The sequence below is a fragment of the Anaeromassilibacillus sp. D41t1_190614_C2 genome (assembly GCF_015558525.1).
Lineage (GTDB): Bacteria > Bacillota > Clostridia > Oscillospirales > Acutalibacteraceae > Anaeromassilibacillus > Anaeromassilibacillus stercoravium.
In genome coordinates, this window is sequence record NZ_JADMOD010000001.1 from 493,874 (window position 1) to 609,216 (window position 115,343).

Here is a 115,343-nt window from a genome sequence, read left to right on the forward strand (position 1 = left end):
CAAGAAATCATCATTTTATCTAGCCCCAATTTTGCAAACTTTGTATTAGCCTCGAAAAATTCTGCATTATTGGGAAATGATTATCTAGCACATAGAACTGCCGATCTTGCCCATCCTTCAAGAAGAATACTTGTTTATCCCGTGCTGAGCTATTTAGGCTCTCCCTATGTAAGCATACAAAATAGTCTAATGTCTTTTCTTCTGGAAGCCGTTCCTGGATATATCCTTTTGTACTTCTGTCATATTTATAACCGAACTCTTTATATAATCGTTGTTTTCCGATACGAGTTTTAAAAGCAAACATCGCTAATTTTATATGTTTTATTTCATCATGCAATTGGAAAAATTTATTTTTTTCAATCGTTTCTGTTAAATCATCCAAGGTCGCATTTCCCTTGACTTCTATAACCATTATGCAATCATTTGGTTCAACCAGGAAAATGTCTCCGGCTAGTTGACGTCTATAAAAATTTTTCCTACATACGATGATGTCACATTGTGGGCTTTGATGATTGGCCCAAGCAATAAAGCCGGTAACAAATTCTAGCATTTGAAACCGTTCCTGGAGACATTTTTTGAGAATGTTTTCTCCACATCTACCCATCTCAGCATGATGTTTTAACTTTTCAGCTATAAAATATTTGCAAAACAGAAGTTCCTCCGAATATTCCTCATATATCTTTGTAACATCTTCTTCCATAATAGACCTCTCACTTGCTTAAAACTTTTGTTTAGAAGTCTTTTTGAGCATTTGATAGCCTTCTGTTCCGCTAATTTCAAGCATCGAATATTTCTTTAGCATTTTCTCTAAACTTATACGAATTTGGACAGGGGTATAAGAAGTTAATGCTCCTTGGTTAATGATAGACTTCGTCCAATTTCTTTGCTGATTATAGAGGTTCCAAAAACGATTCATATCAAAATTGGGATTCTGTGCCGCTATTTGTTGCACCATTGCGTTAAGCGTATTTCGATCTGCTTCCGAAACGCCTTGCGGAATCATATTTCCCATAGCAGAAGTGATATTTTGCGCTGTAACTCCGGTGCAAGCATTATTAAGATCGGCCACAATAAACTGCGATTCTATATTTGCCAAAACATTTTGTGTTATCTGAAAGGAATTCTTTTGGAAAGCCTTCATGAGCATCTGTTGTTCCTGAATCTCTGACACATACTCATATAGTTGATTCAGTGCTGTATAGCTGGTCGCGTCCATTTTTCGGACAAAGTAATGTTTGTACTTGTTCCAATAATCCGTATCCATCAAGGGTAGTGATTCATAGAACGCCGTTTCGTTTAATTGTCCGTCAACAATAAACGTAGAGATTTCCCTTAACCGCTCCTGGAATTCATCAATTTGAAGGACGATAAGAGAAGCTGCATCAATCTTTTTCTTCCGTTCCTGCAATATGTAAGTTGCAAGGGCAAAGCTACCTACGATAATAAGCAAAATGTTTGCCCAGTTATCTTTTATAAACTCTAACATACTTTATATTCACCTCAGATACTGGCGTAGAATTTGACTCAAAACCATAACATTTGCTGCTCCAAATAACTCCTCTGCCAACATTTGCCGCTGTTGAGGGGATAATTTTTGAATTGATCTCATTGCCTGAATCAAATCCTGCTTTGCTTTTTTATAATCGTCTGTGGGCTCCATCCCCAGTGTTAATTTATATTCTTCCATTTTATTACCTCACCCAAAGTATTCCTGCATTAGCGCCTTTTTCAGCGTTTCAAGCTTTTCAAGGCTGCGGCTGATGGTGATTTTTGTCTTTCCTGTTTGCTCCACAAAGGTAGCAAATTGTTTTTGTTGTTCAATAGGTGGCACAGAAACAAGTAAAGCTTTGAGTTTTGCTCCAGGCAAATGAGAAATAGTGGCTTTTGCTCCTTCAATCGCTGCAAAGCCTTTATTATCGCAATTATATTTGAACCACCACGCTAAATAGTCTGGCAAAACTATCTCTTTTTTACAACGCACACGATGCAATGCTTTTTGAAAATAACATGGTTGAATTTCGTTATGCCACACAGCACATCTTCCAATCTCGCCCCCCTCACATACAAGCAAGTCCCCGTCACGCAACTCGAATTCTATACGATCAGCTTCGTTAAAATCCATTTCATTTAGGTTATCTAACTCAAATCGAAACCATTGTACATTAAAGTTTGCTAAATATGGATATTGGCACATACCCGTCTGCTGCTTTGCGTCTAACATTTTTCCAAGACGAGATGTGGTAATATCCGAAAATATATATTGCGGCCATAGCTTGGTGTTTTGAATTACATCGCCAAACATTTCCACAAACCTTGCCTTGACCAACTCATCCAGCGTATCCAGTTGCTGGCGGCGTTTGGCAATCAGGTCGCTCACTTTGTCCAGAATCGCCGCGATTTTGCGCTGTTCGTCAATGGGTGGAAGGGGAATTTCTGTTTCAGAAAGTGTTTTTTTATTAATGGCCTTGAATGTACTTCCAGTACCTTTGGAATTTAGTTCGTCAACCTTACCTGATAACACATGCCATAAATATTCCTGAGCACAAATATCCTCGTTTACCGTTAAAGCAGCTAACCCTCGGCCTATACAGCATTCACAATTTGCGATATTCAACGCGCCAATTGGTGCACGAACAGAGATTAAAATATCTTTTTCCCGTGCTATTTTGGTTGGCTCAGAGCACCACATACGAACCGCAGGATAAATCTCTCCAAAATCTGCATTTCCCTGAAAAAACGGAAGGCCGTTACCATCTTCGTTGTATGTGGAAGAATCCGGAGACTGTCCCATATTTATCGCACAAATTTCTTCTAACCTCGCCATCATAGCATTTCCTCCAACTCTGCCAGCCCTGCGGTGATCTCCAGTTCCAGCTCATGCAGATCTGCCATCAGTTCCGCGGTAGAGGGGTACTCCACCAGCACATACTCCACCTTTTTGTACTTGTTAATGGACAGGTCATACTCGTTGTCCGCAATCTCCTGCTTGGGCACAAAAAAGCTCTGCTCAGTGCGCTTGCGGTCAGCTTCCCGGTCCAGATGGTGGAACCGCTTGATGATGTCGGGGATGTCATTCTCCGCCACCTCGCTGCGCTTATCGTCCAGGGAAAAGCCGTCGGCCTTCATGTCATAAAACCACACGTTTTCGGTGCCGCCCGCTCCGGTCTTGGTGAACACCAGCACCGCCGTGGACACGCCCGCATAAGGCTTGAACACGCCGGAGGGCATAGAGATCACCGCCCGCAGCTGATGGTTCTCCACCAGTTCTTTGCGAATAGCTTTGTGCGCCTTGGAGGAGCCGAAAAGCACGCCGTCCGGCACGATGCAGGCGCACTGACCACCCTTTCTCAGCATCCGCAGGAAAAGGGCCAGAAACAACAGCTCGGTCTTTTTGGTGTTGGTCACGGCTTTCAGGTTGTCGTTGATGCTTTCCGCGTCCACGGTGCCCTTGAAAGGCGGGTTTGCCAGACACATGGTAAACTTATCGCTGATCTGATTCTGCTTGGAAACACTGTCCTTGTAGTCGATCTCCGGGTGGCTGATGGAGTGCAGCATCAGGTTCATCGCAGAAATGCGCAGCATGGTGCGGTCTGTGTCAAATCCGGTGAAGGCGTCCCCAGCAAAGTGCTCCCACTGCTCGGAAGTCATGGTATCCTCGTAGTGGTTGCGAATGTACTCCGCGGCGGAGACCAGAAAGCCTGCCGTGCCGCAGGCCGGGTCGCAGATGGTGTCGTCCGGGGTGGGTTGCAACAACTCCACCATCATTTCCCGGATGTGCTTGGGAGTGCGAAACTGGCCGTTTTGCCCAGCGGTGGCCAATTTGCCCAGCATGTACTCGTACAAGTCGCCCTGCATATCCAGATCGGCAATGTCATGCTCATACAGGTCATCCAACCCTGTGATGATTTTTTGCAACACCTGCGGCGTAGGAATCAGGAACATCGCATCGCTCATGTACCGGGCAAAGGCCGTCTCATTCTGCACATCACTGCTGGAATCGTCGGCGATTTCCACCAGTTCCCCCTGCTCGGTAAAGTCCGGCAGGCGGCCATGTTTCATGTTTTTGATAGCAGGGAAGACCCGCTGGAAAATCACATTGAAAATTTCGCGGGGATCGTTGTTCTTGAATTTACTCCAGCGCATGGACTGTCCAACGGCGGACTGGGGGAAAATCTTCTCCATCTTCTCGCCGGTCATATGCTCAAATTCTTCCGTTTCCAGCTCTTTTTCGTCCAGAGAGCGGATAAACATAAGATAGGTCAGCTGTTCGATGACGGTTAGAGGATTGGTAATGCCGCCCGCCCAGATGTCCGTCCAGATTTTATCTACTTTATTTTTAATCACACCTGTAATCATGCATCTATTCCTCCGTTTTCTGTATCAGGGATAAATTCCATCACGTCTCCGATATTGCATCCCAGCACGGTGCAGATTTTTTCCATGCTGTCCATGGAGACAGGCTCACCTTTACTTAATCGTGCTAAAACATTGGTGCTGATTTTTGCACGGTGCATCATGTCGGTTTTGCTCAAACCATGGTCGATCAACTGTTTCCACAGCCGATTGTAACTGATTGCCATCCCGCACCTCCTGATTTTTCCTATTTACTAGTATAACGGATATTGTGCTAAAAGACAAATAAAATTCACGAAATCGTGAGCTATTGATTGACAAAAACGTGGTCTGGATATTGGAATCCCAGACCACGTTTTGCTTTGAGCAAGACAGGCTTGCCATCAAATCATTTGAAAATGCTTTAGTGCATCCATAATTGCAGCTTCCTTTTCCGGCGGGCACTGTGGCACTTTCGCGTCTTCTTTCTTTGACAGATTATAATTCTGCCCCACATCTAGCCCGCACTTCCGCTTAACCTGGGAGATATACAGGCTGGACACCTTCAGGCCGTGCTTTTCCAGCACATAGGCTTTGATCTCATCATAGGTGGCTTTACTCTCCGCCGATGTCAAATCCAGCTCGTCCAGATTCAACTCCACCTCGATATGCTGCTTGGTGTTGAGTTTGGACAAAAGTACTACCGTCTCTACATGGGCGGTACGTGGGAACATATCCACAGGCGTGAGCTCCTGCGGGGCATACCCCAGCTCGGCCAAAATGCGCATATCGCGTGCGAGGGTTGCCGGATCACAGGAAACATATACCATGCGTTCCGGATTCATTTGCACCACCGTGTGCAGCAGTTCTGGGGCGCAGCCCTTGCGAGGCGGATCTATAATGATCACGTCCGGGCGTTCGCCGCGCGCTTCGAGTTTGGCAGCAGCCTCAGCCGCATCCGCACATAGAAACTCTGCGTTGACGATCCCATTGCGCTCTGCGTTTTTATGTGCATCCTCAATGGCGGGTGCAACCACCTCCACGCCGATCACACGCTTGGCCTTCTTTGCCATGGATAGGCCGATGGTCCCTGTGCCGCAGTATAGGTCCAATACCGTTTCCTTCCCAGTCAAACCTGCGTAGTCCGCCGCCTGTTGATACAGACGCTCCGCCTGTGTGCGGTTGACCTGATAGAAGGATAGGGGGGAAATATGGAAATCCAGCCCGCACAGCCGGTCTGTAATGTGATCCTGTCCCCAAACAACGCGGTTCTTTTTCCCCAGAACGACGTTTGTCCGCTCGCGGTTGCTGTTGACCATCACGCTTTTAAGCCCTGGTACGTTTTCCCGCAGAAGCCGGACCATCTCGTCTTCTTTGTGTACGCCATTCCCGTTGACCACCACGCAAGCCATTGCCTCTCCGGTGGCTTCCGCCTGCCGGAGATAAAGGTGACGCAAACGCCCCTTGCCGGTCGCTTCCTCGTAAGGTTCGTCACCGCTCAGCGGAACCCAGGCGCGGAAGGCTTCCATTGCAGCTTGGAAAGAAGGCGGCTGTAGCTTGCAGCTCGGACAATTGACGATCCTGTGGCTATGATGCGCATAGAATCCCATCGTCAAGCTGCCGTCTTTCGCCCGACCGATGGGAAGTTGCGCTTTGTTGCGATAGCCATCCGGCTGTAGGGCCCCCAAGATGGGGCGGAAGGGAAGGTTTGTAAAGCCCCCGATGCGTTCCACGGCGTCCCGTACACGCTGTTCCTTGGCGCGCAATTCCTCTTCGTAGTGGATGTGGCGAAAAACACATCCGCCGCATTGGGCAAATTGGGGACAGTCGGGTTCGATCCTTGCGGGCGATGGGGAAAGAATCCGTTCAATCTTTCCAAAGGCATGGGTTTTGGCCACCTTGAGAATGCGTACCTCTAAAACATCGCCAACGGCAGCCATGGGGACAAACACCGCCATGCCGTTCCAGCGCCCAACGCCACTTCCCTCGGCGGTATAACCGGTGATCGTGATTTCGACAAGCTCGTTCTTTTTCATCGTATCCATTCCTGTTTGAAAAACTCCTTTATCGTAAAACGGCGCGGAGTTTCTAGCACCGCGGCCTGTGTGACTAGTTCGGGAATATCCATTATTTCTATTGTACCATAGAACCTGGAATTTTCCTATCCACGATTGAATGGCAGAGGGATTTGCGGAGGAATCTAAAGGTGGACGGCATGCTTCGAATATGCGCAGAAATATGCAGGCGCTTACACGGAAGAAGGAAATAAGTTTTGTGGGAGGAGCACCGGAAAAATAGCCAAAATCGATACTGCCCATAGGCGATACCGCTATCCAAGCCCTCCGGAAAATCCAGTTTTTTTCCATCTTTGCATGACCCAACAGAGAGATTCAAGCATCTTATTCGATTTGCGGACATAATTGCGATAAGCTCGAAAAATCGTCGAATCAAAGAAAATTCAGAATATGCTCATATAAACTCAGAATATTTACGAAATGCTTCGAAACATCTGTGGATATATTCACTAAAATTGTATGATGAAAATCTTCGTTTTGTCCAAAACAGAGATTCTAAATCAAGGAGGCGATCTTTCGTTGACAGGGGCATTTCCCACGTATTATAATGGGAACCAGAAAAAGGAAACAAACGATATTCTATATTGCTTATAAGTCCCGTGACAAAGTTTGTCACGCCTTTTCAATACAACTCCTCCCCAAAAAGCGAGAACCGGGTTTAACCCGGTTTTCGCTTTTTCTATGCCTTTTTTCGAAAGGCGCGTCGAAATCCTTCACAAAATTCCCATATTTTTCTGCCATCCCTTACTATATAAGATAGAAGGAAAAGGAGGTGCTGCACATGTCGATCCAACGCTCACGCCGGTTTGGGATCGGGATTTTTCTTTGGGTGGCGGTGCTCTTTGTAATCGCTACATGGTATTGTGCAGCGGTTTCCGGAGGGGAAGAAAACGACCCGCCCGATCTCTCCCAGATTGAAAGCCCTTATCTGTTGGAAGATAACCGGGCGCTCTTCCCATGCGACGACGGAAGCTATGTGGCCATCAGCACGGAAGGGACGAAACGGATGTACGTGGTCAAATTGTGGAGAACCTCTTCGGGGTGGGAGGTCCGTTTGAGCGCTTCCCTGCGCCCGGGGTTCCGCAAGGCGTTTTGTGTGGACCAAAATCTCTACTTTTTCATGGATATTACCGATGTGCTGGAGGAAGGAAGCGGCGTCGATGCGCCAGCCATCCAGATCATCCGTTACCACATGGAAGATGAACAGACACAGGCGCGGATCATCCGCAATGCGGTCTGCGACTATGACCGAACCTGCCAGGTGGAATCCGGCGGACGGATTCTGCTGGTCCATGCGCCTTTGCTAGAAGAGATCAGCGACGCCACGCCGGTCCGTGTCTATCAGTTCGATAGCGCGGATTACGTTTTGTCGCCGCAAGAGGAACTGCCGCAGTTCCCGGAGGGCGGGGAGAGCTCGGAACCACCCGCTGAGAGCGAACCCTCTGAACCGGAAGCCGATGGGACGCTTCTCTATCTGTTTGACGGGCCAATCACCGTTTCAGAGCTCGAAGAATCCTACACAGAACACGTCGGCGTCGTGCGGGTTACCGGGACGGATGGACGTATCAAAACTTCCGGACGTGTGGCAACCGGGGATCTCATGGAGGTGCTGATCGACGGGCAGGTGAGCGACCGCGCGGTCGCCTGTATCCCGGGTGATGTGACGGGGCGCGGGAACCCCAGTGCAGCGGACACGCAGTTCCTCTATGAATATCTTACAGTGGGATGTTACCTCAGCGATGCACAGGAAAAGGCCGGGGATCTAAACAACGACGGCGTCCTCAGTACAGGCGACCTGCTTCTTTTGAAAGAAATGGTCTGGAAAAAAGGCTAACGGATTGATATCTATTATTTGAATGATAAATTTGGAAAAGAATCCAAATTTTCCGTTGACCTGTGCGGGGGAACATCCTATAATAAGGAAAAAATAGAAAGCATTTGGAGAGGAAAGCTTCTTCAAATGCTTTCCCAATGAAGGAGCATCTTACCATGTTGGAAAATTTGTTCATTCGCAATCTGTATGACCTCTCTCACACGGCGGCAGCGGAATATTTGGAGCAATACACGTATCCTTGGGAGGCGCTTGCCGGTATCGGGGCGTTTATCTGCAAGCTGGGGGAAACGCTTCCCCCAGAAGAATATGAGAAGCGCGGGGAGGATGTCTGGATTGCGAAAAGCGCCACGGTATTCCCGTCCGCTTATATCCACGGACCAGCCATCATCGGCCCTGAAACCGAGGTCCGCCAGGGGGCATTTATCCGAGGCAACGCCTTGGTGGGCGCCCACTGTGTGGTGGGCAACTCGACCGAGCTCAAAAATGTGATCCTGTTCGACAATGTGCAGGTTCCGCACTACAATTATGTGGGAGACTCCATCCTGGGCTATAAATCCCATATGGGCGCGGGCTCGATCACCTCGAATGTCAAGTCGGATAAGACGCTCGTGACGGTGCGCGTGGGCGATGAGCGCTTAGAGACCGGACGCAAAAAGTTCGGCGCGATGCTCGGTGACTGCGTGGAAGTGGGGTGCAATTCCGTGTTGAATCCTGGCACAGTGATTGGACGCCACACCAATGTGTATCCGCTTTCCATGGTACGGGGATTTGTGCCTGCTAACAGCATCTACAAGCGCGCGGGCGAGATCGCAGAAAAAGTGGAATAAGCCCTGCGCCAGCGAAAACCCTTTCAAATATTTCCCAAAAAAGTTTCGATCTCTTTACATTTTTCGCCTTGACGCTGCTTCCCTTTTCGGCTATGCTTAGAAGCCTACGGCCGGAGGAATGTGCCTGAAAAGAATGGGGAATTTTCAGGGAATCCCGCCGTAAAATATAGAAAGATAGGACCTTGCGCAATGGGCGCGAGGGGGGCGGTGCCCCGGTGTTTTGTAATGAGACAGAAAAGAATTGCAGCCATTCACGATATTTCCGGATTTGGGAAGTGCTCTTTAACGGTCGTGCTTCCAATCCTCTCCGCAGCGGGCATTGAGACGAGCGTGATGCCGACAGCGGTGCTCTCCACACATACAGGAGGATTGGGAAAATGTACCTATCGCGATCTGACCGAAGATATGCGGGACTATGCAGCGCATTGGAAAAGCCTGAACCTTTCGTTTGATGCGCTCTACACGGGCTTTCTCGGCTCTGCGGAGCAGATCGGCATTGTTTCAGACATTGTGGATGACTTTCGAACGAGCGATACGCTGGTGATGGTCGACCCTGTGTTGGCGGACAACGGCAAGCTGTACGCCACCTGCACGCCGGAGATGGCGCACGGGATGAAAACGCTTTGCAAAAAGGCGGACCTTATCGTCCCAAATTTGACTGAGGCGGCATTCCTCCTTGGGGAGGAATTTTATGACGGTCCCTATGACCGCGCTTACATAGAGGGGGTATTACACCGCCTGAGCGATATGGGACCGCGGTTGGTCGTTTTGACCGGGGTCTGGTTCAGCCCGGGCCTTCTGGGGGCCGCCGGACTCGACCGGGATACGGGCCGGATCACTTATGCGTTTTCGCCGCGCATTGAGGGGGCTTACCACGGCACGGGCGACATTTTTGGGAGCGTCCTATTGGCCGGCCTGCTCAATGAAATGAGCCTCCGGGATGCCATGCAGCTCGCGGTGGACTTTACCTGCGGGAGTATCCGCCGGACGCGCGAGGCAGGCACGGACCGCCGCTTTGGCGTGAACTTCGAGGCGGGATTGCCGCGCTTTATGGAAGAGCTGGGATTGTTTCCGGTGAACTATCGGGTGGCGAGATAAAGGAATACAGAGGGATTGCGAAGATGTTCGCAGTCCCTCTTTTGTTTGAAGCGGTAGATTACAAAACCCTTACGATTCGGCCGTCGCGGTTTACTTTGCAATTTTTTGCTAGTATAATAAACTGTACGAAAATTTAAAGAAAAGGAGGCCGGCCCATGCTGGACAATCCTGTCATACAGAATATCTTCTCTGTGGCGCTGTATTTGCTGCGGATTGCGGTGCCGCTGCTCTCCATTGTGGTGGTCTGCCGGTGCTTTCATTCCCTGAAAGCGGGGCGGCGGCGGGAAGACCCGGTGGTGATTTTGCAGGATATGGTGACCAAGGAAATCATCCCTGTTTTGTATTGGGAGAATTCCCTTGGGCGCAGCCGAAGCTGCGACATTGTGCTGCACGACAGCACCGTCAGCCGTGACCATGCCGTTTTAATGCGCCGGGAAAGCGGTTGGATTGTGGTTGACACCAATTCCAAGGCGGGGACGCGCGTCAACGGCAAGAAGGTGGAAGACCGCGCGCAGATTTTGCCCGGCGATGTCATTACGTTGGGTTCCACATCCCTGATGCTCAAGCGGACCAGTGAAGCGAAAAACCTCAAGCCTCCGAAACGCCGCCGGGTACATGCGGCCTCCCCGTTTGGCTTGCTGTTTGTGGTGATGCTGATCCAGATCATGCTCTGTATCGAAGCGTGCTTTGCAGGCGGGCAATTCAGCTATATGCCGCTGATTCCATTGGGCGTTTTGGTTGTGATGGAGTGGGGATTTTATCTCTATTCCATGAAGGGCCTCAACCGGGTCAGCTTTGAGTTGGAAACCGTGGGATTTTTGCTCTCCGGCATCGGCATCATGTTGCTTTGCGGAAGCGGCGTGGAGGCAACCTATATCCAGCTTGGCGCCCTTTTGTTGGGCATTGTGCTGTTCTGCGTCATGATCTGGTTCATGAACGACTTGGAGCGCGTGATGCGCTGGCGGCTTGCCATTGCCATCGGCGCAATTGTGTTGTTCGCGATCAATTTAGTGTTTGCTTCTGAGAATAACGGCGCGCGAAATTGGATCTCGCTTGGGCCGGTCAGCGTGCAGCCATCGGAGTTTATTAAGATCGCCTTTGTGTTTGTCGGGGCGTCTACACTGGACCGGCTGCAAACGGCGCGGAACCTTTCCGGGTTCATCCTCTTTGGAGGCGTATGCCTCGGCGCTCTGTTTTTGATGCGCGACTTCGGCACGGCCTGCATCTTTTTTGTGACGTTCCTGATTATCGCATTCATGCGCTCCGGCAGTGTGCGCACCATCGCATTGATTTGCTCCGCCGCGGTGTTCGGCGTGTTCCTGATTTTGCGGTTCCGGCCTTATGTGGCGCAGCGGTTTGCCGCGTGGCGGCATGTGTGGGAATTCGCAAACGAGGCGGGCTATCAACAGACGCGCGTCCTCACCTACACGGCCAGCGGCGGCTTTTTCGGCGTCGGATTGGGCAACGGCTATCTAAAGAGCGTGTTTGCCTCCACCAGTGACTTGGTGTTCGGCATGGTGTGCGAGGAACTGGGCCTGATTTTGGGCCTCACCATCGTGCTGGCAATTGCACTGCTGGTGTTTTACGCCCGTTCCGACGTGACGCGCAGCCGCTCGACCTTCTATTCGATCTCCGCCTGTGCAGCAGCGGGGATGATGCTGTTCCAGACCTGCCTGAACGTGTTCGGCGCAACGGACGTGCTGCCGCTGACGGGCGTGACGCTTCCCTTTGTCAGCCAGGGCGGGTCCAGCATGGTAGCGGTTTGGGGCCTGTTGGCCTTTATCAAGGCCAGCGACGAACGCACCTATGCGGTACGAAAGCGGAAATAGTGGGCCCATGATGGAGAGAAAGGCGGTGGTATGATGAAGACAACGGGAACCCGCTCCCTGATCTTATTCCTTCTGACCGGTGGATTTCTCGTGGGGCTGGTCATCTTTCTGGCGTCCCTTGTGCTGGAGGGTGGGAACTGGGCCTTCCAGCCGTATAACAAGCATCTGTCCAGCGGCGGGCAGCTCTCCTATGCGGGGGAAGTGCTCGACCGAAACGGAACGGTTTTGGCGCAGAGCAAGGACGGCGAACGCCTGTATAACGACGACGAACTGGTGCGCCGGGCGACACTCCACGCGGTAGGCGATACAATGGGGTATATTTCCACCGGCGTGCAGTATAGTTACCGTGCGGAGTTGGCGGGCTATAACATCGTTACCGGCCTGGCAACGCCCACAGGGGAAACGACGGGCAGCGACATCCAATTGACCCTGGACAGCAACCTGAGCAAGGTTACGTTGCAGGCGTTTGGAAATCAAAAGGGTGCGGCAGTTCTATACAACTACAAGACGGGCGAACTGCTCTGCATGGTGAGCTCGCCGACCTTTGACCCGGGCAACGTACCGGCAGATCTCAATACCGACACCTCCGGGAAGTACGAAGGTGTTTACCTCAACCGGGCGCTCTCTGCATCTTATACGCCCGGCTCTATTTTCAAGATCGTCACCAGTGCGGCCGCCATCGAAAATATCCCGGATCTGGATACCCGCACCTTCAACTGCCAGGGGGAGATCACGGTGAACGGCAACAAGATCACTTGCCTGAGCCGGCATGGGAATATTGGTTTCAAAGACGGCTTGGCGAAATCCTGCAACATTGTCTTTGCGGAGCTGGCGATGGAGCTGGGCAAGGAAAAGATGACGGCCGCGGCGGAAGCAATGGGCTTTAACCGCAGTTTCGACCTGGATGGGATTCCGACCAGCAAAAGCCAGTACGATGTGTCCGATGCCGAGGAAAACGAACTCGCATGGAGCGGTGTGGGACAGTATACGGATCTGACCAACCCCTACCATATGATGCTCCTGATGGGGGCGATCGCCAACGGCGGGACGCCGGTCAAGCCGTATATGATCGAAAGCATCACCACGCATTTTGGCTTAGTGACCAAGGCGGGGCACACGCAAAACGACCGCCAGCTTGTGCAGGCGGACACAGCGGCAAAGCTGAAGGAGGCCATGCGGTACAACGTCACAAGCGAATACGGGGACAATCTATTCCCGAACATGGCTGTTTGTGCAAAAACCGGCACCGCCGAGGTGGGCGGTGGCAAGGAGCCAAACGCCTGGATGGTCGGGTTCTCGAGCAATGAACAGACGCCGTACGCCTTTGCGGTGGTGGTGGAAAACGGCGCTTCCGGCATTCGGGCGGCGGGCGGCGTCGCCTCTGCGATGATGGCGGAGGCCGCAAAAATCCCGTCCGCGGGCAGCGAATAAAAGGGCCCTGGCCTTTCTTGGATAGGCCAGGGCTTTCTTGTGGCTGGAAATAAAATGAGGTGGGAAAATGATGAAAAGCTGGAAAACAAAGACGCAAATGTCGGAATCCATGGCGCTGGCGGTCTTCCTGACATTGGCCGGGGGCTTTCAGGACGCCTACTCCTACAATTGCAGGGGCAAGGTGTTTGCCAATGCACAGACAGGCAATCTGGTCCTGCTGGGGCAAAATCTGGCGATGGGAAATTGGCCGGCGGCGCTGCATTATGTGATTCCGTTGGCTGCTTTCATTTCCGGCGTTTATGTGACCGAATGGGTCCATCAGCGCTGCCGGGATTACCGGAAAATCCATTGGAGGCAGATCGTCCTGCTTGTGGAGGTGCTCCTGCTGGCGGCCGTCGGGCTGATGCCGCAGTCGGTCAATATGCTGGCCAATGCCTGCCTGTCGTTTGCCTGCGCTATGCAGGTCAACAGCTTCCGGAAATTCAAGGGGCTTCCCTTTGCAACAACCATGTGCATCGGGAATATGCGCAGTGCTACGGCGATGCTCTGTAAATTCCGTGTGACAAAGGAGCCCTCGCTTTGGAAAAAGAGCCGGCAGTATTATTTTGTCATCTTCGTGTTTGCGGTCGGCGCGGCGGTTGGCGCACTGACGAGCCTGCGGTTCCAGGAGCCCGCCATTTGGGTGGCGGCGCTGTTGTTGCTGATCGGGTTTGTCCTGATGTTCATCCGGGAGGATATGGAGTCGAACCCGCAGCTTGTCCACGAGTGGGATGAGATCGGGGAGGATATCCGGCACCTGGCGCAAATCCCGCAGAAGGAGCTTGCTGGGAAAGAGGATGCATCTAAGTCAGAAAAGAATTGCTAAGGCGCTGGGGACCGGGCGCTGCTGCGGGGTATCCATCTGAAGAATCTGACTGGCCCGGCCTATAGCCGGCGCCAAACGAATGTGAGGCCGATGGGTTGATGATTATAGGAAACATCCTTTCGTTTTTCGCCGCCTTGTTTATGGTGGCGAGCTGTGTGGTGAAGCGCAAGCAGGCGGTCTTTTTCTGCCAGTTCTTGGAATGCGCGCTTCTGGCGGTGGCGTCCGTCTTTTTTGGATCGTTGGCGGGGATGACCACATTGGTGCTCAGCGCGGTGCGGAACCTGGTGGTCGCAAAAGGCCGGTATACAAAGCCGGTGATGGTGGCCTTTGTCATCCTCACCATTGTAGCGGGCCTTCTGGCCAACACGCGGGGGCTGGTCGGGCTTCTGCCGGTTTTGGCAACCGTAGAATACACCATTTGTTGCCATTATATTGAGGGAGAAATGGCGACCAAATGCAGCATCTTTGTGAACGTCCTGCTCTGGATCGTCTATTCGTTCCTGATCTGCGACTTTTCGACCGCTATCAGCGATTCCATCGTTTTAGTGGTGGATACGGTGGCCATCGTCCGTCTATGGCGAAGCGAACGTTCGGGATGCAGGCGCGAAGGCGCTGCGGAAGAACATATTTAAAAAACCGGCCCCATGCCTCGAAGAATTGCTTCGGGGTATGGGGCCGGTTCCGTATGAAGTTATGCTTCCTCTTTACATGCATCGTATAATGCAATCAGCCGCTCCAGGTGATACGAAAAGACCGGATACAGCGGGCTATCCTTTGGGATGGGCCGCTGCCCCAGCTCGTCGATGCTGGTAAGCTCGTGCAGAATCTGACGGTAGGTTGCGATCTTGCAGGAGATCTGAAAGACCTCCTCATCGTTTCCACGGAAGAATTTGATCTCCCCGATGTAATGTTCCACCGCCGTGGAGAGCGCGCGGATCGTCTGATTGATCGCAAGGATGTCGATGGGGTCGCCGGTGGAGACGAAGTCGATGGACTCCTCCACAAGGCCGCGCAGGTCGGCATAGGCGCGCTTGATCTGCGCCACATAGTTGGGCGGCATGATGATGATATTGACCAGCAGCGCAATGGCCACGCCGATCAAGACCTCCAGGCAGCGCTGCCCGGCGTAGAACCACGGGTCCGAGCCGCGGTACAGCACGACGATGGTGAAGATGATACAGGCCAGCGGCGCCCCACCGTTGAGCTTCAACACGTGGCAGAGATACAGCGTCAGGATGACGCCGATGCCGCACAGCCCCGCGTTCCCCGGCAGCGCCATGGCAAAGGCTGCGCCGATCGCCGCGCCAATCGCTGCGCCAACGATCCGGTTCTTGCCGCCGCGGATGGAGATGTCGATGGATTTCCCCATGGAAATGACCGTGGTGGACACGGCAAAGAACGGGGTGTCCAGCATCAGCCAATAGGAAACCACCACGCAGAGGGTGGCGGCAATGCCCGTCTTGACGATGCGCAGCCCCATTCCCCCGCTGGATTTTAACAATTTTTTGATCCGTTCCATGGCATCCCTCATTTGTTCCCAAGGACAATGCCCAAAAGTTCGGTGGGCTTTTCCAAAATGTATACCGCGTGGTTTTCCTCCAGTTCCCGGCGGTCGCGGAAGCCCCAAAGCGCCCCGGCGGTGTCCATCCCGGCCGCCGCACCGGTCTTCATATCGGTGTTGGTATCGCCGATGTAAAGGCACTCCTTGGCAGGGACGCCGAGCTCTTCCGCGATGCGCAGTGCGCCGTCCGGCGCGGGCTTTTTCGGAATCCCTGCGCGCTGTCCATAGTAGCAGTCGAACAGCTTGTCCCCAAACATTGTTTGAATGATGGAGACCGTCCATGCATGGGGCTTATTGGAAAGGACCGCCAGGCGGATTCCCTTCGCATGGAGCTGTTGGAGCGTGTCCATCATGCCGTCGTACGGCTGAATCCGGTCCGTGGGGTCCGCGGCATAGTAGCCGTCGTATATGGTGCGCAGATGGGAAAGCTCCTCCTCGGTGAAGGCCCCCTTGACGCGTGTGAGCATCCGGCGCATCTGCGTATCCGCCCCATCCCCCACGATCTTGCGGAAGTCCTCCGGGTCGATGGTTGGATAACCGCATGCCCGGAGCGCGCGGTTTGAAAAGTTGGCAATGGAATACAGTGTATTCGCCAGGGTTCCGTCCAGGTCAAAAATACATGCCCGATACAAGCAACCACCCTTTTTCTATTTGGAATGTTTCTTTATTTTACTCAATTTCAGCCGGTTTTGCAAGGTTTGGGTGGTTCCAGCGGAAGCGGTTTCCAAGAGTGGGGCGAAAATCGTGGTTTTGGGAATCATCGCCTAAAAATCTTTTACTTTATGGAAAACTATGGTAAAATAAATTTGTTTCCGAAAAAATGGTCGAAGGCGGGGAGAAGTATGGGAAAAGGCAAGAAAACGCGGTATGGAATGGAAGTTCCCTTCCGAACCTTGCAGCATTTGCTGCAAGATATGGAACCGGATCTGGTGAGAAATACGTCCAAACGGTTTTGTTTTGTATTGGGCGCCGGCGCTTCCAGAGCATCCGGCATCCCCTCCGGCCAGAATTTGGTCGACCAATGGGACGAATACATACGCAGGCGGGATTCCCAAAAGGAATATGAAATCTGGCAAAGGGAAATGGAAATCCGCTCAAAGCAGGATCAGTATGCGCACTACAGCGACTACTACCAGAAGCGCTTTGAGGAAGATGAAGCGGAGGGCCACACGTTTATTCGAAATGTGACAGCGAAAGCGGAACCAAGCGCGGGATATTTGGCGCTGGCCAATGTCATGACGGGGACGGCGAATAATATTGTCCTTACGACCAATTTTGATAAGCTGGTGGAGACCTCCATTTTTCGTGATACAGCCCAAATTCCGTGGGTTATCAGCACGGAAGAAGAACTCAAATATTTGGATCTGTATGCGGACTACCCCAAAATTTTAAAATTACACGGCGATATGTTCAACAATATGCGGAATACGACGGAGGAAACCCAACGGCTGGATTTGAGTTGGAAAGAGATGCTGAAGGATGTGTTGAAAACATATCATCCGGTATTCATCGGCTACGCGGGGAACGACCCCGGCCTGATGGGGTATTTGGAGAGCGTTGCGGGTCAGATCAAACGGCCCTATTGGTTGTATTATCGGGAAGATGAACTCACCGAGCGTATTTGGAAGTTTGTGGCAAACAGCGGTGGCTGTTTTGTGGACGGCCGTATAGGGTTTGATGGGGTTCTGATGCATCTGTTTGACCGGTTCCATTTTCAAAAGGCCTATATGGAACAGGCAAAGGAACGGGAACAGGTCTTTCAGGCAAAGTGGCAGGAAGCAAAAGATGCGTTAACGAAACTCTTAGCGGACGAAACTGAGAGTAGAAAAGATCAAAATCTCTCGGATGACAATTCTATGCGCGAGAGCGTTGCGCAGATTATCGGACAAGAAATGCCGGAAATCTGGCTGTACAACTTGTGGAACTATCGGCCAGAAGAGCAGAAAAGGCTTTTGGACGCAGCTTTGGTAAAATTTCCAAAGAGCGCATACGTACTGGGAAGCTATGCACTTTATTGGGAAGATCAGCACGAGATGGATGAAGCGGAGAAATATTATCAACGCGCAATTGAAGCCGACTCGAAGGATGCAAAAAACTTGGGAAATTATGCGAATTTCCTAAATCTCCAACGGCAGGATTACGATAAGGCGGAGGAATATTACCAACGCGCAATTGAAGCCAACCCGAAGCATGCAAATACACTTGGAAATTATGCGAATTTCCTATGTGACCAACGGCAGGATTATGACAAGGCGGAGGAATATTACCAGCGCGCAATTGAAGCCGACCCAAAGGACGTAGATCATCTTGGAAATTATGCGACTTTCCTAAATCTTCAACGGCAAGATTACGACAAAGCGGAGGAATATTACCAGCGCGCAATTGAAGCCGATCCAAAGAATACAAATACGCTTGGAGATTATGCGAATTTCCTAAATCTCCAACGACAAGATTACGATAAGGCGGAGGAATATTACCAACGCGCAATTGAAGCCAACCCGAAGCATGCAAATACACTTGGAAATTATGCGAATTTCCTATGTGACCAACGGCAGGATTATGACAAGGCGGAGGAATATTACCAGCGCGCGATTGAAGCCAACCCAAAGGACGCAGATCATCTTGGAAATTATGCGAATTTTCTATATGAACAACGACGGTATTACGACAAGGCGGAGGCATATTACCAGCGCGCGATTGAAGCCGACCCAAAGAACGCAGATCATCTTGGAAATTATGCGAATTTCCTAAATCTCCAACGGCAGGATTACGACAAGGCAGAGGAATATTACCGGCTTGCAATTGAAGCCGACCCAAAGAACGCAAGAAATCTTGGAAATTACGCGAATTTTCTATATGAACAACGACAGGATTACGACAAGGCGGAGAAATATTACCAGCGCGCGATTAAAGCCGACCCAAAGAACACAGATCATCTTGGAAATTATGCGGTTTTCTTGAAGAAGCAACGGCAAGATTACGACAAGGCGGAGGAATATTACCAGCGCGCGATTGAAGCCGATCCGAAGGACGTAAGGGCTTTGGGAAACTATACCGTATTTTTATATGAACAGCGACATGACTATGACAAAACCGAAGAATATCTCCAAAAGGCTCTTGCAGTTGCTCCCGACTGTATCACTAATCTAGAAAATTATGCAGAATACTTAGAAGATGTACGCCACGATGCAAAGGCGGCGCAGGAATACCGCCAGCGTGCAGAGAAACTTCGCGCAGAGCAGGACAAGACCGCCCCATCCGATAAAAATTCTTGACCTCCCCCGCCAACAATGGAAGCCACCTCCGAATCATTTTAGGTTTTATACACCGGAAGGCCAGCAGGGTCATTCCACTGCTGGCATGACAAAAATCGTATAGGTGGGATTTTGATGCATTATACGGAACGGATTCGGGCCCTGCGCGAGGATCAGGATTTGACACAGGAGCGGATTGCAGGGATTCTTCATGTGGGGCAAAAGACCTATTCGGATTATGAGACAGGCAAAATCCGCATCCCATTGGACAGCGTGATCGTGTTGGCAAAATTTTATAATGTGGATTTAAATTACATCTGCGGCGTCAGCGGCCAAAAGCGTCCCTTCCCACGGGACTGAGCGGACGGGCGCGCTGTTTGTGAAGTAAGACAGGAGAGAATACAGATGGAATATCGTTTGGAAAGCGGGCGTCTCAATGATTACTTGCAGGAGAGCCGGTATGTCGATTACCACCACCCGGCGATTCAGCAGGAGGCCGGCCTCCTGTTTGCCGGATGCACCAACGACCTGGAAAAGATTCTCTTGGCGTTCACCTTTGTGCGCGATGAACTCCCCCATTCCGGGGATATCCACAGCAGCCGCGTCACCCGCACGGCCTCCGAAGCCCTGCGCTTCCGGGAAGGAATCTGCTATGCAAAGTCCATGTTGCTGGCGGCCCTGCTGCGTAGCGCGGGAATCCCGGTGGGGTTTTGCTATCAGCGGCTGGCGCGGCATCGTCCGGAAGGCGGCTACTGCATCCATGCGTTGAATGCGGTCTACATCGCGGAACGGGATCATTGGACCCGCGTCGATGCGCGCGGCAATACCGGGCGAAAAAATGCACAGTTTTTCCCCGACGACCCTTGCCGGGAACAGGTCGCCGTTCCTGTACACCCCGAGCAGGGAGAAATCGACTATCCCACCATCTATGTGGAACCGCTGAAATGCACCACGGATGTGTTGGAACAAAACGACGATTGCCGGGAGATGTTGGCAAAGCATCTTCCCTCCCGCCTCTGAGATGGGGGCGGCACAAAAACGGCTGCTCTTTGTCAACGGCACCATGGGCGCCGGGAAAAGTGCTACCTGTGCAGCGCTTTTAAAGCAGATGCAGCCGGCCGTTTTTCTGGACGGCGATTGGTGCTGGAATATGCAGCCGTTTCTCGTCAACGAGGAAACCAAAGCTATGGTGACCGGCAACATTGTCTATCTGCTCCGGAATTTCTTGCGGTGTTCCGCCTATGAGACGGTCATCTTTGGTTGGGTTATGCACCAGCGGGAAATCATAGACGGGTTGCTCGAGCAATTACAGGATCTGGATTTTCGTTTCTATCTGTTTACATTGACCCTTTCGGAAGGAGCATTGCGTGCCCGGCTGGAACACGACATTGCAAATGGGGTGCGTTCTGCGGATGCGATCGAACGCAGTGTCGCGCGTTTGCCCCTCTATGATACAATGGATTCGATCAAAATCGATGTGAGCACCATCCGCCCGGAGGAGGCGGCGCAACGAATATGCAGGGAAATCGAAAGAAGGGAAGAACCATGATTTTTGAGACGGAACGGCTTTATCTGCGGAAACTGAACCAGGGGGATTTTGCCAACTTGTGCACCATTTTACAGGATGAAACCGCGATGTATGCGTATGAGCACGCGTTCAGCGGCGAAGAGGTGCAGGAATGGCTGGACCGGCAGATCACGCGCTATCAAACGGACGGCTTTGGCCTGTGGGCCGTGCTGCTGAAAGGGACCAATACCTTTATAGGGCAAGCGGGCCTTACCATGCAGGATGCGGGCAACGGCAGGCGCGTGGTGGAAATCGGCTATCTCTTCCGCCAGGACTATTGGCACAATGGATATGCGACGGAGGCCGCACAGGGCTGTAAACGGTATGCGTTTGAGACGATTGGCGTGCCGGAGGTGTATTCCATCATCCGGGACAACAATTATGCTTCCCAACGCGTGGCAAGGCGCAACGGGATGCAGCCCGCCGGGACGATGGTCAAACACTACCATGGGGTGGACATGCCCCATATCCTCTACTGTGTGAAAAATCACCGCATCCAGCGCATGCAGCCGGAACAGTTGGACGCCTGCATGGACATTTGGCTCCATGGCAATTTACAGGCGCACGCCTTTATCCCGGCGTCCTATTGGAGAGGGGCGGCTGACTCTGTGCGCGAGGCGCTGCCCTGCTCGGAGATCTGGGTCGATTTGGAAGGGGATACCGTGCGCGGATTTATCGGCCTACAGGAGGATTACATAGCGGGGCTCTTTGTGGCCCCCGCCTTCCAGGGGAAAGGTGTAGGAGGCGGGTTGCTCGTCTTCAGCCAAAAGAAACATCGCGCTTTAACCCTTGAGGTCTATGAAAAGAACGGGCGTGCGGTGCGTTTTTACCAGAAGCACGGGTTCCATCTGGTCGAGCAGCATATAGACGATGCAACCGGCGAAACCGCATACCGGATGTTTTGGCAAAAAGACAGCCGCATAGAAGCGGTGGACAACATCATATTTCGGTTGGATAAATAAGATTTGTATTCAAGAAAGGGCGTATGGTTCCAATTTACCGTACGCCCTTTTGCCATCTGTAAGGGAAATGCAAAAATGGGACTGGCTTTTCCACAAGCCGCCCCTTATAATGAAGACAAGTAGAAAAAGACGTTATGGAACGGAGAGAATACACTATGGAGAATCAGGAACAGCAAAGACGGCGGGAGACTCATGCACCGGAGCGCAATCCCAACCCGTGCCCACTGTATCGGAAATGCGGCGGCTGCCAGTTGCAAAATATGTCTTACCAGCGCCAGCTTCACTGGAAGCAGGAGCTGGTGGAACGGTTACTGGGACGGTTCCATCGGGTGAACCCGATTATCGGCATGGAGCATCCCTACCACTATCGCAACAAGGTACAGGCTGCCTTTGCCCTGGATCGAAGAAAGCAGATTGTCTCCGGGGTCTATCAGGCGAGCACGCACCGGGTGGTCCCTGTGGAAAGCTGTATGATTGAGGATGAGACGGCGGACCGCATTGTCGGGACCATCCGAAAGCTGATGAAAGATTTCAAAATGGAGCCCTACAACGAGGACACCGGGCGTGGGCTGGTGCGTCATGTGCTGGTCAAACGTGGGTTTGTCAGCGGCCAGGTGATGGTCGTGATGGTGACCGTCTCCCCGATTCTCCCCGCAAAAAATAATTTTGTGAAGGCCCTGCGCAAGGCGCATCCAGAGATCACGACAATCTTGCAGAACGTCAACAACCGCGCCACCAGCATGGTGCTGGGAGAATCGGAGAAGGTGCTCTACGGTCCCGGTTATATCGAAGAGTCCCTATGCGGCTGTGTGTTTCGCATATCCGCCAAGTCGTTTTATCAGATCAATCCGGTACAGACCGAGGTCCTCTATAATAAAGCGATTGAACTCGCCGGGTTTACCGGAAAAGAAACGGTGGTGGACGCCTATTGCGGCACAGGGACCATTGGGCTGATTGCCGCAAAACGCGGTGCGGGACACGTGACCGGCGTGGAGCTCAACCAGGATGCTGTCCGGGATGCCATTTCCAATGCCAAGCGCAATGGAATCAAGAACGTGTATTTTTACAATGCGGACGCCGGGGAATTTCTTTCCGCAATGGCCGACGAGGGGGAAACCGTCGACGTGGTGCTCATGGACCCGCCCCGCGCAGGCAGCGACGAGCAGTTCTTAACTTCTTTGGCGGGGTTAGCGCCCAAGAAGATTGTTTACATCTCCTGCAACCCAGAGACGCTTCAGCGCGACCTGCAATTCCTAGTGCGTGCGGGATACCATGTGCAGGAGATTCAGCCAGTGGACATGTTCCCACACACAAATCATGTGGAGACAGTCTGCCTTTTGTCCAAACTTTAAATCTACTGAACGGTCTGCTTTCTAAATGTTTTACAATGTTTATGGTAACGGCAGTAGAATCTATAAACATATTTAGCCAAAGGATAGCCTCTGCCAGGCGGCTCGCCACTCGATCCATGCTCTATTACGATTGAAAAGTTGCGCACGAGCAACAAGTCCCCCGTCCTGGGAATTTTCCCGGGACGGGGGATTCGTCGTTTATAGGGAAGAAATCTTCCCTGTTATTTCGTTTCTGTACTTATTCATTTTTTGTCGAGGTGCCTTTCTGATCAGAATTTGTTCATGTCGAATAGAATAACAACAATTGAAAAATTTTACCTGAACGGATATACTATATATAATATAGCGACGATTATGTCACTGTGTTAAAGAATAAAATTTACAGATTTGGAAGGAGGTTAGTAATGGACAATACTATGTGGAAAAGGACTTGTCAATTCAAGGATATTATAGTCGGTGAATCTTTCTTTTGGGGCTCATATAAGCAAAATGAAAACATAGCGCCTATCGAATGGACAGTTTTGAGTATAGAATCCGATAAAGTACTGTTAATTAGCAAATATGTTTTAGACTTTTACTTATTTGATGATAAGAATAACAAAAAATGGCAACATTGCACTTTGAGACGATGGTTAAAAAACACGTTTGCTTTAACTGCCTTTTCCAAAGAAGAACGAAAAAAGATTCTTTCACTTCCACTGAAGGAAACGATTGATATTACCGGATGTGTGGATGCAGAAGATACTGTCACTCTGTTGAGTGTTGAAGAAGCAAAAAAATTCTTCAATTATGACGATGATCGACTTGCAGAGGGGACCATTTTTTCATATGAGCGAGCCTCTATTACAGATTACCCCTGTTATGTTGATTGGTGGTTGCTGGATGGTTATATCGAATCACCCGGTGCAGAATGGCCTAATACGGGCGGTGAAATATGTACTGGTGTCAACACTAATTGTTATCGCGGAGTAAGACCTGTCATTTGGATTAAGAAAGAAGTAATAGTTGATATATGTAATAACAAGTATCAGACCCGACAGATCATTGGTATTGAAACATCTGCTTTTTCACATGATAGGGCAAAAAAGGTTTTGGAGGATCGTGGAGATAAAGTATTAGATATACAAAAAGAACATAGGGAAGGAGAAAAGAATATGAAAATTTGTATACCGCATTTTAAAATCGGAATAACGTTTTCAGGGAAATATCGAAAACGGTTTGTTGAACCGTTTTGTAATGAGCTGCTTAAACTGGGGTATAATAGAGATGACATTTTTTATGATTCGTGGCATGATGTGCTTATAAATGGTGTACATGGAGATAGCATACTTAGACAGATTTATTTTAAGAACTGTGATTGTGTTGTTGTTTTACTTTCCCCAGATTATCAAGAAAAAAACTGGACGGGTCATATTGAATGGTCAGCAGTAAAAGAGCTTATTAATATGGGTTATCATGACAAAATATGTCTCTTGGGAGTTGATTCTGTTGACATTGGAAAAATCGATGGGCTTTATAAAAATCAAACTATTGCAAAAACTATTGATGATATGTCTGCGGTTGAAATAGCAACTTTTATCCACGAAAGGTATAAGATGTTGTTTTAAAAATTTAGAAAGGTTTGCATGATCAAGATTAGTACTGTTTTTGTTTTATAGATATTATCTATATTTGTGTGATTTTTTGAGGATAAGTTTTAATTTGATTATGCCCAAAACTTTAAATAAACCGGACGTTTCATTTTCTGATTACTTGTACAGTGCCTATTTTACCTATAGCGGACTCTACAAAATGCATCAAACATATTTCAGCAAGAAGACGATTGCTGCATGGTGTAGCCGCTCAATTTATTCCTCTGTTAAGACCCAAATATTGTGTGCGATAAATGAATCCTCCGTCCTAGGAATTTTCCCGGGACGGGGGATTCGTCGTTTATAGGGAAGAGACCTTCCCTGTTATTCCGTTTCTGTACTTATTCAATCGTTACTGTGCAGTAGACGCACGGCGTCTTTTCGCGCCTACGGCGTTCCCTAAGAAAGCACTTATCCAATCGTCACTGCACAGTGTTTGACTGGAGCATTACCCGGCAGGGTGGTATAAACGCCCGTGCTCTGGCCCGGCGTGCCGGTCGCATAGACTCTGTAGTAGTAGTCGTTGCCGACCTTCGCCACAAACTGCGTCTTCAGCACATCGCCGTTGCCGACCGTGAAGCTCGGCGTCAGGTTGTTGCCGTTGACCACCGTCATCTTGAAGCAGTATGCGCTGCCTCTCTTGAGCGTGAAGTCCACCGTCGTGTCGGAAACCACATACGCCTGCTGGCTCGTCACGCCCTGCGCTGCGGATACAACGCCCGCTGCGCCGTATGCGTTGCCAACGTTTGCAGACGTGCTGCCGCTGTTCTTCGAGCTCGTGGAGGTGCTCTTCTCGACCAAGCCGTCGATGCTGTTCTCCAGCGCCTCGACTGCGTTTGCAACCTCTTCCTCGGTCGCCTGCTCGTTGTTCAGCGTTGCAATCGCGCTGTTCAACGCACGCTTCATCACAGCAACACTCGCTGCCGTATACCTGCTGGTATTGATTGCCTCAGCTTCCCCGATCAATGCTTCCAGCGCATCCTTATCCGGGATCATGCGCAGGGCGGAGATCGCCGCCGTAAGGTCTTTCACAGCCGTGTCCACCGCATCCTGCGTTGCATTTGCATCTTCCAGCACGGACTTTGCTTCGGCCAGGACAGTCTCAAAGCTCGTCCATGCCTCGTTCTGGATGTACTGGCCGGCGTTTTCGACAATGCCGTCGCCCTTGGTGACCAACGCTTCCAGCTCGGTGACGTCTGCGCGGTAGACCAGGCCATAAATGGCGTCATACAGCGCATCCACTGCTGCGGTGATGTCCGCTTCCAGGACTTCTTCATCGTCCAGCAGGTCTTCCGCCGCTGCATACGCTTCGTCCAGCGCTTTCAGGCTGTCCGGCGTGAACAGGTCGCGGTTGATGGACTCTGCGATTTCCATCGGGATGTCCAGCTGGCTCTTGTCGCCTGCGACAAAGCTCAGATAATGTAGTGCGTCGATCAAATCGCTCCATGCGGTGTTGATCTCGTCCTGCGTTGCGGTCTTCTTTGCCTCGACGTCCTTCGCTGCCTGCAAAGCCGCTTCGTACTTCTCCTTCACGGATTCCACTGCTTCCGCAGCCTCGTCCGCTCTGCCTTCGGCAATTTCGATGGTCGTGCGCAGGTTCTGCTTGTCTACCACTGTAAACGTATAGGTATTCTCCAATCCCTTGGCGGCGTCCTCTGCCGGGATTTCTACCACATAGGAATCCGTTTCAAAGGCGGATTCTTCCACGTCAACCCCGTTGACCTGCACGCCAGCGAATTCGCGGCCCTGCATCGGCGTAAATTCGAGGGTGAGCGCTTCTTCCGTTGCCGGAACCGTATACACGCCCAGCAAATCGGCAATTGTCTGCTCCTCGCCATTGACCGCCAGCGACGCATTGCGTCCGTTGTAGCGGATTACAATCGTGTCTTCGGTGGGTTCTGGATCTTCTGGATCGTCGTAATCGAGTTCGCTGAAATCGTACCACAACTGTACATGCTCATCTTCGGAGGTGATGCTCTGGGATTGGAATTCTTCAAAAGTCAAGGCCTTGTCGTATATGCGGAAATTATAGAAGGTGTGCGTGTTGCGATGGTCGTCCACCTCGGCATTATCGAATTCACCAAGTCCAACAGAGAAGCCGTGCTCGCTTCGGTCGATTCCTGTAACGCCGTCCGTTGTATAGGACTGATCCTCTACATACAAGCGCAATTGATCTGTGTCCGCATCAAATACGGCGGCAACACGCAGCCAGTTTTTGATCGCTTCGGTGGAGATTACATCACTGCTCACTCCTTGCCAGCCACCGTTGTGACAGATGTAGAAATACAACCGGTATCCTCCGCCAACGGCCTCTGTCCGGAAGCCGACCGAGCGGTCGCCATTTCCTGCAAGATAACCAAAGCTGCTGCTCTCTCCGATCTTGAGGGTTGTCTCGATGGTAAAGCTGTTCTCCGTTCCGCTGAGAAGCTCATTGAACTTTGCATCAGCGTCCTTTACATCGACAGGGAACCATCCCTTCAAGGCGTATTCCTTTTCTTCATCCTTAATAATCTTAATATCCTTTTTATTGGTCAGTTCCGTGATATCGATGTCATAGCCGTTTTGACTCTTATCTTTAATCCATACTTGGGCCTTTTCTTCTTGGATGCGCTGCGCAAGGCCAATCATTTCCGTAAGGGTTTGAATCTTTTCCGGATCAATCAGGTCCTGTGCCTCTTCGGGTAGGCTTTCATATTTTTCCTGAAGGGCGAGCAACTGTTCTGTCTGATCCGGACGGGTGACGATAATCTCGTCGATGGATTTGGAAAGCCTTTCAGCCGCCGCTTTATCCAGTTCCTGCACAATTTCGTCCGAGTTTTCCGGTTGGCTCAAAATGGTCTGTGAGGTTGTCTCATTCGCGCCGGAGAGGGTGTTCCGGAACAGATTATAGAATGCGGCCGATGACCAACCGAAGTTCGTAGCATTGAGCCGGTCGCCTGTTTCCGGGTTGTAGTTTTCATTGATCGGTTCGTCGCCCAGCAATCCCTTTGCATTGTCAAACAGGCGGTAGGCGGACTCTACGGCCTCTTCATCCCGGCCATAGTTATGCATGGCTTCCACCGCAAACATCGCCTGATCCATCCAGACCGGGCCTCTCCAATAGGCGGTCGGGCTATATTTTGGATTATCCCTTGCTGCGGTGGGGAAGGGCATTGGGGTATAGAACTGGTTTTCGTCGAGCATGTTGTCGATGACAGCCTCCGCCTGCGCCGGCATAGCCATATTTGCCCAGAGCGGGATCCAGCCCTCGGTTCCTTTGCCGCGGTTGACCAGCAATTTTTTCACCGATCCGTCTTCGTTGGTTTGCAGATCGTAATAGAAGCCGGTATCCACATCGAACATATTCTCGTTGACGTAGTTACGTACCTGCTCGGCTTCCGCTTCGTATTGTGCAGCTTCTTCCGTTTTGCCGAGCATCTCCGCCATCGCTTTGAGATAACACTTCTCGGCATACAAATAAGCGTTCAGGTCGACGGATTCCTGGTTGAGGGTATAGCCGACGGTCTGCCTGTCATCGTTTTTGACGCGATAGATTTGAATGCCAATGTCGTCTGGTCCATATCCCTCTATGTCAAACCGGGTGGCGTTGTCCATGCCGCTTTCCCAAGCTGCTGCCTGTAAAACCATACCGGTGTTAAACAATGCTTCTCCGTTCTCATCGTACTGGATGTTCCCGGAGCTGTCATACTGGTAGTGGTCGCGGTGCACCATGGCGCCGTATTCCGCAATGCCGTTTTGATCGATGTCACGATTTTTGTACCACCATTCGTGATAGGCCACCAGCTTTGGATACATTTCTGCGATGAAGTCCTCGTCTCCGGTCTGCTGATAATAGTTATAAACAGCCCAGGCAGCCAAAGGAGGCTTTGTGTCGCGGTCGTTCCCAATCCCGGTGTCGCGGAACAAATCGCAGATCACGCCGGCATCCCACGGACGGTTGGCGTCGTCCTCTTGAATCTGGAAGGCGAACTGCGCACGCAATTCCTCTTTAGCGAGGTCCGGATTGAACCGGGAGGTTGCGACAGCATGTTTCCAGGAGTCCCACGCCCAGAAGCCGACGCTTGTGTCGCCAAACGGCTGGATCGCACCGTAGGGCATCTGCCCGGCCGCGCTGCGCCAGTTGCCTATCAGGGTAATGACCGCTTTTGTCGCCGCATTCTTGTACCTTTGCTCCACATCGGCTGTCTTGATTTTCTCGAGGTACCCATCCCATCTTGCCTGGTTTTCTTCAAAATAGGATGCACTGTTTTGCAGCATATCGGCAACTTTGCTTTCTTCGGCCTCCGCTTCCTCCGCATCAAAGGTGTAGCTCTGCGTTTGGTAGATGGACTCGCTGCCCTGTGCGGGAACCGTCAGGTCCAACGCTGCCTCATAGGAGGTACCGTCTGCCGTGATCTCCACCGGCCGGCCAAACCGGATGTCATAATGGGTTGGCTCCCGGACAGCAATGGAAACGCCGTCTTCTATGGCTTGTAGGGTCCCCATTCGCAGGCTTCCCACCTGTTTGAGCTGCAATTCAAGCGCTTGATCGGTTTTGTTTTCCACGGTTGTCTCGATCAAAGCGGTGCGGTCGCTGGCAAAAATCAGGTTTAGATGCAAAATGAAGTCGTCCAGTTCATAGGACTGCACCAACTTGCCCGGATAGGCGGTCGCAGTCAGCACGCTCTTAGAGAGATCGTATGTAGTGCCGTCCTGGTTGGTGACCTGCCATTTGCCGATGCTGTCCGCTAAGGTATTGAACCCGCTGTCCAAAATGACGGTCGGCCCAGCAAAACCGCCGAGTTTTCCTGTGTCGTCCCCGGAGGGCAGGCGGAATCCAAACCATGCGCCCATATCGGAGAACTTATTGTCCACGGTATTGAGGATATTCGCATAGTCCCCCGCTGCATCGGTCCCGGTTGGAGTGCCCCAGACGCGGAACTCCCGGATGGAGCTGCCGGAGGAGACTTTCCCTTCTTCCAGCGACTGCATGCGGATATACCGGCCCTGCCCGCTGACGCGGAACGATTCCGCATCCCTAGTACCGTTTTCGGGAACCGGGTCATAGCGGCCGTTGTTGTTGCGGCAGATGGTTTTAAAGTGCTCATTGTCGTCCGATACCTGGATCTCATATTTCTTGGCCCAGGCGCCGGTGCTGCTGAATTCCGATTCCCCTTCCCAGAGGATTTCAATCTTGCTCAGGTCATAGACAGCCCCCAAGTCGACGGTCAACCACGCGTGGTTCATCTGCTCCGAGGTCATGCCGCGCCATTCATTTGCCCAACGTGTTTCTTCATCGCCATCAATCGCATAGATGGCCAGCCGATGGACGCCATTGTCATCCTGCTCGCTGTTTGCAAACGCGTTAATGGGCTGGATCTGTTCCGGTTCATTACTTGCAGCGCCAAAGGCTTGGATGGATGGGGCATAGGACGCCAACATAGCGATCGCCAGGAGCGTAGATACAATTTTTTTTCCTTTCATCTGAATACCTTTCCTCCTCTTTTTCATAAAGTCCTTTTTGTGTAGGGTTATAGAGCCTCCTTTCCTTATTTTATATATATCAATTCTTCGAACAGAAGTTAAATAGTTTATTCATAAAAACAATGATAATATTTTAAAAATATTATGTAATTTATCATATCTTGCTACTGCAAATAGTAACATTTTTTTCAAATAGTGTCAATTACATTTTATAATAAAGCCAAAACGGATTTTATGCGGAAATAGGTAAGAGCAATCGATCAAGTATTGCTATTTCAGAGGGGCTTGCTGACGGTCAATATCCGTTGTATGATTAAACTGGAAGCATTTAATAAAGCTTATGGGAGTTATGAATTATCCAGATGCGGAATACATCGTAGCATTGGAAAGGAAACCGTCATGAATGAATTGATTGCGATAAAAGTTATTGCACAGATGCACTGCGATTTTTCTACCAAATTTGGGATCCCCAGGCAGAGCGGCCTGGTAAAAGCCTTAAAGGGGACCGTTGTGTTTGCGCCCGAGTACCGCAATCCGGACGCTGTGCGCGGATTGGAAGGCTTTTCCCACATATGGCTGATCTGGCAATTTTCCGAGGCCGTGCGGGAGGGCTGGTCGCCCATGGTGCGGCCGCCGCGCATGGGCGGGAATACCCGCATGGGCGTGTTCGCCACACGTTCCCCGTTCCGGCCTAACGCGATCGGTCTTTCCAGCGTGAAATTGGATCGAGTGGAGTTCAGTCCTACGTTGGGGCCGGTGCTGCATGTCTCCGGCGCGGACTTAATGGATGGGACCCCGATTCTGGATATCAAGCCTTATTTGCCGGGGGTGGATAGCCACCCGGAGGCAGTGGGGGGATTTGCGGACCAGTTCCAGGGATATGCGTTGGAGGTGGATTTCCCAGAGGAGCTGTTACGATGCATTCCGGAAAACCGCCGGGAGGCCCTGATGGGTGTCTTAGCACAGGACCCGCGCCCATCGTACCAACACGACCCGGAGCGGCAATATGGCCTTTCATTTGCGGGCTTTGATGTGCGGTTCCGTGTGCGTGACGGCGTTTTATCGGTCTGTGAAGTGGTGCCTCTTACGTAAAAGGGGATCCCACCTTGCAAAAATTGAGAAAATAGGTTTGCTTTGGCCGCGTATTGTACGCGGCTTTTTTACTGCCAAAGCTGGTCTGTAAAAATCCACAGAAACTGGAAGAAGCAGAATTTAAAATAAAATACATATTTTGAAAAATTTGGTCTTATTTTCTAAATTGGATTGTACAAATAGCTGCTTTTATCAAATTTTTAATTGCCTATGGCTTCATAGGCAACGTTCCAATGAATGGTTTTACTTTAATCAAAGAAATAATTTTAGGAAAAATGCAAACAAATTACTAGAATGCCAGAAAAAAATACTATTCTTTCCAAAACATTTGTGATATAATGTATAAAAAAATAGATCGATTTTGAATAATATTATTGTTTATCCCTTTTTAGGAGGGAATATATGGGTTTAGGAAATGAGGGGTACCAAGCGTGGGGTAGAACTATGGCAATGCTGTAGAGGGAATTGCTTATAGCGAAAAAACATGTTTGGTAGTTCCTTGTTGAATATTTTTAGATAGGGGAGAGATGTGCATGAAATCGAAGAAGCTGGTTTCCCTGCTTCTCGCAGCGCTCATGACCGTCAGCGTAGGCATTCAGCCTGCTTTTGCTGCTGGGAATGACGCGGGAGATCCGTGGGACAGCGACGCACAGTGGCCGCAGCTTACGCGGGCCGCTTCCGAAATGAAACCCGAAGACCCGAAGTTTACCCACAAAGAGTGGACAGGCACCACCTATACTGGCCTAGACGGCCAGCAGGAAAACGCCTGGGACGTTGTGGGGATCAACCGCGAACCCGCAGCGACGTCGACGGTTCCTTATGAATCCGTGGACAAGGCCGTGACCGGCGCAGTGGATTATGCGAAGGATCAGTCCGCATACGTCCAAATGCTTTCCGGTTCCGGCGAGAAAGATTGGGAGCTCGTGGTCGTGTCCAATCCGGAAAAGGCCCAGAAGTATCTGGACGAGGGCTTTATGAACCCCGACTACGAGGTAAAAGCCGAGGATGGTTGGTACGACGTAGACGTCCCGCGCAGCTGGACCCGCTATGAGGACTGCGGCGATTGGGACTATTCCATCTATACGAATACCCAGATGCCTTGGCAGGAAGGGGATAACGCCAGCGTACCGCAGGCGCCGACCAATTATAACCCGGTGGGTTTCTACCGCAAGGAATTCACCGTAAATCCTTCCATGCTTCAGGAAAACGGCCGTGTGCTGATTTCCTTCCAGGGCGTGGAATCCGCTTATTATGTCTATGTCAACGGACATGAGGTGGGCTACAGTGAGGACAGCTACCGTCCGCACGAGTTTGATATCACCGATTACCTGAACCCGCAGGGCGAAGTCAACACCCTCGCTGTTGAAGTACATAAATTCTGCGACGGCACGTGGATGGAAGACCAGGACATGATCTATGACGGCGGTATCTTCCGCGACGTCTATCTCTATTCCACCCCGCTGGTGCATATCTCGGACTATCGCGTGATTACCGACCTGGACGAGACCTATACGAACGCAGACCTCCAGCTGAGCCCGGTGGTCACCAACTATGCGGCGCAGGACGTCTCGAACTTTGCCATCGACGTTCAATTGTTTGATGCAGAGGGCAACGACGTCTTTGCAGACGACCCCATGCACATCGACCTCGGCGCAATCGCCGCAGGCGAATCCGCAACGGCGGACGTCAGCAAGCTGGTCCAGAGCCCGAAGCTCTGGAGCGCAGAGGACCCGAACCTCTATACGTTGGTCCTCAACCTTTACGACAAGACTTCCGGCAAGCTGTTTGAGAGCGTTTCGCAGCAGCTTGGCTTCCGTGAGATCGAGTTCACCCGCACGGAAGTAGATGAAAACTACAACCGGATCACAACGGAATATGAGCCGATCACCATCAACGGCCAGCCGTTGTTGTTCCGCGGCACCAACCGCCACGACACCGATCCGTTCGGCGGCAAATATGTGCCGAAGGAAGTCTACGAGGAAGACGTCAAGCTGATGAAGGAATGGAACCTCAACGCGATCCGTACCTCTCACTATTCGAACGACGAATACCTCTATTACCTCTGCGACAAGTATGGCCTGTATATGATGGGCGAGACAAATGCGGAATGTCACGCGATCATGGGCCAGAACGACAACATTAATAACTATTTGGATACGATCTTGTTTGACCGTCAAAATACGTCCTATCAGACGTTGAAGAATCAGACGGCTGTTGTAGCGTGGTCCATCGGCAACGAGATGAGCTATGACCGTCACGGCGGCGATGATATTTTCCCGCGTGCAGTATGGTTCTTCAAGGACCGCGATTTGACCCGCCCGGTTCATGCGGAAGGTTTGAACCAGGACTGCGGCACCGATATGGGCAGCAATATGTATCCGGCGGTCGGCACAGTACAGGGTTATGCGGGCGAAGGCAAAATGCCCTATGTCATGTGCGAATACGACCATGCAATGGGCAATGCAGTCGGCAACATAAAAGAATATTGGGACGCGGTTCGCAGTTCCGACAACATGCTTGGCGGCTTTATTTGGGACTGGGTCGATCAGTCTCGTTACATCGATCTCGACTCTCTGCCGAGTCAGAGCAACATTACGGAACGGAGTAACAATGCCGCGGTCGCAACGATGACTGGGCCCACAACGGTAAACGATGCGGACGATGCTTCCCTCACAGGCAAGTCCTACAGCGGTTATGCAGTCATTTCCGGCGAAGCAAATGATGTTTATAACGAGGTCCTTTCCGGAGAAGATGCAAACTTCACCTTTGAAGTCATGGTGAAGCCGGACTCCACCGCGATGAACAGCGTCTTCCTCGCCAAGGGCGATTCCCAGGTTGCTTTGAAGACCCGCAGCAGCGGTGCTCCTGGCGTAGAATTCTTCGTCTATAATGGCGGCTGGCAGTCTGCCTCGTTTGACCTCCCGAGCGATTGGGTGGGCAACTGGCATCAGATCGCAGGCACCTACGACGGAAGCGCTTTGAAGGTCTACTATGATGGCAAGCTGATGGCGACCAACAACGGTCGTTTCGATATTCGCACCAATTCGTATGACCTCGGCGTCGGCATCGATCTGGAGCACAATCGCACAGTGGATGGAGAAATCTCCATTGCGCGCATTTATAACAAGGCACTGACGGCGGAAGAACTCCAGGCACAGAACAGCCAGGCACCTGCCATCGGCGCAACCGACGACAGCGTTGTGCTGTGGCTGGATTACTCCGAGCCGATTACCGAGCTGGAGAGCCAGTATTGGGATTACTATGCAGAGGATTATGCACAGCAGAATCTCTACAATGAAGAGATGGACGGCAAGTTCTTTGGCTACGGCGGCGACTTTGGCGATAGCAACAACAGCGGCAACTTCTGCGTGAACGGCCTCGTATCTCCGGACCGCGACCCGCAGCCGGAGCTCTATGAAGTGAAGTATCAGTACCAGTCCATTTGGGTAACGGCAACGGAAAATGCGCTCGTAAACCGCAAGGTCAACATCTATAATGAGAATAACTTCACCAATGTCAACGATTATGAAGTCCAGTGGAAGCTTTTGCAGGACGGCGAAATCATTGACGAAGGGACTCTGACGGATGAAGAAGCGAATGTAGCGCCGAAGGAGACCAAGACAGTTACCATCCCATACACCATGCCCGCAGAGAACGAGCGTCCGGCAGGTGCGGAGTATTACCTCAACATCGACTTCCTGCTCAAGGAGGATACGCTTTGGGCAGAGGCAGGCCACGAGGTCGCGCACGAACAGTTCGCAATCCCGGCAGTTGCCCCGGCAGTTGCCCCGGTCATCTCCGATAAGGCAGTCACCGTGGATACCGAAAGCGATGCGGACTATGTCCTCATCTCTGGCGACGGCTTCAGCTTTAAGCTGAATAAGACCACGGGCGCGATGTCCAACTATGTCTTCCGCGGCGAAGAGATTATCGAAGAAGGCCCGGCGCCGGACTTCTGGAGAGCGGCGAACGACAACGATAAGAATATGGACTCCACCTGGAAGAACGCCAACAAGAACATCACGCTGGATGAAGATGGACTGACGGTCTCCACGGCGGAGGACGGCAGAACGGTCATCACCACCGAGTTGACGTTGAACAATGCGAAAGGCGCGAAAGAGACGGTTGTATATACGATCGACGGTTCCGGTGCGGTTACAGTCAACTTTACATTGGATGCCACCGACACGAGCATGGGACAGATCATGAAGGTCGGTTCTACGATGACTCTGCCAGCAGGCTATGAGAACATCACCTGGTATGGCAACGGCCCGTCCGAGGGTTACACGGACCGCTGCTCATATGCAACGGTTGGTGTCTTTGATACCACGGTTACGGATTCCTTCTATCCCTTCCTCCGGCCTCAGACCTCTGGTAACCACAACGGTGTGAAGTGGATGGCTTTGACGGGCGAAGAAAAGCCCTATGGCGTCCTTGTTGCCGGCAAGCAGGATCTGGAAGCGAGTGCCCTACACTTCACGATGGATGAACTGGACGCGGCAAATCATCCGTATGAGTTAACTGCTCCGAATGAGGAGACGTATTTCCATGTGGACCTGATCTCCCGCGGTATCGGCAACGCAAGCTGCGGCCCGGATAACCTGGATCAGTACAAAGTTCCGAACAATCAGGCATACACCTATGAGTACACCATTATCCCGTACGAGACCGCTTCCGGCGATCCGATGGAGCTGAGCAAGCCCTGGAGAACCCTCGAGAGCTTTGACCAGGATGCATTTGACCAGCAGCAGGCGCAGGCGGTGGAAGAGGCGATCGATTCGATCTTCGTGTATTCCTATGACCAGCTCGACGAGGTCGAAGCAGTTATGGATCTCTACGAGGGACTGACCGATGCCCAGAAGGCGCTTGTTTCCAATTACAGCGACCTTGAGAGCGCATTGGAAGAAGTTTCGACGCTCCGCGGCAAGGCTCCGTATGTGAAGGATCAGAGCAACAACGCGATGGATCCCGTCATCCCGGAGACGGCAACCTTGATTCATGACGACACCTTTGGCGCTGCTATGACAGGTTATATGCCGATTCTAAATAACAAGGGAACCGACGGTGGGGACATCTTCAAAGATGTGTTCAAAGGCAAGAACCCGTTCACTGTGGAAGTTTGGGTGAAGCCGTCCACCAACCAGAGGGATTACGACATGTTCCTCGGCAAGGGCGATAGCTGCATGGGCTTCCGTATCCGTACGTCGACCATTGATTTCTTCATCAAGGCGAACGATGGCAAATGGTACACCTATGAGTACGAATATAACCGCGACGAAGTGATCAACAAGTGGAACCACATCGCTGGCATTTATGACGGCAGCAACCTGTACCTCTACCTGAACGGCGAGATCGTCGCGCAGGCGGCGGATAGCTCTACGGGCGGCGTGGCTTCCAATGACACGGACTTCTATATCGGTTATGACTCTGAGACGGGCAGAAGCAACAGCAATCAGTTCGCCAAGGTGCGCGTCTACAATAAGGCGCTCAGTGCCGACGAGCTGAACGGCCAGGACGCTTATGACAAGGCAGAAGCAGAAGCACCGGCTATCACTCCGGACAATGAAAACGTTGTCCTGTGGCTCGACTTTGCAACGCTCGGCTACAACGACGTACCGGTTGTGGACGAGGACGGAGTGACGCTTTCTCCGAAGAATGCAGAAATCGTCCTGGGCACCGACCAGGAATACACCATTGTGAAGGCCGCCCCGACGGCGACCGCAAAAGCGGGTTCTGCACGTGCAGCCGCAACCATGGAAGACCTGCAGGCTCTGCTCGAGCAGGCAAATGGGATTGATACCAGCATCTACACAGAGAGCAGCGTAGCAATTCTGAATGCAGCCATCAACGTGGCGAACGTTGTAGTGGCAACACCGGGCGCGGCAGAAGCGATTATCGACAGCGCCTATAATATGTTGAAGGCAGCCATCGAAGGATTGGTGTGGGATGATACGTATGAAGTAACATCCGCAGATTGGTCCATCGTCGATTCCTTCGGACGCGAGATCGAAGGCGCGAGCATTACGCCGAATCCGGAGGATGCTGGCAAGGCGACGGTTTCCGTGGGCGAAAACGTTCCGGTTGGGACGAGAATCCGCGTGATGGCCACCAATATCAATGGCAACGAGAACCTCTCTGCAAAGACGTATGCGACGGTCGTTCCGGTTCCGGAGAAGACCCCGTATGAAAAATTGCAAGAACTGTATCTGGAGGCCACAAAGATTCACGATGCAGGCCAAGGCGAGCATCTTGACACGGCTTGGGAAGCGTTCGAATCTGCGTATGCGGCCGCAGGCGCAGCGCTGGATAACGAATCCGCAACGGACGCAGAGCTGCTGAACGCGTTGGATACCTTGCAGGCGGCAATTGACGGCCTGACGGTAGAAGAACCCTCTGAGCATACCCTGCGCGTTGAATATGATTCGAACGTGACGCTTTTGGTCAACGGTGAAAAGCCGCCGTTTGCAGACTTGCTGGGCAGCTACACCGCAGAGGTCATGGCGGGCGACGAAGTGACGCTGACCTTTGCGACGAGACTGGATGGCAGAGAGTTTGCAGCGGCCTCCGTGCTGGTCAATGGCGAAGAGACGCCAGTTGATATCGAAGCACTGGATTCCACCAAGGAATTTGATTATGTGTTGACGATGCCGAACACCGAAACCACGGTGCAGCTCGTGAGCACAGTGATCAGCAAGCTTGCATTGCGCGAGGCAATCGCAAATGCGGAAACGGCTATGGCCGGCGAAGAGTATGCGACGATGATCCCGAGCGCAAAGAGGAACTTTGACGCAGCATATGCAGCGGCGGTTGCTGTTGAGGCGGACAAGACGGCCTTGCAGGACGAAATCGACGAAGCTTGGAAGAACATGTTGGACGCAATGTTCTACCTGTCCTTCACCGCTGGAGACAGAGAAGGCTTGGCGGCCTTGTTGGATCTCCTGCCGGATCTCAACGAAGAGGACTTCACGCCGAATAGCTGGGAGGCCTATGAGAAGGCTGTTACGGACGCAGAAGCGCTCGTAGACGACGAAGACGCTCTGGAGACCGAAGTGGAGCCGGCAAAGCAGGCCCTGCAGGATGCAATCGCAGGCTTGACCTTCCGCGCGGATACCAGCTCTCTGGAGACGCTGATTGCGAAGGCGGAAGAGATCCTGGCCGACCTGGACAGCTATGAGAGCAGCGAAGAGGTCAAGAACGCCTTCATAGACGCCCTGGATGCAGCCAAGGCAATGATGGAAAACGCCAATGCTACGCAGAAGGAAGTCAATGCATGTGCAGACGACCTGACGGTTGCAATGGCAAACCTGCGCAAGACGCCGGATAAGGACGCATTGGAGGCTTTGATTGCCCAAGGTGAACAGGCGGATGCAAACGACTACACAGCGGTGGACTATGCAGCGTTGAAGGCTGCTATCCAGACCGCGAAGGCAGTTGTTGCAAAAGCGGACGCGTCCTCGGAAGAGATTGTCAGTGCATACAATACCCTGCAGGCGCGTATCAACGCGACGACAGAGGTTGAGGAGCCCACGAAGCCGGATGCTGGCAACAGCCACAAGACTTCCGGATCTTCCGGCTCGAAGAACAACAGCAATGTGTACGGCTCTGCTGGCACAGCGGTCGTCAACCAGGCGGTCACCGCAGCGCAGAATGTGCTTGCACAGGCGAGCGTATACAGCGATACAACGGTCAGCTTCTCCTTGAAGAGAGGCAGCGCATATTGCTTCAAGATGACGGTTGTCAATGGAAACGGTGTTGCCCCGAGCTTCACCGTGGGCAATGGCAGCGTGCTGAAGACGCAGTTTGTGGCGCAGATCGGAAACGACTACTACTACAGAGTCTATGCCGTCGGCACACCGGGCCAGAGCACGGGCGTTTACACGACCTTGCCGGGCCAGAACGCGCAGCAGCATTGCTCCGTAACCATCGCATAAAGGATGGTTCGCACATCTTGAACTAGATAAGACGCAGGGCGCCCTGCCGCATTCATAAGAAGTGTTTGCGGCAGGGTGCTTCTTTACTTAGAAACACTTTTGTGCCTCGGACAAAGGAGGCGTTTCCTGGGCAGGAGGTTGTGCCTCTGTGGCCGGACTATTTTACAAGTTACGACTTGATTAGAAAGGGAAAATGTGAGAAAATACGTAAAAGAAAAGTTGTGCTTCTGACAGCCATTGGCTGTTGTGGAATGTACATTTATAATGTGTTTATAGGAAATCCTTTCACATGCATTCTAGCGAACCTGTTGAAAAAAAGAGATCTTTCATCGCTTTTTTCATTCTATATAGAGGAAAATAGCGGTATTTGATTGTTTTGAGCCCTTATAATGTAAAATACGAAAAATATTTTTCGCTTGACAAAAAATGGATTTGCAATATAATTAAAAAAATTGAAGTATTTTAAAATGAGCCGTTTTGTATCTTATGCCATTCAAAATGGCTGGCCCAGGTAGCCCCATGAGGGAAATGAATCCTATGGATTGAGGGCTTATTCCGCTCGGCGGACGACAATCAAAGTGAGAAAGAATGGTGTGAATATGAGTTTTCAGATCCTGGGGACGGGAAGTGCCCATCCTGCCTGCTCGCAGACAAACGATGACCTTTCGGCTTTCCTGGATACCTCGGATGAATGGATTTCCACCCGGACAGGAATCAAAAGCCGGTATGTCTGCACAACCGAAACCATATCCGATCTGGCGGTCGAGGCAGGGCGTGCGGCGCTGCGAGATGCAGGCGTCGAACCCGAAGAGCTGGATCTGATTATCTGCTCAACGATTCGGGGCGACTACATAACGCCTGCTCTGGCCTGCGTTGTCCAGAACAGGCTGGGGGCGACTTGCCCGGCGTTCGACATCAATGCCGCGTGTTCCGGCTTTGTTTATATGTTGGACGTTGCAGCCGGCTATTTTGCCCGCAAGCGCGTCAAGAAGGTCCTGCTGATTGCCGCGGAGGAGATGTCCAAGCTGCTCGATTGGAAGGACCGCCGGACCTGCGTGCTGTTTGGCGATGGGGCTGGCGCGGCTGTGTTGGGCGAGGGGGACGGCTTGCGCTCCATCCGCATTACGACGTCCGGCAATATGGACGTGCTTAGGATTCCGAACGTGCAGGGAAATTCGCCTTTTGGCGAAACCAAGGATTGTGAATCCTACCTCTTTATGGATGGGCAGGAGGTCTATAAATTTGCAGTCAACGCCATGTGTAACGATATACGCACCGTGATTAAAGAGGCGGGCCTGACAGAGGACGACGTGGATTTTGTGCTTCCCCACCAGGCCAACCTGCGGGTCATTGAAACCGCAAAGAAACGGCTGGGTATCCCACCGGAGAAATTCCATGTGAACATCAGCCGCTATGGAAATACCTCTTCTGCGGGTGTTGCAATTCTGATGGATGAGATGCACCGCGCGGGAGCGTTCCATCCGGGCGATGTGCTTGTGATTTCCACCTTTGGCGGGGGCCTGACGACGGGCGCTTGTACACTGGTTTGGACCGTATAAAGATTGAGTGGATATCTGGAAAGGAGCAATTTTTATGATAAAGACACCGATTTGCGAGTTGTTTGGCATTGAATATCCGATCTTCCAGGGCGGCATGGCCTGGGTTGCGGATGCGTCCCTCGCCTCTGCGGTTTCGAACGCAGGCGGCCTGGGGATTATCGCCGGGATGAATTCCAACGGCGAACAGCTCCGCGCGGAGATCCGCAAGTGCCGTGAGATGACAGACAAGCCCTTTGGCGTCAACGTGATGCTGATGAGTCCCTTTGTCGAAGAGGTTGCACGCGTTGTGGTAGAGGAAAAGGTACCGGTCCTCACCACGGGCGCAGGGAACCCCGGCAAATATATGCCCGCATGGTTGGAAGCCGGGATCAAAGTCGTCCCGGTGGTGGCTTCTGTGGGCGTTGCAAAGCTGGTTGAGAAGCGCGGCGCAGCTGCGGTGGTCGCAGAAGGTGGCGAAAGCGGCGGACACATCGGTGAGCTCACGACCATGGCGCTTGTCCCGCAGGTGTGCGACGCGGTGAAGATCCCGGTGATCGCGGCGGGCGGCATCGCGGATGGACGTCAGCTGGCGGCAGCGTTCATGCTGGGCGCGGTGGGCGTGCAGGTGGGTACCCGCTTCCTGGTGGCGAAGGAGTGCACCATCAGCCCGGTCTACAAGGAAAAAATTCTCAAGGCAAAGGACATTGACACCATCAGCACGGGCCGCCGACTGGGGCATCCGGTGCGCGCGTTGAAGACGCCCTTCTCCCGCGAGTTGGCCCATATGGAATATGACCCCAATGTAACCGACGAGGAATTTGAAAAGTACGGCGTGGGTGCGGTGCGCAAAGCGGCGCGAGAGGGCGACGCACAGCATGGCTCGTTCCTGGCTGGCCAGGTGGCCGCAATGGTCAATAAAGAGCAGACCTGCAAGGAGATCATCGAGGATCTCTTCACACAGGGCGAACAGGTTCTCGGAGGTGCGATGAAATGGGTAAAATAGCCTTTTTGTTCAGCGGGCAGGGCGCGCAGTATCCTGGTATGGGAAAGTCGCTCTGCGAGGCCAGCGAAGCGGCCAAGGCGGTGTTCGATCTGGCGGATTCCATCCGTTCGAATACCTCTGCCCAGTGCTTTTCCGGGACGAAAGAGGAATTGAGCCGCACGGAAAATACGCAGCCGTGCGTCTATTGTGTGGATCTCGCGGCGGCGGAAGCCCTGAAAGCCAGCGGGATTGTGCCGGACGTGGCGGCCGGCTTTTCCCTTGGCGAGGTGGCTGCCCTGACGTTCTGCGGGGTGCTTACCCCGGAGGATGGCTTCCGGCTGGTGTGCAAGCGCGCGTCCTTTATGGACGAGGCGGCGGAGCGGACAAACGGCGGCATGGCCGCTGTGCTGAAGCTCTCCGACGAGCGTGTGGAGGAACTCTGCGCGGCGCATCCGGGGACCTATCCGGTAAACTACAACTGCCCGGGACAGGTGTCCGTGGCGGGCGAAAAGACGGCTTTGGAAGGGCTCTGCAAGGCGGTACAGGAGGCGGGCGGCCGTGCCGTTCCACTGGCGGTGAGCGGCGGATTCCACTCCCCGATGATGGATTCCGCGGCGGCACAGATGCAGGAGGAGCTTAAGCAAGTGGCGGTCTCCGCGCCGGCGACGCCGCTCTATGCAAACTATACGGCAGAGCACTATGCGCAGGATGCGGCGGCGATTAAGCAGAACATCGCCATGCAGGTCAACCACCCGGTCCCGTGGCAGGCGATTTTGAAAAAGATGGCGGACGAGGGCGTCACCGATTTTGTAGAGGTCGGGCCCGGCAAAACGCTCGCCGGTTTGGTGAAAAAGACGCTCCCCGGCGTATCCATCCATCGCGTGGAGGATGCGGAAACCTTACAGGCCACGGTGGATGCGCTGAAATAAAGCCATTTCCAGATCAAAATGATGAGAGACTAAAGGAGGAATTTTTTTGCTGACCAATCAGACTGCGGTTATCACCGGAGGTTCCCGCGGTATCGGCCGTGCGATTGCATTGAAGATGGCAGAGAGCGGCGCCAATGTTGCGATCGTGTATGCGGGCAACGAAGAGGCCGCCAACGAGACATGCGCGCTTGCCGCAGAGCACGGCGTGACCGCCAAAGCGTACCGCTGCGACGTGTCCGACTTTGATGCGACAAAGGAGACGGTGGCACAGATTCTGGCGGACTTTGGGCAGATCAACATTTTGGTGAACAACGCCGGCATCACGCGCGACGGCCTGCTGCTCTCCATGAAGGAGGCCGACTTTGACGCGGTGATCGATACGAATTTGAAGGGCGCTTTCCATATGATTAAGCATTGCTATTCGCATTTCATGAAGCGCCGCAGCGGAAGGATCATCAACATCTCCTCCGTCTCAGGGTTGATGGGCAACGCAGGGCAGGGGAACTACTCTTCCGCCAAAGCCGGGCTGGTCGGTCTGACCAAGTCCGTGGCGAAGGAGCTCGCTTCCCGTAATGTGACCTGCAACGCCATTGCGCCTGGTTTCATTGAAACGGATATGACGGCAAAGCTCAGCGATAAAGTAAAAGAAGGCGCGAGTGCGGCGATCCCGCTCAAGCATATGGGCAAGCCGGAGGATATTGCAAATCTGGCGGTCTTCCTGGCGGGAGACGGCGCGTCGTATATCACGGGCGAAGTCATCCGCGTGGATGGCGGCCTCGGTATGTAAAAGTTTGGGGGATTGTAAAAAATGGAAAAACGAGTCGTAATTACCGGAATCGGCGCAGTTACGCCGGTTGGCAACGACATCCCGACCACTTGGGAGAGCTTGCTTGCGGGCAAGAACGGCATTGGAAAAATTACGAAGTTCGATACGTCCAACAGCAAAGTGAACATTGCGGCAGAGGTCAAGGGATTCGATCCGTTGCTGTACATTGAAAAATCCCAGGTGCGCAAGATGGACCTGTTCACCCAGTATGCGATGGCTGCCGCGGCGCAGGCGATGCAGGACAGCGGCATCGAGGGCAAAGTGGAGCCGGAGCGCTTGGGCGTCTATATCGGCACGGGCGTCGGCGGAATGAATACCTTTGTGGAAGAGACCACGAAACTGCTCAACAAAGGGCCGAAGGGGATTTCGCCCTTCTTCATCACCAAATTGATTACCAATATTGCCGCCGGCAATGTTGCGATTAAATACCAGGCAAAAGGCCCGTCCCTCTGCGTTGTGACGGCCTGCGCAACTTCCGCCCACGCAGTGGGCGAGGCATTCCGGGCGGTCAAGCACGGCTATGCGGACGCGATCATCGCAGGCGGCACGGAGGCGACCATCAATGAGCTGGCCACTGCCGGTTTTGCCAATTGCATGGCGCTGTCCAACAGCGATGACCCGGAGGACGCCTGCACACCGTTCGACAAGCGCCGCAGCGGGTTTGTCATGGGCGAAGGCAGCGCGGTCTTGATCCTGGAGGAGTACGAGCACGCGGTTGCGCGCGGCGCGAAGATCTATGCGGAGATGGTCGGTTATGGGAATACGAACGACGCCCATCACGTGACCGCGCCGGACCCGGAGGCGGACGGACCGGCAAATGCCATCCGCCAGGCGATTGCGGAAGCGCAGATGCCTGCGGACGCATCCCTGTACATCAATGCGCATGGTACGAGTACACCTCTGAACGACAAGACAGAGACATTGGCGTTCAAAAAGGCGTTGGGGCAGAAAGCATACGAGGCGGTTATCAGCTCCACGAAGTCTATGACCGGCCATATGCTGGGCGCTACGGGCGCGCTGGAGGCCATTGTATGTGCGCTGGCCCTGCAAAACAGCGTGGTCCCGCCGACGATCCACTATCAAGAGACCGACCCGGAGTGCGACCTCGACTACACCCCGAATACGGCCCGGAAGGTCGAGTTGGACTATGCGCTCTCTACCAACCTCGGCTTTGGCGGCCACAACGCATGTTTGGCGTTGAAGAAGTACAACGGGTAAGGAGGGAGTTTCATGAAAATCGAAGAAATCCGGGAACTCGCACAGATCATGAAGGAAAACGGCCTTGGAATGTTGGAATTGCAGGAGGATGGAACCAACCTGCGCATGGAAGCCGCCAGTGCCGCAGCTCCGGCAGCTCCGGCGGTCGTGCCTGTGGTACAAGCGGTGCCCGCCGCTGCACCCGTGCAGGCAGCTCCGGCAGCCCCTGCTTCGGCGGCTTCGGCAGCGCCGGTGGCCACGCAGGATGGCACGCCGGTGGACTTCAACAATTTGAAAGAGGTCAAGTCCCCGATGGTCGGCGTGTTTTATCAGGCGCCTTCCCCGGAGGCGGACCCCTATGTCCGCGTCGGCAGCAAGGTCAAGAAGGGCGATGTGCTGTGCGTGATCGAAGCGATGAAGCTGCTCAATGAGATCACCGCGGACACGGACGGGGAAATCGTCGATGTTTGTGTAGAGAATGGACAGCTGGTGGAATACGGCCAGGTGCTCTTTAAGATCTTTTGAGGGCAGGAGGAAAAAGACCTATGACGAGAGAAGAGTTGAAAGAGATCCTGCCGCACCGTGAGCCCATGCTTCTATTGGATGAAGCGACCAAGATTGAGGACAATCTGGCGGAGGGCAAATATACGGTGCGCGGCGACGAATGGTTCTTGCAGGGCCATTTTCCGGGCAACCCGGTGGTCCCGGGCGTCATCCAGTGCGAAATGATGGCGCAGACCTGCTGTGTGCTGCTGGTGGAGGCGGTAAAGGGACATACCCCGCTCTACACCGGTTTGGATAAGGTACGCTTTAAAGGGCAGGTAAAGCCGGGCGATACGATCGTATTCCATTGCAGCGCAACTGGACAGCGCGGGCCGTTCTGCTTTGCAAAAGGCGAAGGGCGTGTCAATGGCAAATTGGTGGTAAAAGGGGATCTCTCCTTTGCCATCGTTTGAGCATTGTAAATTTGATGATAAAGAGGTGTAGACCTTGTTTTCAAAGATATTGATCGCCAACCGTGGGGAAATCGCTGTGCGCATTATCCGCGCCTGTAAAGAGATGGGGATTTCCACGGTGGCCGTTTTTTCAGAGGCGGACCGCGACGCGTTGCATGTGAGCCTGGCGGATGAAAGCATCTGTATTGGCCCTGCGCAGGTACAGGACAGCTACCTGAATATGACGGCGATCCTTTCCGCGGCAGAGGCGACCGGGGCTGGCGCGATCCACCCGGGGTACGGTCTGCTCTCTGAGAATGCCAAGTTTGCCGCCCTATGTGAGGAGTGCCACATCGTCTTTATTGGGCCGTCCTCCAAGGTGATCTCCGAGATGGGCGACAAGGACGCTGCACGCAAGACCATGATTGCAGCGGGCGTGCCGGTTGTCCCGGGATGCGAGATGGTAGAGGATCTGGCCAAAGCCCACGAAGAGGCGGACCGGATCGGGTATCCGCTTCTGGTGAAGGCGCGCGCAGGCGGCGGCGGCAGAGGGATTCGCCGCGTAGACCGTTCTGAGGATTTTGAGGACGCATTCCGCTCCGCTTCTCAGGAAGCCCAGCTTGCTTTTGGGGACGGCGGCGTTTATCTGGAGAAGTTTGTCGCCCCCGCGAAACATATTGAGATGCAGCTCCTCTGCGACCGGCAGGGGAATGTCATCACGTTGGGGGAGCGCGAATGTTCCATCCAGCGGAAGAACCAAAAGATGATCGAGGAAAGCCCCTCCCCGGCGGTCACGCCGGAGCTCCGCCAGAAGATGGCGGAGGCGGCGGTGAAGGCCGCCAAGGCGGTTGGCTATACCGGCGTTGGGACCATCGAATTCCTGCTGGACCCGGATAAGAATTTCTATTTTATGGAGATGAATACCCGCTTGCAGGTGGAGCATCCGGTGACGGAGATGGTCAGCGGCATCGACCTGGTCAAATGGCAGATCCGCGTGGCTGCGGGAATGCCTCTGGCCTTTACGCAGGACGATATACATATTTCCGGCCACGCAATTGAGTGCCGCATCAATGCGGAGAATCCGGAGCTGAACTTCCGGCCGAGCTGCGGCAGGATTTCCCTGCTGCATATCCCGGGCGGCCCCTGGGTGCGCTTTGATACGGCGCTGTATCAGGACTATATGGTCCCGCCGTTCTATGATTCCCTGATCGGCAAGCTGATTGTCCATGCCCCGACGCGCGAGGAGGCCATCCGCAAGATGCAGGCCGCCCTGTGCGAATTGGTGGTGGAAGGCGTGGATCACAACGCGGAACTCCATATGGATATTTTGAGCACACCGGCGTTTAAATCCGGAGATTACTATACAAACTTCATGGAACTGCGGGAAAAGAGGGGATAACGGATGCTTCCAAAAAACCTATTTAAAAAGCCGAAAAACGACCTGGAATCGTATGACAAATATACCAAGTCCCCGGCGCCGGATATACCAAGCGAGCTGTGCATCTCCTGCCCGGAGTGCAAGGCGATGCTGTTCACAAGTGAACTGAACGAAAATCTCGACGTCTGCCCAAAGTGCGGCCATCACTTCCGCGTGAACGCGCGGCAGCGGATCAGCATGATTGCAGACGAGGATTCGTTTGAGGAACACGACGCCAACATGCGTTCGCGCAACCTGATCGGGTTCCCCAATTACGACCGCAAGCTCAAACACGCGTATCTGGAGAGCGCGGAGAAAGAGGGCGTTGTCTGCGGTACGGCGCGCATCAACGGCATGAAATGCTGCCTGTTTGTCATGGAACCCTATTTTATGATGGGAAGCATGGGCACGGTGGTGGGAGAGAAAATCACCCGCCTGATTGAATACGCCACGGAGCACTCTCTGCCGGTGATCGGCTACACGGTTTCCGGAGGTGCGCGCATGCAGGAGGGGACGCTTTCCCTGATGCAGATGGCGAAGACCAGCGGCGCGGTCAAGCGCCACAGTGACGCGGGAAACCTGTACATTGTCGTGCTGACCGACCCGACGACCGGAGGTGTTACGGCCAGCTTTGCAATGGAAGGGGACATCATATTGGCCGAGCCCCACGCTTTGATTGGGTTCGCGGGGCCGCGTGTCATCAAGCAGACCATGCGCCAAAAGCTCCCTGCGGGATTCCAGCGCGCAGAGTTCCTGTTTGAAAAGGGGTTTGTGGACCAGGTGGTCCAACGCAGCGAACAGAAGGAAATGCTGGCAAAGCTCCTGTCTTTGCACGGCGCAATCCCGGAAGGAGGGGCGTCCAATGGAAGCATTTGAGCGCGTACAGGCGGCCCGTTCGAAAGGCCGGCCGACCGGAACGGATTTTATCAATCACATCTTTGATGATTTCATCGAGATGCACGGGGACCGCCGCTTTGGAGACGACAAGGCGATTGTGGCAGGAATCGCGCGTTTAAACGGGATGCCTGTCACCGTGATTGCGTTGGAGCGCGGCCACGATACCAAGGAAAAATTATACCGGAATTTTGGCTCCGCCCATCCCGAGGGATACCGGAAGGCCCTTCGTCAGATGAAATTGGCGGAGAAGTTCCACCGCCCTGTGGTCTGTTTTGTCGATACGGCGGGCGCGTTCTGCGGGATTGCAGCGGAAGAGCGCGGCCAAGGCGAAGCGATTGCAGAAAACCTGAGTGAAATGATGACCCTTAAAACGCCGATTATCTCGGTGTTTATTGGGGAAGGAGGCAGCGGCGGAGCCATCGGGCTTGCAGTTGCCGACGAGGTGTGGATGCTGGAAAACGCCCTTTATTCGGTCATTTCGCCCGAGGGATGTGCGAGCATCCTCTGGAAGGACAGCTCGAAGGTGAAAGAAGCTGCCAGCTGCCTGCGTATGACGGCGGAGGATCTGTTGCAGCTCGGGGTGATTGAGCGGGTCATCCCAGAGGGGCACAATCAATTCGAAGAGGTTTATCAGGGCTTAAAGACGGATCTGTATGAGAAGCTTTCCCAGAATGCAAAGCTCCCCATCCAGCAGCTGCTTGAGAACCGGTACAACCGATTCCGCAGAATGGGGGCTGGGAATGGATGATTACACTTGTGACGGACAGCACTGCCTACCTGACAAAGGAGGAAGCGGATCGTTTAAAGCTCCGTGTGGTGCCCATGCATTATACCATTGCCGGGAATTCCTATACCGAGGGGTTCGCGGACGAGAATCAGAATTTTGTGGATAAAATTGCGGCGAATCCGGATCTCTGCGCAACCGCACAGGCCTCGGTTGCGGATTTTGTCGGAATGTTTCAGGCGATTGTCCATCAGGGCGGCGAGGTGCTCTGTGTGGTGATTTCCTCGCGGTTGAGCGGTGCATATAGCAGCGCCTGTATTGCGGCAAAGGCTGTGGATGCGGAAAAGGTGCGCGTTGTGGATTCCCGCACAACGGCGGGAGGACTGGCATTGCTGCTCAAAAAGGCAGCGAAGCTGATCCGGCAGGGCTATCCTTTGGAAGATATTGTAGCGCAGGTGAAAAAGCAGCGGGAAAAGACCGGCATCGCCTTCTCCGTAGAGGACATGGAATCCTTGCGGAAGAGCGGCAGATTGAGCATTGTGCGCCAGTCCGTGGGGGCGATTTTGAACATCCGGCCGATCCTCTGTTTGGAAAAAGACGGCGGCGCATTGGTTTGCGCCGGCACGGCGCGCGGCCGGAATGCACAGATGCAGGCGCTGGCGGACCGGGTGCCGGAGGATGCTGTGGAGGTCATCATTGAGTCCCTGGGGAGCGCCTATATTGCGCCCGCTCTGGCGGAGCGCATCCGCGCGCGTTTGCCGCATGCGGCCATTTCGCGGGCAACCTTGGGGCCTGTCCTGGCCATCCATATCGGCCTCGACGTCATTGGCGTTGCGTGGTCGGTTGAATAGAACGGAATCCTGGGTATTTTATAGAAATAGACTATATGGAAAAAACGTCCGAAATGGGCTTATTGAAGCCTGTGTCGGACGTTTTTGCGTTTATGGCGGCTATGAAGCGGGAGAATATCCCACACAGGTTGCTGCAAGGCACCCCGCTCTTGGCGGCAACCTTAAGAGACAGCGCTTTTATGCATCGGCGCCACTGCCGGGGTGAGCCTCTGCATAGATGGGGAGTTCTACGGAAAAGGTCGTATGATTGTCTGCACTCTCCGCAGAAATCTTTCCGTGTGCATTTTCCACAATGGATTTGGCGATGGCAAGGCCAAGACCATAACCGCCGGTTTCGCGGGAACGTGCGCTGTCCGCCCGGTAAAACCGGTCGAATACGTGGGGGAGCGCATCGGGGGAAATCTCTTCCCCGGAATTCCGCACGGACAGGACAGCGTGATTCTTTTCACGTGAGAGCACAACCTCCACGATCCCGCCGGAAGGGGTATGTTTAACGGCATTGTCGAGCAGGATGTCCACCAGACGGGAGAATCTCTCCGGGCTGCCGTTTACCATGAGATGCTCCGAAATGCGGGAACGGATTTCCACGCCCTTTTCATAGGCAACGGCTTCAAAGGAGAGCAAGCAACCCGTTGTCAGACGGCTGAAATCCACGGCGCGTGTAGGGATGGCGTCCTGGTCGTGGTCCAGCTTTGCGAGCGTCAGCATATCGTTGATGAGCCCGTTCATCCGGGTGATCTGAACCTGCATGGCGGAGATCCACTGATCCTGGCTGGCGACCGATTCCGTCCCGTTTTCTGCTAGGACGGAAAGGTTGGCGTTCAGGATAGCGAGCGGCGTTTTCAATTCATGAGAGGCGTCCGCCACAAAGTTTTTTTGACGGTCAAACGCCTCTTTGACCGGGCGCACCGTGCGGGTGGCAAAGAGCGTGCTCAACCCAAACAACAAGAGCAGGCTTAAAATAGTAACGCCAAACAGGATCAAAAGGATGTTCCGCTGCGTGGCAATGGACCCCGTCTGGTCCAGAAGTACCAAATGGGCGTGTTCCCGATCGAATGCGTAGGAAAAATGGTAGGTATCGAGTGAGAAATTTCCGCGTTCCTGCTCCTGTTCCTGCGCCATTTCCGTGGCCTGTTGGACCAGCTCGGCGGATACGCCCGGGGGCGCGCTGAATGTGGCAACCTCTTGCTGCTCATCCAGAATGACACGGATGGCCCCCATGACCGGCGGGGGTTGGTGGCCTCCGTCGTCGCGCATATGCAAAGCGGCGTTTAACGTCATCTGCGTCTGCTGCTCATTTGCAGCGATCATCAATACAGCGGTCACTGCAAAAATAGCAATAAACACAAGGCTCAAGAGCGCCATGTTGAAGCGGACCAGCTTCCATTTTAGCTTCCGAAACATAGCGGTTCCTCCAAGCGGTATCCCACATTCCGGATACAGGCGATGCGCATCTGGGAGCACAAATAGGTCAGCTTCTTGCGAAGGAAGGAGATATAGACCTCCACGTTGTTTCCGGCAGCGCCGTTTTCAAACCCCCAGAGCCTGGTCAGCAATTCCTCTTTGTTGAGGATGGTATCCGGATGCAGAAAAAACTGTTTCATGATTTCGAATTCTTTGTTGGCGAGCTGGACCCGCTGGTCCCCGCGCGAGAGCGTGTAATTCGCCAAATTCAGGGTGAGATCACCCACCTGTAGCGTGTCGTCAAAGATCAATTCCCCCCGGCGGCGGGTCATGGCGCGGATGCGCGCCAGCAGCTCTTCTGTTGCAAACGGCTTGGCCAGGTAGTCGTCCGCGCCGCAGTCCAGCCCCGCCACTTTGTCGCTGATTTCCCCTTTGGCGGAGAGCAGGAGCACCGGCGTGGAGATGGAAGCTTCGCGCAGCCGCTGCAAAACCGTTAAACCATCCAGCTTTGGGAGCATGATGTCCAGCAGGATAATGTCGTAAATTCCCGTCAAGGCTTCGTCCAGGCCCGTTTCGCCGTTGTAGGCGGCGAAGGTTTCCCATCGTTTTTTACTGAAGATTTGACAAAGCGCGTCGCTCAAAGGCTTTTCGTCCTCGATTAATAAGATTTTCATGATAATCCCCCTCTTTTGGAGTTTCCAATGTCCGCAAAACTCCAATGATCCATCATTAGAATACCGGAGGCCTGTGAACATAGTTTGCCGGAAATGTGAAGGTTCTATGATTTTGCAAGGGCAAGGCAGCGTGCTGCAACCGTTGGGCTCCTAGCAGAGATAATCGGCTTAGCATCCGCCCCAGCGCGCCCAAACATTCAGGCTTGGCCGCCTGTGACGAAATTGTGAAGACACCCTTAAACTTGTGTGAAGTGGGAATTTTTTCAGCTTGATTTCAGGTTTCGTCCCTATAGTAAAGACCGTACAAACGGCAGGGGATCAAACCGGTCCCGTGCAATGACAGAGAAAGGGGTGTATCTTCCATGAATGGATTTCTGCAGCGCAGAGAATGGACAGCGCGCTTCCCCTCGTTTTGGGGGACGCACCGGTGGGCAATTTTAGCAGGCCTCTTGGGCGCGGCAGTCTGGGCGGCGGGGATCGCAGGGACCCTTTTGCTTGCCAGAAGTTAACCTGTAAATTCTTTGATGAGGTGATAGTAATGAATCATAAATGGAAACGGACCATGTCCGTGCTTTTGGCGATGGGCACGGTTGCTCTCTCCATCCCGGCGCAGGGCTTCGCCGCGTCCGTGGATACGTCGGAAAAGGTGCTGTCCAATCTGGGGATCACCGATTCCGTGTTGGTGGGCTCCAACGTCGAAGTGACCCGCGGCCAATTCGCACAGCTTTTATTGAATACGTCGTCCTTTAAGGGGAAGGCGGGAACAACTGTCAACTATCGCCGCTTCAGCGATGTTGCGGCGGGCCATACGTATGCTACGGCAATCAATGTTGCAACCCAGCAGGGATGGATGACCGGCTATCTGGACGGCACATTCAAACCCGACCAGCCGGTCAAGCTGCGCGAGGCCGTGTATGGGGTGTTGGCGTTGCTCGGATATACCAACGAGGACTTTACTGGGGATCAGACGCAGGGGCGCATGTCCATGTACTATTCGAAAGAACTGGACGACGGCTTGGCGTTGGTCTCGATGAAATCCAATTTGACCATGTCCAACTGTAAATCCTTGCTCTATAACACGCTCAAGGCGACCAACAAATCCGGGAGCATGTATGGACAGATCTTTGACTGCGAACTGGATGCGGATGGCGAAATCAACTATCTGAAATTATCCGACAACAATGTAAATGGTCCGATCGAAGTAACGGATAGCAAGGACATCGGCGATATCCTGCCGTTCAGTGAAGAAAACGCCACGTATATCATCGACGGCGAAGTGGGATATAACCTCGACTACAACAGCGTAGATGTGGGGGATGTCGTCTACTACAGCAGCAAAACGCGCACGGTTTGGGTTTACCAGGACCATCGCGACAGCGGCGAAGTGACGGGCATTGTCTATGACAATTCCAGCTCGATGATCCCAGTGGCCGTCTATGTGGATGGAACGAAGTACACCATCGAAAGCGAAGAGATGCAGTATGCATTCTCCACATTGGGCGAGGTGCATGTGGGCGACGAGATCACAGTGGTATACGACGATGAGTCCAGCACAGACGATGCGGACAGCTATAATTTTGTATTGAAGGGGTACCTGCTCGATGACTGATACAGATGATGTGAAGTTCAACACAGCAGAACTTGAGAATTTACAGCCAAAGCGTTCCTTCTTCCGCAGAAAAAATAAAACCGGCAGAAAGCGTCCCAAATGGAAAAAGTTTGTCAAAATTATCATTGCCTTGGTGCTGGTGGCAACCCTGGCCTTTGCCGGGTTCCACATCCTCAATCGAAACGAAGGCTCCAATGGGATGGAATCCGAAACACGGACGGCCACGGTCGAGCGGCAGACGATCCAGTCGTCGATTTCCTCCTCCGGCACATTGGCCGCTTTGGATACATACACCATCACCTCCCTGGTTTCCGGAGAGGTCATCAGCGCGGATTTTGAAAAGGGCGACCAGGTGGAAAAGGGCGATGTCTTGTACCGCATTGACACCGGGGACGTGGACGAACGTATTGAGTCCGCGCAGACCTCCTTGGAACGCGCGCAGGAGCGTTACCAGGAGGCGCAGGAAAACTACGATGAGGCGGCCGAGGACTACCAGTCCCTTGATTATGTCTCCCCGGAGGAAGGCTATGTACAGGCGGTCTATGTGGAAGTAGGGGACACCGTCAACAGTGGCGACAAGCTGGTTGACCTCTATAATGACCGGACAATGGTCCTCAAGGTGCCGTTTTTGAATACGGATGCCAACCAGATTTCCGCCGGCGATACGGCCCAGGTGCAGATTTTGGAAACCTATGAAACCGTGAGCGGTACGGTGACGGCGGTGAGCTCCATGGAGCAGACGCTCAGCGGCGGCAGCGTTGTCCGGATGGTGACCATTGAAGTGGGGAACCCGGGCGGGATCTCCACGTCCAGCACGGCGGCAGCCACAGTCAACGGCTTGGCGTGCAGCGGCGACGGGACGTTCACCGCAAAGCTGGAAGAGACGGTCACCGCCGATCACGGCGGGGAAATTGCGTCGATGGCCGTGGAAGAGGGAAGCTATGTCCATGAGGGCGCAACGTTGTTTACCTATACGCAGGAGTCGGCGGACGATGCGCTCCAAACGGTCCAGGATTCCCTGGAAACGGCGGAACAGAGCGTAGAAGATGCTGAGAGCGAATTGGAGAATACGCAGGATAGTTTGGAGGACTATGAGATCACCGCGCCGATTTCCGGCCAAGTGATTGTCAAAAATACAAAAGCCGGCGATACGCTCAACAGCGGAGGAGACAGCAACACGGCGATGGCGATCATATACGATATGTCGGCGCTCACCTTTGACATGTATGTGGATGAGCTTGACGTCCTCGATGTGGAGGTCGGGCAGAAGGTGGAAGTCACAGTGGATGCGTTTGAAGGGGAGACCTTCACCGGGCAGGTGACGAACGTCAGCCTGGAGAGCACTTCGAGCAACGGCGTCACCCAATACCCCGTGACGGTCCAGATGGACGAAGTGGGGGATCTGCTCCCCGGTATGAACGTCAACGGCGAGATCATCATCGACGAGGCGGAGAACGCGCTGGCGATCCCGGCGCAGGCGCTGCAGCGCGGCAATGTCGTCTATGTGCAGGACGACAGCGTTACAGAGGCGCAGGGCAATGTCCCGGCTGGGTTCCGCTCCGTAGAGGTAGAGACCGGCTTGATCAGCGAGGATTATGTAGAGATTAAGAGCGGCCTCTCCGAAGGGGACGTCGTCTACATTGACCCGACCACATCGACCGACAGCACCACCATGATGGGCATGGGCGGCATGCCCGGCGGTGGAATGCCTAGCGGTGGCGGTGGAATGCCTGGCGGCGGTGGCGGCATGCCTGGCGGTGGCGGCGGTGGCCGCGGCGGACCGGGAGGTGGATTCTAAGATGGCACAGACACATACCGGTACGCAGCCGCTCATTTCCCTCCAGAATATCTATAAGATCTATCAGATGGGCGATATGGAGGTGCGCGCAAACGACGGGATTTCCCTCGACATTTACCGGGGCGAGTTTGTCTCCATCGTGGGAAAGTCCGGAAGCGGCAAATCCACCATTATGAATATCATCGGCGCGCTCGATGTGCCCACCGAGGGAAAATATATCCTCAATGGCCAGGACGTGAGCGAAATGGAGGACGATAGCCTTGCGGAGATCCGCAATAAGACCATTGGGTTTGTCTTCCAGCAGTACAACCTGCTCCCCAAGCAGAACCTCCTGGAAAATGTGGAGCTGCCCCTGATCTATGCGGGAGTGGGAAAAAAGGAGCGCACAGAGCGCTCGCTGGAATCGCTGGAACGGGTGGGGCTGCGCGACAAGTGGCGGTATATGCCGCAGCAGCTTTCCGGCGGCCAGCAGCAGCGTGTGTCCATCGCGCGGGCGTTGGTGGGAAACCCTTCCCTGATTCTGGCGGACGAACCCACCGGCGCATTGGATTCCAAAACGGGCCGGGAGGTCCTGGACTTCCTCAAGCAGCTGCATGAGGAGGGGAACACCGTAGTTATTATCACCCACGACAATTCCATTGCAGTGGAGGCCGAGCGCGTGGTCAAGATCAGCGATGGAAAAATTATATTTGACGGAGACGTGAAGGCCTATGAGTCAATCCTTTAGGCTTGCGCTCAAGAGCATCGCAAGCAGCAAAATGCGCTCCTTCCTGACCATGCTGGGCATCATCATCGGTGTGGCGTCCGTCATCCTCCTGGTCAGCTTGATGCAGGGAATGACGAACTATATCTCGGACAGCTTTTCCGATTTGGGGACGGACCAAGTCAGCGTTTCCGTCACCAATACGGATACCCGAAACGTGGACGTCGATACCATGTATGAATTCCTGGAGGAACAACAGGACTTGTTTGCTGCGATGAGCCCGACCGTTTCCGTGGGGGGAACGCTGAAAAATGGTACGGAGAGCTCCACCACCGCTTCGATTTCCGGTGTTGGGGAGGATTATCTGAATATCCAGGCGCTGGAGCTCTCCATGGGACGTTTTATCCAGTACTCGGACATTTTGTCGCGGCAAAAGGTCTGCGTGATCGGTTCCTATGTGGCACAGGAACTTTTTGCGGGGGAATCAGCGTTGAATCAGACGCTGAAAATCAATGGCGAAGCCTATACTGTGGTCGGCGTTTTACAGGAGAAGGCCGATTCCGAAGAAGGATCGTCGGATGACTGCGTCTATCTTCCGTATTCGGTCGCAACGAAGCTTTCATTCAGTGCGGATATTTCCAGCTATGTCTTTACCGTGAAAAACACGGATTACATGGAGCAGGCTAAAAGCGTTTTGGAGGACTATCTCTATGGGATTTTCATGAACGAAGACCTGTACAATGTGACCAGCCTCTCCGAAATGTTGGAGATGGTCACCTCCATGACCGATATGATGACGATGCTGTTGGTGGGGATTGCCGCAATCTCCCTATTGGTGGCCGGCATTGGGATCATGAACATCATGCTGGTATCCGTCACAGAACGCACGCGGGAAATTGGCATCCGCAAGTCCCTTGGCGCGAAGCGCCGTACCATTTTGCAGCAGTTCGTCATTGAAGCGGGCGTGACCAGCTCCCTGGGCGGGATTGCCGGCATTGTGATTGGATGTATATTGACGCCACTCACAGGCAATTTGATCGGGTTCGAGTCAACCCCCTCGATCAGTGCGATTTTGGTTTCCTTTGGCGTTTCGGCTGGGATCGGCATCATCTTTGGTTATATGCCGGCGCGCCGGGCGGCAAACCTGAACCCGATCGACGCCTTGCGCAGCGAATAGCGTTTGCCGGGCTAGGGCATGTGCAATTGTGCGGCGTTGGAATCTTCCCTCAAACCTCCTAATTCCATTGGCGGCGCCGCTTTTGTTATAAAGAAGATTCCAACGCCTGTCCTGAGAAGGACGGTTTCCCACATGCCCTCCTGATCTATATAGAAAAGAGCACGGTAGCCATAGAAAGCTACCGTGCTCTTCATTTTCATAAAAATGGAAGAGGATGCGGCAAACCGTATGTTAAACAATCTGGAACAGATAGAATTTCAAATAATCCGTCTCGGGTACATTCCAGAGGATGGGATGGTCGGGGGATTGCTGGCGGGCCTCGATTTGCCGCAGGGAAACGCCCGCGTCAAAGGCCGCGCTACGCAGCATGTCCCGGAACAGTGCGTCCGTCATGAAATGCGAGCAGGAGCAGGTGGCCAGATAGCCCCCGCGCGGCAGGAGCTTCATCGCGCGGAGGTTGATCTCCTTGTAGCCGCGGATCGCGTGGTCCACCGTTTGGCGCGATTTGGTAAACGCAGGCGGGTCCAGGATCACAAAATCGTAGTCACTTTTGGAGCCGCAGGGCAAAGAGGGGAGAAGGTCAAACACATTTGCCGCCTCAAAGTCCATCCGGTCGAGGAGCCCGTTCCGGCAGGCGTTTTCCCGCGCCATGTCCACAGCGGATTCCGAAATATCCACGCAGCGGACATGCGCCGCGCCGCCCTTGGCCGCGTTTAATCCAAAGGAGCCCGTGTGCGTAAAGCAGTCCAGCACGCGCTTTCCCCTGCTCAGGCGGGCGACCGCCTGCCGGTTGTATTTTTGATCCAGGAAGAAGCCGGTCTTTTGCCCATTTTCAAAGTCCACCAGATAGCGGATGCCATTCTCCACAATTTCGGTCTGCGTGCTTTCCGGGACCGGACCGCCGTCCAAGGGAAAGAAGCCCTTGTTTTGCTCCATGCCTTCCCGCTCACGAATGGCGACGTCGTTGCGCTCGTAGACGCCGCGGATGTCTTGGCCGTCCTCCCGGAGGATGCGGACCAGCAGGGGGAACAGCATGGATTTCCGCTGCTCCACGCCCAGGCTGAGCGTCTGTGTGACCAGGATGTCGTTGAACCGGTCCACCGTCAGGCCGGGGAAGGAATCCGCCTCCCCAAAGATAACCCGGCAGCAGGCGAGGTCGTCCCCCATCACCGTCTTGCGGTATTCCCAGGCATAGCGCAGGCGGCGCTCCCAAAAGGCTTCGTCAAAGCGGTCGTTTGCATTGGTCGAAAGAAGCCGGACCCGGATCTTGGAGTGGCTGTTGAAAAAGCCGGTGCCCAAGTACCGCCCGCGCGGGCTGATGATGTCCACCAATGCGCCGTCGTTGCATCCGGCTTCGCCCTCCACCAGTTCGGTGTGGTAAATCCAGGGGTGGCCGGATTTAATGCTGTTTTCTGCCTTGCGGGTGACTTCCACCCGCGGATAGGTACGCTCCTGTTTCATAATGCGCTCCATTTCTAATAAAATTAACTGGGCATTGCCCTGTTTGGTTTCTACTGTTTGCCGGGCGTGAAACATGCCCGCCGCTTTTGAGGGCAGCGGGGCGTCCCGGTAACGCCGGCTTGCGCTTTATTATAGCACAAATCCCCTGCGAGGAGGAGACAGCCGGGCCGATTTTTCCCACAAAAGGATACAGGTGAGAAAGCAGGGGTGGAATAATTTCCAGTTCTGCGTTATAATAACAGAAGCGTATAGGCCTGTTATCACAAAGGACAGGTCTGCGGGGATGCTGTAGGGGAAACAGAAGGTTGCCCCGCGCGGGAGCTCTCAATGGAAGGACAAATGGAAGAGAATCCGCCAGCCGCCCGTGTTCTAGGGGAATTGCGAAGGGATTGCATCCATCGAAACCGGTCCATTTGCAGATCGTTTCGTGTCTTGCCGGGCCATGGCAAGCGGCATGGGAGATCGAAAAAGCGGCTAGTTTTGAATTGCGTACGGAATCCGGAGGCACGTCCGCCAAAAACAGAGATGCAAATGGATGGTGTACCGCACATTTTCCCCTGAAAAATATATATTGTAAAGGAACCGATATGACATTTCAACAATTGGGGATTATCCCATCCATCTTGAACGCATTGAAAAAGGAGGCATATACCGCCCCGACTCCGATTCAGGAGCAGGCGATCCCTCCGGTCTTGAAAAAGAAGGATCTTTTGGGCTGCGCCCAGACGGGCACGGGAAAGACGGCGGCTTTCGCTGTGCCAATCCTTCAGCTTCTTGCCGAACAGGGCAGCGTACATCCCAAGAAGATCCGCGCCCTGGTTCTCACTCCCACGCGGGAGCTGGCTCTCCAGATTCAGGAGAGCTTTGCGGCATATGGCCGCTTCCTTCCGTTAAAGACCTGCGTGATCTTCGGCGGCGTGCCGCAGAACCCGCAGGTGCAGCAGCTCAAAAAGGGCGTCGACGTCCTGGTGGCAACGCCGGGCCGGTTGAACGACCTGATTGGGCAGGGATTTATCAAATTGAAGGATGTACAGATCTTTGTGCTGGATGAAGCGGACCGCATGCTGGATATGGGCTTCATCCACGACGTCAAAAAGGTGATTGAACAATTGCCGAAGAAGCGGCAGACCCTCCTGTTTTCGGCCACCATGCCGCAGGAGATCGAAGAGCTGGCGGATACCATCCTGCACAACCCGGCAAAAGTCAGCGTGACGCCGCCGGCGACCACGGTGGAGGCCATTGAACAGAGCGTGTACTTTGTCGATAAAGAGAACAAGCGCCGCCTGCTGATCCACCTTTTGCAAAATCCCGAAATCGAATCCGCCCTGGTGTTTACCCGCACAAAGCACGGAGCGGACCGCGTTGTGCGCGAGCTGAAAAAAGCGAATATCCAGGCGGCCGCCATCCATGGCGACAAGTCCCAGAATGCGCGCCAGAAGGCCCTCGGCGATTTCAAGCAGCATAAGACCCGTGTGCTGGTCGCCACGGACATTGCTGCGCGCGGCATCGACATCGAGGAGCTTTCGCACGTCATCAACTACGACATCCCGGAGGTGCCGGAGACCTATGTACACCGCATCGGGCGCACGGGCCGCGCGGGGATGTCCGGGATTGCGTTTTCGTTTTGCGATATCAACGAGAAGGCGGACTTCGAGCGCATTGAAAAGCTGATCGGCAAGCAGGTCCCCGAAGTGGCGGATCATCCGTATCCGATGCAGAATACTACGCCGGTGCCCAAATCGGAGCTGCGCCGGAACCGCGGGCAGCGCCCGGCGGCCCCGCAGCAGACCCAGCCGCGCAAACAAAAGGCGGCGCCTCCCCAGGAGGCAAAGCCGAAGAAATCTTCCAAGAGGCCGGCGCAGAAAGCGGCTGCTGCGCCCTCCGCACCCAAGGTACAGCCAGCTGCGCCGAAGAAGAGCAATTCCATCTTTCCACAGCCGACGGGCGGGAAGCGCATGGAGCCCCTCACGGAATTCCCATCGTTGCAGGATGTTTTGCCCAAACAGCGTCCCACCCTGCTGAGCAAGACGGAAGGGGGCAAAAAGCCCCGCCAATACCGCGACCCGGTCCCCGGAGGACGCGGGATGCAGGCAAAACCTGCCCAGCAAAGGCGCGCCAAAGCGCCGCATCCGGTGATCCAGCGCGCCGAACCTGCGCGCAAACGCCCGGTGGATCAACCCTTGGGGCAGACGCGCTTTGGAAGCCGGCGGGGTTGATGTATGGCGATCAACAAGCTGGTGATGGCGGCGCTGAAGGCGCTGTCCTATCCGGATATTGATATCAAGCGCAACTACAAATGGGAGCGGCAAGTGGAAAATGTGGCGCACTACCACTACCTCAAGCCTTTTTACAAAGCGTGGGATCACAAGGTTTCCTGCGGGGATCACGAGGTCCCGGTGCGCATCTTTTCCCCGCCGGGGAGGATGCGCCATGCGATCCTGCTCTTTTTCCACGGCGGCGGCTGGGTCTTGGGGAACATCGATTCCTATGATAAGGTGTGCGCAAACATGGCCCGCCTGACCAACCATCTGGTCGTCTCGGTGGACTACCGGCTGGCGCCGGAATATAAATTTCCCGCGGCGCCCGAGGACTGCTATGCGGTTGCGCGGGAAATCTTTCTTCACACAAACCTTTTGAACACCCCGGCGGAGAATATCACCCTGATTGGGGATAGCGCAGGAGCCAACCTTGCGGCGGTTGTCTCCCTGATGGCGCGCGACCGGGGGGAATTCCTTCCGCGCCGGCAGATCTTAATCTATCCGGCAACCTACAACGATCATACGGAACATTCCTTTTTTGATTCGGTGCGGGAAAACGGGACGGATTACTTATTGACCTCCAAGCGCGTCTGCGATTATATGGACTTATATAAGAGCAGCGACGAGGATCTGCACAATCCATATTTTGCCCCGCTGTTGGCCAAGAGTCTGGCAGATCAGCCGGATACGCTGGTCATCACGGCGGAGTACGACCCATTGCGCGACGAGGGGGAGGAGTATGCACGAAAACTGCGGAAATTCGGCAACCAGGTGCAGCTGCACCGCGTTGCGGACGGCCTGCACGGGTTCTTCTCCCTTCCGCCGAGCTTCCCGCAGGTGAAAGAATGCTATGAAATCATCAACCGTTTTTTGAGCGAGGTGCCGCAAGAGTGAAAGCAAAAAAATCTGCGGATTGGAGGCGGCTGGACAACGCGGCGAAAATCTTTCCGTGTACCAGCACCAAGGCGGACACCAAGGTGTTCCGGTTTTCCTGCGAGCTGACCGAGCCCGTGGACCAGCCCACGCTGCAATTGGCGTTGGAACGCGCGCTGGAGGTGTTCCCGGGCTACCGGTGCAGCCTGCGCCGGGGGATGTTCTGGTATTATCTGGAGGACAGCACCGAGCAGCCCATCGTCCGGGAGGAGTACCGACCCCCATGCAGCGCGCTCTATGAAAAGGGCAGCCGTGGCCTGCTCTTTGAAGTGACGTATTTCCGCCGCAGGATCAATTTTGAAGTCTACCACGCGCTGACGGATGGCACCGGGGCGGTGCAGTTTTTGCGCGTATTGGTCTATCACTATCTGACAATCCGGCACGCGGACCGCTTTGCGGACGCGCTGCCCGCGCTGGACTACGATGCGTCCGCCACAGAGAAGATGGACGACAGCTTCCGCAAATATTACACGCGCAAACGCAAGCAGCATGAGGCCTCCCCGAAGGCGTATAAATTGCGCGGGCCCAGCCTGCCGGACCACCGTATCGCGGTGATCGAAGGGGCGATGCCGGTCAAGGCGGTGTTGCAAAAGGCGCACGAATACGGCGCGACGATGACCGTTTTCTGTGCGGCGCTGCTGATGTGCTCCATCGAAAAGGAGATGGCGATGCGCCACAAGAAGCGCCCGGTCGTTTTGGCGGTGCCGGTCAACCTGCGCAGCTATTTCCCCTCTGGGAGTGCCCGCAATTTTTTCAGCGTCATCCAGGCGCGCTACCATTTCCGAAAAAATTCGAACCGGCTGGAAGATGTGATCGCCAGCCTGCACGATACCTTTGAAAGCGAATTGACCCAGGAGAAGATGGAGGGGCGGCTGAACCAGTTTGTCCAGTACGACTTCAATCCGGTGGCCCGCATCGCGCCCCTGGTCGTCAAAGATTTCGTGATGCGGATCGGTTATGACCTCTCCGCGAGCAAGGAGACGGCGGCCATTTCCAATGTGGGGAAGATCGACATGCCGCCGGAATTGCGGGAATACATCCGCCTGTTCGACGTGTTCGTCAGCACGAGCCGCCTGCAGGTTTGTATGTGCTCCTTTGGGGACCAACTGACCGCCAGCTTCACGGCGCCGTTTGTCAGCACGGACATTCAGAAGAACTTTTTCCGTTTTCTCACCGGGATGGGCATCCCGGTGGAAATTACGTCCAATGTGCCGTTCGGGGCGGGAGAGGGGGAACGGAAATGAAGTACTGTGCCAAATGTAAAGTTACGGTGACCGGGGCGGGCACACGCTGCCCGCTGTGCCAAGGGGGCCTTCAGGAAAACGGTGAGCCGGATGTGCGCGGCGCAATCTTCCCAAACATCCCCGACACGCTGCATAAACACAGCCTGTTTTTCCGCATCTTGATTTTGGTTTCCGTCGCCGCCGTGGTGATCTGCGGGGTCATCAACTTGATCCTCCCGGAGCACGGCTGGTGGTCGTTGTTTGTGCTGGCGGGGGTGGTCTGCGGCTGGATTAGCTTGGCGGTGGCGTTCCACTACCGGCGGAACGTCCCGAAATCCATCCTATACCAGGTGGTGGTCGTCTGCGTTTTGACCACCCTGTGGGATTATTGGACGGGATGGCACGGCTGGTCGATCGATTATGTGATCCCGATCACCTGCGTGGTGGCGATGCTGGTGCTGGCGATTACTGCACGGGTGTTTAAGCTCAATCTGGGCAGTTTTATCATGTATTTCACCATCTCTGCACTGTTTGCCATTGTGCCGGTGATCTTCTATGTGCGGGGAATGCTCCAAGTGGTCTATCCCTCCCTGATCTGCGTGGCGGGCAGCATCATTTCGTTGGCCGCATTGATTCTCTTCGAGGGGGACAACATGCGCAAGGAGCTGAAACGCAGGTTACATTTATAAAACAGGAAATGTGTACAACAGTGGGGTTGAACCGATGATGAAACCGGCTCAGCCCCATTGTTTATGTTTTGATCTTCACTTTTGGCAGAATACAGGTCACTTTTTTTAAAGTAATCGTTTGCTTTCTCTGATTCACCGAAATTTTGATGGAATCGCTCGTTTGCCAATGGAATGTTCTGCGCATATCAGCGGGGATGACAATTCGTCCCAATTCGTCGATTTTACGTATCGTTCCACAATCTTTCATTTTGTCACCCCCTATCCCTCAATGATTAGAGCCTATTATAGCATAATTCCAGAAAATAGTATACCTAATATCCAGAATATAAGAGGTTATTTTCATCAAACTCCACTTATATACTGTGTTTAGGGGTGGTTTGATGGACATGGAAGTGGTTGGCAAACGCATTCAAGCATTGCGAAAAGAACACAAGATGACCCAACAACAGCTGGCAGAAGAGATAGATATTAGTGAAAAGTATTTATCGAATATTGAAACAGGAAAAGATATTTGTTCCATCCATGTGATTCTCAATATTGCAAATCTTTTGGATGCAAGTGTAGATGACCTATTGGGCAGCAACTTAAAATACAACCGGTTCCATACTCCTGCAAATGGGGCATATCATATCCGCCTAATCAACGAAACGTATGCGCTGAGTGAAAAGGAATGTGCCCATCTTCTTCGGTATATTGAGTTAATGAAAGAGCACGATAAAAAGTAAAACCATCCAGATGAGAATGTGTTGCCGCGGCTGGTTGCCGCGGCTAATTTTATTGAAAATTTTAAAGAGAGATCGAACGGCTTCATATTGCGCCGCTGATTGGAACATGCTACTCTTGAAAGAACAAGTGAAAGTGAGGGAAAGAATGGATACAGCGATTTACTATAACGGTACCATCCTGACCATGGAAGAACCGCTCTATGCAGAGGCTGTGCTTGTGGAGGACGGGGTTATCCGTCAGGTGGGCAGCCGGGAGGCGCTCTTTGCGCAGAAACGCGCGGATACGCGGCTGGTGGATTTACAGGGCGCGGTTTTGCTGCCCGCGTTCATCGACCCGCACAGCCATATCACGGCGCTGGCCCAGACGCTCGGCCTGGTAAACTTGAGCGGCTGCAAGAATTTCGGGGAGATCACCGAGCGGCTGGACGCATTTATCGCAAGAACCAAACCCGACAAAGGGCAATGGGTGTCCGCCTTTGGCTACGACCACAACGACTTAGAAGAAAAGTGCCATCCGGACCGCGCGCTTTTGGATCGGTACCCCTTCCCGGTCGTGGTGACGCATGCGTCCGGCCATATGGGGGTCGTGAACCGCATGGGCCTGCAAGCGTTGGGGATCACCGCATCGACGCCCAACCCAGAGGGCGGGGTGATCGGCCGGTGCGCAGGGACCCAGGAACCCAACGGCTATTTGGAGGAAACAGCGTTCACCAGCTTTACCGCGCGCATCCCGCAGCCGCCTTTGGAGCAGCAGATGCGCCAGATGGAGCAGGCGCAGGACATCTACCTGCAAAACGGGATTACCACCGCGCAGGACGGATTTACAAAGGAAGCGGAGTGGACGCTCCTGCACGGCCTTGCCGGGCAGAAGCGCTTGAAATTGGATGTAGTTGCCTATCCGAATTTGCCGGACAACCGGAAGATCGCTTTGGAACACCCGCAGTATTGCAAGCAGTATCATAACCGCTTGAAAATCGGCGGCTATAAAGTCTTTCTGGACGGTTCCCCGCAGGGGCGTACCGCCTGGATGAGCCAGCCGTATGCGGATGCGTCCGACGGGTATCGCGGCTACGCCGTGCACACGGACGAGGAAGTGCGTTCGTATATGCGGCAAGCGCTGCAAGACCACATGCAAATTTTGGCGCACTGCAATGGGGATGCCGCGGCGCAGCAAATGATCGACGCCTATGCCGCGGAAAAGACCGGGGAGGACATCCGCCCGGTGATGATCCATGCCCAGCTGGTCCGCCCGGATCAACTGGCGCGCATGGGAGAGCTCGGGATGATCGCTTCGTTCTTTGTCGCGCATACGTATTACTGGGGGGACGTGCATCTGAAAAACTTCGGGGAAGCGCGTGCAACGGCGATCAGCCCCGTGCGCGCCGCCATCGGCAACGGGGTGGTGTATACGTTCCATCAGGATACGCCGGTGATTCTACCCAATATGTTGGAAACGCTCTGGTGTGCGGTCAACCGCATCAGCAAGGGCGGCTATGTCATGGGGGAGGCCCAGCGCGTTTCGCCGCTGGAGGCGTTGAAGGGAGTAACGCTTTATGCGGCGTACCAATACTTTGAGGAGAACGAAAAGGGCTCCATCCGGCCGGGCAAGCGGGCGGATTTCGTGCTATTGGATCGGGACCCTTTGCAGGTGGACCCGATGGAGCTCAGAGACCTGCGCGTATTGGCGACGATCCGGGGTGGAATCGTGGTATATGAAGGGAAGTGAAGAGTATGGATTCATTGGCGGCGATTGTCGAACCGCTTTTGGAATGGTATGGACGCAACGCCCGTTCCCTGCCGTGGAGGGAGGAACCGGCGCCTTACCGCGTCTGGGTCTCTGAGATTATGCTGCAACAGACCCGCGTGGAGGCAGTGAAGCCGTATTTTGCCCGCTTCCTGGCGGAACTCCCGGACGTGCCTGCCCTCGCCAGCGCGCCGGAACAGCAGCTGATGAAGCTCTGGGAGGGGCTGGGATATTACAGCCGGGCGCGCAATCTGCAAAAGGCCGCGCGCGTGATGGTGGAACAATACGGCGGGACGCTTCCGGCCGACTACGATGCGCTGTTGAAGCTGCCCGGCATCGGCCCTTATACAGCGGGGGCGGTTGCCTCCATCGCCTATGGGATTCCCGTCCCGGCGGTGGACGGCAATGTGCTGCGCGTGGTGATGCGCTTGACCGCAGGTTGGGAGGACATCGCGGACCCGGCCGTCAAGCGCGCCGTGGAGCGGCGTATGGCGGAGATCCTGCCGAAGGACCGGCCGGGGGATTTCAACCAGGCAATGATGGAGCTCGGCGCGACCGTCTGCGCGCCGGGCGGCGAACCGAAATGCCTGGTTTGCCCGCTGAACGCCCTGTGTGAAGGGTACCGCCAAGGGATTGCGCGGGAACTCCCCGTCAAAGCCAAGAAGAAGGCGCGCCGCATCGAGGAGAGGACGGTGTTCCTGCTGGTCTGCGATGGCGAGCTCGCAATCCGCAAGCGGGCGGATAGCGGCCTTTTGGCGGGCCTCTGGGAACTCCCTTCCGCGGAAGGGAAGCTGAACCCGGAGGGCGCTGCGGAAACCCTACAGGAATGGGGTGCACAGCCGGTGTCGATTCGGGAGATGCCGGCGGCGAAACATATCTTCTCCCACGTGGAATGGCATATGACCGGCTACTGGGTCGATTTGACGGAGCGCCCGGAGGGGTTCACCTGGGCCGGGCGGGAGACGTTGCAGCAGGAATACGCCCTGCCGTCGGCGTTCCGCGCGTACTTAGAGGCGTTTACGAAGTAAACATAGTTTACGCATTCTTGTTCAAACAGAGAAGAGGCGTCAACAGCCCTCTGCCGTTGACGCCTCTTCTCTTTCTTTATATGATCGAATAGGACTGAATCCTTCCAGCTACATATTCCCCTGCTTCTTCCAGTGTAGCGTCCGGGGACAGGGACGTGTAGATTTCTTGATTGAACACAAGCCCGTCCCGCGTCTCTAAAAAGAGATCCATATATCCGGCGTGGAACGCATAGTCTGCCAGGTCGGAAAAATAGAGGACTGCTCCGTCCTTTTCCCGAAAATCGGAATCGCCCAGCGCCTGTGGGAGGAAAATTCCCCGCATGCCGGTCCGGCATTGGGAGACGATGTCCATATGCTCCACCCAGATGTTCCGCGCGATGGGGCAGGGGAGCAGTATGCGGACGGTATCCCCCGCGGAGAGCTCCCCGGAGAAGACTTTTTCAACGCGAACGTTTGCAATCGCAAAGGTATCAAAGAGGGAACTTTCTCCGTGAAATAGGGCGCGGATGTTTCGAATGGAGAGGATCTTCCCTTGGAAGGCCGGGGAGTGGCTTATTTCAAAGGCTTCCTCTTCCGTATACAAATGGGCGAGCTCCGAAGAGAAGCGCGGCATTTCCCCATTGTAGTTGCGCAAGTATTCGACACGGACGTCCCCAGTGGAACGGGAGAGCGTTATAAAATTGTAGTTGGGAAGGATCGCGGCCAGATAGGCCGCAAAGAGTCCAATGATGATATAAAAGCTGAGGACCCACTTTGTTTTCATCGCACATCCTCCTAACGGGTTCGGCATGGAATTCTAAGGATAGAATAATCTTCTATGCCAAAAAGATCAATAGAATCGCTCGAAAAAGCGGCCAAAGCAACACCTTCCCCTTTCTTCCGCACCGGTTTTGTGCTATACTGCAACAAACGCATGGTCAGGGGGCGAGAACATGAACTACGATGACCTTATCAGCGCTGCAACAGACGTGGGATATCTGCTTTTGCGCAACGGCGCGGAAATCTACCGCGTGGAGGATTCCATGCAGCGCATTTTTCGCGCCTACGGGGTGGAGACGGGCGAAGTCTTCGCCATTCCCACCTGCATCTTTGTGACCATCACCACGCCGGAGGGGAAATCCATCACCAAGATCAAGCGCCTCTATACGCGCGGGACAGATTTGGATAAGGTCGACCAGGCGAACGACCTTTGCCGCCGGATCTGCCGCACATGCCCGGACATTTCGAGCATCCATGCGGAGGTAGAGAAGATCAACCGCCGGCCGGTCTACGATTTCTGGACGCAGGTTGCCGCGTTTGCCATGGTCGCCTTTTCCTTTACCCTGTTCTATGGAGGAACCTTGCCGGACGCGTTTTGTTCCCTGTTTTGCGGCGCCGGGGTCAAGCTGGTCAACCACTTCATGGGGCGGTTCCAGGCAAACGCCTTCTTTACCAATATTGTCGCCAGCTGCGTGGCGGCGACGATCGCGATGTTGGCGGTCCAAATGGGGTTCGGCGCGAATCTGGATAAAATCATCATCGGCGCCCTGATGAACCTGGTCCCCGGCATCGTCATCACCAGCTTTATGCGCGACATCATGGGCGGCGATTTGATCGCGGGATTGATCCGCTTTGTGGAGTCGCTGCTTGTAGCCACGGCGATTGCCATCGGCGCCGGTATTGCGCTGATGGTGCCGCGCCTGATCTGGGGGGTGTGAGGATGGACGTGTATTTGCCCTGCTTCTATAGTTTTATCGCTTGTATGGCGGTTTGCCTGGTGTTCAATGTGCGCGGGAAGCTGATCTTTTTTACCTCCCTCGGCGGCGCGATCGGCTGGTTTGTCTACCTGCTCTGCCGCCCCTTGCAGAACGACATTGTGCAGTTCTTTATCGCCACGGTAGTGATCACCATCTATTCTGAGGTGATGGCGCGCATCCACAAAGTGCCGGTCACCGGCTATCTGCTCATCGCGCTGTTGCCCATGGTGCCAGGGGGCGGCATCTACTACACGATGGAATACTGCATCGCCGGGAATACGCAGATGTTCCTGGAGACCGGCCTGCACACCCTGGGCATTGCGGGAGCGCTGGCGCTCGGCATTTTGCTGGTCTCTTCGCTCAACCGGCTTTTCGGAATGCCTCGGCGGAACAAGAATAATCGGTGAAAAGATTTGACATAATCAGCATGGAGGACCGAAAGAATGCTATGATAGAACCATACCCGAGAGGGTGTAATGGATATTCTTTTGCGTACACCTGCGATTATGGCGGAATTTCTTAAACAAGGAAAGGGCCGGAATCCAATCTGGATTCCGGCCTTTTCCTATTGCCATCCTTATCCAAACGGGACATTCCTCTGCGAAAGCCTATTCTTTCTGGGAACGTTCCCACTTTATAAACGGTCTTTGATCGCATCGATCAGAATTTTCAAAGCCTTGATGCGGCCATATTTTTTGTTCTGGGACTCAATGATATGCCACGGGGCAAAATCCGTGGACGTATAGCGGAGCATATCGTCGATCGCCTCTTCGTATTGATCCCATTTTTCGCGGTTACGCCAGTCCTCGTCGGTGATCTTCCACTGCTTGGAGGGCGTGTTCTGGCGGTCGTTGAAGCGGCGCAACTGTTCGTCCTGGTCGATGTGCAGCCAGAACTTTACAACCACAGCGCCCCAATCGTAGAGCTGCCGTTCGAATTCATTGATCTCCCGATAGGCGCGCTGCCAGTCTTCCGTGGTGCAGAATCCCTCGATGCGTTCCACCATCACACGGCCATACCAGGTGCGGTCGAAGATTGCGATATGCCCATCCTTTGGCAGGCGCGTCCAGAACCGCCACAGATAATGGTGGGCGAGCTCCGGCGCGGTCGGGCCTGCAATCGGGACGACCTCGTATCCGCGGGGGTCGAGCGCGGCGGCCACACGGCGGATATTGCCGCCTTTGCCGGCGGCGTCCCAGCCCTCGTAGCAGACGACGACGGGCACGCGCTTCCGATAGATCTTGTTGTGCAGCTCGCTCAGTTCCTCTTGGAGCTTTTTGAGCTGCTTTTTATATTTTTCATCGGTGATGGTCTTGTCCAGGGAGACGTCCTTCAGCTTCGGCATGGGAACAAAGGTAAAGTTGCCGGGAAGGATAATATTGGTTGGGGTAATGGGGTGTTCCTTGCGGTGCTGCTTGAGCGCCAATGCGGTTTTGATCCCGTCGATGACGGTGTGGTAGATTTCCAGCTCCGCGTGCAGGCGGTCCGTGCTGGCGATGACATGCCAGGGGGCGTAAGTGGTGTTGGTGTATTCCAACATCTCGTCAAATGCGCGGTAGTAGCGGTCGTACTGTTTGTTCCGCTTCCAATCCTGCTGGGTGACGCGCCACTCTGTATTTTTGGAATTCGCCAGGTTTTCCAGGCGCTCCCGCTGTTCCTTCTGGCTGATGTGCAGGAAGAATTTGATAATCAGATACCCGTTGTCCGCGAGCTGCCGCTCGAAGGTGTTGATATCGTTCATGCGGCGCAGGTTGGTCACATCGTCCACCTCGTCCTCCAGGCGGAGTACGGAGATTTCCTGGTACCAGCTGCGGTCCATCACCGCGATTTCCCCGCCTCCGGGGATGATCTTCCAATAGCGCCAGAGGTTCGGTTCGCGCTTTTCCAGCTCCGTGGGGGCAATGTTGGAGTACACTTTGGAGCCGCGCGGGTCAAAGTTCAGGATCAGGTTGGCGATCTGGCTGCCCTTTCCAGCCGAACCCCACCCTTCGAACACAATGATGACGGGAAGCTTGTTCTGCTTCACCAGCTGTTGCAGGGAAGAGAGCTCTTCTTTGAGCGCGGAAGCTTCTTTTTTATATTCCTCTTTTGTGATGGAAGCCTTTAGATTGACTTTTTCCAACATGCCGGGCAACCCCTTTCCATTCTACTCCTTAATGGGAGACTATATGCCAATTATACACTAATTTACTAAAATTGCAATCTTTTTTGTGCGAACGGACAAATCTTATTTCTATGGATATATCTTTCTCGTATCTTGCCCAGATGTTTGCGAAAAAGCGCAGGTTTCATGCGGCTTTGCCGCACGCTTTTCCCCTTTTCTAATTGGAACGGATGTGCTATAATAAAGCGAATATTATGGAAACTCGTTTGGCAAATGGAGACAGGAAATGGTCATTCTTGGAATTGACCCGGGCTATGCCATTGTTGGCTACGGGGTCATTCGCGCACAAAATGGGCGGTTTGTACCGTTGGAACACGGGGCGATCGTCACCAAGGCGGGGGAGAATTTCAACCGCCGGTTGGAAATCATATACGATGCGATGACGGAAGTGCTGCAAAAGTGGAAGCCGGACGCGGTCAGCATCGAAAAGCTCTATTTTAAAAACAACAAAACAACGGCGATCGGCGTGGCCGAGGCGCGCGGCGTGATTTTGCTGGCGACCCAAAAGGCCGGCGTGCCGGTCTATGAGTACACGCCGCTGCAAGTGAAGCAGGCAGTGACGGGTTACGGGCAGGCGCTCAAACCCCAGGTGATGGAGATGACCCGGCGGCTTCTGTGCCTGCAACAAATCCCCAAGCCGGACGATGTGGCGGACGCCTTGGCTATGGCCATCTGCCACGGGCAGGCAGCGGGGTCGTCCCTGCGGCAGGCGCTGCTGGGGCGCAGATCATGAGATAGACGGAGTGGCGTATGTTTTATAGTATCAAGGGAACATTGACGCATATGGAGCCCGGGTTTGTTGTGGTGGAGTGCGCAGGGGTGGGCTTTAAGTGCCTCACCACGCTGAGCACCCAGCGCACCATGCCGCAGATCGGCGAACAGGTCAAGCTGTTTACCCATTTGAATGTCCGGGAGGATGCAATGGATCTGTTCGGCTTTGCCACGATGATGGAGCTAAACTGCTTTAAAATGCTGACGGCGGTTTCCGGCGTGGGGCCGAAGGTGGGGCTTGCCATTTTGAGCGAGCTTTCGCCGGAGCAGGTGGCCATGGCCGCGGCATCGGGGGACAGCAAATCGCTGACCCGCGCCAGCGGCGTGGGCGCAAAGCTGGCGCAGCGCATCGTGTTGGAATTGAAAGACAAGGTGAAAAAGATGGGCGGCGGAGTCCTGGAGGGCTTTGCACCAGCGGGCGGGGTGCCGTCGGCAGCGGGGAACGCTGCCAACGCCGTCAGTGCGCTGTCCGTGTTGGGCTATACGCCGACGGACGCGGCCTCTGTGGTAGCGAAATTTGACAGCAGCTTGCCAACGGAAGAGCTCATCCGCTTGGCGCTGAAGGAATTCGGGAAAAACCGGTGAAAGGGTGGTGAGGCGTGCCGATGGATTACGAGAATGAGATGGACTTTGAAAACCGGATGGTTGCGCCGGAGTACGCCCCCGAGGATGCGGAGGTGGAAAACCCTCTGCGCCCCCGGACCTTGGAGGAATACATCGGTCAGGAAAAGGTAAAGGAGAACCTGGCGGTCTTTATCGAGGCGGCCAAGCAGCGCAAGGAATCGCTGGACCATGTGCTGCTGTACGGCCCGCCGGGGCTCGGCAAGACGACGCTGGCGGGGATCATCGCCAACGAATTGAACGTCAATTTGCGCATCACCTCCGGCCCAGCGATTGAAAAGCCAGGGGATCTCGCCGCGCTGCTGACCAACCTGAACCCCGGCGATGTGCTCTTTATCGACGAAGTGCACCGCCTGTCGCGCAGCGTGGAGGAGATCCTCTATCCGGCGATGGAGGACTATGCGCTGGACATCATCACCGGCAAGGGGCAGATGGCAGCTTCCTACCATTTGCCGCTGCCCAAGTTTACGCTGGTGGGGGCCACAACGCGCGCGGGCCAGCTTTCCGCGCCGCTGCGCGACCGCTTTGGCGTGGTGCTGCGGCTGGAAATGTATTCCCCGGAGGAGCTGGCCAAGATTGTCACCCGGAGCGCGCGCATCCTGGGCATCCCCATTGAGGCGGACGGCGCGCTGGAAATCGCCTCGCGCTCGCGGGGGACGCCGCGTATTGCGAACCGGATGCTCCGGCGCGTGCGGGATTTTGCGCAGGTGATGACGGACGGGGTGATTACGTACCAATCCGCTAAGATCGGCCTGGACCGCCTCGAAGTGGACGAGATCGGGCTGGACGCCAACGACCGGCGGATGCTCAGCGCCATGATTCGCTATTATAACGGCGGCCCGGTGGGATTGGAGACGCTTGCGGCGGCCATCGGGGAAGAAGCGGTCACCATCGAGGACGTCTATGAACCGTATCTGATGCAGATCGGCTTTTTGAACCGCACGCCCCGCGGACGCTGCGTCACACGCGCGGCGTACCTGCATCTGGGGTTGACGCCGCCGGGGGAGCAGACCCCGCAGCAGAGCTTCTTCGATTTGGCCAGGGCGCAGGAACCGAAGGACAGCGCCTCAAAAGATTCACTGGACGGGAAATAAATCCCTTTTTGCGTTGCCGGCCCTTTGAGGGGCCGTGGGTTGAAAAAACGATTGCGGGAAGACCGATCCTTCCGGCTTCTTGATCGCCGCCGAAGGGCGGTGCGGGTAGAAATCACTTGTTCTGTCCGGCTTTGTCCGCCATACCGCGCTTTGCTCGGAGGAAAAAGCGGCAAGGGTGTTCGGATGTAGCGTATCAATAAAAATTGCCGTCTCCCCGGGAGACGAGGGTTGAAACAGCATTTAGACAAAGTCCGTGTTTTCCAAGATATTCTCCCTTGCCGTCTCGGAGAGGGAGAAACGGTTAGAAAGGAATTTGCGTTTGGAATTTTCACGTGTCAAACTGGAAATTTATGTGCCGGAAGCATACCTTAGCCGCCTCCGGGAAGCGTTGAACGAGTTGGGCGCCTGCCACATCGGGAAGTATGACTGCTGTTCCTCCGTGGCCGCCGTCACCGGAACTTGGCGGCCGCTTCCCGGCGCGGAGCCGTACGACGGGACGGTGGGGGAGCTTTGCCAGGGCGCGGAGTGCAAAATGGAAGCGGTCTGCCCGCGGGAGCTGGCAGCGCAGGCGGTGGAAGCGGTCCGGCAGTTGCATCCCTATGAGGAGCCGGTGATCCATGTGCTGCCGCTTTTAGACCTCTAGCCGCAGGGCGGTTTTCCAAGCGGGCGAAGGATCTCGCCGGTTTGGAAAAGTGTCCGGTGGCCTTGCGAATCACTGGTTTCTGGCCGGTCGTATGAGATTGCGACGCGGTTTTCAGGAAAAAGCCGTTACAATAGGAAAAAAGATTGGTTTCGGAGCGTTTTGGCAAGAAAACTACCCCCGGAAAAAGGGGAACGATTTTAAGGAGTGTGTTAAGCTATGGGCAGACTTTTTGGAACGGACGGCGTCAGAGGCGTCGCAAATTCGGAGCTTACCTGTGAGATGGCCATGAACATCGGCCGGGCGGCGGCGATGGTGTTGACGGACAACAACCACCGCCATCCTAAAATTTTGATCGGAAAAGACACGCGCATTTCTTCCGATATGTTGGAGAGTGCAATTACAGCTGGCCTGTGCAGCGTGGGGGCTAATGTTGTGCAGCTCGGTGTTGTGCCGACCCCGGCGGTGGCGTTCTTGGTCGGCAAATACAAAGCGGACGCGGGCGTAATGCTCACAGCGTCGCACAACCCCTGCGAATTCAATGGGATCAAAATTTTCAGCGGCGACGGCTATAAGCTGCCAGACGCGCTCGAAGAGCAGATCGAGGCCATCGTCCTCGACCACGCCGACGTTCCGCCGGTCCCCACAGGGGGCGACATCGGCAGCGTAACCACTGCGCCGAACGTGGTGCGTGATTATGTGGACCACATCAAGAGCACGGTCCCGTTTGCGTTGACCGGTATGCGGATTGGCATCGACTGTGCAAACGGCGCGGCCTCCCGCACGGCGGAGCTGCTGTTCACGGAATTGGGCGCGGAGTGCCATATGCTGGCCGACAAGCCCAACGGGGTGAACGTCAACGACAATTGCGGGTCCACCCATATGGAAAACCTGATGAGCTTTGTCAAGGAGAACCACCTGGACGCGGGCATCGCGTTTGACGGCGATGCGGACCGCTGCCTCGCTGTGGACGACAAGGGCCAGCTGGTGGACGGCGACTTTGTGATGGCCATCTGCGCCGCGGATATGAAATCGCGCGGCAAGCTGGCGAAGAACACTGTGGTGGGCACCATCATGACCAACATGGGCTTCACCCGTTTTTGCAGCGAAAACGGCCTGCATTTCGAGGCGACCAAGGTCGGCGACCGCTATGTGCTGGAGGAGATGCAGCTGGAAGGCTATAATTTTGGCGGCGAGCAGAGCGGCCATGTGATCTTCCTGGATTTTGCCACAACCGGCGACGGCCAGATGACGGCGGCACAGCTGCTGAGCATTGTCCACCGCCGCGAGGCGAAGCTTTCCAGCCTAGCAACCCTGATGACTCGCTATCCGCAGGTGATCGTCAATGTGCAGGTGGGCCCGGAGGGGAAGCTACATTTCTACACGGACAGCGAGGTCAAGGAGGCCATCGAAAACGCGAAGGCGAAGCTGGGGACCAGCGGCCGCATCGTGGTCCGCCCGTCCGGTACGGAGCCGCTCCTGCGCGTGATGATCGAGGGCGAGGACTTGGAGTATATCAATGTGCTTGCGAACTCCGTGGCGGATGTCCTGCGGGAGCGTTTGGCGTAAAAAAGTGTAAACATTTTGTAGAATTGATTTATAATCGTACGATTTGTATTGAAAATTGACGGATAAGAGAGGGTTTGCTTTGAGAGCGGCAGCATGGAAGGATTACGAACTGATCGACACGTCCGGCGGCGAACGATTGGAGCGGTGGGGGAATATCGTCCTCATCCGCCCCGACCCACAGATCATCTGGAATACGCCGCGCAAAAATCCCCTTTGGCGTGAAGCGCATGCGCGCTACCAGCGCTCCCATACGGGTGGCGGGAGCTGGCAGGAGTATCGAAAGGTGCCTTCCATGTGGAAGATCCGCTATGGGGAGCTGACCTTCCAGCTCAAGACCATGGGCTTCAAACATACCGGAATCTTTCCGGAGCAGGCGGTAAACTGGGAGTTTGCCATGCAGAAAATCGGCGCGGCGGGCCGCCCTGTAAAGGTTTTAAACTTGTTCGGTTATACCGGGGCGGCTACGCTCGCCTGTGCAAAGGCGGGTGCGCAGGTCTGCCATGTCGATGCCTCCAAGGGGATGGTCGCCTGGGCGAAGGAGAACGCAGCGGCCTCCGGCCTGGCGGATCGGCCGGTGCGCTGGCTGGTGGACGACTGCATGAAATTCGTCCAGCGGGAGCAGCGCCGCGGGAACCATTATGAGGGCATCATCATGGACCCTCCGTCCTATGGGCGCGGCCCCGGCGGGGAGGTCTGGAAGCTGGAGGAACAGCTCTATTCCCTGGTGGAGATGTGCGTGCCGATTTTGTCCGAGAACCCGCTGTTCTTCATCCTGAATTCCTACACCACCGGCCTTTCGCCCGCGGTGATGGAATACCTGCTGGGCGTGTTGCTGCAAAAGCGCTTTGGCGGGAAGGTTTCCTCCGGGGAGATCGGGCTTCCGGTGACGGAAACTGGGCTGGTCCTTCCCTGCGGGAGTACCGCAATTTGGGAGTCTTAATTCGACAACATATCGGATATTACAATATGTTTTATACAATTTGGATTTGAAAAGTGTGCTTGAGATGTTTGAGAAAAGCGCATGATTTGAAATAGGTTCGAGCGAATACCTTTTGCGAGGGACATTGCGAACCGGCTAGCGCGGGATTCGATCGAAGTACGGCGCTGTGGGCTGCGCCCAAACAGAAGACCATCCACCGGCGGTTAGCGCCATTGCTGAAATTACAGGGAGTAAAAACAAATGGCTTTTATACAGACAAAGGATTTGAAATTCACCTATGACGATGTGGAAGACGGCGAAGCCGGGAAGGTGCACGAGGTGCTCAAGGGCGTCAACCTCGAGATTCAGAAGGGCGAGTTTGTCGCACTGCTCGGCCACAATGGGTCGGGAAAATCCACCATCGCCAAGATGTTCAACGCCATGCTGTTGCCCGCTGGGGGCAAGGTCTACGTGGAGGGGATGGATACCCTCGATGAAAGTCTCGTCTACGAGATTCGCCGCCGCGTGGGGCTGGTCCTGCAAAATCCGGACAACCAACTGGTGGCCAGTATCGTGGAAGAGGACGTGGCATTCGGCCCGGAGAACCTCGGCATCGCGCCGGAGGAGATCCGCAGGCGGGTGGACGACGCGCTAAAGGCGGTGGAGATGTACGATTACCGCCTGAACGCCCCCTATAAGCTTTCCGGCGGCCAAAAGCAGCGCATTGCCATCGCGGGGATCATCGCGATGCAGCCGGAGTGCATCGTGCTGGACGAGCCGACCGCGATGCTCGACCCGCGCGGCAGGGAAGAGGTGCTACGGACGATCCACAAGCTGAACCGGGAAAAGGGGATCACCATTGTCCTGATTACCCACTATATGGATGAGGCAGTGCAGGCGGGCCGCGTGGTGGTGATGGACGACGGGCAGATCTTGTTGCAGGGGACGCCCAAAGAGGTGTTTTCCCATGTGGAGCTGCTCAAGCAGCACAAACTGGACGTCCCGCAGGCCACGGAACTGATTTACCGCCTGCGCGCGAGCGGCTATCCATTGCCGGAGTGCGTATTGAATGAAGAGGATTGTGTGGCCGCGCTGGAGCGGATTTTGAAGGCGCCGGTAGGCAGATAATTCTCCCGGCAAGGACGAATAAAAGATCCGCAGGTATCCGCACAGCGGAATCTGACGGAGGTTTGGAGAAAGCACTATGGCGATTATTGAGACGAAAGACCTGACATACACATATGGCACGGGCACGCCGTTTGAGAAGACGGCGGTGGACCATGTGAACCTCTCCATCGAGCAGGGGGAGTTCATCGGCGTGATCGGGCATACCGGTTCCGGCAAGTCCACGCTGATCCAGCAGTTCAATGGGCTTTTGCGGCCCACCTCCGGGACGGTGCTGCTGGACGGGAAGGACATCTGGGCGGAGCCAAAGAAAATCCGGGCGGTACGCTTCCGCGTGGGTATGGTGTTCCAGTACCCGGAGCACCAGCTCTTCGAAGAGACAGTCCTCAAGGACATCTCCTTCGGTCCCTCCAACATGGGGCTGGAACCGGCGGAGATTGAAAAGCGTGCGCGCGATGCGGCGAAATTTGTCGGCCTGCGGGAAGAGCTCCTGGAAAAGAGCCCGTTTGAGCTCTCCGGCGGCGAGAAGCGCCGGGTCGCCATCGCGGGCGTCATCGCGATGGACCCGGACGTCCTGATTTTGGATGAACCCACCGCAGGCCTGGACCCGCGCGGGCGCGACGTTCTGCTCTCGCAGATTGTGAATTACCACGAGGTACGGCACAATACGATATTGTTGGTTTCCCACAGCATGGAGGATATCGCACGCACCGCGGATCGAATTTTGGTGATGAACGGCGGGAAGGCCGCCATGTTCGACGAGACGAAGAAGGTGTTTGCACGCGGGGAGGAATTGGAGCGGATGGGCCTGCGGGTCCCGCAGATCACCAAGATCCTCGCCATGCTGCAAAAAGACGGCTATCCGGTCGAGACCGCCCTCACGTTGGAGCAGGCGATCCGGCAGCTGATGCCGTTGCTGGAGGAAGGAGGGCGTACGCATGGTTAGAGATGTCACCCTGGGGCAATATTTCCCCGCAAAATCGGTGATCCATCGCCTGGACCCGCGCGTCAAGGTGATTTTGACCTTCCTATTTATTGTATTTGTCTTTGTGGCGCAGAATTTCGCTGCGCTGCTCCTGATGATCGCGCTGGAAGTGTGCGTAATGGCGAGCTCCGGCGTGCCGGTCAAACAGTATTTCAAGAGCCTGAAAGCGGTTTTGTTCATTGTAATTTTCACCGGCATTCTGAACCTGTTCTATGGGTCAGGGGAGCCGCTGGTGACGCTCTTTGGATTTATGCAGATCACCTGGAATGGCATCCAAAATGCCATTTTTATCGCGATCCGCATTATGAGTTTGATTCTATTCAGCGCGGTGTTGACCTTTACAACCACGCCGACCGAATTGACGGACGCTCTGGAGCGCATCATGAAACCGCTGAAAGTGCTCCATGTGCGGGTCCATGAAATCGCCATGATGATGACGATCGCCCTGCGCTTCGTCCCCACGCTTTTGGAAGAGACGGATAAGATCATGAGCGCGCAGAAGGCGCGCGGCGCAGACCTGGAAAGCGGCGGATTGATGCAGCGGATCAAAGCGCTGATCCCGATCCTGATCCCGCTCTTTGTGTCGTCCTTCCGCCGGGCGTACGACCTGGCCATGGCCATGGAGTGCCGCTGCTACCACGGCGGGGAAGGGCGCACCAAGATGAAACAGCTGCATATGGCTGCGCGCGACGGCTGGGCGGTCGCGATTTCCGTGGCGGTCTGTGCGCTGGTGATTGTGCTGAATGTTTTGATGCCGGCGATCCTATAAAAATCCCCGGGACGGAGAGGAGGAAAAGCGTATGCGCAATTTGTTATTGACGCTCTGTTACGACGGCGCGCAGTACCACGGTTGGCAGATTCAGAACAATGCGGTCTCTGTGCAGCAGGTGTTTCAGGAGGCGCTTTTCAAGGTTACCTCCGAGAAGCCCGAGATCAAGGGGTGCAGCCGCACGGATTCCGGGGTGCATGCCAATCAATACTGCATCAGCTTGAAAACCGGGCACACCATCCCCTGCGAACGGCTGCTCAACGCATTGAACCACTTTTTGCCGGAGGACATCGCTGTGCAGGACTGTAGGGAGGTCCCGATGGACTTCCATGCGCGGTACTCCTGCCTCGGCAAGGAATATATTTATAAGATTTGGAACGAACCGGTCCGCAATCCTTTTTTGCGGAACCGGGCGCTTCATTATTGGTATCCTTTGGATTTGTCCCGTATGAACGAGGCGGCGGCGCATTACATAGGGAAACACGATTTTACGTCCTTTTGTACGTCGGATGCGCGGGACCGCGGCGATATGTGCCGCACGGTCACCCGTGCAGGCATACAGAGGGACGGCGGCTTGGTCACCTTTACGGTGGCGGCGGATGGGTTCCTCTATAATATGGTGCGCATCATGGTCGGGACGCTGCTGTATGTGGCCCAAGGGAAGCTGCAGCCGGAGCAGATTCCGGAGATTCTGGCCGCGCGCGACCGCACCGCCGCAGGGCCGACCGCACCGCCCTGCGGGTTGTATCTGAACCGTGTGTTTTATGGAGAGGGACCGGTATGAGCCAGGGAAAACGCTTCGCCACGGGCGAGATCGACGTGGCAAAACACGACCGCCATGCGGAACAGATTGCGAAACGGCGCGCCAAGCGCCGGGAAAAGCAAAAGCGCACGCATAAAATCCCAGGGTGGGTCTATAAGATCATCCTGATTTTGATTTTGAGCGTGGTGGGGATGCTGCTGTGGTTTAACCGGCAGAATCTTGCCCCCGACCGCGTGATGGAGTGGGTGCAGGACCGTGTGGTTGGCATTGGCGTGGGCGATGGCTTCCCGCAGCCGATCGCCGGCACCGTCGTGGAGCCGAAAAACTTCCTTTCGGTCAATAAAGAGCTTGTGGTGGTGAGCGACACGGACCTCTCCATCTATAATTCCACCGCCAAGGTGCTGGCAAGCCGCCAGCACAGCTTCAGCGAACCTGTTATGAAGACAAACGGTTCCCGCACCTTGATTTATAATCTGGGAGGGACCGGTTATCAGGTCGAGAGCCGCACAAAGACTGTTGAAAAAAAGAATACGGAAGGAAACATTTTCGCAGGGGCACTGTCGGAGGATGGGCATTATGCCTTTGCAACCCAAGCGGAAGGGTACTGCGGGGAACTGACCGCCTATAAACCAGATGGGACGGCGAAATTTCAATATTGGTTTGCGGACTATTACCCCACCTCGGTCGCCCTGGACCCCTCCGGGTCCCATGCTGCGGTGACGGCCATTTCCGCCCTGGACGGGGGATTGACCTCTGCGGTGTATCTGTTGGATCTCAGCACGGAAGGGGCGGTCGAGCCGTTTGCCGCCTATACGGAGAACATGATGCTTGATTCCTATTGGAGTGCGGACGGGACGGTATCTGCCATTGGGGATAAGATGACGGCGGTCATCAATACGGCAACGCAGACAAAGGTCAACTACGATTATCAAGGGATGCAGCTGTCGGCATATACTGTGGACAGCGGCCGCACGGTGCTCAGCCTGACGGCGTTTGATAGCGCCACGAGCAGCCGCCTGGTGGTGTTGGGCGGCGATGGAAAGGAGCTGGCCAATATTTCCGTGCCCGGAGAGATCCGTTCGGTTTCGCTGTATGGGGACACCGTGGCAGCGTTGGCCGGCGGCACGATTTACGCCTATTCTGCCGTTGGGGGAAATCCTATTGCAACGGTGGATGCCGGAGGCGATGCCAAGGCGGTGGCCTTGGCCAGCGAGAGCGAAGCGTATGTGTTGGGAATCTCAGAGTTGCGCTATGTCGAACTGGCGGCATTTTAAGGCCGGCGTACGTTACAAACCGTTAGTGAACGGAATATGAACATTTGAACGAAAACTTGTGTTTATCGCCTTTTTGTGCTATATTAATCAGGTACTTTCCGCCCTCCCTTTGGACGGGAAGAAATTCCTGGAAAATTGGATGATTTGGGAGGAAACGAGTGGGACTGGTCTTAGACGCCGTCTTTGCGGCGATTGTACTTTGCTTCGTCGTCGCTGGCTATCGTGCTGGGCTGATGCGTACGTTGGTGGAATTTGTCGGTTACCTGTTCGCCGTAGTTGCCTCAGTGGTGTTGGCGGGCCTGGTGGCAGACGTTTTGGCGGATCTGTTTTTACAGGCGCGCGCCCCTTCCCCCACGGAATATTATTTCTTGCGGGTGATTGCAACCGCCATTGTGTTTGTGCTGTTGCAGATGCTGGTGCGGATGATCGCCTCCGCGGTGAGCGCCGTGTGCCGGCTACCGTTGTTGCATACGGCAGACAGCCTGTTGGGCTGCCTGTTTGGGGCATTTAAAGGCGTTGTTGTGGTCTTGCTTTTGTGCTCGTTTGTGCAGTTGGCGGGTCCGGTCTTTGAATTGGACAGCGGCCCCCTCCATGAGCAGGAGCTCTTCACCACTTCCTATATTTTTCGTTTTATTTCTGCGCACAATCCGGTTTATTCCCTGTTCCATGTGGAAGACTTTTTGGAAGGGGTCGGAGGCGCCTTTTAAGCGCGTGAACAGCGCTCGCATATTTTCACAGCGGACTTTGCCGCATCCGTCGGCGGCGGCCCGGAAAGGCTTGTGAGGAATTGAAGAACTGGAATAAGAATATCAATGTACCAAACGCGCTTTCCCTGTTTCGGATTGTGCTGATCGGGCCGTTTGTTTATTACTTTTTGCACGATCAAATCTTACCGGCGGCAATCTGCCTGGTGCTTTCGGGGCTTTCCGATATGTTTGACGGCATGATCGCACGGAAGTTCAATCAGATTACCGAATTGGGAAAAATGCTGGACCCGGTGGCCGATAAACTGACCCAGGGGACCGTAGCCGTATGCTTGGCGATCGAACAGCCGGTTTTGATTCCACTTTTGGCGATTTTTATCCTGAAAGAGCTTCTAATGCTGGTCGCGGGGACGTTCCTGGTCTTGAAAAAGAAGAAGCGGCCCACCGCTTCCAAATGGTATGGGAAGGTAGCGACCATTCTTTTCTATTTCTCATTTGTTGTGATTGTCGCCATGAAAGGTTTCTTCCAAGTGGAAAACCTTGCCGTCACCATTACCCTTTTATCGGTGACAGCGGCATTTATGATCTATGCCTTTATTCAATACGTCAAGATTTTTTTGCAGCTCTTGCATTCCACGGACCCCAAGGATGAAATCGATCTGAAGGCGGATATCCGTGCAAAGAAACCTGCGAAAAAACAATAATTCGATAAGCAACGCCGTCCGGTGGCCGCGGGCGGCGTTTCCGAATATACAAATGAGGCGGGTTGCCGCGTCTGGGTTCTCTCCAGGGCTTGGGGAAGAGCCATGTACACCGGCCGTGTACGTTTGCAATAGCAATGCCTCAGAGACCTATTTTTTAGAAAAAGAAGTGATTGCAATATGATGATGTGTTCGAGATGCCATAAACGCCCGGCCGTCGTGTTTATCTCGCCAACGGTAAACGCACAGGAGACAAAGGGCCTCTGCCTGGTCTGCGCCAAAGAATTGGGTATCAAACCGGTGAACGATCTGATGGAAAAGATGGGCATTACCGAAGAGCAGATGGAAGCCATGGAGTCCGAGTTCGGAAGCCTGATGAATCCAGAAAACAACGGCGAAAACAACGAGGAAGGATTCACGCCCGGCGGTGCAGCGACCTTCCCATTTTTGCAGAATATTTTTTCGGATATGACGAACCCGCAGAAGGGCGGGGAGACGCCGCCCCCTTCATCCGCGCCTAAACGCGATAAGCGGGAAAAGCACAAGACAAAGCGCAAAGCGCTGGATACGTACTGCACCGACCTGACCGCGAAAGCGCGCCGGGGGGAAATTGATAAAATCATCGGGCGCGATAAAGAGATTTCGCGCGTGGTACAGATCCTGAGCCGGCGTACCAAAAATAACCCCTGCCTGATCGGTGAGCCCGGCGTCGGTAAGACCGCGGTTGCGGAGGGGCTGGCGCTGCGCATTGCAGCCGGCGACGTTCCCGCCCGCTTGAAGTCGAAGGAGATCCATCTGTTGGACCTCACCGCCCTGGTGGCTGGGACCCAGTTCCGCGGCCAGTTTGAGAGCCGCATCAAGAGCTTGGTCGATGAGGTCAAGGCGGAAGGGAATATCATCCTGTTCATCGACGAGGTGCACAACCTGGTCGGGACCGGCGACGCCGAAGGTTCCATGAATGCGGCAAACATCCTCAAGCCTGCATTGTCCCGCGGCGAAATCCAGGTCATCGGCGCCACGACCTTTGTGGAATACCGCAAATACATTGAAAAGGACGCTGCCTTGGAGCGCCGCTTCCAGCCGGTGACCATCGCAGAGCCCTCCATTGACGAGACAGTGGATGTGCTGATGGGCATCAAATCGTATTATGAATCGTATCACCGCGTGCGCGTGCCGGATGCATTGGTGCGCCGCGCTGTGGTGCTCTCGGAACGCTATATCAACGACCGCTTCCTGCCAGATAAGGCGATTGACCTGCTGGATGAGGCCTGCGCCTGCGCAGCGCTCCGCAATCTTCCCATGGCCGAATACGACCGCTTAAATGCAGATTTGGAGAAGATGCACCAGGAAGAGGACGATATGACGAACGACGGGGGAGAGATCGACTATGAAGCGCTGGCAAAACTGCGCTATGAGATCTCGCAGACGGACCAAAAGGTCAAGGAGCTCGCCCCTGCCGCTTTGGGCGCGGAGGTAGAGGAGGCGGACCTCGCCAAGGTCATTGAGCTTTGGACTGGAATCCCCGCCAGCCGTATCCAGGAAAACGAACTGAAAAAGCTTTCGGATTTGGAAAGCGTGCTGAATGCAAAGATCATCGGCCAGGAAGAGGCGGTCTCTGCGATTTCGGCCGCGATCCGCCGCAGCCGGGTGCAGATCAGCCCCCGGCGCAGGCCGGCTTCGTTTATCTTTGTCGGGCCGACAGGCGTGGGAAAGACCGAGCTGGTGAAGGTGCTCTCGCAGGAGCTCTTTGACACTCCGGAGACGTTGATCCGCCTCGACATGTCGGAGTTCATGGAGAAGCATTCGGTGTCCCGTATCATCGGTTCCCCGCCGGGCTATGTGGGCTATGACGAGGCGGGTCAGGTGACGGAAAAGGTCCGCCGCCGCCCGTATTCGGTGCTGCTCTTCGATGAGATCGAAAAGGCGCATCCGGACGTGATGAATATCCTGCTGCAAATCCTGGATGAGGGCCGGATCACGGACGCCCATGGCCGCACGGTGAATTTTGAAAACACGGTCATTGTGATGACCTCCAACGCGGGCAGCGAGAAAAAAGAGGGCGCGCTGGGCTTTGCGCGCAGCGATGCGGATGTGACGAAGGAAAAGGCGATGAAAGCGCTTTCTGAGTTCCTGCGGCCCGAATTCCTCAGCCGCGTGGACGAGGTGATCGTGTTCCGTCAGCTTACGCTGGAGGACTTTGAAAAGATTGCCGCCCTGATGCTGGACGAATATGTCGGTTCCCTGAAGGAACGCCATATCCATTTTGTCTACGATACGAAGGCCACCCACTGGCTGGCGGAACATGCCATCGGCGGGAAAAGCGGCGCGCGCGACCTGCGCAACCTGATCCGCCGCGAGGTGGAAGACCGCATTGCCTCGCTGGTAGTGGATCATTTCGATCAGCCGTTGTCCGGGATTGCCCTGACCGCGGACGATCAGCTCCGTATGGAGACGTTGGAATAAGGACCGGCCGGTTTCCCTTTCCCTGTAAGGGAACGGCGTCTGTTGTAGTTGAATAAAGAGGATGGGCCGCTTGGGGGAAAACACATGCGGCCCATGTTTTTTATGGGGCAAAAGGTGGATGGGATTTTCTTGAAGCTTATCCCTGCAAAATTGCTTGAAATTCTTGACAAATCCGTTTGTGCTGTGGTATACTTATTTTCGTCGCAAAATGCGAGTGTAGTTCAATGGTAGAACCCCAGCCTTCCAAGCTGGTCGTGTGGGTTCGATTCCCATCACTCGCTCCAAATGCGTGCGCCAATAGCTCAGCTGGATAGAGCAACTGCCTTCTAAGCAGTAGGCCAGGGGTTCGAGTCCCTTTTGGCGCGCCAATTATGGTGGATGTAGCTTAGTTGGTTAAAGCGCCAGATTGTGGCTCTGGAGACCGTGGGTTCGAGTCCCATCTTCCACCCCACTTAAAAAAGACGCCTACGGGTGTTTGCTGAGCACGGGACGGACAAGTTGTTCGGTCCCGTGTTGCTATATATTGGGCTGTAGCCAAGGGGTAAGGCAACGGACTTTGACTCCGTCATTCCGCGCGTTCGAATCGCGCCAGCCCAGCCAGCGGTAAGTTGCCGCTTCCAAGACGCGCGCCTCACTTGGTGGGGTGCGCTTTGTTTTGCGCCCACACGTATGTTGGGCATGTTTTGCAGCGCGAACTCCGTCGGGCGCTTCGACGCGCAAGCCAAGCCGCGTTCGGGGCTCGATGCCTGTTTTATGGCGTTGTGCGCGGCCATAGATGGAAAAAGATGGCCATATCCAAACCCATTATTGGCAAAAAATTTTCGTAGGATATGCGGCCAGGATTTTCGGGATGCACCCAATTTCTATAAGAAGCAGGGGAGTAACGGTTGATTGGAAAGGGGCTTTTTGATGGATTTGCTCGATCAGATGAAACATCGCCGCAGCGTGCGGTCCTATACGGGGCAGCTAATTGCGGAAGAAGCGCTCAAGAAAGTGCTACAAGCGGGATTGCTTTCGGCTTCCAGCCGCTCAATCCGTCCTTGGGAATTTGTGGTTGTCCGCGACCGGAAAATGCTGCAAGTGCTATCCGAATGCCGGATAGGGTCGGCAAAGATGCTGCAACACGCGGATTGTGCAATTGTTGTATTTGCCGATGCAGAGAAATCCGATGTATGGGTGGAGGATTGCTCGATTGCTATGGCCAATATGCATTTGATGGCGGACGCTTTGGGGCTTGGCAGCTGCTGGATTCAGGGAAGGCTGCGTGAGGCCCCCGATGGGAGAAGCACGGAGGAATATGTGCAAAGCGCGTTGCATGTCCCTGCCCATTACCGTTTGGAAGCAATCCTTTCGCTCGGGATGCCGGAGACGCATCCGGCCCCACACCGCATCGAAGAATTGCCGGTGGATCAAATTCATTGGGAGGTCTTTTAAGAACTGTGCTATAAGGGAGTCTCTATCGCATAGGGAACGGTGCCCCTTGGAGCTATATGGTGGAAATAGGAACTCTTTTTGTAGAATCACAGCCAATGTTTTTGACAGATGTAGAATAGAAAGAAGAATTTTTGTTGACATTTGCTCGGTGTGCTGTTATAATAAATAAGCTGCATGTGAATCATTAGCTCAGCTGGCAGAGCACCTGACTTTTAATCAGGGTGTCCGGGGTTCGAATCCCCGATGGTTCACCAAATAAACCGCATGGTTAGGCCATTTTTGGCTTCCCCGTGCGGTTTATTTTTTTATCCTATTGAGTTTTGGCTACCTTCTGACTACCTTTTCGCCAGTTCCATAGGTTGCCCATTCGATCCGTTGGAACCGGTTAGATAAACATTTTCAAAAGCCGCTTTCTACGCGAGAAAGCGGCTTTTCGTTTAGCGGTTTAGAGCTTCGTGGTTGTTATAGGCGATCTCCTGAAGATATTTATAAAGGGGCTGGATATTATACTTTTTGGGAAATTCCAGTTTCTTTTCTGCGGTGGATACACCGCCGTTGGCTTTAAAGTAGGGCGAGGTGATATAGTAAATATTGATCTCGCTGTCGTCCACGCCAAAACCAGCCGTTTCCGCAGATACATGGAAAATACAATTTAGGTTGATGGAATCCACCCGCATTTTGGCGCCGGTCGCTCCCTGTTTGTCAAAGTCAATAATGCGCCTATTTGTAACAATCACAACATCACGGATAAGCTTAAAACCTGTGGTGATGGTTTCCCCGTCCATCAGATACATGCCAAACTCCTGCATTAAGGATTCAGGAGAAACCTCGCTGAGATTCCCCGCAAAACCAGAAGCCAATTTTCCCATGATACCCATTTTCATAACTCCTTTCTATCTCAACAGCATTCGCGGTGTTGCCCATTTCCGCTTTTTCCATATAGCTGGCTTTTTGTAAGCGGCAGAATTTTCAACCGGTTAATGGCATCGCTCTATCTCCGAAAAACCCATGCATATAGATGGGATGTCCGTCCGATATGGTTCGTTTTACTCGCAGATCAGACATCTTCCATCGGATACCGGAGATCCCATGCTTCGCGCAGGCGGTCCATCAATCCCATCATATAGAGCGTTTCGGAATGGGGCATTTCTGTACATTCCGTTTTCCCGGCGGCAATCGCTCGCGCGCAGGAGCGCACTTCGTATTCATAGCCGCTGATCTCCACCGGGCACGGATAGATGTGGGGCGTGTCTTCCCCATCGACAAAGAGCTGGATCTCTTCTGCGTGCCAGAAGCTGGGGAGGATCAGGTGCCCTTTTGTCCCGTAGATGGCCGCTTCATTGCGCAAATTGCCGAGCATGGAAGTTGTGAGGGTGGCAAGCTTGCCGTCCGTATACTCCAAAAGGATGCTGTCCTGTGCATCCACTCCGCGGTCTGTTTTGATGCAGCGGGAGGCGATATGGGCGATGTCGTCGCCAAACGCGATGGAAGCCAGGGTCAGCGGGTAGATTCCCATATCGAGGAGGGCCCCGCCTGCAAGGGCCGGGTTGACCAGCCGGTCGTGCCAGGACAATTCAAATCCAAAACAGGCTTCCATAGAGCAGACTTTGCCGATCACTCCCGATGCCAATAGATCATGAAGTGTTTTGACGAATGGCATATAGCGTGTCCAGACCGCCTCTGTAATCAGCAGCCCCTTTTGCTCGGCCAATGCGAGCACCTCTTCCGCCTGTTTGCGGTTGACGGTAAACGCCTTCTCACAGAGGACATGCCTGCCATGGTTGAGGCACAGCAGGGCGTGTTCATAATGGTGAGAGTGGGGCGTAGCAATATAGACGAGGTCCGTGCCGTCGTCCTGGAGCATCTCCTCATAGGAGCCATACGCCTTTTCAAATCCATATTTCTCCGCAAAAGCCTGTGCCCGATCCAGGTCGCGCGCGGCCACGGAGTAGGAAATAACGTCATCCATTTTTGCAAGGGTTTCCGCCATGGTTGCAGCGATCCTTCCCGCGCCAAGAATGGAAACTTTGAGTTTATCCATCGAACTCCTCCTTATGCTTCTTTCTCGTGCTTCATCAGCTTGGTCGGATCGGAAAGCACGTTTTGCGCTGCAATAGCAGCCGCGCCCAATAGGGCGGGGCTCTCCGGCAGGCGGTTTACCTCGATGGTAATATCGTTGTACACCAGCGGATTGATGCAGGCATGCACCTTGTCGCATACGATTTTCAGCAGAAGATCCGGTGCGACCTCGGCCAACTCGTCCCCGATGACGATCATCCCCGGATTGAATTGGTTGATGAGGTTCACAATTCCGATCGATAAAAATTCACAGGCCTTTTCGTATTCTTCGCGCGCCACTTTGTCCCCGGTTTTCACCGCGTCGGAGATACTCGCGGCAGTCAGGTTATTTTCACTTAAAATCGAAGGCTCGCCGGCCTGTAGGCGGCGGGTGATATTCTCGCAAAAGACCAGGAACGAACAATATTTTTCCAGGCAGCCGCGGTTGCCACATTCACAGAGAGCCCCGCGGTAATTGATGGTGTTGTGGCCGAATTCGCCGGCGATCCCGCGCTGCCCCAGGACCAGCTTGCCGTCGGTGATGATGCCGCATCCGATGCCCTGACCCGCCAGCACATAGATCATATTGCGGATGCCGTATTCTTTGCTGCGGTACCAGAGCTGTGCGAACGCGCTGGCATTTGCGTCGTTGGCTATGTAGATGGGGATATCAAACCCCTCGGTCAACGCCTTTTTGATCGGGAAGTTCTGCCAACCGGAGAGCTCTGTGACAAAGAGCAACTGGTCGCGGTCCTCCCGGTAGGGGCCGGGCATAGCCATGCAGACGGCGGGAATATGGGTCGAGGAATTTTCCCGGCGGATGTCCTGAATGGCGTTCCGGATACGGGAAATGGTGTTTTGCACGTCGTCGCGCGGTCCAATGGGATATTCCTCCACCGCATAGACCTTTCCCGACAGGCCGGCAATGCTGATATAAAAGGCGCGCCGCGTCATGCGGATACCGATAACCTTATACAGGTCGTCGTTCAATGTCACGCCAATCGACCGGCGCCCCTTGCAGCCGCTCATCAACCCGGTTTCCACAACGAGGCCGCACTCGATGAATTCCCCGATGATATTGGTGATGGTCGCCTGTTTTAGGCCGGACAACTGTGCCAACGTAGCGCGGGAACAGACCCCTTCTTGCCGCAACAGGTCTGCCACCAATGCGCGGTTGATGAGCTGGCTCCTTTCCTGGTTGATGCTTTTATGCGTAATGATTTCATTCATATCCAAGAACTCCTATACTCCCAAGTTTATCTTTTAATTACTATACACTACTATACACTTTTTAAAAACAAAATGCTTCTAGTTGAAAAATATTTATTCATAAAAGAGGAAATGATGCAAAAATTGCCCAGATAAGACGGTTTTAAGCGTCCATTTCCCCCGAAGAGGCGTCAGAAGCAGGCGATAGGCAATTTTTTTCCACTTGATGATCCGTTATCCCCTTCTTTTGGAGAAAATCACGCGTGGCTGTGCGCAAAAGCGTGTAGAGGACGGAGAAGAGCGGGACGCCCACCAAAATGCCTGTAATCCCCCATAGATTGCCACAGACCAGAATAGCCAGCAGTACCCAGATGCCCGGAAGCCCGATGGAAGTCCCCACCACGCGGGGATAGATCAGGTTCCCTTCCACCTGTTGGAGGATGACGAGGAAGATTAAGAACCACAGGCAGTCCCACGGGTTGATAATCAGCAGAATAAACGCGCCGACCGCTCCACCGATGTAGGCACCCAAAATGGGGATTAAGCTGGTGAGGGAGACGATCACACTGATTAATAACGCATAGGGAAGGCGGATGATGCTCATGCCCAAATAGCACAGGCAGCCGAGAATCAGCGCTTCTGTCACCTGCCCTGTGACAAACCCGGAAAAGATATTGCTGGAAAGGCTGCCGATGGAGATCACCTGCTGTGCCCGTTTGGCCGGGAGGAAGGCATACAGGACGCGCTTCAAGTTGCGGATGAGCTTCTCCTTGCTGTACAGCATGTACACCGAAAAGATTAGGCTCATGACAAACGTAAAGATGCCGGACGCAACGCCGACGGTGGCGTTGGCAACCGACCCCACCACATCCGTGGTCACCTGGGAAGCCTGCGTGAGCAGGGAAGACCAATCAATCTGCATCACGGCTTCTTTGAGCTGGGTGAGGTCGAATTTGGTGAGGACCCCATTTAGCCACTTGGTAAAGCTATTGACGTATCCCGGTATCGCGGCGGTTAAAATCTGTATGGAGTTGGCAAGCTCCGGGACAACAAAGAAAATGATCCCGCCCACAATCAAAAATACGACAATAAAGGAAAGCAGGACGCAGACCCCGCGCCCACAACGCTGCCAAATTTTGGAGTTTTTCCGCTTTAAAAAGCCAAAAATGCGCTCTTCGAAGAGCTTTAGCAACACATTGAGCACAAAAGCGACGGCAATGCCCATCAAAAAGGGGCTAAACAGAGAGAAGAGTGCGTTTAAAATGGAACCCGCTTGTTCCAGATGGAAGACAACATAGATCAGGAGTACCGCAAAGGTAATCAGCAGCATTGCTGCTTTGATGGCTTTTTTTGTAAATTTGGGATCGTCGATCCATTCCTTTAATTTCATAAGCATGCCCTTCTGTAATGGAATTCTGCGGCGTTTCTGCCGCGGCCTTTCTTCAAACACACTCTACCGTATTCCCCTATGGATGTCAAGTTATTCCAAGAAGGAAAACCAGAGTGATCCTTTTCTCCGTTATAATGCGCGCGGAGCCTTGCAAATTTTTTGTTACAAGGATATGATGAAAGAAACCGGATATGCAAGTATCCGCTGCTTAAAAAGGAGGGGTTTTATGGAACTCATGGAAGCCATCCGTGCGCGAAAAAGCTATCGGAATGAATTTTACAACACGCCCGTGCCCCGCAGCGACCTTCGGGAGATTTTAGAGGCTGGGCTGGCCGCTCCGTCCGGCTGCAATTTGCAGACCACCCAGCTGATTGGGGTGGACGATCCCGTACTGGTCAAGCGTCTGGCGGAAATCTATGGGAGGGAGTGGTCCGCGACCGCACCAGCTGCCATCCTAGTGCTCACAAAGGAGACGATGTCCTCCAGCGGCGTTTCCTATCATGTGCACGATTATTCCGCAGCGGTGGAGAACATGTTGTTGGCGATTGCGGCCAAAGGGTACGCTTCGGTGTGGATCGAGGGACAGATTCGCGGGGAACGCGCCAAAGAGATGGGGGCACTTCTTGGCGTTCCAGAGGAATACACAGTGGCGGTATATCTTCCGGTGGGTGTTCCAGCGAAATCCATGGCAGAGGCGGTCAAAAAGCCCTTTTCGGAGCGGGCGTGGCTGAACGGCTATCAAAAGGAATTGGACTGAGAAGACCGAAAGGAGGCCGTTTCGATGCATAAATGGTTATCCTATGCAAATGAATATGTACGGCAGTCCGATTGGAAGGATCTTGCTCTGATCAAGCTCTGCTTGTGTTCAGCGGGGGTCCTGATCGGAATGTCGCTCGCAAAACGCGTGAAGAAGCTGGCGGCGTTTGGCGCAATGGCCGTATTTATTGCCACCTATCTTCCGCTGATGTGGAAACTTTTGAAGATTGTAACTGGGGACCGGCGCCCATAGAGGGAACGGTCCCGATAGATACAAGGAAAGGAACATTGTGACCATAGAGACAAAACGTTTGCTCCTTTGCCCGCTGAGCGCCCGGCAGATGCGCTTATGGCTTTCCGACCTGCCCGCTTTGGAACGTGAATGGGACTGCCATTATGAAGGCGAGCCGGTCGAAGGGACATTCCGCGAGATTGTCCAGCAGCAGTGGAAGATCACCTCCATGGATGAGCGGAATTATCTGTTTCATAGCTTCTGGCTGCTGTTGCGGAAGGCGGACCGGACGGTGGTCGGCGCAGCTGATTTTAAAGCGCCGCCCAACGCACGCGGCGAGGTGGAGATTGGCTATGGGCTGGGCGGGGCGCACGAGCGCCGCGGCTATATGACGGAGGCAGTGGACGCCCTGTGCGATTGGGCGCTTCAGCGAAAGGATGTGGAGAGCGTCTTGGCCGAAACGGAACGCAAGAACCGCCCTTCACAAAATGTCCTGCGGCGTTGCCGGTTTGTGCTGGAGCACGAAGGCCCCACCCTCTGGTGGAGGCGGAAAAAATAGGATACGCGCGGCGGATGCCCAGGTAAGGAGACCATCGCGCGTTGGCGAGAACTCTTTTTGGAGAAGGAGCAAAACGGAAGGCTTTTCTGAAAAAGCGATGAAAAAGAGCGCATCACCCGATGGCGGGCGGATGCGCTCTTTATTTTGTCCCCTGGCGGGGTGTGATGGGTCAAAAAGATCCGTTAAATAGAAAACCATACCCTTGGGAGTGACCGTCCCCTGGCGGGGCATGGACAATCCTATGATATTTCTATAACCATGAGAAACATGGCAAAATCGCCGCCCCCTGACGGGGAGTAACAACATCTGTAGGCCGGCACGAACGAACTTGCACGATGCCAGGTTCAATTCCCGGGCGGTTGGAAAGGGTGGCCGTACTTGGTCCCTATAGGCGCCATTCCGTTCCGTTTGGCGCCTTGGAAATCCATTTTTTATTTTAAGAGGAGCGCCTTCTTTTCCAGGATGGCTTCTGCCGCGGCGCAGGCCGGGCAATCGCAATACTTCGCTCCTGCCGCTTTGATTTCAGCGGCGTGCGCTGCAACTTGCTTTGCCTGCTCTGCCCCAAACACTTGAGCGCCCGTATCCGAACTGGCAAAAGCGATCAACTGATCGACCGGCATGATATCCGCTTCCAGCTCTTCTACATATTTTTTTGCTGCCTCTGCTTCGTTTTCCGTGCCAATCGCGTCCAGCCAGGCTTGGGCTGCGGCCTTTGCCTCCTTGCAGCAGGAATGCGCGTTCATCAATGCGTGCGTTTTGTCAATGATGACTTGCAAAGCTTCTTGATTCATCATCCATCGACCTTCTTTCTGAAATAAAATGTAATTACATTTTATAACAATTCGCCATGGATTACAATAGACGAATAGTGGGGCAAATTGTAATTGAAACATCCTGCCGGTTTCGCCAAGCGGCAGTTTCAAATGTTCAAACAACGGTAGGCGAACCCGTTGCCACCGCCCGTTTCAGCCTTGAAAGACGCATGAAAATCCTATATAATCATAAATAATAAACAGAGGTTGTAGCAAACGTATGGATGATTTTACGGTGAAAGCGGGAGGTCCTATGCCATGCTGGATTTTGTGATCAACATCTTTGGAGACATCGCCGATTTTTTGATGGACCTATGGGTCGATAAAATTGTCCGTCGCAAGAGAAACAGATAAACTTTCTCTTTTTATAAAGCAGAGCGAGTGCAGAGCAAGCTGCAAAAAAAGGTTGACAAACCAAAGGGTTGTAGGATATAGTATTAATAATACAACTGGATAAAACGACCGTTGTGTTTGTACACGGTTTTGCGTTGATGGGGACGGAATGCATTCCTTTCGCTTCAGAGAGCCGCCGGGTGGTGTGAGGCGGCGTGAAATTTGCAGGACATCGCCCCGGAGCAGGCGGCTGAACCCCTTTTTGGGCAAGTAGGTGCGTCCGGTTTCTCCCCGTTAGAAGAGAGTGTATTGCTAGATACACGTGAGCGGCTGCATGATGCAGCACTTAGAGTGGTACCGCGGAGCTGAGTGAGCCTTCGTCTCTAAAAAGAGATGGAGGCTTTTTATTTTGTCCGCTGGAAGAAAAAGCGGATTATTCCACAGGCATCCGCTGGATAGAAACGACTGGAAGAAATTTGTCAGGAGGAATGGATTATGGTATTGACAGGGGCACAGGTTATTATGGAATGCCTGCTGGAGCAGGGCGTGGATACCGTATTCGGCTATCCGGGAGGCTCTGTACTCAATATTTATGACGCGCTGTATGAGTACCGGGACCGGATCAACCACATCCGCACCGCCCATGAGCAGGGCGCGGCCCATGCCGCGGATGGCTATGCGCGTTCCAGCGGCAAAACGGGCATTTGCATTGCCACTTCGGGCCCCGGCGCGACGAATCTCGTGACGGGCATTGCAACCGCATATATGGACTCCGTCCCAGTGGTGGCCATCACAGGCAACGTCAATTTGGACCTGTTGGGTTTGGATAGTTTCCAGGAGGTTGACATCACCGGCATCACGATGCCGATCACCAAACACAATTTCCTGGTAAAGGACGTCCGCAAACTGGCGGATACCATCCGGGCGGCGTTCCGCATCGCCAACAGCGGCCGGAAGGGACCCGTCCTGGTGGACATTCCGAAGGATCTCACCGCGCAGAAGGTGGAGTTCCTTCCGCCAGCGCCGCCGGAGCAGGAGAAGCACCACCTGTTCCCGTTCGAGCAGCGCTTTGAGCAGGCGTTGCAAATGCTGGAAAAGGCGGAGCGGCCGTTTGTCTATGCGGGCGGCGGCGTGATCGCCTCGGGTGCATCCGAGGCGTTGAAGACCTTTGCAGAGCGGTTGGATGCGCCGGTCGCCTGTTCGCTGATGTGCCAGGGCGGTTTTGACCAGACGGACAGCCGCTATATGGGCATGCTGGGCATGCACGGGACCAACACCGCAGCGCTTGCTATCAAAAATTGCGACCTCTTCGTGGCAGTGGGCACGCGCTTTTCGGACCGCGTATTGTGCAACGCAAAATCGTTTGCACAGCACTGCCCGATCATCCAGATCGACATTGATTCCGCCGAGTTTAATAAAAACATCGACGTGGACCTCAAACTCAAGGGCGACGCCCGCGAGATTTTGGAGGAGCTGAACCGCCGCCTGCCGCAGCATACGCATGCGGATTGGATGGCCAATATCGCTGCATGGAAGGCGGATTACCCGCTCAGCCAAACGGCTTCCGACCCCAACGGCGTAACGCCGCAGGAAGTTTTGGAAACCTTGAGCGACCTGACCAACGACGATGCCATCATCTGCACAGACGTGGGCCAGCATCAGATGTGGGCGGCGCAGTTCTACCGCTTCCGCCATCCGCGCCAGTTCATTAGTTCGGGCGGATTGGGCACAATGGGCTTCGGCCTGGGCGCGGCGCTCGGCGCACAGGTGGCCAACCCGGACGCGCGCGTGATCAACATCGCCGGGGACGGCAGTTTCCACATGAATTGCAATGAGCTTGCCACAGCAGTCGCCTACAACATCCCCGTGATGGAGTTGGTATTCAACAACTCCGTGCTGGGAATGGTGCGCCAGTGGCAGAAGCTTTTCTACGACAACCGTTTTTCGCAGACGGATCTGGATAAAAATACGGACTTTGTCAAGTTGGCAGAGGCGTTTGGCGCGAAGGCGTTTGTCATCCAGACGAAGGCGGACATCCGGCCCGTGTTGGAGCAGGCGCTTGCGCTGCGCGAACCGGTTTTGATCGACTGCCGGATCGACAAGGACGTCAACGTTCTGCCGATGGTGCCCGCGGGCGCGTCGGTGGAAAGCCCGATTCTGGAAATGTGAGAGAGGGGGAGCAGCCATGACAACGACAGCAGAGAAAGAATATATCATCTCCATCCTGGCGAAGAACAATCCCGGCGTTCTGCTTCGAATTTCGGGACTGTTCAGCCGCCGCTGCTATAACATCCTGAGCATTGTGGCGGCGCAGACCGAGAATACGGAGTATTCCCGCATTTTGATCGTAGTGCAGGGCGACGACCGCATTGTGCGGCAGGTCGATAAGCAGGTCAGCAAGCTGGTGGACATCGAGCAGGTGGATGTGCTCGACCCGAAAAGCGCCGTTGTCCGCGAGCATTTGCTCATCAAGGTGGAACGCACCATGCAGAACAGCGAAAAGCTGGTCGAGATGGCCAACGTGTTCCATGCAAATATTCTGAGCGTCGAGGCCAACACCATGATTTTGGAGTTGACCGGCGATGCGACAACGATCAATTCGTTCATCGAACTCTATAATCCGTACCATGTGCTGAAGATCTTGCGCACTGGCGCAATGGCGATGCCAAAATGATCGAACAACCCCGCCTGTAGGCGTTCCCCCACCGGGTGCATACGCCTGCATCCGGAAAGCCAACCAACGATCGGGCCGGTGGCAAAACCGGGCCGCAATTTTGACGACTGATGGGGGTAAAAAGATGTTAACACTGGATAAGGTCTATCATGCCGCTTATGTGCTCAAACCGGTGATCCGCAAAACCGACCTGATCCCGGCGCGGCAGATCAACCCGGAGAGCGAGATCTATCTCAAGACCGAAAATTTGCAGGTGACCGGTTCCTTTAAGGTGCGCGGCGCCTATTATAAGATTTCACAGCTGTCCGACGAGGAAAAGGCACACGGCGTCATCGCCTGTTCCGCAGGAAACCATGCGCAGGGGGTTGCGCTGGCAGCGGCGCACAGCGGCATCCCGTCCCTGATTTGTATCCCGGACGGCGCGCCGATCTCCAAGGTGGAGGCAACAAAGAGCTACGGCGCCCAGGTGGAGCTGGTCAAGGGCGTGTATGACGACGCCTATAACCGCGCGGTGGAACTTCAGAAGGAGCGCAACCTGACCTTCATCCATCCCTTTAACGATCCCGATGTCATTGCCGGCCAGGGGACCATCGGATTGGAGCTGCTCAAGCAGCTGCCGGATATGGATGCCGTGATTGTACCGGTGGGCGGCGGCGGTTTGATCTCCGGCGTGGCGTTCGCCATCAAATCCCTGAACCCGAAATGCAAGGTCTATGGCGTTCAGGCGGCGGGCGCGGCCAGCATGAAGGCGTCGTTGGAACAGAACGGCCCGCATTCCCTGACGGGGGTTTCCACCTTTGCGGACGGCATCGCCGTGAAATGCCCCGGCGACCTGACGTATGAACTGTGCAGCAAATACGTCGACGATGTTGTGACCGTCAGCGACGACGAGACAGCGACGGCGATTCTGGCTTTGATTGAGCAGCAAAAACTGATTACCGAGGGCGCGGGCGCTGTAGCGGTTGCGGCGGCGATGTTCAACAAGGTGGATGTGAAGGGCAAAAAGGTCGCCTGTATCCTCTCCGGCGGCAATATCGACGTGACCATCCTTTCCAAGGTGATCAACCGTGGCCTGATGAAGGCAGGACGCTCCACCGAGCTGATTATTGAGATGATCGACAAGCCGGGCCAGCTCAAAGAGGTTTCCGCGCTGATTGCCGATCTCGGCGCGAACGTTGTCAGCGTACACCATGACCGCGGCGGGGAGGACACCGACATCAACGGCTGTTACCTGCGCATCGCTATGGAGACGCGCAACTGGGCGCATGTCGAGCAGATTGAAAAGGCGATCTCCGATGCGGGCTATCATATCGTCCACCGGCAGAACATCGGCTGAGTGAATTTATAAAGATGGTTTGTTTCTCCGTAGATGGAGAACTCTTATAAGGAATGCGATAAACAGAAAGAAGGTCTTTTTATGATGACAACGATTTCAACCCCCAATGCACCCGCAGCGATCGGTCCCTATTCCCAGGCCAAGGTGGTCAACGGAATGGTGTTTGCCTCCGGCCAGATTCCGATTGTGCCCGCAACCGGTGAGATCGCCGAGGGCGACATCACCGTGCAGGCGGAACAGGTGATGAAAAACGTCGGCGAAATTCTGAAGGCGGCTTCCTGCGGCTATGAGGACGTCGTCAAGACGACCTGTTTCCTGGCGGAGATGGCGGATTTCGGCGCATTCAATGCGGTGTATGAGAAATACTTCACCGGCAAGCCCGCGCGTTCCTGCGTGGCGGTCAAGACGCTCCCGAAGAACGTCCTGTGCGAAGTAGAGATCATCGCCGTGCAGAAAGCTTGATGCCATAAAATACGGGACATAAATTTTATCCTGCTAGAATGATTTGAGGGATAAGAATCATTCCAGCAGGATTTTTTATGCTTGTAAAATTCGAGAAGATTCTATAAAATGACAATATAGAATGATTTGCGACGATCTACATGGGGTAAAGTGATTTTTAGAAAGCATATATGTCCAATCACAAGGAAAGGGAAATCCGGATATGTGCATATAGCTGGCCGTTCCTTGTGTTTGGAATGCTGCTTATTAAGGATAGGAATATGATGACTATTTTTGGCAAACAATTTTCGCGCGCATGGCGTTCCTGCTGCATGGTGCTCCTTTGCCTGTTGGCGGTAGCCGGGGGTTGGCTTTGGTTTTCACGACCGGTCACGGCTTCCCAGCAGCTGCGCGGTTACTCCGTTTCCGGCGTCCAGGTGATCGACATGGTGACGCCATCCGGAGGGCCCACCCAGTTGCATGGAATTGCCACGGAGGACAGCGGGGAGATTCAGGAGCTCCTGGGCCTTCTGGACCAATATCCAACCAACCGCAAATGGGACTGGAGCTGGCTGCTTGGGAAAGGCTTTGGCGATTACAATGGGAAAGACCCATACAGTTCCGTATGGGTGGTTCTGTCCTTTCGGGACGCAGACGGCAAAGCCGGTTCCTTGCAATACATCGTTTCCGAAACGGGCCGTGTGCAGGTGTTTGAACCCAACCGCTTTGGCGACCTCCCTGCGGGAGTCGGACGGTTCGGGGCGGAGGGCGCAAAGCAATATTTTGCGGCCCTGCATCGGTTTTATGAGCAGAAAGTGGACAGCCCGCTATGGGTCCCCTCCACTCCAACGGAGGAAGAGAAACGCACAGGCGTCGATGCGTGACACGATATGTCCCAACGATCAACGGCCTCCCATTTCCGATATAGGGAATGGGAGGCCGTTCGTTTATTTTTTCCTCGCGGATACGATCAGCATCATCGGCCGGCGGAGCTCGTCCTTCATGCCGGCGATCGAAAGCATGTGGGCGGGCGGCTGCGGTTCTACGACGTGCAGAAGCTCAAAACCGTTTTCCAGCAGCCCGTTGAGATAGGTGGTCAGCGTCTTATGGTATTTGGTGACGGGTTCTCCAAGAAAGATTGCCTGCCGTTCCCCCTCGTAGAAATAATTGTCCACGGGGAAGTGCAAAATCTTGCCGCCGGCATCATAGTACCAATCCTGGGAACCATATGCAGTGAAAATGGGGTGTTCCACGGAAAAGACAAAGGAGCCGCCCTTTGTGAGACAGGCGTGCACCTTTTGTGCGACGGCTTCAAAGGATGCAACGTAGTGAAGCGCCAGGGAGCTCAAGACGATTTCAAAGCTTCCCGCAGGGAATTGGACGTCTTCGATGGAATTGTGCAGATAGGTGACCTCCGGATAGTGGGTCTTTTCCCGCGCGACCGCCAGCATTTTTTCGGAGAGGTCGACGCCGGTCACCGATGCGGCGCCGTGCTCCATCGCATAGATGCAGTGCCAGCCGTAGCCGCAGCCGAGGTCCAGGACACGTTTTCCAGTGAAATCTGGCAAGAGACTTTGCAGGGTTTCCCATTCCCCCGCGCCTTCCAATCCTTGCTGGGAACGGCTCATCTGGCTGTATTTTTCGAAAAAGATCGGGTCGTCGTATTTGTTCTGTTTCATAGGTTTCTCCTGTTAAAAGAAATGGAAAAGTGGTAAACTTTATTGTATCATGTTTCCGATGTAAAGTCATCTAAGGGAAAGAGCAGATATAGAAAAGCAATTTAAGACAAATCTGCGAGGAGGGAGTATATGCGGCGTGTGATTTTATATATTGCGGCCAGTTTGGACGGTTATATTGCCGGTGAAAACGGCGGGATCGATTGGCTGGACAGTGAGGCGGTTCCGGATGGCACGGAGAGTGGATACGAGACCTTTCTTCGGGAGATCGACACCATCGTGATGGGGTATCATACCTACCGGCAGGTGACGGAGGAACTCTCTCCGGGGAAATGGGTGTATTCCGGAAAAAGGACCTATGTATTGACGCATCGGGGCATCGCCAACCTTCCGGAGATTCAATTCGTCTGCCAACCGGCGGAGCGGCTGATCGAAACGCTCCAGCAAGAGGATGGGAAAGGGATTTGGATCTGTGGGGGAGCCAAGATCATCCATCCGCTTCTGCAACAGAATTTGATCGACGAATTTCGTATCACAATCATCCCGATCCTTTTGGGCCGGGGAATCCCCCTCTTTGGAGCGCTGGATTGCCGGATTCCTTTGCAGTTGATCTCTACCCAAAAGAACGGCAACTTGTTGGAGCTGACCTATCGCCGGCGCGCCCAGGAGAAAGAGGGAAAATGATATGAAACAGATTGTATTGATTGCGGGGAGCTCCCACACCGGGAAGACGGCTTTGGCGCAGGAGTTATTGGAGCGGTACGGTTATCCGTATCTCTCCATCGATCATTTGAAAATGGGGTTGATCCGAAGCGGCCACTGTCCCCTCACTCCGGAGAGCAACGACGCGGATCTGACCGCCTATCTGTGGCCAATTGTCCGGGAGATCATCAAAACAGCCATTGAAAATCACCAGAGATTGGTTGTGGAAGGCTGTTATATCCCCTTCGATTACCGCTCCTCTTTTGAAAGCCGGTACTTGGAGCAGATTCAATTTGTCTGCCTGTGTTTCAGCCAAGCGTATCTTGCGGAACATTTCGACGTGATTCAGCGCTACGCCAATGTGATCGAACAGCGCTTGGATGACAGCGGTTGTACTAAAGAGCAGTTGCAGCGGGAAAATGAGGAGAATCTCCGGTTGTGTCAACAATATAGCTGCCCATACATCTTATTGGAATACCCGTATCACATCGATCTGGATTCCTTATAAAAAAGGATCTCCGACTGGTGGTTTCAGCAGGAGATCCTTTCCATTGCGAACTTGGATGGGATAAATGAACAATCAAGCATTCCAATAAAAACTTAGAACAATCAGGCAACTGAGTGCAAGAAAAACCACGATTGGTGCGATGCGATAAACGTATTTTTTCGGCGTGGATGCTGTCTTGCTTTTCCTATAGCAGGCGCGGGCCAAAGGCAGGCAAGCCACCAAGCACATAAGGACCCACCAGGAGGCCAAAAGCCCAGTGGATGCACCTGCAATCTGCAAAAGCCTTTCCCCGATATAAAGGACGGCTATGCTGGCGAAGGCGTAGATATCTTTTTGAAAGGATTGTTTATCCATTTCCAAAATCCCATTCGTATAAATTCAAAGAAGCACCTAAAATTTTAACTTCGACTAATAAAATTATATCTTGGAATTGCCTGTAAAGCAAGTGTGATTTGAAATTTTATACAGTTATAATGGAAAAAGCAAAAATGCTCCTCGCCACATCGCTGGCGAGGAGCATTTTTGCTACAGTATCAAAGAAAACTCGGAATCGATTTAAAGAAATTTTTTATCTTGAGGAAATCTTACCTATATGATAAAATATTTTTAAAGCAAATAGGTAATAATCATATTTATCCTATAAACATGAAGGACTCATAGGTAAATGTTACTGAAAAGAGGAAGAAAATCGTGGGGTTGCTATTGTTGATATTCGTGGTAATTGGCATTTTTCTTTTGATATCGAAGATTCTCTATGAAAAATCGGATTATTACAAGCAAACCCATAACAGTTTCCTTGCTGTACAATTTGATAAAGGTATAAAGGGAGAATTTTTGATATGGAAATATCTTCAGAAATTGTCTGGATACAAAAAATATTTGTTTAACTGTTATCTTCCCAAAGATAACGGGGAAACTACAGAACTTGATGTCATTCTCCTTCATGAATCAGGGATTTATGTGTTTGAATCGAAAAATTTTAGCGGATGGATTTTTGGAACAGAAACACAGCAATATTGGACACAGACTTTACCGAGAGGACGGGGCAAGTCACAGAAAGAGCGTTTTTTTAATCCAATTATTCAGAATAAAGTTCATTTAAAATGGTTAAGTAAATATTTGAACAAAGAGTGCAATCAGTTTTACTCCTATATCGTTTTTAGCAATCGATGTACGCTGAAAGATATTACACTAACGAGTGGACAACACCATGTAATCAATAGATATAATGTTTTGCAATCGGTAAGAGAAAATATCCAAGAAGCCGGACAGAAATTGACATCTGAAGAAATTGATCAAATTTATACGAATCTTCAACCTCTTACACAAATAAGTGAAGCTCAAAAATTGGCCCACATTGAAAATGTTCAAAAGAAGAAGGAATCAAAAAATACTTGCAATCGGGAGCCGCAGGGCGAAGAAATCTTTTGCCCACGTTGTGGAGGAAAACTTGTTTTGAGGACTGCAACTAAGGGAGCGAATGCAGGTGGAAAATTCTGGGGGTGTTCAAACTACCCAAAATGTAAATACATAAAAAATATTGAATCTCTTTAAAAGATTCCCAAAAGGAGTATCATTTGAAATTTACGAAATGATACTCCTTTTTGCATTCAAAAAAACAAAACTGTGATAAGTAGAGACTTCTATATCTAAAAACCCTCCCCAACGAAAGGGGAGGGGCATCACGTTACTTGTCTTTTTGATCAATTGGTTATGCTCTTACCGCTATTGTGCGAAAAATCCCGCTTTGTTTTACTGCTTTTTGGCCTTGCGTCCGTTCCGCCTTTTCTCCAAAGCTTCGCGCAAACGCGCCAAGGACTCGTTGGCGCGGAGGGATTTCATGGTGGGGAACGCCTTCATCAGACGGCGGTGCAGAAGCTTGCTGTTCCGTTCTAAAGCGGCTTGTTTCTGGCGCAGCTTTTCCAGATATTCCGCATAGGGCTTTCCATCCGCCTCCAAGCGGCTCTCAATGGCCTGTTCCACGCTGCGTTTCTTTTCTTCGAGAACGGCGTGGCTCTTTTCCCGGATCTCGTCGAGCACCTTCTGAAGTTCTGCCACTTTTTTGTTGAGATCCAAAATGGTGCGTATCGTCACAACGGTGTCCCCAACAAAATAGACCGCCAGGCCCGCTGCGAGGAACGGCGCCAGAAAGGAGGGGATCATCTGGATCAGGCGCATGACGAATGGATGCACCAGCCGCATCACGACCACACCCATCACGCCGAAGATCAGTGCGTTGCCCAGACAGACGCGGCCCTGTATGTTAAAACGGCGGTGGGAATAATCCCACCATTTGGCATGGAAAAGTTTTTCCATTGCAAAGCCGGTGAGGTATTCCAAAAGGCTGGTGAGAAGCAGAGAAGCGAAGAAAAGGATCACCAGGTTGTGGGAGAAAGGCGACAGAAGTTTGACAATCAACAGCGCACCCACCCCATAGATCGGGCAGAAAGGCCCGTTTAGGAAACCGCGGTTGATCAATTTTTTTGCTAAGATCGAGCAATACGTGCTTTCACAAACCCACCCCAGCAGACTATAGATGGTGAATAATAGAATCCATTCCGCCCAATATGGCACAAAATTCCCCCTTCATTTTTTATGCTTTCTATCATACGCTTATCCGTCGAATTTTGTCAACATACGGCTTTTAGGAAGGTCAGAAGATAATACAGTAGGGCCGCGCTCACGGCAGGGGTGAGAATCCAACCAATGATATCCACATCCACGCGCGCAACTTTTAACAGCCGGCTGATGCTTAGGGACGCATTAAAAATCTCGCTCAAAAATAAGATAAAAATATACGCCTTCACACCAAAGACCGGCAGCAGTACCGCAATCAGAACGACCCGCATAATGGAGTCCATAAAGTTGTAGCGGAACGAATAGGCCTGCTGGTCCAGGCCCTTGAGCATCCCATCCACGATGCTGTCCACATACATCAGGGGGATGATCGGCGCCATGATGCGAAGGAAAGCGCCCGCCTGCCGGTTCCCATAAAAGAGATTCCCGAGGTCCTCCGCATAGACGATCAGAAGCGAGGTGATGAGAAAGGAGAAAAGCAGGGTGAGGCGGAATGCCCGCGAAGCGGAGCGTTCGATGGTTTGGCGTTTGCCGCGCGCATTGGCCTCTGCCAGCTCGGGGATCAGCATGGAGGACAGCGAGGTCAAGAACGAAGAGGGGAACAGGAGGATGGGCATGACCATGCCCTGGATAATGCCGTACTGCGAGAGCGCTGCATCCGTCCCCGCACCGTGGCGCTTTAACCCGCGGGGGACCAGCAGGTTTTCCGTACTGCTGAGGAAACTGCGCACAAAGGAGCCGCTGAGGACAGGGACAGCGATGTGGCAGATCTGCCGGTAACTTCCGGATTCGTTAAAGCATTTGGGCGGCTGTTTGCGCGTCATGATGCGATACGCCAGGAAGACCACCGCGCAGGAAGCCACTTCCCCCGCTGTGGAACCGAGCATGAGCGCGCTGAAAGGGGTAAAGATCCAAAAGAAGACGATCGTTGTGCCAATGGTGGTAAACTGTTCCATCAGTTCCGCGATAGCAGGAACGACGCTGTTTCGGATGGCGAAGAAATATCCCTTCAAACAGGCGCAAACCGCCATAAATGGCAGGCCCGGCGCGAGCAGGCGCAGAGGAAGTCCGCTGGAAAGATCCAAAAAGCGCTGCGCGAGGAAGTCCGACCCAATCCACAGGACACCGGCGGCGGCAAAGCTGACGCCCAGAGAAAATAGCAGGCAGCGCCGGATACAGACCGGGGAACCGCGCCCTTCTGCCACCATACGTGTGACGGAAAGGCTGGCACCGCTGGTGCAGGTGGCGATCGCCAGGGCAAAGATGGAAAAGGTGAGCTGATAGACGCCCATGCCCTGCGTTCCGATTTTTCCGAGTATGTAAGCGCGGAACCAGATGTTGGAGAAGCGCAGCAGCAGAGAGCCGCCCGTTAAAATTGCGGTATTGGCCAAAAATTTGGCCTGCTTTTTCACGCGCACACCTCCCGCCCACAGATTCCGATCTTGTACATACCATGTATATTGGTATATAATAAAATTTATCATCAAATTTTTGGAGGACGTTATATGGACTGGACGGAAGTGACGGTGTCGGTCGATGCCAAGGATGTGGACCGTGCGGGGGATATCGCACAGATGGTTGTGCCATATGGCATCTATGTGGAGGATTATTCCCATTTGGAAGAGGAAGCCTGGGAGATCGCGCATATTGATTTAATCGACGAGGAATTGCTAAAGAAGGACCGGACAAAAGCGCTGGTGCATGTATATATCAGTCCGGAAGAAAATCCGGCGGAGGCGATCGCTTTTCTGAGCGAGCGGTACAACGCCGAAGGGATTCCACACACCATCTCCACAGCAGCCTGCGTGGAGGAGGATTGGATCAACAATTGGAAGAAATATTTTAAGCCCATCCCCGTGGGGGAGAAACTCCTGATCCGCCCCAATTGGGAAAACGAATACGACGCACAGGGACGCACGGTGCTTCATTTGGAGCCGGGCCTGGCCTTTGGAACCGGGACGCATGAGACAACGCGCCTATGTATGGAATTGCTGGAACAATACGTAAAGCCGGGGGCGTCGGTGCTGGACGTTGGCTGCGGCAGCGGGATTCTGTCGGTGGCGGCATTGCTCTTGGGCGCGGAACGGGCCGTTGGGGTGGATATCGACGAGCTGGCCGTGAAAACAGCGGTGCAAAATGCAGAGCTCAACCACGTAGAAGACCGCTTTACCGCCCTGTGCGGGAATTTGACCGACCGCGTCGAGGGAACCTATGATATCGTTGTGGCCAATATCGTGGCGGATATTGTCATCACCTTGACAAAGGATGTGCAGCAATTTTTAGCGCCCGATGCAGTGTACCTGATGAGCGGGATCATCGATACACGCGAACAGGACGTCCTGCAGGCGCTGAAAGGCCGCTTCGAAGTGATCGCACGGCGCGAGGAGAAGGGCTGGGTTGCTTTGGCGGCGAAGACGCTTGCATAAGTAGATGGAAGGCATCCTTCGGTTCCATACCAAAAGAAACATATATCGATTTGATGGAAGCGTTTTGTATCTTACGTAAAAATTATTTTTTGAGACAGCGCAAAAGAAAACGCCCTCCTTGCGACCAGGCGGTTGTCCTATTTCGCAAGGAGGGCTTTGCTTTGGAAACGTTTATTCTTGCTCCCGATAGTTCCCCAAAAAGGAGAACCGAGGCAGCTCGTCGCTCAGGGCGGCGATCAAATTTAAGGTATGCGGTTCCTGCGCGTTGCCGGTAAAGTCGAGATAGAAATCGTACTCGAAGGTCTTGCCCGGGATTGGGCGGCTCTCGATTTTGGTGAGGTTCAAGCCGGCGGTGGCGAAGCGCGCCAAAACGCTGTGCAGGGTACCGGTCCGGTGGGGAAGGGAAAAGCACAGGCTGATCTTATTGGCCCCCTCTGGGATAAACATATGCCGGTTGATGGCGATGAACCGGGTGCAGTTGTTTGCGCTGTTCTGGATATCCTTCGCCAGGATGTGCAGGCCGTACTCCTGCGCGGCGGATTCCGAGCAGATCGCCGCAGTACCGGGGGTGCGCTCCTTGGCCACTTTCTGTGCAGCAGCAGCGGTGGCGGAACAGGGGACGGTCTGGAAGCGGTATTGTGCGATGAAATTGGAACACTGCGCCAGCGGCTGCGGGTGGGAATACGCCAGATGGATCTCGGAAATCGGGCATTCCTGCGCGGCGGCCAGGCAGTTATGGATGTGGAGCGTTTCCGCTGCCACAATGTAGAAACGGTAACGCAGGATCAGGTCGTACACCTCGCTGACGGAACCGGCGGAGGAATTTTCCACCGGCAGCACACCGAGGTCCGCCCGGCCGTCGGCGACAGCGGCAAAAATCGCAGCAAAGTTATCAAAAAAGAGCGGCTCGGCACCGGGATAGAGGTGTTTGACGGCTTCATGGGAAAAAGAACCGCTGACCCCCAGACAGGCGATGCGCTCCGCGCGCGCAGGCGCATGTTCGGCGTTCTGAACAAGCTCCCGGAGTTCGGCGCCGCTTCCCAGCAGGTTGTGTTGCAGGGCACGGCTCATATCCATTAGATTGGAATAGAGGATGCGCGCTTCGCCCGCGTATTCGCCCGCGTGCTGGGCCATATTGTCCAAGATTTCCTGTTCGCGGTTTGAATTGAGGACGGGCAGATGCTGCTCCCGTTTGATCTCCGCCACCTGCTTTGCGCAATCCATGCGCTTCAAAAAGAGCGGCAGCAATTGCTGGTCGATGGCGTCGATTTCCTTGCGGACTTCCTCCAGAGTCATGCGCGCCAACCCCCTTCCGATTTCCCACCCGTGAGAATCCCATCGAAATTCATCAGGGCGATGGCTGCTGCGGATTCCACGACAGGCACCGCGCGGGGCACAATGCAGGGATCGTGGCGGCCATGCACGGAGAGGATTTGGTTCTCTCCCGTTTGCAGGTTCACGCTCTGCTGATTTTGGCTGATGGAGGCGGTCGGCTTGACCCCCACGCGGAACACCATGGGCATACCGGTGGTGATGCCGCCCAGGATGCCGCCGGCGTGGTTGGTGGATGTTTTGACCTTGCCATCGGCATCAAAATAGAACGGGTCGTTGTTCTGGCTGCCGCGCAGCGCGCAGGAACCAAACCCATCCCCGAATTCCACGCCTTTGACAGCGGGGATGCCAAATAGGATGGAGGACAGCACCGGTTCGATTCCACCGAACAGTGGACCGCCAATCCCGGCGGGTAGTCCAGTGACCGCGCATTCCACAATGCCGCCCACACTGTCCTGCGACATGCGCGCATCTTCAATCAGGGCGGCCATCGCTTCCTTTTTGCCCGCGTCGATCACCGGGAAATAGGTGGTGGAAAGCGTCTCCAAGAGCTCCGCGGGGATGTCCACCGGATCAAAGAGAGTATCCTGAATCTGCGCCACGGACGCCACATGCCCGCCGATGCGGATGCCGCGCCGCTCCAAAATCTGGCGGCAGATCGCGCCGGCAAACACCAGGGGGGCAGTTAAGCGTCCGGAAAAATGACCGCCGCCGCGGATGTCGTTGAAACCGTGATAATGCAGATAGGCGGGATAATCGGAATGCCCCGGGCGCGGCACATCCAGCAGATTGCCGTAGTCCTGGGACCGGGTGTTGGTGTTTTCAATTACGGCGCAGAGCGGAGCGCCGGTTGTGGTGTGGTTGAGAAGACCGCTCATCACCTTTGGAAAATCGCTCTCCTTGCGCGGGGTCGCGGACTTGTCCTGCCCCGGCGCGCGGCGTTTCATTTGCGCGAGGACCGCATCCATATCGACCGGTTCCCCGGCAGGCAGGCCGTCGATCACAACGCCGATGGCAATGCCATGGCTTTCCCCAAAGATGGAAATGCGGACCATTTCACCCCATGTTGATGACATCTGCTTTACCTCCCAATCGGTTGTAATCTTCAAAAAAGGCGGGGTAGCTCTTGCGGATGCTCTCCGCGTCGGAAATGGTGACCGGGCCGTCCGCCCGGAGCGCGGCGATCGAGAGCGCCATCACCACCCGGTGGTCGTTGTACCCGTCCACCTCGCCGCCGTGCAGCGATTCCACGCCGTCGATCAATAGGCCGTCCGGCGTTTCCTGTACCTGTGCGCCCAACCGGTTCAGGCCGTCGGCCATGGCTGCAAGCCGGTCGCTTTCCTTGATGCGCAGACGGGCGGCATTGTAGATGCGGGTTCGCCCCTTGGCAAGCGCGGCTGTGGCGGCCAAAATGGGGACCAGGTCGGGAATTTGTGCGGCGTCGATTTCCATTCCGTATAAATTGTTCGACTTAATACAAAGCGTTTCGTCTTTCCAGGCGCATTCCGCGCCAAATGCGGCAAAAAGCGACTCCGCGGCACGGTCACCCTGCGTGGATTCACGCTTGAGGCCGCCAATGGAAAGCGTCCCTCCCAGGGCGCCCGCCGCGAGAAAGAACGCCGCCTGGGACCAATCGCCCTCCACGGAAAAGGGGCGCGCCCGGTAGCGCTGCCCGCCCGGAATACGCCAGCCGTTGTCCAATTGATCGACGGTCACGCCGAAGGCCCGCATCGCCTCCAGGGTCATGTCCACATAAGCAGCGCTTTCCAGCGGGGAGGAGAGGCGGATCGTGCTTTCCCCCGCCAGGAGCGGGCACGCCAGCAGAAGTCCGGTGATGAATTGGGAACTAATATTTCCAGGAAGTATAAATTCTCCCTGTTTTAACGTTCCGTTGATCGATAGCGGAAGGCCGCCCTCTGTATGGCAGGATACCCCGTGCGCGGGGAGCACGTCGAGATATACGCCGATGGGACGCTCTGGCAGGCGGCCGTGCCCAGTGAAGGTTGCCTCCATGCCGAGGGCGGCACAGACGGGGATCAAAAAGCGCAGGGTTGACCCGCTTTCCCCGCAGTCGATTTCCGCTGGGCTCTGCGGGGTGCTGCCTCCGGTGACCCGCCAGGTCCGCTGTTCCTCCAAAATGTTGGCGCCGAGTGCCTGTGCCGCCTGCGCGGTCACGTGGATGTCGTTGGAAACAGCGATCGGGGAGAGGATGCTCTCCCCTTGCGCGAGTGCGGCGCAGAGAATGGCGCGATGCGCCGCGCTTTTGGAGCAGGGCACGGAAACCGTCCCTTGCAGGGTGGAGGGGTGGACAATCACTTTACTCATTGCAGCCCTCCGCAAGCGCAGCCAGGTCGCTGCGCGCCACCTTATGGACAAAACTTTCGCCGATGTTCTTCAGAAGCACCAGGTTGATGGAGGAACCCGTGCTCTTTTTGTCCGAAGCGGTCGCCTCAACAATCTGAGAAAGCGGGAGATCGCTGTGTACCGGAAGGTGGTATTTTTCCAGGGCGGCCGCAATTTTATCCGCGGTGCCCGGCGCGGTGAATCCCGCTTTTTCCCCCAGCCGCGCCATCATGACCATGCCGATGCCGACCGCCGCGCCATGGGAGAGCCCTTGGTACTGATGCAGCTTTTCTAAGGCGTGGCCGAAGGTGTGGCCGAAGTTTAGCAGCGCGCGCTCGCCGGTGTCGAATTCGTCGCGCTCCACCACGTCGCGCTTGATGTCCACACAGCGGTAGATGACGTCCTCCATGATGGAGGTGATGTCCTCTGTTTCTATTAGTAGGTCGAAGAGCGCGCGGCTTTTGATGCAGCCATATTTGATGACCTCCCCCATGCCGTCCGCGAAAAAGTGCGGCGATAGGGTGTTGAGCGTGTCCGGGTCGATCAGCACAAAGGAGGGCTGCCAGAAGGCGCCCACCAGGTTTTTTCCCTGCGGCAGGTCAACGCCGGTTTTGCCGCCCACAGAGGAATCCACCTGGGAGAGCAGGGTGGTTGGCACCTGCACAAAGGGGATGCCACGCAAATAGCTTGCCGCGGCAAAGCCCGCCATATCCCCGGTGACGCCGCCGCCCAGCGCAACGGCAAAGTCGCTGCGGGTGATATGGGCCTGGGCCATATGGCCATAGATGCCTTCGATGGTGGAAAGGCGCTTCGAGGGTTCTCCCGCCGGAAACGCACAGCTGGTCACGTCAAAGCCTGCATTGCGCAGGGAGGTGGAGATGCGCTCCAGATAGAGCGGCGCAACATGGGTGTCCGTGATAACGACCGCTTTTTTGCCAGGGGCAAACAGGGAGGCGCAATAGGCGCCGAGCTGATCCAATGCGCCGCGTTCGATTCGAATCGTATAGCGCTTGGAGGTATTGACCGTCAGTTCCATTTATTCGCCAAGCCTTTCTTTAATGAGTCTGCCCTGGCGGAGCAAGCCGCGCAGAGCGTCCGCGTCGCGCTGCTTGACAGCCTCGCTGATGCGGGTGATATTGTCGATCAGGATGTCCAATTCCCCGGTCAGCGCGTCGGCATTGTCGAGGAACAGTTCTGTCCAGAGTACTTCGTTGATGCGTGCCACGCGCGATACATCGCGGTAGCTCCCGGCGGAAAACCCATTGTGCTGGGGGCAGCAGGGGCTCATTACATAAGCGCAGGCCAACACATGGGGGAGCTGCGAAGTGTATGCGATCATGGTGTCGTGATGCTCCGGTGTGGTCACGACCGTCCCGCCGAAGCCCAATTCGATGGCGAGCGCTTTTAGGGTGTCCACCGCGCGCTGCGGCGCGCCGCAGGGAACCAGGATATAGCTTGCGCCATCGAAAAGGTCTGCGTCGCTGGCGGCAAAGCCGTTCTGCTCCTTGCCCGCCATGGGGTGGCCGCCGACAAATGTGAAGCCGAACTGTTCCGCCAATTGCGGCAGATGGGCGCAGATTTCCCGCTTAATCCCGCAGGTGTCCGTCACGATACAGTGGGGCGAGATTTGGCTGCCGTGCGCCTGGATAAAGTCGATGTCCGCCTGCGGATACAGGCAGAGGTAGAGGATGTCCGCCTCCCGCAGCTCCTTTTCCCCGGCGACGCCGTCGATTGCCCCGCTTTTCAAGGCTGCATCCAAGACGGCCGGGTCGCGGTCCATCCCGCTGACGCTGCATTCGCTGTACTTTTGAAAGGCTTTGGCCAGGGAGCCGCCGATCAGGCCAAGCCCAATGATCACCACGTTCTTTTTCATGAATCCATACGCCTCTTTCCGCAAAAACGCCGTTTGCCCGCCCTGGAGAAGCTCCAAGAGCAGCTTGCAAACGGCGCTTTTGCCGCTGTAGTACGATGTTGTACAGCGTTAGTATAACAAAAATTTGATGCCCCGTCCAGATTGACAAGGAGAGGATACGAACGCTGTCCCGCGAGGCCGCCGGCCTGCCTTCCGGGAAAATCCTCTTTGGCAGGCCGGCCTTCGCTTGGAATTATGCGTTCAATTTGGAGAGGGCATCCTTTGTGCGGAGCACATGATGGGCCACACGGTCGAATTGGTCCGGGGTGAGGGACTGCGCGCCGTCGGACAGGGCTTTTGCGGGGTTGTTGTGTACCTCGATGATGAGGCCGTCTGCACCGGCCGCCACAGCCGCCATAGCCAACGGCTCGACCAGCCATGCGATGCCGGAGGCGTGGCTGGGATCTACCACGACGGGCAGATGGGACAGCTTTTTGAGGATCGGAACCGCAGAGATGTCCAGCGTATTGCGGGTGTAGGTTTCATAGGTGCGGATGCCGCGCTCGCAGAGAATGACCTGGTCGTTGCCGCCAGCCATGATATACTCCGCACTCATCAGGAGTTCTTCGATCGTGTTGGACAGGCCGCGTTTGAGCAGGATGGGCTTATTGATCTTGCCCAGCGCCTTGAGCAGCTCAAAGTTCTGCATGTTGCGCGCGCCGACCTGGATGATGTCCACGCCCTCTTCCTCGAAGAGTGGGATATGCCCGATGCTCATGATCTCCGTCACAATCGGGAGCCCTGTCTTTGCCTTGGCTTTTTTCAGGAGCTCCAGGCCCTCGGCCTGCAAGCCCTGGAAGGAATAGGGCGAGGTTCTGGGCTTGAACGCGCCGCCGCGCAGGAAGGTTGCGCCGGAGGCCTTTACGCGCTCGGCCACTTCGCAGATCTGGGCCTCTGTCTCAACGGAGCACGGGCCGGCGATCAGGGCGAGGTTGCCGTCGCCGATCTTCTGGCCGGTGGGCAGGGTGATGACGGTGTTGTCCGGGTGGAACTTCCGGTTTGCCTTCTTGTAGGGTTCCTGCACGCGCTTGACGCTCTCTACAAAGTCCTGTGCGGCGATATAGTCGATATCGATGGAAGTGGTGTCGCCAAGCAGGCCGAGCACCGTGCTCTGCGTGCCGACCCAGGTGTTGACCTTGACGTTGTATTCCTGTGTGAGGCTGTCCGTAAATTTCTTGACCTGCTCCTCAGGACAATTTGGCTTCAAAACAATAATCATGCTGATACCCTCCAATTTTTTCATGTAAGATTTGTGGAAAATAAAATAGGCGGAGCTGCGCGATGCAGCTCCGCCTATGAGAAAAACAGCCAGGTTATTTTACAATACAGGGGTGTTGGCTATTCCTACTCCGGGAGTTGTCACCGCAAAGATTGCATGCGTAAAAATCCCACGCCCAAAAGAAGCGGGGATAGCCAAAACCTGTAAATCGTGCGGTTTTTGCAATCTTAAGCATGATGGAACTCCTTCGTCGGAAAAATCTTGTAAGTATCATAATACGTCGGAAAGCGTTTGTCAAGAAAGAATTCTTTCCAATTTGCAGGAATTTTTTTGTTTGTTGCAGGAAACAAACTTTCTCCGTGCGGATTTTTGCGTGCAAAAGGGCTTATCCGAGCCGTTTGACTTGCTCCAATACCCGCCCGGCCACGCGGTCCGCGCCGCCGGAGCCGTCGACAATCACGTCCGCCGCCGCACAATAGGCGGGAAGGCGCTTGCGGTATAGATCCGCCACGACCTTTTTGCGGTTCGGCTTTTGCAGCAGGGGGCGTGCCGTGTCGTTTTTCAAACGCTCCTGAATGAAGCCGATGGGGGTGTCCAGCAGGACCGTTACGCCGCTTTTGCGGAAGATTTTGACGTTTTGTGCGCGCAGGAGCGTGCCGCCGCCCGCGGCGATCACCAACCCCCTGCGGCCGGCCAGCTCCCGCGCTGCATCGGTTTCCATGCGCCGGAAGGTTTCTTCCCCATCCTGCGCGAAAATGTCCGTGATGGTCCGGCCTTCGCGCTGCTCGATGTAGTCGTCCATATCGATGAATTCCATGTGCGCTTTTTGTGCTAGGCGGCGGCCCACAGTGGTTTTTCCGCTGCCCATAAACCCGCATAGGATGATGTTCTTGGGTTTCTGTTTCATGCGAAGATCCGCTCCATTTCCTCAACTGCCTCGCGGCACAGCGCATCGATGTCCGATTCCCGGAAGGTAGCGCCATACCAGATTTCGTGCGCAGCGGCCGCCTGCCCCACCAGCATGCGCATGCCGCCGACCGTCTTCGCGCCATTTTCTTTGGCCAGGCGCAGCAGCATGGTTTGGTCGGGGTTGTACACCGCGTCGAATACCGCGGCACAGTGCGCCAAAACCCCGGCGGAGACCGGCGAGGCGTCGGTGTGGGGATACATGCCGACCGGCGTGCCGTTGACAAGGAGGTCAAAACCACCGGAAAGCGCGTCCAGCCTTGCGACGGAGAGACGGCCTTTGCGCCCCTGGTTTTGCAGGACTTGCTCCAACTCGTTGCAGAGCGCCTGCGCTGCGGGCAGGCTGTGTTCCCGTGCGGCAATGGTGATATCCGGTTCCTGCGCGGCGTCCAAGGCTTCAAAGGCCATCACACGCGAGGCGCCGCCCGCCCCTAGGATCGCGATGCGGCCGGTAAGCGGTACCCCGGCGCTCTCCAACGCCCTTGTGAAGCCCGCGCCGTCGGTGGTATAGCCGGTCAGCCGGCCGTTTTCATTCTTGACTGTATTGACGGAGTGAAAAAAGGCCGCTTTTGCATCCAAATTGTCCAAATGAGGAATGATCGCCTGTTTATGGGGAATGGTGATGTTAAACCCGGAAAACTCCCGAAGGCGGGGCATGGAAGATTCGAGTTCCTCCGGGGAGATATCGAGTGCGTGGTAGGATACTGCCCCGCATCCATTGCTTAGAGCGAACAATTTATTGTGAATAAAGGGGGACATGGTGTGCGCAATCGGATGGCCGATCACGGCAAAGTTGTGAGCGGCACAGATGGCTTCTGTACAATTGATTTTCTCATTCATGGCAAACTCCTTAGAAATCCCGGCTTTTCGGGGAAATGGAAAATCCTTAAAAAACTTTAAGAATCATATTGACAAAGCGGAGGATTGCTAATAATATGTTGTTAAGCAATACGGGCCGCCAGTGCTTTTAAGGCGTCCGGGGCAATTGTATCACATCTGGCGCTGCTTTGTCCATATTTTCGCCGGCGGCGTAACAGCGGCGCTTTTTGTATGTTGATTCACACAAATTCAGAAGGAGGAAAAGACATGGTTCTGGAAAAGGTAAAGGCGATTCTGAGCGAGCAGTTCGATGTGGAGGAGGATTCGATTACCGCCGACACGAGCATCGCGGACGATTTGGGCGCTGATTCCTTGGACGTTGTCGATTTGCTGATGTCTATTGAAGACGAGTTTGAAATCGAGATTCCCGACGAGGAAATTGACAACATTAAGACGGTAGGGGAACTCGTCAAGTACATCGAAGACCACGTTAACCCGTAACCCG

At 54.2% G+C, this 115,343-nt stretch carries 101 protein-coding genes and 5 tRNA genes; 73 read left to right on the plus strand and 33 right to left on the minus strand.

The annotated features are described in order from the left end of the window. Positions 1 to 19: 19 nt before the first annotated feature. The 7 genes from I2G69_RS02115 to rlmD (I2G69_RS02145) form a co-directional block, all read right to left on the minus strand. Positions 20 to 700: a DUF6602 domain-containing protein gene (locus I2G69_RS02115; RefSeq protein ID WP_195560124.1), complete on the minus strand. Its 681-nt coding sequence runs from the start codon at positions 698 to 700 to the stop codon at positions 20 to 22. 18 nt (positions 701 to 718) lie between these two features. Further along, a complete protein-coding gene (locus I2G69_RS02120; protein WP_195560125.1) occupies positions 719 to 1,486 on the minus strand; it encodes a hypothetical protein in 768 nt (255 codons plus the stop codon). A gap of 9 nt (positions 1,487 to 1,495) precedes the next feature. After that, positions 1,496 to 1,687 (minus strand): hypothetical protein, encoded by a 192-nt coding sequence (locus I2G69_RS02125; RefSeq protein ID WP_195560126.1) that lies wholly within the window; start codon positions 1,685 to 1,687, stop codon positions 1,496 to 1,498. 9 nt (positions 1,688 to 1,696) lie between these two features. Then, positions 1,697 to 2,827: a restriction endonuclease subunit S gene (locus tag I2G69_RS02130; protein WP_243254747.1), complete on the minus strand. Its 1,131-nt coding sequence runs from the start codon at positions 2,825 to 2,827 to the stop codon at positions 1,697 to 1,699. Then, positions 2,824 to 4,356 carry a type I restriction-modification system subunit M gene (locus I2G69_RS02135; protein ID WP_195560127.1) on the minus strand — a complete coding sequence of 511 codons (1,533 nt, stop codon included), beginning with the start codon at positions 4,354 to 4,356 and terminating at the stop codon, positions 2,824 to 2,826. The genes I2G69_RS02130 and I2G69_RS02135 overlap by 4 nt, the downstream gene beginning before the upstream one ends. Beyond that, a complete protein-coding gene (locus tag I2G69_RS02140) occupies positions 4,353 to 4,580 on the minus strand; it encodes a helix-turn-helix domain-containing protein (RefSeq protein WP_087234166.1) in 228 nt (75 codons plus the stop codon). Before I2G69_RS02140 ends, I2G69_RS02135 begins: the two co-directional genes overlap by 4 nt. 156 nt (positions 4,581 to 4,736) lie before the next feature. Continuing rightward, the gene (rlmD, locus tag I2G69_RS02145) at positions 4,737 to 6,368 is read right to left on the minus strand and encodes a 23S rRNA (uracil(1939)-C(5))-methyltransferase RlmD (protein ID WP_195560128.1); all 1,632 of its coding nucleotides are present in this window, start codon (positions 6,366 to 6,368) and stop codon (positions 4,737 to 4,739) included. An 820-nt stretch (positions 6,369 to 7,188) separates the two neighbouring features. On the opposite strand from rlmD (I2G69_RS02145), the gene I2G69_RS02150 reads away from it, so the two are divergent. The 7 genes from I2G69_RS02150 to I2G69_RS02180 all read left to right on the plus strand — a co-directional run bounded on the left by I2G69_RS02150 (position 7,189) and on the right by I2G69_RS02180 (position 14,923). Then, positions 7,189 to 8,241, plus strand: a complete 1,053-nt coding sequence (locus tag I2G69_RS02150) for a dockerin type I repeat-containing protein (protein WP_195560129.1) — start codon at positions 7,189 to 7,191, stop codon at positions 8,239 to 8,241. A 155-nt stretch (positions 8,242 to 8,396) separates the two neighbouring features. Beyond that, entirely contained in the window at positions 8,397 to 9,068 is a 672-nt protein-coding gene (locus I2G69_RS02155; protein WP_191396036.1) for an acyltransferase, read from the plus strand. 225 nt (positions 9,069 to 9,293) lie between these two features. Further along, entirely contained in the window at positions 9,294 to 10,166 is an 873-nt protein-coding gene (locus I2G69_RS02160) for a pyridoxamine kinase (RefSeq protein ID WP_191448552.1), read from the plus strand. 155 nt (positions 10,167 to 10,321) lie between these two features. Further along, complete coding sequence (locus I2G69_RS02165) at positions 10,322 to 11,995, plus strand: FtsW/RodA/SpoVE family cell cycle protein (protein WP_191363037.1); 1,674 nt, start codon at positions 10,322 to 10,324, stop codon at positions 11,993 to 11,995. Between the two features lie 30 nt (positions 11,996 to 12,025). Beyond that, positions 12,026 to 13,426 carry a penicillin-binding transpeptidase domain-containing protein gene (locus I2G69_RS02170; RefSeq protein ID WP_243254748.1) on the plus strand — a complete coding sequence of 467 codons (1,401 nt, stop codon included), beginning with the start codon at positions 12,026 to 12,028 and terminating at the stop codon, positions 13,424 to 13,426. Positions 13,427 to 13,493: 67 nt separating this feature from the next. Continuing rightward, positions 13,494 to 14,291 (plus strand): YoaK family protein, encoded by a 798-nt coding sequence (locus tag I2G69_RS02175; protein WP_195560130.1) that lies wholly within the window; start codon positions 13,494 to 13,496, stop codon positions 14,289 to 14,291. A 98-nt stretch (positions 14,292 to 14,389) separates the two neighbouring features. Then, on the plus strand, positions 14,390 to 14,923 hold the full coding sequence (locus I2G69_RS02180) for a YgjV family protein (protein WP_087234186.1): 534 nt from the start codon (positions 14,390 to 14,392) through the stop codon (positions 14,921 to 14,923). A gap of 59 nt (positions 14,924 to 14,982) precedes the next feature. Here the strand turns inward: I2G69_RS02180 and I2G69_RS02185 are convergent, their stop codons facing one another. Together I2G69_RS02185 and I2G69_RS02190 are read right to left on the minus strand one after the other, a co-directional pair. Continuing rightward, positions 14,983 to 15,810 (minus strand): FUSC family protein, encoded by an 828-nt coding sequence (locus I2G69_RS02185; protein ID WP_172749705.1) that lies wholly within the window; start codon positions 15,808 to 15,810, stop codon positions 14,983 to 14,985. Between the two features lie 8 nt (positions 15,811 to 15,818). After that, positions 15,819 to 16,484, minus strand: a complete 666-nt coding sequence (locus I2G69_RS02190) for an HAD family hydrolase (protein WP_195560131.1) — start codon at positions 16,482 to 16,484, stop codon at positions 15,819 to 15,821. Positions 16,485 to 16,694: 210 nt separating this feature from the next. Here I2G69_RS02190 and I2G69_RS02195 point away from each other — a divergent pair, with 210 nt between their 5' ends. The 7 genes from I2G69_RS02195 (at position 16,695) to I2G69_RS02225 (ending at position 24,594) form a co-directional block, all read left to right on the plus strand. Next, positions 16,695 to 19,127: a tetratricopeptide repeat protein gene (locus I2G69_RS02195; protein WP_195560132.1), complete on the plus strand. Its 2,433-nt coding sequence runs from the start codon at positions 16,695 to 16,697 to the stop codon at positions 19,125 to 19,127. A gap of 114 nt (positions 19,128 to 19,241) precedes the next feature. After that, the gene (locus I2G69_RS02200) at positions 19,242 to 19,466 is read left to right on the plus strand and encodes a helix-turn-helix domain-containing protein (RefSeq protein WP_191448547.1); all 225 of its coding nucleotides are present in this window, start codon (positions 19,242 to 19,244) and stop codon (positions 19,464 to 19,466) included. A 45-nt stretch (positions 19,467 to 19,511) separates the two neighbouring features. Beyond that, on the plus strand, positions 19,512 to 20,126 hold the full coding sequence (locus I2G69_RS02205; RefSeq protein ID WP_191396029.1) for a transglutaminase-like domain-containing protein: 615 nt from the start codon (positions 19,512 to 19,514) through the stop codon (positions 20,124 to 20,126). A 1-nt stretch (position 20,127) separates the two neighbouring features. Then, positions 20,128 to 20,655, plus strand: coding sequence for an AAA family ATPase (locus I2G69_RS02210; protein ID WP_195560133.1), 528 nt, complete (start codon positions 20,128 to 20,130; stop codon positions 20,653 to 20,655). Further along, positions 20,652 to 21,635 (plus strand): N-acetyltransferase, encoded by a 984-nt coding sequence (locus I2G69_RS14500; protein ID WP_191448545.1) that lies wholly within the window; start codon positions 20,652 to 20,654, stop codon positions 21,633 to 21,635. The genes I2G69_RS02210 and I2G69_RS14500 overlap by 4 nt, the downstream gene beginning before the upstream one ends. Positions 21,636 to 21,790: 155 nt before the next feature. Further along, on the plus strand, positions 21,791 to 22,987 hold the full coding sequence (rlmD, locus tag I2G69_RS02220) for a 23S rRNA (uracil(1939)-C(5))-methyltransferase RlmD (RefSeq protein ID WP_243254749.1): 1,197 nt from the start codon (positions 21,791 to 21,793) through the stop codon (positions 22,985 to 22,987). Between the two features lie 404 nt (positions 22,988 to 23,391). Next, a complete protein-coding gene (locus I2G69_RS02225) occupies positions 23,392 to 24,594 on the plus strand; it encodes a DUF6273 domain-containing protein (protein WP_195560135.1) in 1,203 nt (400 codons plus the stop codon). Between the two features lie 435 nt (positions 24,595 to 25,029). Here the strand turns inward: I2G69_RS02225 and I2G69_RS02230 are convergent, their stop codons facing one another. After that, a complete protein-coding gene (locus I2G69_RS02230; protein WP_195560136.1) occupies positions 25,030 to 30,081 on the minus strand; it encodes an MGH1-like glycoside hydrolase domain-containing protein in 5,052 nt (1,683 codons plus the stop codon). A 399-nt stretch (positions 30,082 to 30,480) separates the two neighbouring features. Here I2G69_RS02230 and tsaA point away from each other — a divergent pair, with 399 nt between their 5' ends. From tsaA to I2G69_RS02295, 13 genes are all read left to right on the plus strand, one after another. Next, complete coding sequence (tsaA, locus tag I2G69_RS02235) at positions 30,481 to 31,173, plus strand: tRNA (N6-threonylcarbamoyladenosine(37)-N6)-methyltransferase TrmO (RefSeq protein ID WP_087234970.1); 693 nt, start codon at positions 30,481 to 30,483, stop codon at positions 31,171 to 31,173. Between the two features lie 533 nt (positions 31,174 to 31,706). After that, positions 31,707 to 39,104, plus strand: a complete 7,398-nt coding sequence (locus I2G69_RS02240) for a glycoside hydrolase family 2 TIM barrel-domain containing protein (RefSeq protein ID WP_195560137.1) — start codon at positions 31,707 to 31,709, stop codon at positions 39,102 to 39,104. A 599-nt stretch (positions 39,105 to 39,703) separates the two neighbouring features. Continuing rightward, entirely contained in the window at positions 39,704 to 40,663 is a 960-nt protein-coding gene (locus I2G69_RS02245; protein WP_191362826.1) for a beta-ketoacyl-ACP synthase III, read from the plus strand. 34 nt (positions 40,664 to 40,697) lie between these two features. Further along, positions 40,698 to 41,645, plus strand: coding sequence for an enoyl-[acyl-carrier-protein] reductase FabK (gene fabK, locus I2G69_RS02250; protein ID WP_087234973.1), 948 nt, complete (start codon positions 40,698 to 40,700; stop codon positions 41,643 to 41,645). Continuing rightward, positions 41,633 to 42,553, plus strand: coding sequence for an ACP S-malonyltransferase (locus tag I2G69_RS02255; RefSeq protein WP_087234974.1), 921 nt, complete (start codon positions 41,633 to 41,635; stop codon positions 42,551 to 42,553). Before fabK ends, I2G69_RS02255 begins: the two co-directional genes overlap by 13 nt. A 46-nt stretch (positions 42,554 to 42,599) precedes the next feature. After that, the gene (gene fabG, locus I2G69_RS02260; RefSeq protein ID WP_243252493.1) at positions 42,600 to 43,340 is read left to right on the plus strand and encodes a 3-oxoacyl-[acyl-carrier-protein] reductase; all 741 of its coding nucleotides are present in this window, start codon (positions 42,600 to 42,602) and stop codon (positions 43,338 to 43,340) included. Between the two features lie 21 nt (positions 43,341 to 43,361). Further along, a complete protein-coding gene (gene fabF / locus I2G69_RS02265) occupies positions 43,362 to 44,597 on the plus strand; it encodes a beta-ketoacyl-ACP synthase II (protein ID WP_195560138.1) in 1,236 nt (411 codons plus the stop codon). Positions 44,598 to 44,609: 12 nt separating this feature from the next. Next, positions 44,610 to 45,101, plus strand: coding sequence for an acetyl-CoA carboxylase biotin carboxyl carrier protein (gene accB / locus I2G69_RS02270; protein WP_191405569.1), 492 nt, complete (start codon positions 44,610 to 44,612; stop codon positions 45,099 to 45,101). 20 nt (positions 45,102 to 45,121) lie between these two features. Beyond that, positions 45,122 to 45,532, plus strand: coding sequence for a 3-hydroxyacyl-ACP dehydratase FabZ (fabZ, locus tag I2G69_RS02275; RefSeq protein ID WP_087234978.1), 411 nt, complete (start codon positions 45,122 to 45,124; stop codon positions 45,530 to 45,532). 34 nt (positions 45,533 to 45,566) lie between these two features. Further along, the gene (gene accC / locus I2G69_RS02280) at positions 45,567 to 46,910 is read left to right on the plus strand and encodes an acetyl-CoA carboxylase biotin carboxylase subunit (RefSeq protein ID WP_087234979.1); all 1,344 of its coding nucleotides are present in this window, start codon (positions 45,567 to 45,569) and stop codon (positions 46,908 to 46,910) included. 3 nt (positions 46,911 to 46,913) lie between these two features. Next, on the plus strand, positions 46,914 to 47,804 hold the full coding sequence (gene accD / locus I2G69_RS02285) for an acetyl-CoA carboxylase, carboxyltransferase subunit beta (RefSeq protein WP_087234980.1): 891 nt from the start codon (positions 46,914 to 46,916) through the stop codon (positions 47,802 to 47,804). Further along, on the plus strand, positions 47,791 to 48,573 hold the full coding sequence (locus I2G69_RS02290) for an acetyl-CoA carboxylase carboxyltransferase subunit alpha (RefSeq protein ID WP_087234981.1): 783 nt from the start codon (positions 47,791 to 47,793) through the stop codon (positions 48,571 to 48,573). Before accD ends, I2G69_RS02290 begins: the two co-directional genes overlap by 14 nt. Next, positions 48,570 to 49,400, plus strand: a complete 831-nt coding sequence (locus I2G69_RS02295) for a DegV family protein (protein WP_087234982.1) — start codon at positions 48,570 to 48,572, stop codon at positions 49,398 to 49,400. The genes I2G69_RS02290 and I2G69_RS02295 overlap by 4 nt, the downstream gene beginning before the upstream one ends. 177 nt (positions 49,401 to 49,577) lie before the next feature. Here the strand turns inward: I2G69_RS02295 and I2G69_RS02300 are convergent, their stop codons facing one another. Then, positions 49,578 to 50,804 carry a sensor histidine kinase gene (locus I2G69_RS02300; RefSeq protein ID WP_191395569.1) on the minus strand — a complete coding sequence of 409 codons (1,227 nt, stop codon included), beginning with the start codon at positions 50,802 to 50,804 and terminating at the stop codon, positions 49,578 to 49,580. Further along, a complete protein-coding gene (locus I2G69_RS02305) occupies positions 50,789 to 51,478 on the minus strand; it encodes a response regulator transcription factor (protein ID WP_087234984.1) in 690 nt (229 codons plus the stop codon). The genes I2G69_RS02300 and I2G69_RS02305 overlap by 16 nt, the downstream gene beginning before the upstream one ends. 538 nt (positions 51,479 to 52,016) lie before the next feature. On the opposite strand from I2G69_RS02305, the gene I2G69_RS02310 reads away from it, so the two are divergent. Genes I2G69_RS02310 through I2G69_RS02325 form a run of 4 tightly spaced genes read left to right on the plus strand, consistent with a single transcriptional unit; the run spans position 52,017 to position 56,765 of the window. After that, positions 52,017 to 53,087, plus strand: coding sequence for an S-layer homology domain-containing protein (locus tag I2G69_RS02310; RefSeq protein ID WP_191405215.1), 1,071 nt, complete (start codon positions 52,017 to 52,019; stop codon positions 53,085 to 53,087). Further along, positions 53,080 to 54,885: an efflux RND transporter periplasmic adaptor subunit gene (locus I2G69_RS02315; protein ID WP_195560139.1), complete on the plus strand. Its 1,806-nt coding sequence runs from the start codon at positions 53,080 to 53,082 to the stop codon at positions 54,883 to 54,885. Before I2G69_RS02310 ends, I2G69_RS02315 begins: the two co-directional genes overlap by 8 nt. 1 nt (position 54,886) lies before the next feature. After that, complete coding sequence (locus tag I2G69_RS02320; RefSeq protein ID WP_087235000.1) at positions 54,887 to 55,612, plus strand: ABC transporter ATP-binding protein; 726 nt, start codon at positions 54,887 to 54,889, stop codon at positions 55,610 to 55,612. Further along, a complete protein-coding gene (locus I2G69_RS02325) occupies positions 55,596 to 56,765 on the plus strand; it encodes an ABC transporter permease (protein ID WP_087234987.1) in 1,170 nt (389 codons plus the stop codon). Before I2G69_RS02320 ends, I2G69_RS02325 begins: the two co-directional genes overlap by 17 nt. Positions 56,766 to 56,996: 231 nt before the next feature. On the opposite strand, the gene I2G69_RS02330 is transcribed toward I2G69_RS02325, so the two are convergent. Then, entirely contained in the window at positions 56,997 to 58,226 is a 1,230-nt protein-coding gene (locus I2G69_RS02330; protein WP_195560140.1) for a class I SAM-dependent rRNA methyltransferase, read from the minus strand. Between the two features lie 587 nt (positions 58,227 to 58,813). Between I2G69_RS02330 and I2G69_RS02335 the strand changes: the two genes are divergently transcribed. Genes I2G69_RS02335 through I2G69_RS02350 form a run of 4 tightly spaced genes read left to right on the plus strand, consistent with a single transcriptional unit; the run spans position 58,814 to position 63,329 of the window. Then, complete coding sequence (locus tag I2G69_RS02335; protein WP_191441339.1) at positions 58,814 to 60,442, plus strand: DEAD/DEAH box helicase; 1,629 nt, start codon at positions 58,814 to 58,816, stop codon at positions 60,440 to 60,442. Positions 60,443 to 60,445: 3 nt separating this feature from the next. Next, complete coding sequence (locus I2G69_RS02340; protein ID WP_087234988.1) at positions 60,446 to 61,378, plus strand: alpha/beta hydrolase; 933 nt, start codon at positions 60,446 to 60,448, stop codon at positions 61,376 to 61,378. Then, complete coding sequence (locus tag I2G69_RS02345; RefSeq protein ID WP_195560141.1) at positions 61,375 to 62,661, plus strand: hypothetical protein; 1,287 nt, start codon at positions 61,375 to 61,377, stop codon at positions 62,659 to 62,661. Before I2G69_RS02340 ends, I2G69_RS02345 begins: the two co-directional genes overlap by 4 nt. Continuing rightward, a complete protein-coding gene (locus I2G69_RS02350; protein ID WP_087234990.1) occupies positions 62,658 to 63,329 on the plus strand; it encodes a DUF6320 domain-containing protein in 672 nt (223 codons plus the stop codon). Before I2G69_RS02345 ends, I2G69_RS02350 begins: the two co-directional genes overlap by 4 nt. Positions 63,330 to 63,390: 61 nt before the next feature. Here the strand turns inward: I2G69_RS02350 and I2G69_RS02355 are convergent, their stop codons facing one another. Continuing rightward, positions 63,391 to 63,576, minus strand: coding sequence for an AbrB/MazE/SpoVT family DNA-binding domain-containing protein (locus I2G69_RS02355; RefSeq protein WP_087234991.1), 186 nt, complete (start codon positions 63,574 to 63,576; stop codon positions 63,391 to 63,393). Positions 63,577 to 63,709: 133 nt separating this feature from the next. Here I2G69_RS02355 and I2G69_RS02360 point away from each other — a divergent pair, with 133 nt between their 5' ends. From I2G69_RS02360 to mutY, 3 genes are all read left to right on the plus strand, one after another. After that, the gene (locus I2G69_RS02360; RefSeq protein WP_191395574.1) at positions 63,710 to 64,054 is read left to right on the plus strand and encodes a helix-turn-helix domain-containing protein; all 345 of its coding nucleotides are present in this window, start codon (positions 63,710 to 63,712) and stop codon (positions 64,052 to 64,054) included. A gap of 145 nt (positions 64,055 to 64,199) precedes the next feature. Then, positions 64,200 to 65,780: an amidohydrolase gene (locus I2G69_RS02365; protein WP_195560142.1), complete on the plus strand. Its 1,581-nt coding sequence runs from the start codon at positions 64,200 to 64,202 to the stop codon at positions 65,778 to 65,780. A gap of 5 nt (positions 65,781 to 65,785) precedes the next feature. Further along, positions 65,786 to 66,826 (plus strand): A/G-specific adenine glycosylase, encoded by a 1,041-nt coding sequence (gene mutY / locus I2G69_RS02370; protein WP_191395576.1) that lies wholly within the window; start codon positions 65,786 to 65,788, stop codon positions 66,824 to 66,826. A gap of 76 nt (positions 66,827 to 66,902) precedes the next feature. On the opposite strand, the gene I2G69_RS02375 is transcribed toward mutY, so the two are convergent. Beyond that, positions 66,903 to 67,589 carry a hypothetical protein gene (locus I2G69_RS02375; RefSeq protein WP_195560143.1) on the minus strand — a complete coding sequence of 229 codons (687 nt, stop codon included), beginning with the start codon at positions 67,587 to 67,589 and terminating at the stop codon, positions 66,903 to 66,905. A gap of 169 nt (positions 67,590 to 67,758) precedes the next feature. On the opposite strand from I2G69_RS02375, the gene I2G69_RS02380 reads away from it, so the two are divergent. Further along, positions 67,759 to 68,523 carry a threonine/serine exporter family protein gene (locus I2G69_RS02380; protein WP_195560144.1) on the plus strand — a complete coding sequence of 255 codons (765 nt, stop codon included), beginning with the start codon at positions 67,759 to 67,761 and terminating at the stop codon, positions 68,521 to 68,523. Positions 68,524 to 68,525: 2 nt separating this feature from the next. Then, positions 68,526 to 68,969 (plus strand): threonine/serine exporter family protein, encoded by a 444-nt coding sequence (locus tag I2G69_RS02385; protein WP_087234997.1) that lies wholly within the window; start codon positions 68,526 to 68,528, stop codon positions 68,967 to 68,969. Between the two features lie 227 nt (positions 68,970 to 69,196). On the opposite strand, the gene pap is transcribed toward I2G69_RS02385, so the two are convergent. Next, positions 69,197 to 70,687 (minus strand): polyphosphate:AMP phosphotransferase, encoded by a 1,491-nt coding sequence (gene pap / locus I2G69_RS02390; RefSeq protein WP_195450546.1) that lies wholly within the window; start codon positions 70,685 to 70,687, stop codon positions 69,197 to 69,199. A 265-nt stretch (positions 70,688 to 70,952) separates the two neighbouring features. Here pap and ruvC point away from each other — a divergent pair, with 265 nt between their 5' ends. From ruvC to I2G69_RS02490, 20 genes are all read left to right on the plus strand, one after another. Then, on the plus strand, positions 70,953 to 71,459 hold the full coding sequence (gene ruvC / locus I2G69_RS02395; protein WP_087230357.1) for a crossover junction endodeoxyribonuclease RuvC: 507 nt from the start codon (positions 70,953 to 70,955) through the stop codon (positions 71,457 to 71,459). 17 nt (positions 71,460 to 71,476) lie between these two features. After that, the gene (gene ruvA, locus I2G69_RS02400) at positions 71,477 to 72,082 is read left to right on the plus strand and encodes a Holliday junction branch migration protein RuvA (protein WP_087230360.1); all 606 of its coding nucleotides are present in this window, start codon (positions 71,477 to 71,479) and stop codon (positions 72,080 to 72,082) included. Between the two features lie 56 nt (positions 72,083 to 72,138). After that, on the plus strand, positions 72,139 to 73,212 hold the full coding sequence (gene ruvB, locus I2G69_RS02405; RefSeq protein ID WP_442856103.1) for a Holliday junction branch migration DNA helicase RuvB: 1,074 nt from the start codon (positions 72,139 to 72,141) through the stop codon (positions 73,210 to 73,212). Positions 73,213 to 73,531: 319 nt separating this feature from the next. Next, positions 73,532 to 73,855 carry a cytochrome C biogenesis protein gene (locus I2G69_RS02410; protein WP_191362845.1) on the plus strand — a complete coding sequence of 108 codons (324 nt, stop codon included), beginning with the start codon at positions 73,532 to 73,534 and terminating at the stop codon, positions 73,853 to 73,855. 216 nt (positions 73,856 to 74,071) lie between these two features. Continuing rightward, on the plus strand, positions 74,072 to 75,421 hold the full coding sequence (glmM, locus tag I2G69_RS02415) for a phosphoglucosamine mutase (RefSeq protein WP_087230370.1): 1,350 nt from the start codon (positions 74,072 to 74,074) through the stop codon (positions 75,419 to 75,421). A gap of 79 nt (positions 75,422 to 75,500) precedes the next feature. Then, complete coding sequence (locus I2G69_RS02420) at positions 75,501 to 76,361, plus strand: class I SAM-dependent methyltransferase (protein ID WP_087230373.1); 861 nt, start codon at positions 75,501 to 75,503, stop codon at positions 76,359 to 76,361. Between the two features lie 240 nt (positions 76,362 to 76,601). Further along, a complete protein-coding gene (locus I2G69_RS02425; RefSeq protein WP_191362847.1) occupies positions 76,602 to 77,468 on the plus strand; it encodes an energy-coupling factor transporter ATPase in 867 nt (288 codons plus the stop codon). A gap of 76 nt (positions 77,469 to 77,544) precedes the next feature. Further along, the gene (locus I2G69_RS02430; RefSeq protein WP_087230378.1) at positions 77,545 to 78,411 is read left to right on the plus strand and encodes an energy-coupling factor transporter ATPase; all 867 of its coding nucleotides are present in this window, start codon (positions 77,545 to 77,547) and stop codon (positions 78,409 to 78,411) included. Then, positions 78,404 to 79,219 (plus strand): energy-coupling factor transporter transmembrane component T family protein, encoded by an 816-nt coding sequence (locus I2G69_RS02435; RefSeq protein WP_087230380.1) that lies wholly within the window; start codon positions 78,404 to 78,406, stop codon positions 79,217 to 79,219. The genes I2G69_RS02430 and I2G69_RS02435 overlap by 8 nt, the downstream gene beginning before the upstream one ends. A 31-nt stretch (positions 79,220 to 79,250) precedes the next feature. Then, positions 79,251 to 80,003 (plus strand): tRNA pseudouridine(38-40) synthase TruA, encoded by a 753-nt coding sequence (truA, locus tag I2G69_RS02440; RefSeq protein WP_087230383.1) that lies wholly within the window; start codon positions 79,251 to 79,253, stop codon positions 80,001 to 80,003. Next, positions 80,000 to 81,256, plus strand: coding sequence for a DUF5711 family protein (locus I2G69_RS02445; RefSeq protein WP_087230385.1), 1,257 nt, complete (start codon positions 80,000 to 80,002; stop codon positions 81,254 to 81,256). The genes truA and I2G69_RS02445 overlap by 4 nt, the downstream gene beginning before the upstream one ends. 158 nt (positions 81,257 to 81,414) lie before the next feature. Further along, entirely contained in the window at positions 81,415 to 81,963 is a 549-nt protein-coding gene (locus I2G69_RS02450; protein ID WP_087230388.1) for a CvpA family protein, read from the plus strand. A gap of 80 nt (positions 81,964 to 82,043) precedes the next feature. Then, positions 82,044 to 82,664 (plus strand): CDP-alcohol phosphatidyltransferase family protein, encoded by a 621-nt coding sequence (locus tag I2G69_RS02455; protein ID WP_087230391.1) that lies wholly within the window; start codon positions 82,044 to 82,046, stop codon positions 82,662 to 82,664. A 180-nt stretch (positions 82,665 to 82,844) separates the two neighbouring features. Next, positions 82,845 to 85,124, plus strand: a complete 2,280-nt coding sequence (locus tag I2G69_RS02460) for an ATP-dependent Clp protease ATP-binding subunit (protein ID WP_087230997.1) — start codon at positions 82,845 to 82,847, stop codon at positions 85,122 to 85,124. Positions 85,125 to 85,334: 210 nt separating this feature from the next. Further along, positions 85,335 to 85,408, plus strand: a tRNA-Gly gene (locus I2G69_RS02465). Positions 85,409 to 85,415: 7 nt separating this feature from the next. Then, positions 85,416 to 85,492: transfer RNA gene (locus tag I2G69_RS02470), tRNA-Arg, on the plus strand. Between the two features lie 6 nt (positions 85,493 to 85,498). After that, positions 85,499 to 85,575, plus strand: a tRNA-His gene (locus I2G69_RS02475). A 73-nt stretch (positions 85,576 to 85,648) separates the two neighbouring features. Next, positions 85,649 to 85,724: transfer RNA gene (locus I2G69_RS02480), tRNA-Gln, on the plus strand. Positions 85,725 to 86,033: 309 nt separating this feature from the next. After that, on the plus strand, positions 86,034 to 86,558 hold the full coding sequence (locus I2G69_RS02485) for a nitroreductase family protein (protein ID WP_191448296.1): 525 nt from the start codon (positions 86,034 to 86,036) through the stop codon (positions 86,556 to 86,558). 178 nt (positions 86,559 to 86,736) lie between these two features. Further along, positions 86,737 to 86,812 (plus strand) — tRNA-Lys (locus I2G69_RS02490). A gap of 183 nt (positions 86,813 to 86,995) precedes the next feature. Here the strand turns inward: I2G69_RS02490 and I2G69_RS02495 are convergent. The 4 genes from I2G69_RS02495 to I2G69_RS02510 form a co-directional block, all read right to left on the minus strand. Next, positions 86,996 to 87,436, minus strand: coding sequence for a PH domain-containing protein (locus I2G69_RS02495; protein WP_087230397.1), 441 nt, complete (start codon positions 87,434 to 87,436; stop codon positions 86,996 to 86,998). A 179-nt stretch (positions 87,437 to 87,615) separates the two neighbouring features. Beyond that, positions 87,616 to 88,599: a Gfo/Idh/MocA family protein gene (locus I2G69_RS02500; protein WP_195560145.1), complete on the minus strand. Its 984-nt coding sequence runs from the start codon at positions 88,597 to 88,599 to the stop codon at positions 87,616 to 87,618. A gap of 11 nt (positions 88,600 to 88,610) precedes the next feature. After that, positions 88,611 to 89,846, minus strand: a complete 1,236-nt coding sequence (locus tag I2G69_RS02505; protein WP_087230403.1) for an ROK family protein — start codon at positions 89,844 to 89,846, stop codon at positions 88,611 to 88,613. Between the two features lie 142 nt (positions 89,847 to 89,988). Next, entirely contained in the window at positions 89,989 to 91,215 is a 1,227-nt protein-coding gene (locus tag I2G69_RS02510; protein ID WP_191363088.1) for an AI-2E family transporter, read from the minus strand. A gap of 226 nt (positions 91,216 to 91,441) precedes the next feature. Between I2G69_RS02510 and I2G69_RS02515 the strand changes: the two genes are divergently transcribed. From I2G69_RS02515 to I2G69_RS02525, 3 genes are read left to right on the plus strand one after another with little or no spacing between them, the layout of a single operon-like run. Continuing rightward, positions 91,442 to 91,972 carry a nitroreductase family protein gene (locus I2G69_RS02515; RefSeq protein WP_191363089.1) on the plus strand — a complete coding sequence of 177 codons (531 nt, stop codon included), beginning with the start codon at positions 91,442 to 91,444 and terminating at the stop codon, positions 91,970 to 91,972. A gap of 24 nt (positions 91,973 to 91,996) precedes the next feature. Beyond that, a complete protein-coding gene (locus I2G69_RS02520; RefSeq protein ID WP_191363090.1) occupies positions 91,997 to 92,224 on the plus strand; it encodes a hypothetical protein in 228 nt (75 codons plus the stop codon). A gap of 37 nt (positions 92,225 to 92,261) precedes the next feature. After that, positions 92,262 to 92,762, plus strand: coding sequence for a GNAT family N-acetyltransferase (locus I2G69_RS02525; RefSeq protein WP_087230414.1), 501 nt, complete (start codon positions 92,262 to 92,264; stop codon positions 92,760 to 92,762). 431 nt (positions 92,763 to 93,193) lie between these two features. On the opposite strand, the gene I2G69_RS02530 is transcribed toward I2G69_RS02525, so the two are convergent. Further along, the gene (locus I2G69_RS02530; protein ID WP_191363109.1) at positions 93,194 to 93,553 is read right to left on the minus strand and encodes a molecular chaperone Hsp90; all 360 of its coding nucleotides are present in this window, start codon (positions 93,551 to 93,553) and stop codon (positions 93,194 to 93,196) included. A gap of 849 nt (positions 93,554 to 94,402) precedes the next feature. Here I2G69_RS02530 and ilvB point away from each other — a divergent pair. From ilvB to I2G69_RS02555, 5 genes are all read left to right on the plus strand, one after another. Next, entirely contained in the window at positions 94,403 to 96,076 is a 1,674-nt protein-coding gene (gene ilvB, locus I2G69_RS02535) for a biosynthetic-type acetolactate synthase large subunit (RefSeq protein ID WP_195560146.1), read from the plus strand. A 16-nt stretch (positions 96,077 to 96,092) separates the two neighbouring features. Continuing rightward, positions 96,093 to 96,581 (plus strand): acetolactate synthase small subunit, encoded by a 489-nt coding sequence (gene ilvN / locus I2G69_RS02540; protein WP_087230424.1) that lies wholly within the window; start codon positions 96,093 to 96,095, stop codon positions 96,579 to 96,581. Positions 96,582 to 96,705: 124 nt separating this feature from the next. Then, entirely contained in the window at positions 96,706 to 97,917 is a 1,212-nt protein-coding gene (ilvA, locus tag I2G69_RS02545; protein WP_087230426.1) for a threonine ammonia-lyase, read from the plus strand. 84 nt (positions 97,918 to 98,001) lie between these two features. Beyond that, positions 98,002 to 98,379 (plus strand): RidA family protein, encoded by a 378-nt coding sequence (locus tag I2G69_RS02550; RefSeq protein WP_279323431.1) that lies wholly within the window; start codon positions 98,002 to 98,004, stop codon positions 98,377 to 98,379. A gap of 260 nt (positions 98,380 to 98,639) precedes the next feature. After that, positions 98,640 to 99,242 (plus strand): hypothetical protein, encoded by a 603-nt coding sequence (locus I2G69_RS02555; RefSeq protein WP_195560148.1) that lies wholly within the window; start codon positions 98,640 to 98,642, stop codon positions 99,240 to 99,242. Positions 99,243 to 99,305: 63 nt separating this feature from the next. Here the strand turns inward: I2G69_RS02555 and I2G69_RS02560 are convergent, their stop codons facing one another. Then, on the minus strand, positions 99,306 to 100,037 hold the full coding sequence (locus tag I2G69_RS02560; protein ID WP_195560149.1) for a class I SAM-dependent methyltransferase: 732 nt from the start codon (positions 100,035 to 100,037) through the stop codon (positions 99,306 to 99,308). 129 nt (positions 100,038 to 100,166) lie between these two features. Here I2G69_RS02560 and I2G69_RS02565 point away from each other — a divergent pair, with 129 nt between their 5' ends. Beyond that, positions 100,167 to 100,718 carry a dihydrofolate reductase family protein gene (locus I2G69_RS02565; RefSeq protein WP_087230436.1) on the plus strand — a complete coding sequence of 184 codons (552 nt, stop codon included), beginning with the start codon at positions 100,167 to 100,169 and terminating at the stop codon, positions 100,716 to 100,718. A gap of 1 nt (position 100,719) precedes the next feature. Continuing rightward, positions 100,720 to 101,244: an adenylate kinase gene (locus I2G69_RS02570; RefSeq protein WP_087230439.1), complete on the plus strand. Its 525-nt coding sequence runs from the start codon at positions 100,720 to 100,722 to the stop codon at positions 101,242 to 101,244. A gap of 72 nt (positions 101,245 to 101,316) precedes the next feature. On the opposite strand, the gene I2G69_RS02575 is transcribed toward I2G69_RS02570, so the two are convergent. Beyond that, on the minus strand, positions 101,317 to 101,598 hold the full coding sequence (locus tag I2G69_RS02575; protein ID WP_087230442.1) for a hypothetical protein: 282 nt from the start codon (positions 101,596 to 101,598) through the stop codon (positions 101,317 to 101,319). A 336-nt stretch (positions 101,599 to 101,934) separates the two neighbouring features. On the opposite strand from I2G69_RS02575, the gene I2G69_RS02580 reads away from it, so the two are divergent. Further along, positions 101,935 to 102,798 carry a nuclease-related domain-containing protein gene (locus I2G69_RS02580; RefSeq protein ID WP_087230445.1) on the plus strand — a complete coding sequence of 288 codons (864 nt, stop codon included), beginning with the start codon at positions 101,935 to 101,937 and terminating at the stop codon, positions 102,796 to 102,798. A 198-nt stretch (positions 102,799 to 102,996) separates the two neighbouring features. Here I2G69_RS02580 and I2G69_RS02585 read toward each other — a convergent pair whose 3' ends face one another. Beyond that, a complete protein-coding gene (locus tag I2G69_RS02585) occupies positions 102,997 to 103,818 on the minus strand; it encodes a putative ABC transporter permease (protein ID WP_087230448.1) in 822 nt (273 codons plus the stop codon). Positions 103,819 to 103,874: 56 nt separating this feature from the next. Then, positions 103,875 to 105,233, minus strand: a complete 1,359-nt coding sequence (locus I2G69_RS02590; protein ID WP_195560150.1) for an oligosaccharide flippase family protein — start codon at positions 105,231 to 105,233, stop codon at positions 103,875 to 103,877. Between the two features lie 93 nt (positions 105,234 to 105,326). On the opposite strand from I2G69_RS02590, the gene prmA reads away from it, so the two are divergent. Next, on the plus strand, positions 105,327 to 106,247 hold the full coding sequence (gene prmA / locus I2G69_RS02595) for a 50S ribosomal protein L11 methyltransferase (protein ID WP_191395593.1): 921 nt from the start codon (positions 105,327 to 105,329) through the stop codon (positions 106,245 to 106,247). Between the two features lie 171 nt (positions 106,248 to 106,418). On the opposite strand, the gene I2G69_RS02600 is transcribed toward prmA, so the two are convergent. The 8 genes from I2G69_RS02600 to aroE form a co-directional block, all read right to left on the minus strand. Next, positions 106,419 to 107,543, minus strand: a complete 1,125-nt coding sequence (locus I2G69_RS02600; protein WP_087230464.1) for a bifunctional chorismate mutase/prephenate dehydratase — start codon at positions 107,541 to 107,543, stop codon at positions 106,419 to 106,421. After that, positions 107,540 to 108,655 carry a chorismate synthase gene (aroC, locus tag I2G69_RS02605; RefSeq protein ID WP_191395594.1) on the minus strand — a complete coding sequence of 372 codons (1,116 nt, stop codon included), beginning with the start codon at positions 108,653 to 108,655 and terminating at the stop codon, positions 107,540 to 107,542. The genes I2G69_RS02600 and aroC overlap by 4 nt, the downstream gene beginning before the upstream one ends. Beyond that, entirely contained in the window at positions 108,636 to 109,904 is a 1,269-nt protein-coding gene (aroA, locus tag I2G69_RS02610; RefSeq protein ID WP_191363100.1) for a 3-phosphoshikimate 1-carboxyvinyltransferase, read from the minus strand. The genes aroC and aroA overlap by 20 nt, the downstream gene beginning before the upstream one ends. After that, positions 109,897 to 110,958 carry a 3-dehydroquinate synthase gene (gene aroB / locus I2G69_RS02615; protein ID WP_195560151.1) on the minus strand — a complete coding sequence of 354 codons (1,062 nt, stop codon included), beginning with the start codon at positions 110,956 to 110,958 and terminating at the stop codon, positions 109,897 to 109,899. The genes aroA and aroB overlap by 8 nt, the downstream gene beginning before the upstream one ends. Then, positions 110,959 to 111,795 carry a prephenate dehydrogenase gene (locus I2G69_RS02620; protein ID WP_087230476.1) on the minus strand — a complete coding sequence of 279 codons (837 nt, stop codon included), beginning with the start codon at positions 111,793 to 111,795 and terminating at the stop codon, positions 110,959 to 110,961. 232 nt (positions 111,796 to 112,027) lie between these two features. Beyond that, positions 112,028 to 113,053 carry a 3-deoxy-7-phosphoheptulonate synthase gene (aroF, locus tag I2G69_RS02625; protein ID WP_087230479.1) on the minus strand — a complete coding sequence of 342 codons (1,026 nt, stop codon included), beginning with the start codon at positions 113,051 to 113,053 and terminating at the stop codon, positions 112,028 to 112,030. Positions 113,054 to 113,438: 385 nt separating this feature from the next. After that, positions 113,439 to 113,960: a shikimate kinase gene (locus tag I2G69_RS02630; RefSeq protein WP_087230482.1), complete on the minus strand. Its 522-nt coding sequence runs from the start codon at positions 113,958 to 113,960 to the stop codon at positions 113,439 to 113,441. Continuing rightward, positions 113,957 to 114,859 (minus strand): shikimate dehydrogenase, encoded by a 903-nt coding sequence (aroE, locus tag I2G69_RS02635; RefSeq protein ID WP_195560152.1) that lies wholly within the window; start codon positions 114,857 to 114,859, stop codon positions 113,957 to 113,959. Before aroE ends, I2G69_RS02630 begins: the two co-directional genes overlap by 4 nt. A 246-nt stretch (positions 114,860 to 115,105) precedes the next feature. On the opposite strand from aroE, the gene acpP reads away from it, so the two are divergent. Beyond that, positions 115,106 to 115,339 (plus strand): acyl carrier protein, encoded by a 234-nt coding sequence (acpP, locus tag I2G69_RS02640; protein ID WP_087230487.1) that lies wholly within the window; start codon positions 115,106 to 115,108, stop codon positions 115,337 to 115,339. Positions 115,340 to 115,343 lie beyond the last annotated feature (4 nt).

Coding starts and splice junctions, on each gene's coding strand:
- I2G69_RS02245 (WP_191362826.1), top strand. CDS start 39,704: ATGAGTTTTCAGATCCTGGGGACGGGAAGTGCCCATCCTGCCTGCTCG.
- prmA (WP_191395593.1), top strand. CDS start 105,327: ATGGACTGGACGGAAGTGACGGTGTCGGTCGATGCCAAGGATGTGGAC.
- fabF (WP_195560138.1), top strand. CDS start 43,362: ATGGAAAAACGAGTCGTAATTACCGGAATCGGCGCAGTTACGCCGGTT.
- glmM (WP_087230370.1), top strand. CDS start 74,072: ATGGGCAGACTTTTTGGAACGGACGGCGTCAGAGGCGTCGCAAATTCG.
- I2G69_RS02520 (WP_191363090.1), top strand. CDS start 91,997: ATGCATAAATGGTTATCCTATGCAAATGAATATGTACGGCAGTCCGAT.
- aroA (WP_191363100.1), bottom strand. CDS start 109,904: ATGAGTAAAGTGATTGTCCACCCCTCCACCCTGCAAGGGACGGTTTCC.
- I2G69_RS02200 (WP_191448547.1), top strand. CDS start 19,242: ATGCATTATACGGAACGGATTCGGGCCCTGCGCGAGGATCAGGATTTG.
- I2G69_RS02515 (WP_191363089.1), top strand. CDS start 91,442: ATGGAACTCATGGAAGCCATCCGTGCGCGAAAAAGCTATCGGAATGAA.
- I2G69_RS02125 (WP_195560126.1), bottom strand. CDS start 1,687: ATGGAAGAATATAAATTAACACTGGGGATGGAGCCCACAGACGATTAT.
- accB (WP_191405569.1), top strand. CDS start 44,610: ATGAAAATCGAAGAAATCCGGGAACTCGCACAGATCATGAAGGAAAAC.
- ilvA (WP_087230426.1), top strand. CDS start 96,706: ATGTTAACACTGGATAAGGTCTATCATGCCGCTTATGTGCTCAAACCG.
- I2G69_RS02175 (WP_195560130.1), top strand. CDS start 13,494: ATGATGAAAAGCTGGAAAACAAAGACGCAAATGTCGGAATCCATGGCG.
- I2G69_RS02485 (WP_191448296.1), top strand. CDS start 86,034: ATGGATTTGCTCGATCAGATGAAACATCGCCGCAGCGTGCGGTCCTAT.
- ruvC (WP_087230357.1), top strand. CDS start 70,953: ATGGTCATTCTTGGAATTGACCCGGGCTATGCCATTGTTGGCTACGGG.
- accD (WP_087234980.1), top strand. CDS start 46,914: ATGCTTCCAAAAAACCTATTTAAAAAGCCGAAAAACGACCTGGAATCG.
- I2G69_RS02565 (WP_087230436.1), top strand. CDS start 100,167: ATGCGGCGTGTGATTTTATATATTGCGGCCAGTTTGGACGGTTATATT.
- I2G69_RS02495 (WP_087230397.1), bottom strand. CDS start 87,436: ATGGGTATCATGGGAAAATTGGCTTCTGGTTTTGCGGGGAATCTCAGC.
- I2G69_RS02225 (WP_195560135.1), top strand. CDS start 23,392: ATGGACAATACTATGTGGAAAAGGACTTGTCAATTCAAGGATATTATA.
- I2G69_RS02500 (WP_195560145.1), bottom strand. CDS start 88,599: ATGGATAAACTCAAAGTTTCCATTCTTGGCGCGGGAAGGATCGCTGCA.
- I2G69_RS02320 (WP_087235000.1), top strand. CDS start 54,887: ATGGCACAGACACATACCGGTACGCAGCCGCTCATTTCCCTCCAGAAT.
- I2G69_RS02310 (WP_191405215.1), top strand. CDS start 52,017: ATGAATCATAAATGGAAACGGACCATGTCCGTGCTTTTGGCGATGGGC.
- I2G69_RS02115 (WP_195560124.1), bottom strand. CDS start 700: ATGGAAGAAGATGTTACAAAGATATATGAGGAATATTCGGAGGAACTT.
- I2G69_RS02380 (WP_195560144.1), top strand. CDS start 67,759: ATGAACTACGATGACCTTATCAGCGCTGCAACAGACGTGGGATATCTG.
- I2G69_RS02240 (WP_195560137.1), top strand. CDS start 31,707: ATGAAATCGAAGAAGCTGGTTTCCCTGCTTCTCGCAGCGCTCATGACC.
- I2G69_RS02530 (WP_191363109.1), bottom strand. CDS start 93,553: ATGAATCAAGAAGCTTTGCAAGTCATCATTGACAAAACGCACGCATTG.
- I2G69_RS02560 (WP_195560149.1), bottom strand. CDS start 100,037: ATGAAACAGAACAAATACGACGACCCGATCTTTTTCGAAAAATACAGC.
- I2G69_RS02315 (WP_195560139.1), top strand. CDS start 53,080: ATGACTGATACAGATGATGTGAAGTTCAACACAGCAGAACTTGAGAAT.
- I2G69_RS02385 (WP_087234997.1), top strand. CDS start 68,526: ATGGACGTGTATTTGCCCTGCTTCTATAGTTTTATCGCTTGTATGGCG.
- fabK (WP_087234973.1), top strand. CDS start 40,698: ATGATAAAGACACCGATTTGCGAGTTGTTTGGCATTGAATATCCGATC.
- I2G69_RS02300 (WP_191395569.1), bottom strand. CDS start 50,804: ATGTTTCGGAAGCTAAAATGGAAGCTGGTCCGCTTCAACATGGCGCTC.
- I2G69_RS02180 (WP_087234186.1), top strand. CDS start 14,390: ATGATTATAGGAAACATCCTTTCGTTTTTCGCCGCCTTGTTTATGGTG.
- I2G69_RS02295 (WP_087234982.1), top strand. CDS start 48,570: ATGATTACACTTGTGACGGACAGCACTGCCTACCTGACAAAGGAGGAA.
- I2G69_RS02290 (WP_087234981.1), top strand. CDS start 47,791: ATGGAAGCATTTGAGCGCGTACAGGCGGCCCGTTCGAAAGGCCGGCCG.
- I2G69_RS02505 (WP_087230403.1), bottom strand. CDS start 89,846: ATGAATGAAATCATTACGCATAAAAGCATCAACCAGGAAAGGAGCCAG.
- I2G69_RS02445 (WP_087230385.1), top strand. CDS start 80,000: ATGAGCCAGGGAAAACGCTTCGCCACGGGCGAGATCGACGTGGCAAAA.
- I2G69_RS02130 (WP_243254747.1), bottom strand. CDS start 2,827: ATGATGGCGAGGTTAGAAGAAATTTGTGCGATAAATATGGGACAGTCT.
- aroF (WP_087230479.1), bottom strand. CDS start 113,053: ATGATTATTGTTTTGAAGCCAAATTGTCCTGAGGAGCAGGTCAAGAAA.
- I2G69_RS02435 (WP_087230380.1), top strand. CDS start 78,404: ATGGTTAGAGATGTCACCCTGGGGCAATATTTCCCCGCAAAATCGGTG.
- I2G69_RS02630 (WP_087230482.1), bottom strand. CDS start 113,960: ATGAAACAGAAACCCAAGAACATCATCCTATGCGGGTTTATGGGCAGC.
- I2G69_RS02355 (WP_087234991.1), bottom strand. CDS start 63,576: ATGAAAGATTGTGGAACGATACGTAAAATCGACGAATTGGGACGAATT.
- I2G69_RS02185 (WP_172749705.1), bottom strand. CDS start 15,810: ATGGAACGGATCAAAAAATTGTTAAAATCCAGCGGGGGAATGGGGCTG.
- I2G69_RS02325 (WP_087234987.1), top strand. CDS start 55,596: ATGAGTCAATCCTTTAGGCTTGCGCTCAAGAGCATCGCAAGCAGCAAA.
- I2G69_RS02430 (WP_087230378.1), top strand. CDS start 77,545: ATGGCGATTATTGAGACGAAAGACCTGACATACACATATGGCACGGGC.
- mutY (WP_191395576.1), top strand. CDS start 65,786: ATGGATTCATTGGCGGCGATTGTCGAACCGCTTTTGGAATGGTATGGA.
- pap (WP_195450546.1), bottom strand. CDS start 70,687: ATGTTGGAAAAAGTCAATCTAAAGGCTTCCATCACAAAAGAGGAATAT.
- I2G69_RS02195 (WP_195560132.1), top strand. CDS start 16,695: ATGGGAAAAGGCAAGAAAACGCGGTATGGAATGGAAGTTCCCTTCCGA.
- truA (WP_087230383.1), top strand. CDS start 79,251: ATGCGCAATTTGTTATTGACGCTCTGTTACGACGGCGCGCAGTACCAC.
- I2G69_RS02230 (WP_195560136.1), bottom strand. CDS start 30,081: ATGAAAGGAAAAAAAATTGTATCTACGCTCCTGGCGATCGCTATGTTG.
- I2G69_RS02305 (WP_087234984.1), bottom strand. CDS start 51,478: ATGAAAATCTTATTAATCGAGGACGAAAAGCCTTTGAGCGACGCGCTT.
- aroB (WP_195560151.1), bottom strand. CDS start 110,958: ATGGAACTGACGGTCAATACCTCCAAGCGCTATACGATTCGAATCGAA.
- ruvB (WP_442856103.1), top strand. CDS start 72,139: ATGGTTGCGCCGGAGTACGCCCCCGAGGATGCGGAGGTGGAAAACCCT.
- I2G69_RS02255 (WP_087234974.1), top strand. CDS start 41,633: ATGGGTAAAATAGCCTTTTTGTTCAGCGGGCAGGGCGCGCAGTATCCT.
- I2G69_RS02350 (WP_087234990.1), top strand. CDS start 62,658: ATGAAGTACTGTGCCAAATGTAAAGTTACGGTGACCGGGGCGGGCACA.
- aroC (WP_191395594.1), bottom strand. CDS start 108,655: ATGTCATCAACATGGGGTGAAATGGTCCGCATTTCCATCTTTGGGGAA.
- I2G69_RS02510 (WP_191363088.1), bottom strand. CDS start 91,215: ATGAAATTAAAGGAATGGATCGACGATCCCAAATTTACAAAAAAAGCC.
- I2G69_RS02360 (WP_191395574.1), top strand. CDS start 63,710: ATGGACATGGAAGTGGTTGGCAAACGCATTCAAGCATTGCGAAAAGAA.
- I2G69_RS02365 (WP_195560142.1), top strand. CDS start 64,200: ATGGATACAGCGATTTACTATAACGGTACCATCCTGACCATGGAAGAA.
- I2G69_RS02340 (WP_087234988.1), top strand. CDS start 60,446: ATGGCGATCAACAAGCTGGTGATGGCGGCGCTGAAGGCGCTGTCCTAT.
- ruvA (WP_087230360.1), top strand. CDS start 71,477: ATGTTTTATAGTATCAAGGGAACATTGACGCATATGGAGCCCGGGTTT.
- rlmD (WP_243254749.1), top strand. CDS start 21,791: ATGGAGAATCAGGAACAGCAAAGACGGCGGGAGACTCATGCACCGGAG.
- I2G69_RS02330 (WP_195560140.1), bottom strand. CDS start 58,226: ATGAAACAGGAGCGTACCTATCCGCGGGTGGAAGTCACCCGCAAGGCA.
- I2G69_RS02120 (WP_195560125.1), bottom strand. CDS start 1,486: ATGTTAGAGTTTATAAAAGATAACTGGGCAAACATTTTGCTTATTATC.
- I2G69_RS02600 (WP_087230464.1), bottom strand. CDS start 107,543: ATGACTCTGGAGGAAGTCCGCAAGGAAATCGACGCCATCGACCAGCAA.
- I2G69_RS02335 (WP_191441339.1), top strand. CDS start 58,814: ATGACATTTCAACAATTGGGGATTATCCCATCCATCTTGAACGCATTG.
- I2G69_RS02375 (WP_195560143.1), bottom strand. CDS start 67,589: ATGAAAACAAAGTGGGTCCTCAGCTTTTATATCATCATTGGACTCTTT.
- I2G69_RS02620 (WP_087230476.1), bottom strand. CDS start 111,795: ATGAAAAAGAACGTGGTGATCATTGGGCTTGGCCTGATCGGCGGCTCC.
- rlmD (WP_195560128.1), bottom strand. CDS start 6,368: ATGAAAAAGAACGAGCTTGTCGAAATCACGATCACCGGTTATACCGCC.
- I2G69_RS02155 (WP_191396036.1), top strand. CDS start 8,397: ATGTTGGAAAATTTGTTCATTCGCAATCTGTATGACCTCTCTCACACG.
- I2G69_RS02575 (WP_087230442.1), bottom strand. CDS start 101,598: ATGGATAAACAATCCTTTCAAAAAGATATCTACGCCTTCGCCAGCATA.
- fabZ (WP_087234978.1), top strand. CDS start 45,122: ATGACGAGAGAAGAGTTGAAAGAGATCCTGCCGCACCGTGAGCCCATG.
- I2G69_RS02160 (WP_191448552.1), top strand. CDS start 9,294: ATGAGACAGAAAAGAATTGCAGCCATTCACGATATTTCCGGATTTGGG.
- I2G69_RS02140 (WP_087234166.1), bottom strand. CDS start 4,580: ATGGCAATCAGTTACAATCGGCTGTGGAAACAGTTGATCGACCATGGT.
- I2G69_RS02205 (WP_191396029.1), top strand. CDS start 19,512: ATGGAATATCGTTTGGAAAGCGGGCGTCTCAATGATTACTTGCAGGAG.
- ilvB (WP_195560146.1), top strand. CDS start 94,403: ATGGTATTGACAGGGGCACAGGTTATTATGGAATGCCTGCTGGAGCAG.
- ilvN (WP_087230424.1), top strand. CDS start 96,093: ATGACAACGACAGCAGAGAAAGAATATATCATCTCCATCCTGGCGAAG.
- I2G69_RS02460 (WP_087230997.1), top strand. CDS start 82,845: ATGATGTGTTCGAGATGCCATAAACGCCCGGCCGTCGTGTTTATCTCG.
- I2G69_RS02135 (WP_195560127.1), bottom strand. CDS start 4,356: ATGATTACAGGTGTGATTAAAAATAAAGTAGATAAAATCTGGACGGAC.
- I2G69_RS02150 (WP_195560129.1), top strand. CDS start 7,189: ATGTCGATCCAACGCTCACGCCGGTTTGGGATCGGGATTTTTCTTTGG.
- I2G69_RS02425 (WP_191362847.1), top strand. CDS start 76,602: ATGGCTTTTATACAGACAAAGGATTTGAAATTCACCTATGACGATGTG.
- acpP (WP_087230487.1), top strand. CDS start 115,106: ATGGTTCTGGAAAAGGTAAAGGCGATTCTGAGCGAGCAGTTCGATGTG.
- I2G69_RS02570 (WP_087230439.1), top strand. CDS start 100,720: ATGAAACAGATTGTATTGATTGCGGGGAGCTCCCACACCGGGAAGACG.
- I2G69_RS14500 (WP_191448545.1), top strand. CDS start 20,652: ATGATTTTTGAGACGGAACGGCTTTATCTGCGGAAACTGAACCAGGGG.
- I2G69_RS02555 (WP_195560148.1), top strand. CDS start 98,640: ATGATGACTATTTTTGGCAAACAATTTTCGCGCGCATGGCGTTCCTGC.
- tsaA (WP_087234970.1), top strand. CDS start 30,481: ATGAATGAATTGATTGCGATAAAAGTTATTGCACAGATGCACTGCGAT.
- I2G69_RS02170 (WP_243254748.1), top strand. CDS start 12,026: ATGATGAAGACAACGGGAACCCGCTCCCTGATCTTATTCCTTCTGACC.
- I2G69_RS02210 (WP_195560133.1), top strand. CDS start 20,128: ATGGGGGCGGCACAAAAACGGCTGCTCTTTGTCAACGGCACCATGGGC.
- aroE (WP_195560152.1), bottom strand. CDS start 114,859: ATGAATGAGAAAATCAATTGTACAGAAGCCATCTGTGCCGCTCACAAC.
- I2G69_RS02165 (WP_191363037.1), top strand. CDS start 10,322: ATGCTGGACAATCCTGTCATACAGAATATCTTCTCTGTGGCGCTGTAT.
- I2G69_RS02550 (WP_279323431.1), top strand. CDS start 98,002: ATGACAACGATTTCAACCCCCAATGCACCCGCAGCGATCGGTCCCTAT.